We start from the raw sequence: 115,343 nt of genomic DNA on the forward strand, positions 1-115,343 counted from the left end.
ATGAAAATAATTTGGTAACAGATGTTCAAGAAAAAGTGGTAATATCTGATGAGGCTACAGTTGGAATATATAATTTTGCTAAAGGATCAGATTTTGTGAAATATGCAAAACAAATGATAGAAAAGGAAATCCGTGTAAATGGTGAGTATTATGTAGCTCCAGTATACAATGAAATGATAAAAGATGGGAAAAAAATAACATTTTATAATATTGGAAGTGAAAATAATGGAATGTACGGTTTAGGGATACCAGCAGATTTAAATAAATTTTTAAAAAATCCTATTTCAAAGAAAGAATTTTAAAATAATGAAAAAATTAATAATACAATTTTTTAAATTTTTATTGATTTCAGGAACGGGATGGTTAATAGATACAACAATATATACAATATTAACTGTTATACTTAAATATAATGTGATTTTTTCAAATATATTAAGTTCTATTCCTGCGATAACTTTTGTATTTTTTGTGTCTACAAGAAAAATATTTTTAACAAAAAGACAGCAAGAAGTCGTAGGCTTTCTATAAGTGGGAGATGAATTGCTTTTTTTGTAAAAAAATTGAAAAAAGGATACACTTATGATACAATTTTTGTGTAAAATATTGAAGAGAAGTCATTAAAAATAATATTCAAAATCAAAAGGAGGTGTAATTTTATGAAATATAATTTAGCATTCAAATACAGAATTTATCCAAATAAGGAGCAGGAATTATTGATAAACAAGACTTTTGGATGTGTTCGTTTTGTTTACAATACGATTTTGTATACTGCGAATAAATTTTATGAAGAAACTGGAAAAAATAAAATAATTACACCTGCCAGTTTGAAAAGTGAAAATCAGTTTTTAAAAGAAGTAGATAGTCTGGCACTTTCAAATGCTCAATTGAATGTAAAACGATCGTTTACGAATTTTTTTCAGAAGAGAGCGAAATTTCCGAGGTTCAAATCTAAAAAGAATAATATTAAAAGTTACACGACAAATTGTGTGAACAATTCGATACGAATTGAGGAAAATAAATATTTGATTTTGCCAAAATTGAAAAGAGTAAAATTAAAATATCATAGAGAAATACCAGAGGATTACAGAATAAAGTCGGTAACACTAACAAACAGTAATGGAAATTACTATGTTTCTGTTTTGACGGAATTTGAAAAAGAAATTCAAAAAATGCCAAATAGTGATAAAGTAATAGGACTTGATTTTTCAATGTCTGAATTATTTGTCAGTTCTGAAAACCAAAGGGCTGATTATCCAAGATATTTTAGGATATTGGAGAAAAAATTGAAAGAATTACAAAAATCATTGTCAAGAAAAGTGAAATTTTCTAAAAATTGGTATAAACAAAAAATGAAAATATCAAAATTACATGAGTATATCAAGAATTGTCGAAGAGATTTTTTGCATAAATTATCGAAAAAATTGTCTGAAACATATAATGCTGTGGTTGTCGAGGATTTGAATATGAGAGGAATAAGCCAGGCATTAAATTTTGGAAAAAGTATAGGAGATAATGGATGGGGAATATTTTTGAAGATGCTTGAGTATAAACTGATGTTTTTAGGGAAACAATTTTTGAAGATAGATAAATGGTTTCCGTCATCGAAAACTTGTAGTAGATGTGGAAATGTTAAAGAGGAACTGAAATTATCAGAAAGAAGTTATAAATGTGAGTGCTGTGGAATTGAAATTGATAGAGATTACAATGCGGCATTGAATATAAAAAACATTGGAAAAGCGATGTTAGAATATTAGGAAATAAAAAAACAGGGCAGGAACTGCCCGAAGAGCTTGGTAAATATATTTGGCTAGCAAAAGCAGATACTTCCCAAGAAGCTCCCGCTTCTAAAAGCGGGAGTAGTTCACCACATATAGGAAAATTCAGTTTAAAACAGAAATACCTAATATATATTTTATATCAGATAATTTTGATAGTAACAGTTTCGATAATTGGACAAATGTTGTATAATATTTCAGAACCTCTTTTAAATAATAAAGGTTTATTAAAGATAATAATAAAATTAACAATAACTCCAATTACGATGATAACTAATTTTTTTGTTATGAAGTTTTTGGCAGAAAAATTATAAATAAATTTTTGATTTATAGAGAAAACTATAAAAATAAATTGTAACTTTAATATAAAAATTCCTTACTAATCAATAATATTTTGATTTGTGTAGGGATTTTTTTTAAGAAATATACGAAATATCTATAAAAAAATTTTTTTTCAAATAATAATATCATTAAATGAAAAAAGGGGAAAAAAGAAAGGACAATTTTATGAAAAACATATTAGTAATCGGAGGAGCAGGATATATAGGTTCCCATACAGTAAATCTATTAAAAAAAAGTGGGTATAATCCAATAATTTATGATAATTTATCAAAAGGCTATAAAGATGTAGCTGAAATATTAAATGTAAAATTTATAAAAGGTGATTTGGGAGATAGAAAAAAATTAAAAGAAGTGTTTGACACTGAAGATATTACGGCAGTTATGCACTTTGCAGCGTTTATTGAAGTTGGAGAATCAGTTCAAGAACCAGCTAAATATTATGAAAATAATGTTGTTAAAGTAACAAAATTATTAGATCAAATGGTAGAATCAGGAGTTAAGAATTTTATTTTTAGTTCTACAGCAGCAACTTTTGGAGAACCTGTTAAAGAAAAAATAGATGAAACTCATCAACAATTACCAATTAATCCGTATGGTAAGAGTAAATTAATGGTAGAAAAAATACTTGAAGATTATGATGCTGCATATGGCTTGAAAAGTGTTGTTTTGAGATATTTTAATGCGAGTGGAAGTGATAAAGATGGAATAATTGGGGAAAGTCATATTCCAGAAACACATCTAATTCCATTAATTTTACAGGCAGCGAGTGGGAAAAGAGAGAGCATAAAAATATTTGGAGATGATTATCCTACAAAAGATGGTACTTGTATAAGAGATTTTGTTCATGTATATGATTTGGCAAAAGCACATATTTTGGGTATGGAAAAAATGTTGAAGGAGAATAAAAGTTTAAACTATAATCTTGGAAGTGGAGAAGGTTTTTCTGTTAAAGAAGTTATTGAAAAAGTAAAAGAAGTAACTGGAAAAGATTTTAAAGTGGAAACTGTGGAAAAAAGAGCAGGAGATCCAGCAATATTAGTTGCTAATAGTGAAAAGGCTAAGAAAGAATTAGGATGGGAGCCAGAATACTTATTAGGAGAGATTATTAATTCAGCTTGGAAATGGGAAAATAGTCGCAAATATTAAAAAATATGGTATACTTAAAATAAGAAAATATATTATATTTAGGAGAAAAAATTATGGAAGAGAAAAAAATAAGAAAAGCAGTAATACCTGCTGCTGGATTAGGAACAAGAGTATTGCCAGCAACAAAAGCACAGCCTAAAGAGATGTTAGTAGTGGTAGATAAACCAGCATTACAATATTTAGTTGAAGAATTAGTAGATTCAGGAATTGAAGAAATACTTATTGTAACAGGAAGAAATAAAACTTCAATAGAAAATCATTTCGATTATTCTTTTGAGCTGGAAAAGACACTTGAAGAAAAAGGGAAAAAAGATTTATTAAAAGTGATAAATGATATTTCAAAATTAGCGAATATTTATTATGTAAGGCAAAAAAAACCGCTAGGTTTAGGACATGCAATTGGCTGTGCTGAAGCGTTTGTAGGAAATGAGCCTTTTGTCGTAGTTTTAGGAGATGATATTGTTTATACTGACAAAGCAAAAGGAGAATTACCTGCAATAAAACAATTAATAGATAAATATTCTGAGTTAAAAGGTGGAAATATTTTAGGTGTACAAAAAGTTCCTGAAAAAGATGTAAATAAATATGGAATAATAAAGCCTTTGAAAAAGATAGATGAAAGAACAGTGGAAGTAGAAAATTTTGTTGAAAAACCTAATTTAGATGAGGCACCAAGTAGATTAGCGGCACTTGGAAGATATGTTTTAGAACCAGAAATATTTGGATATTTAAAAAATACTAAACCTGGAAAAGGTGGGGAAATACAGGTAACAGATGCAATTTTAAGTATGAAAAATGATGGTGGGAAGTTATTTGCATATGATTACAAGGGATTAAGATATGATACAGGGAATAAATTTGGAATGTTTGTTGCAAATATTGAATTTGGATTAAGACATCCCGAATTAAAAGATAAGGCAAAAGAATATTTGAAAAAATTAATGGAACGTGAATGAAATATGAAAGTTAGAGGAACAATATGAAAATACTACTAACAGGCTCAAACGGCCAACTGGGACACGATTTCAAAAAATTATTCGATAGAAAAAATATTGAATACATCGCAACTGATTCTAAAGAATTGGACATCACAAATGATGAGAAATTAAAGATATTTTTTCAAGAAAATGGAGAAGTTACTCATGTAATAAATTGTGCGGCGTATAATGATGTGGATAAGGCAGAAAATAATGAGAAAGTTTGGCTATTAAATGCTAAAGCTCCTAAAAAGTTAGCTGAAATTTCTAAAGAAATAGGAGCAATCTTTGTAACTTATTCGACGGATTTTGTGTTTGATGGAAACAAAAGTTCTCCGTATTTGGAAGAAGAAGAAACGAATGGATTGTCAGAGTATGGAAAATCAAAGGCTAAAGGTGAAAAAGAAGTTTTTAAAATATATGATAAATCTTTTGTAATACGAACTTCATGGGTATTTGGAATAGCAAATAACAATTTTAATAAGCAAGTTATAAATTGGAGTAAATCAAGAAATGAATTGAATATTGTGGATGATCAAGTTTCTACTCCTACGTATTCAGTAGATTTGGCCGAGTTTTCCTGGAAACTAATTCAAACTGAAAAATTTGGTTTATATCACATTACAAATGATGGAATCGCAAGTAAATACGATCAAGCAAAGTATGTTTTGAAAAAAATTGGTTGGAATGGAACGTTAGTGAGAGCTAAGACGGCTGATTTCAATCTTCCTGCAAAACGACCGGCTTATTCAAAATTGGATTCTAGTAAAGTAGAAAAATTGTTAGGAGAGAAAATTCCTGCTTGGCAGTCAGGAATTGATAGGTTTTTGGAAGAGATGAAAGAAAATGGGGAGTTGTAAAAATTTATATTAAGCTGAGTTTTTCAGCTTTTTTTATTGAAATTTTTTAAAGAGTAAAACTAGAATTTTTATTTTATCGAAATTTAAAAAAACTATTCAAAAATTCAAAAAAATAGTTTATAATTAAATAAATAATTTAGAACGGAGAAAAATAAATGAAAAAAGCAAATATGTTAATTTTGTTAGGATTTTTGAGTTTAAGTGTCATTGGAAGTGCAAAGCCCCAGCAGACTTTTGAAGAAAAAAATTATTTGGTTGAAATGACACAAGAAAAATCAGAGTTGACTAGTGAAAATAATTCTAGCAGTATAGAAGAAAATAGAAAAGAAGAGCAAAATCTTTTGGGAAAAAGAAGAAAAAAAGAGAATGAAAATACATCATCAAACGAAAAATCTAGAAAAAAATCACTTTGGAGCAAAATAGTGGATAGAAAAAAAAGTGATAAAAATGAAAATTGGAAACTAGTTTGGAATGATGAATTCGACTCAAATAGCTTGGATACATCTAAATGGAGTTACTGGGGAGATAACAACATTCCATGGAATGCAGGAAATTATTTGGATGAAAACGGTAATTTGGTGGATCAGTCTGGATTTAAAGTTAAACATTATTATTTGAAGGACAATGTTAAAGTGCAAGATGGAAATTTAATCATTGAAGTGAAAAAAGAAAATAATAAAACTGTGAATATTGATGGAAAACAGAGAAAAATATTATATAGTTCTGGAGCGGTTCACACTAAAGGTAAATTTTCCGTACAAGAGGGAAAAATCGAAATGAGAGCAGCAATGCCTAAAGGTGTGGGGACTTGGCCTGCTTTTTGGATGTGGCCTGAATGGTATAGTCAAGGAACAAATAAATTGGCAGATGGAGAAATTGATATTTTTGAGATTTATGGTTCTGATTTGTCGAGGGTAACTGGAACAGCGCATGTTTTAAAGACAACAGAAAATAGATACGAAATGTTTGATAAAAATGATGAAAAAATTAAAAAAAATGAAGATTTGACGCAATTTAACACTTATGCTGTCGAATGGGATTCTAAAGAGATAAAGTGGCTATTTAATGGAAGAGTTTATAAAAAGAGAACTATGAAGGAAATGGAGAAAAAAGCAGGAAGAAATCCTTATAATCAGCCATATTTTATTATGATAAATGTAGCGCTTGAAAATCAGACTGGAAGCGATGGAGATGTGGATTTTCCGACAGAGATGAAAGTTGATTATGTGAGAGTCTATAAAAAAGATAAATAAAAGGAGTTTTGATGATGGAAGCTAAAAAATTTAAGGAAAATGATGTAAAAATATTTGCTGGTTCTTCGGCAAAAAAATTGGCGCAAAAAATAGCGGATTATGTGGGACTGCCGCTTTCAAAAAATAAGATTCAAAAATTTTCAGATGGGGAAATATTTACAAAATCGCTTGAGAGTGTGAGAGGGAGTAAAGTTTTTGTTGTGCAGTCGACTGCAGGAAAAGTGAATGAAAATTTGATGGAACTTCTGATTTTTATAGATGTGCTAAAAAGGGCATCTGCTAAAGAAATTATAGCGATTATTCCGTATTTTGGATATGCAAGACAAGATAGGACGATAAATCCACATGATCCAATCACTGCAAAATTAATTTCAAATTTGTTGGTTGCCGCTGGAGCAACAAGAATTGTGACGATGGAACTACATACAAGACAAGTACAGGGATTTTTTGACATTCCAGTGGATCATATGGAACCGCTTCCGATTTTGGCAAAATATTTTGAAAAAAAAGGATTTTCTCAAAGTGAAGATGTCGTTGTTGTGGCGCCTGACATAGGTTCGCTAAAAAGGGCAAGAGGTTTTGCCAAATGGCTTGAAGTGCCACTTGCGATTGTGGAAAAGAGAAAAAATGGAGATGGAGAATTTGAAGTTGAAAATTTAATTGGAGATGTATGCGGTAAAAAGGTCATTTTGATTGACGATATGATTAATACAGGAAAAACAGTTTGTAATGCAGCAGATGCGTTAATTAAAAATGGCGCAACAGAAGTGTATTGCTGTGCGACTCATGCGGTATTTTCAGATTATGCGGTAAAAAGACTAAAGGAATCTGTAATTAAAGAAGTTGTCGTAACAGACACAATTGAGTTAAGAGAAGATGAATATTTTGAAAAACTTACTGTTTTATCAACTGCTAAGATTTTTGGAGAAGCGGTAAAAAGAATAGTTATTTACAAAGAGATGAGTAATTTATTTGTGAAATAAGGAGGAAAAATAGACAAAATGAGCCATTATTTTTCTGAAGTGCAAGATGTGAAATCAGTAAAAAAAATAATAAATTATGAAATTAAAAACGAAAAGTTTGAGTTTTTGACTGACAATGGAGTTTTTTCAAAGATAAAAGTTGATTTTGGGACTGATGTGATGTTGCGGACTTTTTTGAATGAAAATAAAAAATTGGAAAATATTCGAATTTTGGATATTGGCTGCGGATATGGCGTTGTTTCAGTTGTTTTAAAAAGATTTTTTAGAAAAGCAAGAATTTTATCGACGGACGTCAATGAGAGAGCGCTAGAATTGACACGGGAAAATATACAAAAAAATAATAGGACAGATGATTTTGAAGTTAGAAAATCTTTTGTGTTTGACAATATTTCTGAAAATTTCGATATGATTCTGTCCAATCCCCCGATTAGAGCAGGAAAGCAAGTGATTTTTGAAATTTATGAAAAAAGTTTTTTTCATTTGAACAAAAATGGGAAATTTTACTGCGTGATTCAAACTAAACACGGAGCTAAAAGTACGAAAAAAAAATTGGAAGAACTTTTTGGAAATTGTACCACGCTTGTAATTGAAGCTGGATATAGAATTTTTAGATGTGTTAAAAATAGTTAAATAATTAGTTGAAAAAAGGAGTACGATTTTGTACTCCTAATTTTTTTAGTATTTAAAAATTACGTTTGAGCTTTTTGGTCTTGAAATTTCTTTTTTAGCTTTTACATAGTCAATAAAAATAGGGACGTCGCTTAAATATGTATTTGTTCCACCACGAGTTTTTATGATTTCACCAAGAGTTTTGTAACCGTCTTTTCCACTTGCAATGTATGAATTTGTTGCCATTACATAAGTTTTGTTTGAGTCAATTGGAACCCATTCGTTTGATTTTCTGTCAAGCACTTCGATTTTTTTGACTCTTGTTCCAAGTTTTCCCGCTTTTGTAGCTTCATATCTGATTCCTGCACCATAAGGGAATGATCCAGTTGAACCACCTGTAAGTGAATAATCTATCGCATCTTCAAGCACCTGTTTTACTTCTGAACCTTTGATTTCAAGCGTATAAATTGTATTTGTGGCAAAAGGCAGCAAAGTGTATGCAAGGTCATAGTTAAATTCTCCTGGTTCCAGAGTAATTCTTATATTTCCGGCATTTCCAATGACAAAGTCGATATTTCTAGTTCCAATAGTTTTTAATTTATCTAAAACTGATTCCATGACAAGAGTTGTTGCAAGAGAACCTTCTGGATTTTTTGCGTCTGGAATACGGTTTTCAGAACCACCTGGAATTTTATCTAAAATTTTTCCAACTGATTTTTTACCCATTTCATTTTTTTCTTTTTTGTAACCTTCTAATAATTTTTCAGCTTGAGGTTCATTTTTTACAAATTTAATATTTTTATTTTCATTTACAAATTTAATAACTTTATCTTTTTCTGCTCCAGTCAATTGAATTTTTTTATCGTCTTTATCCTTCACTTCAAAAAAATTATCTCCAATTAATAATTGTGGATTTGCTACGACATTTGTAACAACTCCTTTTTGGTTAAAGTCTAATTTCAATTGACCAAGTAAATAAGCATAACACCAAGCTTCTACTACATAAGTTGGCTCACCGTTACTGTGCTCAATTTTTTTTGGATAATCAGGATCTGCCACTTTTAGTCCAAATTGTTCAAATTGAGAACCCAATAAATAGTGTGTATCTCCCGATACGATTAAATCAATTCCTTCAACTTTTTTTGCAATTTCAAGATTTCTTTCGTATCCTGCATGGGAAAGCAGGATTATTTTGTTAATTCCTTTATCTTGAACTTCTTTTACATATTTTTTCGCTGTTTCCACTTCGTCGTAAAATTTTATATCGTCTCCGGGGCTTGAAGATTCTTTAGTTTTTTTCACAACTTCGATTCCGATAATTGCAACTTTTTCGCCATTTATATTTTTAATGATGTAAGGTTTCCATTTATTTTCTAAGATACTTCCTTTATCAGGTACGACATTTGCTGAAACAACTGGAACTTTTAGAACATCTAAAAATCCTTTTAATCCTTTATTTCCAGCATCAAATTCGTGATTTCCCAATGTGAATGCGTCAAATTTGATTTCGTTCATTATATTTGCATCCGCTTTTCCTTCGAATAATGTGAAATAAAGAGTTCCTGTTTGTGCGTCTCCTGCATGTAGAACAAGTGTATTTTTGTTTTCTTTTCTGAATTCATCAATCGCTTGAGCCATTCTGGCCATTCCGCCGATATTTACTGTAACAGTTTGGTCTCCTAATTTTAATGGCATTTTTTCTTCTTCCAGATGCGAGTGATGGTCGTTGATGTGGGCAACATTTAACTCAAAATTTGAGCTAGTGCTTTTTTTATTTTTAGTCGTTTTTGCCATTGCGACATTTTGTGTAGCTGCAAATATTGTGATTGTTAGCGCTAATAAAAACAATTTTTTCATAGAAAATTCCTCCAATATTTTTTTATATTTAAATTATAGTATAATTTTATAAAAAAATCACGAAAAATTTTGGATTTTTATAAAAATTTTCTTTTATATTTTGGCTTTATTCCATTCATAGTAGCTTTGATTTAAGCTATATGCGCAAAAACCGTTGTTAGTCAATATTTTTGCAGCAATATTGGCATAGGCGCAGTTTCTTCCACGGCAGTAGACGATTATTTTTTTATCTTTTGGCAAATCTTCCAAGTTTTCTTCTAAAATTTTCATTGGGATATTTATCGCATTTTCAATGTGCTGTGAATTAAATTCATCTTCTGGTCGCAAGTCAATTATTACAACATTTTCTTCTTCAACCATTTTTTGCGCTTCTTCAACAGTTAAAATTTTTGTTTTGCAACATTTTTCGTAAAATTCGTCGTGAATTTTTTGTACATCAGAAAGCTGCGTTTCACCGACATTTATAAGAAGATAAACCAAATCGATAATTTTTTCATTGGCAATTTTATAGACGACGAAATTTTTCTTTTTTTCACAAGAAACCAAATTTCCATCTTTCAATATTTGCAAGTGGCGAGAAGTGTTTGCAATTGTCATCCCAGTTTCACGAGCAATTTTTTCCACAGTTTTTTTCCCTTGCGAGAGCAAATCCAAAATTTCAATCCGCTTGTCACTTGACAGACATTTCCCAATTTTTGACAGTCCGCTGTAAAGGCTGTTTTTGTATTTTTCACATAATTTATCCATAATTAACCTCTTTTTTATAAAATTTTTTATTAAATATATTTTTATTTTTAAATAAAATTGTTGACAAAGTTTTTTAAATATGATATTATTCAATTAGTTAATTGAATAGTTGAATTTCTAAAGTCAGTATATCATAATTTTTGGAAAAAATAAACTATAAAATTTAAGAAAATAAAACAATAATAAAAGAAAGAGGCGATGTTTTATGGCAATAACTTTAAATAAAGATAATTTTGAAGCAACAATTTCAAGTGGAGTGGCGTTGGTAGATTTTTGGGCAAGCTGGTGCAGACCTTGTAAAATGCAGCTTCCTATAGTTGAAGAGTTGTCAAATGAATTGGGAGAAAAAGCAAAAGTTGGAAAAGTAAATGTTGACGAACAATTGGAGTTAGCACAACAATTTGGAATCCAAAGTATTCCTACATTGATTTTATTTAAAGATGGAAAACCATTGGAAGTTATGGTGGGACCTCAATCGAAAGAAACTTTGTATGAAAAAATAAATGGAGCATTATAGAAAAAATCAAAATTAGAATTTAATTTAAAAAAAATTGGAAGAAAAATTATGAATTTGAGAAATTATCTTTATTTGTAATTTTTCTTTTTTTAGAAAAGGAGAGAAAAATGTTATACGATTCAGTAATTATAGGTTCTGGACCAGCTGGACTTACAGCTGCAATCTATTTGGGACGGGCAGGATTGAAAAATATTATAATAAATGGAATGGAACCAGGTGGACAGCTTACAACTACGACTGAAGTGGAAAATTTTCCAGGATTTCCTGAAGGAATTGACGGTTCACAATTGGTGGAAAATATAAAATCCCAAGCAAAAAAATTTGGAGCGGAATTTTTACAAGCGCAAGTAAAAGAGATCGAGTACAACGAAAGACCTTTTAAAATTCACTTGGACAACAAAAATATTATTGAAGCAAAAACAGTAATTGTGTCAACTGGTGCAAGTGCAAGATATTTGGGAATTGAAAATGAAAAGGAAAATATTGGAAGAGGAGTAAGCGCTTGTGCGACTTGTGACGGATTTTTTTACCGTGGAAAAGAAGTCGTTGTAATTGGCGGAGGAGATACTGCGATGGAAGAAGCAACTTTTCTTACAAGATTTGCGACAAAAGTGACAATTGTTCACAGAAGAGATGAATTAAGAGCATCGGCAATTATGCAAAAAAGAGCCAAAGACAATGAAAAAATCGCATGGAAATTGAATTACACTCCTAAAAAAGTTTTGTCTGATGGAAAAGTTACAGGAATTGAATTGATAAATAATAAAACTGGTAAGACAGAAGTTTTAAAAACAGACGGAATCTTTGTGGCAATTGGAAGAAATCCGAATACAAAATTTTTAGGAAATGCTGTTGAATTGGATAAAAGTGGATATATTTTGACAAAAGGGAAATCTTCCAAGACAAATATTCCTGGAATCTTTGCCGCAGGAGATGTGTGTGACGCTAGATACCAACAAGCGATAGTTGCTTCGGGAAATGGAGCAATTGCTGCTCTTGATGCAGAAGAATATTTAGTAGAACACAGTTTATAATTTTGAGGTTAAAGTTAAAAATGGAAGAAATACTAAATTATGAAAAATTAAGAGAAATTATTGCTGATAAAAAATTATTCCTGCTTTATATTTCAAGTCCAAATTGCAGTGTTTGCAAAGCGGACTTTCCAAAAATTAAAGAAATTGCGGAAAGAGAAAATATAAAAAGTTATAAAATTGATGTGACAAAAGTAAAAAAGGCTGTAGGTCAACTATCGCTTTTTTCTGTTCCCGCTGTTCTCCTTTTTTATGAAAAAAAAGAAATTCATAGACAAGCAAGAATTATAGATTTTGAAGAATTGAAATTTAGAATTGAACAAATTAAATTAATAAAACTTTAAGATTACCTAAAAATTTAATTTAAAAAATTGACATTTAGTTGAATTTGGTATATTATATTTACTATAATTAAAAACTAAGTTAGGAGATGTAAAAATGAGTACAGAAATTACAGAAACAAATTTAGAAACAAATTCAACTTGGAAAACAAAATTGAAAGCGATGGGGCCTGGTATCCTTATGGCATCAGCAGCTGTAGGAGGTTCACACATCGTATCATCGGCACAAGCGGGAGCAATTTACGGATGGCAATTACTTCTTGTCGTTATTTTAGTAAACTTGTTTAAGTATCCATTCTTTAGATTTGGTGTTCAATATACACTGAATACAGAAAAAAGCTTGGTTGAAGGATATAGCAACAGAGGAAAAGCTTATCTTTGGATATTTTTCATACTAAATGTATTTTCAGCAATGGTAAATACAGCAGCAGTAGGTATTCTTACAGGAGCAATTATGATGAATATCATTCCAAAAAGTTGGGGAATTTCAGTTGGGCAAATAACAATAATATTAATAATTTTAATTTGGGCAATGATAATTCTTGGAGGATATAGCGTTCTAGATGGAATTTCAAAATTTGTTATGATTACTTTAACATTAGCAACAACAGTCGCAGTAATCATCGCTGCTATTAAAGGTGGCCGTCATATTCCAGCAAATTTTGTAGCACCTTCACCATGGAATCTTGCAGCACTTCCATTTATTATATCATTAATGGGTTGGATGCCTGCACCAATAGAAATTTCAGCAATAAATTCAATGTGGCTGGAAGAAAAGAAACGTACATCAGAAGTTTCATATGAAGATGGATTATTTGATTTTAATGTTGGGTATATTGGGACAGCTATTCTTGCAGTTATCTTTTTAGCACTTGGAGCATTAATCCAATACGGTTCACTAGAAAAAGTAAAACCAGCAAGTGCCGCTTATATCGCACAACTTATAAAAATGTATATGTCTGAAATTGGTTCATGGTCAAGATTGCTTATTGCATTTATTGCATTTATGTGTCTTTTCGGAACAACAATTACAGTTATTGACGGATATTCTCGTGCAAACGATGAAGCATTGCGTATTCTTTTAGGAAAAGAAAAATCTTCGCAAAAAGCTCTTAATATCTGGTTTACAGTAACTTCAATAATCGGTATTTTAATCGTGCTTTTGTTCTCAGGGAATGTTGCTAAAATGATGCGTTTTGCAATGATCGCTTCATTTATCTCAACACCAGTTTTCGCATGGTTGAACTTGCAACTTGTTAAAACGGGAAAGCACAAAGTTTCAGGAGCATTATACTGGCTTTCTGTTGTAGGATTAATTTACCTTTCAGGATTTGCAATTTTCTTCTTAATTGCTTATTTTGGAAAACTTGTATAAAATTTTTAAAAAGTAAAATAATAAAAAAATGGTCAATTAAGTTAAATTTTTGACCATTTTTGTTATTTCATATTTTATTTAAATTTTTAAAGTCCAATTATTTCCCAGTTATCATGACTTTTTCCATCAATTACACCATTTTTAACTTTTTTAATATAATCTATCATCATATTTTGAATAGTTCCGCTTTCTGATCCAATCTCATCTTTAGATGACCACAGCATTTTTATATCTTCTTCTTCAAATATGCCATCTTTTTTTATTAATTGCTCAAATCTGTAAAAGTTCATCCCAACTTTTATTTTCATCTCGGGAGTAATTTTTTTTCCATTTTCAAGCGTCAAATTTATAATTTTTTGGCCTTTCGGATTTCTTAAGTCAATTTTGTATTTTACTCCGCCAAAAATATCGAAAGTAACATATTTTAAATTTGCTCTTTCTTCGTTGTAACGATAGTTTTTATCGCCTTTTTTTATTGTGTCAAAGTAGTCGGCTGACCATTCCATATATTTTTTTAATTGTGCTCCAGTCATTTCAAAGACAGTTACATCTCCTCCAGTATATCTGTAGTTATAAACAATGTCTTTTCTCTTTATTTCGCCTTTATTAAGTTTTAGATTTTCATAGTCGTAAGAAAATGAAACAACTTCGGCTTTACTATAATATTTTTCCACATCGGTAATAAACGACGACATACCAGTATCTTTTAGAAATGAAATTGAGACTCCATAAATTTTTCCTTGTGGCACCATATCATTTAGCACAACTCCGATTTTTTCGTCAGCAATCTTACGAAGTCTGTCGTGATAGGGTTTATAGATTTTTTCTACTACTTTGTCGGCTTCTTCTTTTGCAACAGAAACCGTTTTTGAGTCTTTATCCAAAAGTTCCACTTTTTTTCCATTTATATTAAATTTCAAATCAATTTCAGAAACAACTGTTCCATATCTGTGCGGTTCTGTGATAAGAACGCCGTTTATAATATTTTTAGATACATTTTGGTGCATATGCCCAGCTAAGATGACATCTATTTCAGGCACAGCATTTGCAAGGTCTCTCACGCCAGTTTCGGCTATGCTGTTTTCGTTGTCAATTCCCATATGAGCAACGACAACTATCGCATTTGCACCTCGTTTTTTCAAATCTTTGATTTGTTCTTTCGTTTCGGAAATTGCAGGCACAAAGTGAAAATCCTTCAAAAACCCCGTATCTTCTTCAAATTTTTGTGACATAGGCGTTGAGAGTCCAATAATTCCTATTTTTACGCCATCTTCTTCAATAATTGTCGTAGCGTCCAAATATCTTTTTTTATCTTTGGATAAATTGAAGTTATTTTTGTTTTTGTCGTTATAAAATAAATTTGCAAGTAATTTTTTTGCTTTCATATCTTTCAAAATATTTGTCAAAATTGGCATTCCAAAGTTAAACTCGTGATTTCCTGGCACAAAGATGTCACATTTCATATAATTTAATATTTGCGGAATCGGATGTCTTTTGTCATTTGCAAAATATTCAATCCAGTTGTCCTGAATGGCATCTCCAACTTCCATGAGAAGAACATTTTTATTATTTTTTCTCAATTTTTTAACATAAGTGGAAATTTGCGCATAAGAACCCGAATTGTCTTCTTCGTCAGCGGCGTAGTTCCAAGGCAAAACTCTTCCGTGAACATCACTCATTCCGATTATTTTAATATTCACTTTTCTTGTAAATCTTTTTTTTATAATTTTCTCTTCCTTCTTCCAAACTAAATTCTCTTTCATATTTTTCCTGATTAATTTTATCTTTAATCTCAAACACCTTTTCCAATTCAATCCCGTATTCATTAGCGATGGCAATTGTGTAATAAAACACATCAAAAACTTCCTCTTCGATAGTTCCTTTGATATTTTTCCCATTAAATCTCGTGTTTTTTCTAATATTTTCAGCAAGTTCCCCAAATTCTTCAATCAATTTTAAGACAATTCTCTGAATATTGTCCTTCTTTTCTCTTTCATTTCGCAAGTCTTCTTTTTCTTCCAGAGTCCCCTGTTCAATATGTTTAATTAAATATTGAACTTCCTTTAAAGTCATCATAATTTTTCACCCATTTCTTTACCATCATTTTAAAAAAATTATACAATTTTTTAGAAATATAGTCAAATCAATTTAATAAAATTTGGCAAGAAATCTCTTATTTTTACAAATAAAATTGTTATACAAAAACTTTGTTAAAATTTTAACTTATTTTTTTTATTTCAAAATTATTTTGTTAGTTAAACTATATCTTAACTTGTTTTTCTAAAATTTTTTTATTGAAAAAAATATCAATATATGATAAACTAAGAATTAGTATAAGTAAATTTGAAGTACAAAAAAATTTACTGGACAATTTTTTTAAAATTTGATACAATAAAAAGGATCCGAGGTGATTTTCAATGGCAAAACAGGATGTTCTTGAGCTAGAAGGTGAAATAATCGAGGCGTTGCCAAATGCGATGTTTCAAGTGAGGCTTGAAAATGGACACGAAGTTTTAGGACATATCTCAGGAAAAATGAGAATGAACTATATAAAAATTTTACCAGGGGATAAAGTTACGGTTGAAGTTTCTCCGTATGATTTATCGAGGGGTAGAATTGTATATAGAAAAAAATAAAATCTGGAAGGAGGGTTTTTAGTGAAAGTAAAAGCTTCAGTAAAACCTATGTGTGACAAATGTAAAGTTATTAAGCGTCACGGAAAAGTAAGAGTAATATGCGAAAACCCTAAACACAAACAAATACAAGGATAATTAATATTTTTTAAAATATTTAGGGCGAAAAAAGTTAAAAACAAACTGATTAAAAATTTTTATTATAAGACTTTTAAAGATATTTAAAATAAAAATTGTAAAAGTATGTTTAGCTGTAGAGCTTATTCCTTATAGCATTTGTGAGGGCATATTGAAGAAGATTAAAAATATCAAAAACGAGGAGGAAACAATTTGGCTAGAATAGCGGGAGTAGATATTCCAAGAAATAAAAGAGTAGAAATTTCATTAACTTACATTTTTGGAATTGGAAAAAGCACTTCAAACAAAATTTTAGAAAAAGCAGGTGTTGACAAAGACACCAGAGTTAAAGATTTAACAGAAGAACAAGTAGCAAAAATCAGAAACTTTGTGGAAGAATATAAAGTTGAAGGTGAATTGAGAAAAGAAATCAGACTTAATATAAAAAGATTACTTGATATAAAAAGTTACAGAGGATTAAGACATAGAAACGGTTTACCTGTAAGAGGACAAAAAACTAAAACGAATGCAAGAACAAGAAAAGGGCCAGTAAAAATGGCAATCGCTAAGAAAAAATAATAAATTATTAAGTTAAGGAGGAAACTATAAGTGGCTAAAAAACCAGCAGTTTCAAAAAAGAAAAAATTAAAAAACATTCCTAATGGGATAGCATATATACACTCTACTTTCAATAATACTGTTGTAACAATTACAGATGCAGAAGGAAAAGTAGTAATCTGGAAATCAGGAGGGACTTCAGGGTTCAAAGGAACTAAAAAGGGAACTCCATTCGCAGCTCAAATAGCAGCTGAACAAGCAGCACAAGTTGCAATTGAAAATGGAATGAAACAAATCGAAATTAAAATAAAAGGACCAGGATCTGGAAGAGAAGCTTCTATAAGATCAATTCAAGCAACTGGATTAGAAGTAACAAGAATAGTTGATATAACTCCAGTGCCTCATAATGGTGCAAGACCACCTAAAAAGAGAAGACCGTAATTTTAAAAACTAAGGAGGAAATAGATAAATGGCAAGAAATAGACAGCCGGTTTTGAAAAAATGTAGAAATCTTGGCTTAGATCCAAGCGTTCTAGGAGTAAATAAAAAGTCAAATAGAAATATTAGACCAAACGCAAATAGAAAATTAACTGAATATGGAATACAATTAAGAGAAAAACAAAGAGCAAGATTTGTTTATGGAGTTCAAGAAAAACAATTTTATAAATTATATGAAGAAGCAACAAGAAAAGAAGGAGTAACAGGGGAATTATTACTTCAATATTTAGAAAGAAGATTAGATAATGTAATTTACAGACTAGGATTTGGTGGGACAAGAAGACAAGCAAGACAAATCGTAAGTCACGGACATATTTTAATTAACGGGAAAAGAGTAGACATCGCTTCTTACAGAGTAAAACAAGGTGATGTTATTACTGTAAAAGAAGATTCAAAAGAATTAGCTATTATCAAAGAATCTGTTGGACAAAAAACAGTTCCAGGATGGTTATCACTTGAAGAAGGTTCATTAACTGCAAGAGTAATGGAGAATCCAGGAAGAGATGCTGTTGACTTCGAAATTGATGAAGCAATGATTATCGAGTATTACTCTAGATAATAATATTTTGTTCGAAGGAGATGAATTAGCTTTGTTAAAAATTGAAAAAATAGCTAAAAATGTTAAATTAACAGAAGAAAAAACAGATAATTACACAGCAAAATATACATTAGAGCCTTTATACAGAGGTTATGGAAATACTATTGGAAATGCACTTAGAAGAATATTATTATCTTCAATACCGGGAACAGCAATAAAAGGAATTAAAATTGATGGGGTTTTAAATGAGTTTTCTACAATAGAAGGTGTAAAGGAAGCAGTTACAGACATTATTTTAAATATAAAAGAAATCGTTGTAGAAGCTGATGAGCCAGGTGAGAAAAAAATGAGTTTGTCTGTAAAGGGGCCTGCTGTAATAACAGCCGCTGATATAAAGATGGAACCTGGCTTAAAAATTATAAATCCAGATCAAATTATAATGACTGTTACAGTTGATAAAGAAATCAATATGGAATTTCTTGTAGATTCTGGAGAAGGATTTGTAATTTCAGATGAAATCAATACAGATGGATGGCCAATTGGATATTTGGCAGTAGATGCAATCTATACGCCTATTAAAAGAGTAAATTATACTGTGGAAGACACAATGGTCGGAAGGGTTACAAATTACGATAAATTAATTTTAGAAGTTGCAACTGACGGAAGTATTGAAATAAAAGATGCACTGTCTTATGCAGTAGAATTATTGACTTGGCACATAGAACCATTTGCAAATATTGGAAACAGTATGAGTAAATATCGTGAAGAGGAAGTGGAAACAGTTGTAGCGAGCAACGAATCTGAATCCAGTGTCGAAGATATGAAAATTGAAGAATTAGACTTTACTGTTCGTTCTTATAATTGCTTGAAAAAAGCTGGAGTCAATACAATTTCTGACTTGACTTCAATGAGCTATAATGAACTGTTAAAAATAAAAAATTTAGGTAAAAAGTCTTTGAATGAAATTATTGATAAAATGAAAGAGCTTGGTTATGACCTAAGCGAACATGTTTCGACTAACGAAGAAAATTAAAAAATTTAACTAAAACTTTTGACGAGGAGGGAAAATGAATCATAATAAATCATATAGAAAGTTAGGGAGAAGAACTGACCATAGATTAGCTATGCTTAAAAATATGACAATTTCTCTAGTAAAAGCTGAACAAATTGAAACTACTGTTACAAGAGCTAAAGAATTGAGAAAATTTGTTGAAAAATCTATAACTTTAGGAAAAAAATATAATAACTCAACTGATGCTGCAAGAAGAGTGCATTTGAGAAGACAAGCCTTCGCTTTTTTAAGAAATGAAGAAGCAGTTGGAAAAATCTTTAATGAAATCGCTCCAAAATATGCTGATAGAAACGGTGGATACACTAGAATTATTAAGACAGCAGTTAGAAGAGGAGATTCAGCTGAATTAGCAATTATTGAATTAGTATAGTATTTATAAAAGTGGCATTTTGCCACTTTTTTTTTGAAAAAATTTAGTAATTGTCGACAGTTCGTAAGTATGATATAATAAGTACATAAAAATTGTAAAAAAGAGAGGAAGATTATGAGCGAAAAAAATTTATTTGAAGAAATGCTTCCTGATTATTTGCCGGAAGAAAGAAAAAAAGGCGATATAATCGAGGGCATGATTTCAAGAAAGGAAATTGAATTTGGATATTTAGACTTAAATTCTAAAAAGGAAGGAAGAATTTTGGTTCGTGAAATTGAAGATTTTAATATTGGAGATAAAATTGAAGTTAAGTTTATAAGAGAAGATGAAAACAGTATCATTGTTTCAAAATTTTTATTGGACAAAGCTAAAGAATTTGCTTCGTATAATGTAAATGACATTGTTACGGGGGAAATTTCTAAAAAAATCAAAGGTGGCTATATCGTAAAAATTGGAAAAAATGAAGCATTCTTGCCATTTTCACTTGCTAGACTTGAAAAAGATAAGGATTATACTGGACAAAAATTTAAATTTTTGATAAAAGAAAAAGATAAGAATAAAATCATGATTTCTCGAAGCGATTTAATTAAAATTGAAGAAGAAAAATATTTTGAAAAAATAAATGTCGGTGATATTGTGACTGGTAAAATTAAAGAGGTGTTGGATTTTGGACTTGTTGTGGATTTGGGAGCTGTAAATGGATTTGTTCATATTTCAGAAATTTCTTGGAATCCAGTTGATGACTTGGTTGAAAAATTTGGAATAAATGACGAAATTAGTGCAAAAGTTATTGAAAAAGATACGGAAAAAAATAAATTAAAATTGAGCATAAAACAGCTTTCGCAAAATCCTTGGGAAACTTTTGAAGAAAAACATAAAATTGGAGATACTGTAAAAGTTAAAGTGACAGAAATTCTTGATTTTGGAATTGTTGGAAATATTTTGGGAAATGATATTTCAGGATTTGTGCACTTTAGTGAACTTGCTTGGAATAAAGGTGCAAAAGAATTGAAAAACTATAAAGTTGGTGACGAATTTGAAGCAAAAATTATTGAAATTGAGAGCACTAAAAGAAATGTAAAATTGAGTGTAAAACAATTAGTTGAAAATCCTTGGGAAAAAGTGAAAGAAAAATATAAAATTGGTGATATTTTGGAGAGACCAATTTCTGAAATATTTGATTTCGGGCTTCTTATCGAAGTTGAAAAGGATGTGGATGGGCTACTTCACATTTCAGATTTAGCTTATAAAAAAATTTCAAATTTGGCGTCAAAATATAAAGTTGGCGATATTATTAAATCTAAAATTATTGGATTTAACGATGAAAAAAATAGAATTTCCTTGAGCGTTAAAGCGATTTTTGATGAAAAATGGGAAAATCTTGAAAATAATTATGATTTGACTCAGGCTTTAAAAGGAAAAGTCGTGAATGTTCAGGATTATGGAATTTTTGTGGAAATTGAAGAAGGAATTGAAGCATTTATCCATAAAAATGAATTTTCTTGGAATAAGAGAGAGAAAAAATCCTACAAAGTTGGCGATGAAGTTGAATTTAAAATAATTGTAATGGATAAAATTGAGAAAAAATTGGCTGGAAGCATAAAACAGCTTACAAAATCTCCTTGGGCTGAAGTGACAGAGCAATATAAAGTTGGAAATATTGTAAATACTCAAATTGAAGAAATAACTGAAAATTTTGTATTAGTTAAATTGACTGACAGATTTAATGGAATTATTCCAAAAAGAGAATTATCAGAGCATTTCTTAAAAAACATTTCTGAAAGTTTTAATGTGGGAGATAAAGTTACTGCGATAATTACTGATATAAACGACAAGAAAAAATCAATTGCACTGTCAATCAGAAGAGTTCATCAAATGGAAGAAAAAAAAGAAATGGAAGAACTGTTAAAAATTTATGGAGTGTAATTTAAAAAAGTAAAATAAAAAAATATTCATATTTTGATAATTTAAGAGCTAATTTTTTGTATTTTTTAAAAATTAGTTCTTTTTATTTTATATTTAAATTATAAAAAAATTATTTTTAAATTGCTAATTTTATTGTATAATTATAAAAAATGAAAATGGGGGAAATTTAATGAAAATATTACATTTGGCTGATTTACATATTGGGAAAAAAATTAATGAGTTTTCGATGATTGAAGATCAGAAATTTATTTTGAAGCAAATTTTGGAAATTATGGACGATGTGAAACCTCACGCCGTTATAATTGCGGGAGATGTCTATGACAAAACTGTGCCGACGATAGAAGCTATCGAACTTTTGGATGATTTTATTTTTGAAATTTCTAAAAGAGAAATTAGTACATTTATAATTAGCGGAAATCACGATTCGGCGGAAAGACTTTCGTTTGGAGCAAAAGTTATGAAATTTGGAAAAATTTATATTTCACCTGTCTTTGATGGAAAAATTTCAAAATATACATTGTCTGATGAAAATGGCAAAATTAACTTTTATCTGATGCCGTTTTTAAAACCTATGAATGTGAAAAAATTTTTTTTGGATGAAGAAATAAATTCTTATGACGATGCGGCAAGATTAATTGTAAAAAATATGAATATTGATGTTTCCCAAAGAAATATTTTAATTGCGCATCAATTTGTGACTGAAAGTGCACAAAGTGAACTTGAAGAAAAAAATGTCGGTGGACTTGACAACATAAGTGCTGAGATTTTTTGTGATTTTGACTATGTTGCCTTGGGACACATTCACAAAGCTTATAGTATTGGGGAAAAGAAAAGAATCAGATATTGTGGTTCTCCATTGAAGTATTCACTTTCTGAAGTAAATGTGGAAAAGTCAATTACAATTGTGGAAATAAATTCAAAAGATGACTTTAAGATGGAAGCTGTTAAACTTGTGCCGCTGCGTGATATGCAAGTCATAAAAGGGACTTTCGAGGAAATTACAAAAAATTCTTTTTATTGCGATATAAATACAAAAAATTATATTTCCATAACTTTGACTGATGAAAATGAAGTTCCAAATGCGCTGCAAAAACTACGAGATATTTATGAAAATATTTTAAAATTAGACTACGACAACAAAAGAACTCAGAAATATAATAAAATTGATTTTGAAAAAATTAAAAAAAGAGATCCATTTGAAGTTTTTTCAGAATTTTATGAACTGCAAAATAATCAGAAGATGACTGCTGAACAAGAAGAAATAATGAAAAATTTAATTGGTGAAATTTGGGAGGTGGAATTGTGAGACCTTTGAAACTTAAAATTTCTGCTTTTAAATCTTATGGCGGGAAAGAAGAAATTGATTTTGAAAAACTGGGAAATGATGGAATTTATTTAATCACGGGAAAAACTGGTGCTGGGAAAACTACTATTTTTGATGCAATCAGTTTTGCACTTTTTGGGAGTCCGAGCGGTAAAATTGACGAAGTTTCAACTTTAAGATCCAAATATGCGCAAGAAGATATACCAACATTTGTAGAACTCACATTTTCCTACAAAAATAAAATTTATTATATTAAAAGAAATCCGTCTTATGAAAGAAAGTCAAAAAGGGGAAAATTTGAAACTGTAACTGAAGCTTCAAAAGTTGAATTTCATCTGCCAAATGGAAAAATTTTAACTAAAAAAAATGAAGTGAATGAAAAAATAAAAGATATTCTGGGAGTTAATGAGATTCAATTTAGACAAATTTGCATGATTACGCAAGGAGCTTTTGCAAAATTTTTGTTTGCTAAAACTCCCGAGAAAGAAAGTATTTTTAGAGAAATTTTTAAAACGGCAAATTATGAAACTTTAGAAAAAAAAATGAAGGAAAAATATAAAAAAGTTGAAGACGAAGATAAACTTCTGACGGAACAGATAAAAAGTTTTAAAGAAAGAGTGGAATGTAGCAAAGATTTTGAGTCAGATTTTTTTGAAGAAAATAAAAAAAATATAGATTTTTCTGAATTTTTGAATGAATTAATTTTGTTTCAAGAAGAAAAAAATAAAAAGTTGAAAAGCGGAATTGAAGATATTGAAACCAATAAAAAAATTGTAGAAAAAAATTTGGACATTGCGAAAGAAATTGAAATAAAAAAAGAAAAATTAGAAGAATTAAAAAAAGAAAAATCAGAAGAAGAAATTAATTTTGAAAATTATAAAAAAAACTTGGAAAAACATGCGAATGAAGAAAATAAAATTTATGAATTAAATACGAGAAAAGAAATTATAAAAAATGATTTGGAGAAATATTCAGAATTAAAAAATTTGGAAGATGAAAAAAGTGATTTGGAAAAATTGGTTTTTGAAAAAGAAAATAAAAAAGATGATTTAAAAAATCAAATTGAACTTGAATCAAAGAAATTGGAAATTTTAAAAGAGAAAAAGGAGAGTTTGGAAAAATCTTCTAGAAATATTTTTAAACTTGAAAGTCAGTTGAAAGAGTTAAAAAATCAAATTGAAAAATTGGAAGAGTTAAAAAAACTTTTTGAAGATTATTGCGAGAAAAAAGAAAATAAAAAAAATTACGAATCTGAAGTTCAAAATTTGGAAAAAATAGAAAATAAAATTTTAGATGAAATTAAAAAAAATAATAATCTTTTAAAAAATAAAGAAGAAGAATTTACAAAATTTGAAACGATTGAAAAAAATTTTGCAGATTTTTCTTTGAAAAAAAATAAAATTTCAAATGATTCAAAAAATTTGGAAAATCTAAAAACTTTAAATTCTGAAATTGACAAAACTTCGATTGAATATAATTTGAAATTAAAAGAGTTTAAAGAAAGTCAAGAAAGTTATGAAGGTCAAGATAAAATTTCTCGAAATTTAAGAAAAATTTATAATAGCAATCAAGCTGGATTTCTTGCCAAAACTTTAATTGAAAATAAACCTTGTCCAGTCTGCGGTTCAAAAATTCATCCAAGACCAGCTTGTACTTTAGAAATTGAAAATATAAATTTGGAAGAAGTAGAAGAAGAAGAAAAAAAATCCAAAGAAATATTTTTAAAAATGAATGAATTAAGTGCAAATTGTGGAGAAATTTTAAAAGAAATTGAAGTCAAGAAAAAAAATTTACAAAAAAATTTGAGAGATTTTTTTGAAATTGAAAATCTTGAAAAAGAAAAAATTGGAGAATGGATAGTTAATAAATTTTCTTCTTTGAAAGATGAAATGAAAAAGATAGATGATTTGATTGAAAAAGAAAAAGATAGGGAAAAAGAAAAAGAAAATTGTAAAAAAGAAATTAAATTATTAAAAGAAGAATTGGAAAAACTAAATTCTTCTCAAAAATTAAATTTAGAAAAAAAGACAAAGGCAAATTCTTTCAAAGTGGAAGCAGATACTAATTTTAAAAATGTTGTTCTTGAAATTGAAAAGCGAACGAAGAAAAATTTTGAATTTGAAACTGAAAAAATTGAACTTTTAAAAAGAGAAAAAGTTTTGTTAAAAGAAAAAGAAGAACTGCAAAATTTTATTAAAATTGAAGAACAAAATAATTTAGAGCTAAAAAATTTGAAAGAAGAGATTCCAAAAAAAGAAAAAGAAATTGAAAATAAAAAAAGTAATGTGATTGAATTGGAAAAAGAAATGACTTCGCTGGAAACTGATTTGAAAAATTGCAAAAAAGATATTGAAAAAATAAAAAATAATCTTGAATTTGAAAATGAAGAGTTTGCAAAAGATAAAATTTTAGAATTTGAAAATGAAATTTTTAAAATTAGAAAAAAAATAAAATATGAAAAAGCTCAATTTGATGAATTAGATAAAAAATTGGCTTTGCAGGAAAAAGAAATTTTTGATTTAAAAAAAGAAATTGAAAAAAATAAAGATTTTAACATAGATTTTCTTTCGCAAGAATTTGAAACACTAAAAAATAAATTGAAATCACAAACAGAAGTTTTTCAACAAAATAATTCTAAACTTTCGATAAATCAAAAAATTTTAAGTGAATATGAAGAAAAACTTGGTCAATTAAAAGAAGCTCAAAGAAAAAATACTTTATTAAAAGCTCTTTTAGATACAATTCAAGGAAAAATTTCGGGAAAAGATAAAATAAGATTAGAAACCTATGTTCATATAAAATACTTTGAAAAAATACTTTTTAAGGCAAATAAAAGATTTTTTGCGATGTCAGATGGAAAATATGAATTAAAAAGAAGCAAAAGTTCTTTTGGAAATTCTAAAGTTGGACTAAATTTGGATATTTTTGACTACCGCAACGGAACTGTCAGAGGAGCTGCAACGCTTTCGGGTGGAGAATCATTTTTGGCATCATTGTCACTAGCTCTTGGATTTTCTGATGTTGTTCAGGAAATGTCAGGCGGAATTCAGCTTGAAACTTTATTTATTGATGAAGGATTTGGAACGCTTGATGAAGCGACATTGGAACAGGCAATGTCTGCGCTTAAAAGTCTTTCGACAGACAAAAAGCTCATTGGAATAATTTCACATGTGAATGAACTGAAAGAAGAAATTGACAAGCAAATCATTATAACAAAGGATACTGCTGGAATTAGCCATACAGCAATAAATATTTTATAAAAAAACAGGAGTTATTAAAACTTCTGAATTTTTGAGAGTGCCCATAATTTTGAGTTTACATAAAATTACGGACACTTTCTCTTAACCTAAATTTTCTCCATTGCTTTCAATTACTTTTTTATACCAGTAAAATGATTTCTTTTTATAACGATTTAATGAACCGGTCCCATCATCATTTCTGTCAACATAAATATATCCGTATCTTTTACTCATTTGAGCCGTTGAAGCTGAAACCAAGTCAATGCAGCCCCAAGAAGTATACCCAAGCACTTCCACTCCATCTTCAATCGCTTCTCTCACCTGTTTCAAATGTTTTCTCAAATAATCAATTCTATAATCATCCTCAACAGTTGGTCCATTAGGCCCGTCAACTAACACATCTTTTGCTCCAAGTCCATTTTCCACAATAAATAACGGAATTTGGTATCTGTCATAAAAATCATTCAACACAATTCTAAGTCCAACTGGATCAACTTGCCATCCCCATTCACTTGCTTCCAAATATGGATTTTTCAATCCACCTAATAAATTACCTTTTCCACTTTGATAATCTTGTGGATTATGTGCCGCAGCAACACTCACATAATATGAGAATGATACAAAATCAACTGGATTTTCAGCCAATAACTTTTCATCATCTTCAGCAAATTCAATATTTATATTATTTTCTTTAAAATATCTTCTTGCGTATGCTGGATATTTTCCTCTCACATGCACATCAGCAAATAAATAATTTTGTCTTTCAAATTCTCTTGCAGCTAATGTATCAAGCGGATGTGATGTCATTGGATAAGCTGGCATTGATAAAATCATACATCCTATTTTAAAATCTGGATTAATTTCATGTCCAACTTTTGTGACTAATGCAGAAGCTACTAATTCATTGTGGACAGCTTGGTACAATTCCTGTTTAGTTGGTTTTACTTCTCCATCAGTTGGAATTCCTCCACTCATAAATGGAGCGTGTAAAACAGAATTTATCTCATTAAATGTCAACCAGTATTTTACCTTATCTTTATATCTTTCAAACACTGTACGAGCATATCTTTCAAAAAATTCAATTAATTTTCTATTTGTCCATCCATTATATTCTCTTGCTAAATGAAGCGGTGTTTCATAATGGGACAATGTTACAAGTGGCTCAATTTCATATTTTGCCATTTCATCAAATAAGTTATCATAAAATTTTAGCCCTTCTTCATTTGGCTCCAATTCATCCCCTTTTGGAAAAATTCTGCTCCAGGCAATCGAAATTCTAAACACTTTAAATCCCATTTCTGCAAACAAAGCTATATCTTCTTTATATCTGTGATAAAAATCAATCCCTTTTAATTTCAAGTTATCTTCTGTAGGCTCCTTCGTAATCAGCACTTCTCCATCAACATTTGCTCCACCTTTTGGAGTTACATCTTGTACCGATAATCCTTTTCCGCCTTCGTTATACGCTCCTTCAAGCTGATTTGCAGCAGTAGCTCCTCCCCATAAAAATCCTTCTGGAAATCTTTTATTAGCCATTTTTCTCCTCCTAATCATTTATTTTAATTCTAACCTTTTTTATTCTTTTTTATTTTAAATCATTTTTAATAAAATATCAAAATTTTTTGAATTTTATTACTCATTTTTTTAGTAATTTTACTTTTAAAACTACCTAATTACTTAACAATTGTAATTAATTCATCTCCAAATTCAACATTTTCCTTTTTCATTTCAAGTACATCTAAGTATTCATCAGTATTAGTAATAATTATAGGCGTTGTCAATACATATCCAGCTTTCTTAATTTCATCAATGTCAAATTCTAACAGTAAACTACTCCCGCCTTTAGAAGCGGGAGCTTCTTGGGAAGTATCTGCTTTTGCTAGCCAAATATATTTACCAAGCTCTTCGGGCAGTCCCTGCCCTGTTTTTTTATTTCCTAATATTTCAACATTCCTTTTCCAACACCTCTTATATTCAGTGCCGCATTGTAATCTCTATCAATTTCAATTCCACAGCACTCACATTTATAACTTCTTTCTGATAATTTCAGTTCCTCTTTAACATTTCCACATTTACTGCAAGTTTTCGACGATGGAAACCACTTATCTATCTTCAAAAATTGCTTTCCCAAAAACATCAGTTTATACTTAAGCATCCTCAAAAATATTCCCCACCCATTATCTCCTACACTTTTCCCAAAATTTAATGCCTGACTCATCCCTTTCATATTCAAATTTTCAACAACCACAGCATTATAATCTTCAGATAATTTTTTCGATAATTTATGCAAAAAATCTCTTCGACAATTCTTGATATACTCATGTAATTTGATATTTTCATTTTTTGTTTATACCAATTTTTAGAAAATTTCACTTTTCTTGACAATGATTTCTGTAATTTCTTCAATTCTTCTTCCAACATCCTAAAATATCTTGGATAATCAGCCCTTTGGTTTTCAGAACTGACAAATAACTCAGACATTGAAAAATCAAGTCCAATCACTTTATCATTACTTGGATTTTTTTGAATTTCTTTTTCAAATTCTGTCAAAACAGAAACATAGTAATCTCCATTACTGTTTGTCAATGTTACTGACTTTATCTTGTAATCCTTTGGTATTTCTCTATGATATTTTAATTTAACTTTTTTCAATTTTGGCAAAACCAAATATAGAAAGCCTACGACTTCTTGCTATCTTTTTGTTAAAAATTTTTTAAATTTAAAAAATCTTCATAATTTCAAAAGAGAGATGATTATAATCAACCATCTCTCTTCCCAAATTTTACATTACTATTTAATTTCCCAATAATTATTATATTCTGTTTATCCATCTTCAATTATCACTCAGATTTGTTTAAACTATTATTTTCTCCCTACTTCAATTGTATTGTACTCCTAATTTCTCTCAATTACAAGTTTTTTTGAAATAAAAAAAATAAGTTTATAATAAAGATTTCTTTAAAAACAATCTTCAAAAATTATGGTTATTTTTCTCAAATCTTATTTTTGCCTAATTTATTTTTATAAGATAATTAAGATAGTTTATAGTAATTTAACAAATAAAAAATACACCTTTAATGCTTTTTTTAACACTTTCAGTGTATTTTTATTCCCTTCTATTCCATTTTTATTTTGAAAAATGGATAAATCCCTTGTTTTAAAATATTTGTTTTTATTTTAGCTAAAAATTTATTAATTTATTCTACAACAAATAACCATTCTTTAGATAATTCGTGATCTCCATTAATAACTTTTTCATATTCACCTTTTAACAATTCATAGAATTTACCAGGTTTTGGTTCAGCATGGAAGTCCAATTGTCCGATTGGTCTTTGGTCTAATGATTCAGCATAAGTGATTTTCATTGCTGTTCCTGTTACCAACAACTCATCTGCTGTGAATACCATTGAACGGTCAATTTTTCCACGATTAACTTTATATCCATTGTATTCCAATAATTCTAATGCTGATCTTACTGTGATTCCTTCAAGAGCTGCATTTCCTGTATCAGGAATAATTACTTGGTCTCTGTAAATTAATACAATATTTGCAACAGAAACTTCTACTACATTTCCTGTGTCATCAAACATTAACGCATCATCATAACCATTTCTTTGTGCATCACTTGTTGCTAGGAATGAATTAATGTAAGAACCACCTGCTTTTGCTTTAGTTGGAATAGACGAATCATTGTATTTTCTATAAGTTGAACTCATTAATTTTAATCCACCTTTTGTGCTTACATAATCTGCAAGAGGTAACATATAAATTGCTAAATCAAAATCAAGTCCTGCTTTTTTTGGTGATAATCTTGGTTCTTTACAGAAAATGAATGGTCTCATGTAAAAATCTTCTTTAATATCGTTCTTTTTAACTAATTCAGTTACGATATTTTTAAATTCATCCCATCCCATGAAAAATTCAAAACCTAACATTTTTGAAGCTGTCATAAGTCTTTTATAATGGTCTTCCAATCTAAAAATTGCAACTTTCCCATTTCTGTAGTATCCTCTAACTCCACCGAAACAAGTTGTTCCATATTGTAAACTGTGAGTCGCGATACTTACTGTCGCCTTTTCAAATTCCACTATTTCTTTATTGAAATATGCGTATTTCATAAATTCAGTTTTACCTGCCATTAAATTTACCTCCAATATTTTTTTATTTCTATTCTTAAATACTATTTTATCACTTTTGTCTCAATATGTAAAATTTTTTTTGAAATAGGCAAAGCAAAATTTCTCAAAAAAATACTAATAAAAAAGCGAAAAATATGTTAGAATATAAAGAGTATAAATTGAATATACAAATAAAAAATTTAAAAATAATATTATAAAAAATGAAAATGGAGGTAGAATGAAACAAACTGTAGCGATTGTTGGTAGACCAAATGTGGGAAAATCGACATTGTTTAATAAATTGGTGGGGGACAGATTATCTATAGTAAAAGATGAGCCAGGAGTTACTCGTGATAGACTTTATCGTGAAATGGAATGGCTGGGAAATAAATTCTTGCTTGTTGACACAGGTGGACTTGAGCCTAGAACTCAAGATTTTATGATGAGTAAAATAAAAAAACAGGCGCAAGTTGCGATTGATGAAGCGGATGTAATTATATTTTTGGTGGATGGAAAAGCTGGAATTACAGGGCTTGATGAAGATGTGGCAACAATTCTTCGTAAACAGGATAAAAAGGTTATCGTGGCTGTCAATAAAATTGATAACTATATGAAGGAGCAGGAAAATATTTTTGAATTTTATGGTCTTGGATTTGAAGAAGTTATTGGAATTTCTGGAGAACACAAGACAAATTTGGGAGATTTGCTGGATGCTGTAGTTGAAAAATTTGATAATAAAAGTACAAAAGAAATTTCAGAAGGGCTTAGCATTGCGATTCTTGGACGACCAAATGCTGGGAAATCCTCGCTTTTAAACAAATTATTGAATAAAGAGCGTTCGATTGTGAGTGATATTGCTGGAACAACAAGAGATACAATTGATTCGGCGTTAAAATATGACGGGGAGATGTATACTCTTATTGATACCGCAGGAATTCGGAGAAAATCCAAAGTGGAAGATGACATCGAGTATTACAGCGTGCTTCGTGCGATGAAAGCCATTAAAAGAGCGGATGTCTGTGTTTTGATGTTAGATGCGACAGAACTTCTGACGGATCAGGATAAAAGAATTGCAGGAATGATTTATGACGAGAGAAAGCCAATTATAATTGCAATTAACAAATGGGATTTGATTGAAAAAAATGACAACAGCGTGAAAGAGTTTAAAGAGCTTGTCAAGGCGGATTTGTCATTTTTGGACTATGCTCCGATTGTGACAATTTCGGCACTAACTGGAAAAAGAACGCTTAATATTTTGGAACAGGCGAAATTTATCAATGAAGAATATCATAAAAAAGTTACGACTGGAATATTAAATCAGATTTTGGCAGAAATTGTTGCACAAAATCCTGTGCCAACTCGAAAAGGAAGAGCAGTTAAACTTAATTATGGGACACAAATTAGTCAAGCTCCACCAAAATTTGTATTTTTCGCAAACAATCCGGAGTTAATTCATTTTTCTTATAAGAGATATATTGAAAATAAACTTCGTGAATATTTTGGATTTGAAGGATGTCCTATTGACATAGTTTTTAATAAAAAAGGTGACAAAATTTTTGGATAAAAGTTTTTTACGAAAGGGAGATAAATGAAATTTTATGATGAAGAAAAAATTTTAAAAGCGAAAAATGTGTTAATGGTAGTGTCACTTTTATTTTTATCGATTTTACTTTTTTTCAAAGTTTACGATTATTTTAAAAAGCCGATTAATCTTGCTATAAGTACGATTTTTCCATTTATTTTGTCGTTTATAATCGTGTATTCGCTTATGCCAATTATTGATATGATAAGCAATAAAAAAAATGAAGAGAATCCGCCTAAAAAACTTATAAAAAATAGAAATTTGGCGATTTTAATCGTACTGTCGCTCTTTTTTGCGATTTTTATATATATTGTACTTGCTTTTATTCCGCTAATTGCGAAACAAGGTTCAAGTCTAATTGAGTTTTTTTTGAAAAATCAAGGAAATTTTCAAAGTAAGGCATTTAATTTTATGGAGCAAAATAACATTGATTTAAAAAATACACTTATGAGTTCTAAAGATGTGATTATAAATATGACGGTAAGGGTGCTGACTTCCAGTTACTCCATTGTAACCAGCACTTTTACTTTGCTTTTTATGACACCAATTTTTACGATTATGTTAATTTTTAGCTATGACAACATTGAAATTTGGGTTGAAAATTTTTTGACGGATATAGATGAAGATAGAAAATTTGTCAATCTGGCAAAAAAAATAGATCAAACCATTGGAAAATATATTTTGGTTACGGTACTTGACAGTATGATTGTCGGAGTAGCATCTTTCATAATTTTTTATTTTTTAAGATTAGACTACAGTATTTTATTTTCACTAATCATTGGCTTTGGAAATGTGATACCGTTTTTAGGACCTTTTATTGGTCTTATTCCTGTGATTTTCTATGCTGCAACGAAATCTTTTAATTTAGTAATCATTATTGTCGCACTGGTTACAATTGTGCAAACTATTGAAGCAAATATCGTAAAACCTTGGCTTACAGGAAAATCGGTGGAAATGCATCCGATTACGACACTACTTGTTGTTTTGATTGGAGGAGCGCTTTTTGGAATTGGAGGAGCGTTTATTGGAATCCCAATTTATATCGTGATTAAATTGACCTGGATATTCTATTGGGAAAATTATATAAAAAAAAATCAAAATAATTCAAAAAACTAATTTTAGGAAGGAAAATAAAAAATGGAATTTTACAACACATTGTCAAATAAATTGGAAAAATTTTTGCCACTTGAAAAAAACAAAGTGAAAATGTATGTCTGTGGACCTACAGTCTATAATTACATACATTTAGGAAATGCTCGTCCGATTATTGTTTTTGACGTACTTGCCAGATATTTTAAATATAAAAATTATGAAGTTGAGTTTGTACAAAATTTTACTGACATTGATGATAAAATTATAAATAGAGCTAATGAAGAAAAATTATCTTGTGAAGAAATCACTAAAAAATATATAGACGGTTTTTTTGAAGATGTGAAAAAATTAAATATTTTAAGTGATGTGAAAAGACCGAAAGTTACGGAAAATATTTACGAAATAATAGAAACTATAAAAAAATTGATAGATAATGGCTTTGCTTATGAAAAAGATGGAGATGTCTATTTTGAAGTGAAAAAATATTCAGAGTATGGGAAATTGTCCAATCAAAAAATTGATGAGCTGGAAGCGGGAGCTAGAATTGATATTTCAAAAATTAAAAGAAATCCGCTGGATTTTGTCCTTTGGAAAAACAAAAAAGAAAATGAGCCATCTTATGAATCGCCTTGGGGAAAAGGTAGACCTGGTTGGCACATAGAGTGTAGTACAATGTCACAAAAATATTTGGGAGATACATTTGATATTCACGGTGGTGGACAAGATTTGATTTTCCCCCATCATGAAAATGAAATTGCTCAAAGTAAATGTGCCTATCACGGAAATTTTGCAAATTACTGGCTGCATAACGGCTTTGTTCAAATTGATGGCGATAAAATGTCAAAATCAACAGGAAACTTTTTTTTGCTCCGTGAAATTTTAGAAAAATTTTCGGGAAATGTAATAAGATTTTTTATGGTAAGCACGCATTACAGAAAACCGATTAATTTTTCTTTTGAAGCGCTAAAAGATACAAGAAAAGCTTTGGAAAATGTGATAAATGCAATGAAAAAATTTGAAGATGCAATAAATTTGACAAAAGAAAATTTATTTGGAAATAAAAATTCATTTGAAAAAATCAAAGAGTTTGACGAAAAATTTGTTTTGGCGATGGATGAAGATATGAATACGCCGCAGGCATTGGCTATAATTTTTGAACAAATTAAATATACAAATAAACTTCTTACTAAATTTGAAGATAGAAAAGATGTTATTTGTGAAATAAAAAGTTCATATGAATCGCTAAAAAATAAAATCGAAAATGTGCTTGGAATAAAATTGGAAAGCGAAAAAAAATTCGAGAAAAGCAGTGAATTAACTGATAAATTGATTGATTTACTTTTGGAAGTGAGAAAAGACGCAAGAATTGAGAAAAATTTTAAATTATCTGATAAAATTAGAGACAGTTTGAAAAATCTTGGAATAGAAATTAAAGATGCGAAAGATGGAAGTACAAGTTATAATTTTAAAGAATGAAAAGGAGTGATAAGATGAGCTGCAATAAAACTGAAAAAGAAATAAGTGAGTGTTTATATTTTACAATTTCAAAGATGTTTAGAATGATAAATAGGATTGCAGAAGAAGCGTTTGAAAAAATAGACATTTGTCCAACTCACGCTTTTTTAATGATGCTATTAAAAGAAGAGAAAAATGGACTTTCGGTAAACCAGATTTCATCTTCTCTTGCAATAGCTCCGTCAACAGTTACAAGATTTGTGGATAAATTAGTATCAAAAGGGTATGTTGTGAGAGAAAAGATGGGGAAAAACTCTTTTACAAAAATAACTGAAAAAGGGTTAAATGAAATTGATGAAATTTATGAAGCTTGGCATGGAATTACTGAAAAAATTGAAGAACTAGTAGGAGATAAAACTTATTTGGAGCGAACAAAAAAATCTTTTAAAGAGTTTGTGGAAATTTTGGGAAAAGATAAAAAATATGATAAAGTTTCTGAAGAATTTGACTTTTGGATTATTTAAAAAAATGTGATATAATAACTTAAAAAATACAGAAAATTTATAAAAAATAAAAACTTTAAAAAGGTTGAAAAAATTATGAGAAGACTAAAATATAAAGTGCTGTTTGTTTTTCTATTTTATATTATATTTTTTGAAAATTTACGTGCAGAAATGATAGAATTAGAAACAGAGAGCTCGAGAATAAATTTAGACACCGAAGAAATAAATACACAAGGAAATGTTACTGTTAAATATAAAGATATAAAAATAAAAGCGGATAACATAAAAAAACTTCCGAATAAAAATATAATCACAGGTTCGGGGGATGTGGAATTTAATCAAGGTTCACAAAAAGTCAAGGCCGATAATCTCATTTTTGATATGGATACAAAGTTAGCTAAAATTTATAATTCTGAAAGTTATGACACCAATATGAAACTTAGATATGGTGGCGAGGAAACTTTGAGTGAGGGAAATAAAAAAATAACAGTGAAAAACGGATGGTTTACGACGAGTCCTTATGAAAAGCCAAATTATAAAATTGAAGCTAATGAGCTTGAAATTTATCCAAATAGGAAAGCTATTGCAAGGGATATAAAAGTTGTTGCTGGTGGAAAAACTTGGTTAAAATTACCATATTATGTAACTTCACTGAAACCAGCAAGCCAGAGAGCGACGCTTTTTCCATATGTTGGAATGGATAGTGACAGGGGATTTTTTGGAATAATGGGTTTTGACTACGATTTAGGACCGCTTGCACAGGGATTTGTTGATTTTGAGTTAAGTACAAAGCAAAAACTGGCGCTAAAATTTTCCAATGACTATTCATTTTGGGGAAATAATTCAGGAAATATTTTTATAAACAGATTTGTTGTTCCAATTGGAAATCATAAAAAAGAGTGGGATTTTCGTGTAAATCACAGAGTTAGAAATGCTCCTAAAAAGGCAAAAGAAGATAGGAAATTCTATGATGCAGGATATGGAATCTGGAACATCAACTATCAAAATATTACGCCAAATTTGATGTATGCGGTTGACGGTTCAAAGTTAAAAGATGATTACACAGCGTTTGTTGACAAGTATAAGCATATTGGATTCTGGGATGCGAATATAAATCAAGAATTGGGGCAGAATGGGGAATTAAATATAAAATATTACTGGACTCAGGATAAAAAGGCGCTAAAAGCTCTAACTGACATAAATGATAAAATTATGAAAGACAACAGTCTTGATCCAAGAAGAACAGATGTCGATTTGTATAAAAGCATAAAATATACAAATGGAAATAAAGATGTGGAAATTACAGTTGACAATGAGGACTTTAGAGACATAAATCCAGGTTATGTTGGAGATTTAAATTCCTACAGAAAAAAAAGAAACTATGGGATTAATTTAAAAGGACCTAAAATAAAGTTAGATTATCTTAATTCAGATAACGATGAATATGGCGAATTACTTGGAATGAGAGACCGTGGGGACGATAAGACTATTCACTGGGTTCAAAAGAAGGCTTATGATAAAAGAGAAGAATGGGGATTGACTTTTGGAAATTATTATCCTTTTAAAAAATATGAATTTTTTGGATACGAGCCAAGAACTAGTTATCAAAATTTTTCAAATAATTTATATTTTGGTGCGCAAGTTAAACAAGTTGATGTGCAAAAAAAAGAATATGAATACGATTATACAAGGGATAATGAAAATTATAACAGTCTATTTTTAAATAGTTCAACAAGTGACGAAAGTAGAATTTATAAAGTTTACGAAGATAACGAAACAATTAGAAGAGCCAAAAAAATTATTTATGAAAAATATAGAAGTCAAAAATTTAATGTTGGAAATGATAGAATTGACTTGCCAATAAAAGATTCATTTGTTGGATTTAATATGGGATTTGAAAATCGTGACTACAACAGTGTGGCAGTTCCCAAGTTTAAAAATGGGAGAAAAGTGGAAGATTTAAACTCCACAACTGGATACGAAGTTGCAACTAATGCAAGTGGAAATACGATAAGGCAAAAACCTTCAATGAATATTTTTACAATGGACACAAGATTATTTACGACACTTTTTGACAACACATACAAAAAAAACAACAAATACGATGTAAAAGTGACAAATGATGCAACATTTACTGTTCAAAGAACAGATGCTGACAGTGCAATGTATGGAGAATACGACATTGTAGAAATTCCAACAAATGCTACAGGATTTGGTAATAGTTTTATTTATCAGATTGGAAATGTCACATTCAATTACAATTTAAATTTAAGAAATGATAGACATTTTCGGGATAACTGGTTAAAAAATAGATATGTAAGAAATTATTTTAAAGCGGATATAGCTGGAAAGAGATTTATAAGTTTTGATTTACAAAGTAACGATGAATATGAATTTAAACATTTTAGATCTCAAAGAGATTTTAACAGAGAATTTCAATATGGATTTTTGTCAAACAATGGAGATAATTTCTTATATAAATTTTCAGAAAAGAATAAAAAGTTGTTTCCATTAAATACGAGTCTTGGATGGAATCAGAAAATATACAAGGAATCGTTAAAAGACAGAACTTTTGGAATAAATTTTAACGAATGGGGATTTGAATATTCAAACTTAGTATCAAAAGCAAATGATATTTTTGGAAATACAGCGACATTTGGCTTTCCTGCACTAAAATTAAAAACAAATTATCACAGATTGGGATTTGTATATGATACAAAAAAAATGAAAGATAAGAAATTTGAATCGGATCATTATTTTAGAGTAAATTTCGGATTTGGGAAAAAAACTTATAGAGATTTAAAAAATACGCCTATAAATGTTTCTGATGATAAATATATTCGTGGAAATGATTATACGACAATTGGTTTTTTATATAGATATGAAAATGATGCAAAACCAAGATATTTAGCGGATGTGGAAGCTGAAAAAGAAGAAGCTGAAAAAATAGATTTGGGAAGTCTTGACACAAAAGAATTAGAAACTGAAATCCAAAATTCAAATACTGTAAAAAATTCAAATACACAAAATTTTTCTATTGAAGACACAAGCAAAAATATAGTTGATAAAATTGTAGTAAAAGATGATAACAGGTTATTTTTAAGCAGCGAAGAAGAAGAGGCATATAAAAGTTATGTTGAAGAAGAAAATTATCGTCAAAATAAATTCAGCTTAAACGATTTTAATAAAAAATTACAAAGTTTAAGAAGTCAAAAAAAATATTTTCAAATAGGTATGGATATGCAAATAGATGGTTCTGACGCAGCAAATCCAAGCGGAATGAAAGGACTTGACAAAATAAACGATTTAAGTTTTAAAGTTGAAACTGGATATTTAGACAAATTTTTTGTCAGATACGCATTTGTAATGGAAAGACCTGATAGAATTTATAGAAATGATCTTTCTCGTAACAGCACTTTCGATTTTAGAAGACATGAATTTGAATCAAAATACATGTTTTCAAAAGATCCAGATAAACCGTGGTGGATCGGTGGAAAACTACAGTATGTTCAAAATGGAGCGCCAAAAGCTTCAGATCCAGAAATATACGAAAGTTCTTGGTATGCCAAGAAAGTAAACAAAATTACGCTTGGAATGGCAACGTTGAGCCATAGTTTTGAAAATGTTGAATGGGAAATAGGTGCAGGAATGAAGTGGGATAAGCCAGATAATAAAAAATTAGGTTATTATCCAGTTGTTTCATTAAAATTTGGAATAACACCGTTCCCAGAAAAAAATATTCAATTCAATTATTCTGGAAAAGGTGTAGAATTTGGGGCAGGATTATAAAAAAGAAAAAGGATTATTTTATAAAAATAGTTCTTTTTTTTTAGAAAATTAACATAAAAAAATTTTTATTTATTGCCTCAAAAACGAAAAAAATATATTTATTGAAAAAAAAATAAAATTTTTTCAAAAAAAAGAGTTGACAACGGAAATTTTTTTTGATATAATATATTCCGTCGATTGGGAAAAGGTCGGCGGAAGGACAATGGAAAGAGAAGAAGAAAAAGCAGAGTGATAGATAAGAAAATAGAAGTCAAGGCTTAGCAATAGGCCTCGTCAAGGAACAATAAGGTGAAATATAATGTTGAATGAAGAGTTTGATCCTGGCTCAGGATGAACGCTGACAGAATGCTTAACACATGCAAGTCGATGGGGAAGCGGCGCTTGCGCCGTGGCAACCATGGCGGACGGGTGAGTAACGCGTAAAGAACTTGCCGGATGGACCGGGATAACAGCTGGAAACGGCTGGCAAGACCGGATACTGTGGGCTGGCCGCATGGCTGGCCCATGAAAAGGGATGCCGTCCGAGAGCTTTGCGTCCTATTAGCTGGTTGGTAAGGTGACGGCTTACCAAGGCGATGATAGGTAGCCGGCCTGAGAGGGTGGACGGCCACAAGGGGACTGAGATACGGCCCTTACTCCTACGGGAGGCAGCAGTGGGGAATATTGGACAATGGGGGCAACCCTGATCCAGCAATTCTGTGTGCACGAAGAAGGTTTTCGGATCGTAAAGTGCTTTCAGCAGGGAGGAAGGAAGTGACTGTACCTGCAGAAGAAGCGACGGCTAAATACGTGCCAGCAGCCGCGGTAATACGTATGTCGCGAGCGTTATCCGGAATTATTGGGCATAAAGGGCATCTAGGCGGCCGGGTAAGTCCGGGGTGAAAACTGCTGGCTCAACCAGCAGCCTGCCTTGGAAACTACCCGGCTTGAGTGCTGGAGAGGTGGACGGAACTGCACGAGTAGAGGTGAAATTCGTAGATATGTGCAGGAATGCCGATGATGAAGATAGTTCACTGGACGGCAACTGACGCTGAAGTGCGAAAGCTAGGGGAGCGAACAGGATTAGATACCCTGGTAGTCCTAGCTGTAAACGATGATTACTGGGTGTGGGCATGAAGAGTGTCCGTGCCGAAGCTAATGCGATAAGTAATCCGCCTGGGGAGTACGGCCGCAAGGCTGAAACTCAAAGGAATTGACGGGGACCCGCACAAGCGGTGGAGCATGTGGTTTAATTCGACGCAACGCGAGGAACCTTACCAGATCTTGACATCCTCGGAAGGCGGCGGAGACGCCGCTGTGCCCTCGGGAGCCGAGTGACAGGTGGTGCATGGCTGTCGACAGCTCGTGTCGTGAGATGTTGGGTTAAGTCCCGCAACGAGCGCAACCCCTATCGCTAGTTGCCATCATCAGGTTGGGGACTCTAGCGAGACTGCCTGCGAAGAGCAGGAGGAAGGTGGGGATGACGTCAAGTCATCATGCCCCTTATGATCTGGGCTACACACGTGCTACAATGGCTGGTACAGAGAGATGCGACGCAGCAATGCCAAGCCAACCTCTAAAGCCAGTCCAAGTTCGGATTGAAGCCTGCAACTCGGCTTCATGAAGTTGGAATCGCTAGTAATCGCGGATCAGCAATGCCGCGGTGAATACGTTCTCGGGTCTTGTACACACCGCCCGTCACACCACGAGAGTTGTCTGCACCTGAAGCTGCCGGTCTAACCTTTCGGAAGAAGGCATCTAAGGTGTGGACAGTGATTGGGGTGAAGTCGTAACAAGGTATCCGTACCGGAAGGTGCGGATGGATCACCTCCTTTCTAAGGAGCATGTTTTCCTGCACTTCTTCTTTGAAGTTTTTCCTTTTAAGGACAATGGGAAATGAATAGTAGGTAAAAGATTACAACAAAATAGATTATTCTGTTTGATAAAAAAAGCTAATTAAGAGCACACGGAGGATGCCTGGGCAATAACAGCCGAAGAAGGACGCGATAAGCTGCGATAAGTCAGGCCGAGATGCACATAATCAATGACGCCTGAATCTCCGAATGGGGCAACCCGCATGCTTGAAGAGTATGCACGAGAGTGGTAAGCCTGCGAACTGAAACATCTAAGTAGCAGGAGGAAAAGAAAGTAAAAACGATTCCCTGAGTAGCGGCGAGCGAACGGGGAGAAGCCTAAACCGTGCCGGTGCCAAGCTGGCAGCGTTGCCGGCGCGGGGTTGTGGGATTTCATACGACTGACGCCATAATGTCTAAGTGGCCTGGCAGCAAGTAGAATCAGCTGGAAAGCTGAACCGTAGAAGGTGACAGTCCTGTACACGTAAATGCTGAGCCATGACTTGAAACTCCCGAGTAGCGTCAAGCACGAGGAACTTGGCGTGAATCAGCGTGGACCATATCACGCAAGGCTAAATACTGTTATTGACCGATAGTGAAGAGTACCGTGAGGGAAAGGTGAAAAGAACCCTGTGCAAGGGAGTGAAATAGAATTTGAAACCGTGTGCTTACAAACGGTAGGAGCCCTTCGGGGTGACTGCGTGGATTTTGGTTAATCATCCTGCGAGTTATGATCAGTGGCAAGGCTAATTAATGAAGCCGAAGGGAAACCGAGTCTTAACAGGGCGGCTAAGTCGCTGGTCATAGACGCGAAACCTAGTGATCTAGGCCTGTCCAGGCTGAAGCTGAGGTAAGACTCAGTGGAGGGCCGAACTCACCGCCGTTGAAAAGTTGGGAGATGAGATAGGTCTAGGGGTGAAAAGCCAATCGAACTAGGAAATAGCCCGTTCTCTCCGAAATGCATTTAGGTGCAGCCTGAATCTTAGATAACTGGGGGTAGAGCACTGTATGATCTAGGGGGCGTACTGCTTACCGAAATCAAGCAAACTGCGAATACCATTTATTACTGATTCGGAGTGAGTCCGTGGATGACAAGGTCCGTGGACGAGAGGGGAACAGCCCAGACCACCAGCTAAGGTCCCAAATTATGTCTAAGTGGGAAAGGAGGTGGATATTCACAGACAACCAGGAGGTTGGCTTAGAAGCAGCCATGCCTTGAAAGAGTGCGTAATAGCTCACTGGTCGAGAGTATCTGCGCCGAAGATGTAACGGGGCTGAAGACATAAACCGAAGCTGTGGAAGCGGCCATGCCGCTTGGTAGGAGAGCGTTCTGTAGGTCTGCGAAGGCTGGCCGGAAGGCCTGCTGGAGACATCAGAAGCGAGAATGCAGGAATGAGTAGCGAGAAGGAGGGCGAGAATCCCTCCGGCCGGAAGTCCAAGGTTTCCGGGGGAAGGTTTGTCCGCCCCGGGGAAGTCGGGACCTAAGCGTAAGCAGAGATGTGATTGCGAATGGGAAACAGGTTAATATTCCTGTACCGCTGTCAGTCGCCTGAGTGACGGAGTGACGCAGCAAGGTATGTGAGAAGGCTGACGGAATAGCCTTTCTAAAGGCGTAGCCTGGGCACGCAGGAAAATCCGCGTGCCTAAAGGTGAGACCCTATGGGCAAGTGCTCCTGCACAAGTCACAGATCCTACACTGCCAAGAAAAACTTCTAGCGAGACTGGACAGCGCCCGTACCCTAAACCGACACAGGTGGACAGAGTGAGAAACTTAAGGCCGACAGGATAACTCTAGCTAAGGAACTCTGCAAAATAGCCCCGTAACTTCGGGAGAAGGGGTGCCTGACATACCTGAGGGGAGAAGCGCCTCAAGGGGAAACAGGCCGCAGTGAAGAGTCTCAAGCAACTGTTTACCAAAAACACAGGTCTATGCTAAGCTGGAAGGCGACGTATATGGGCTGACACCTGCCCAGTGCCGGAAGGTTAAGAGGAGGAGTGAGAGCTCCGATTTGAAGCCCCGGTGAACGGCGGCCGTAACTATAACGGTCCTAAGGTAGCGAAATTCCTTGTCGGGTAAGTTCCGACCTGCACGAATGGTGAAATGATTTGAGAGCTGTCTTGGCTGGAGACCTGGTGAAGTTGTAATGCCGGTGAAGATACCGGCTACCTGCAGTAGGACGGAAAGACCCCGTGGAGCTTCACTGCAGCCTGGCATTGGGTTCTGGCAATGTGTGTATAGGATAGTTGGGAGACTGCGAAGTTGAGGCGCCAGCCTCTTCCGAGTCGCTGTTGGAATACCAACCATATGCTGCCGGAATTCTAATCCGCTCGCGGAGACAGTGCTAGGCGGGCAGTTTGACTGGGGCGGTCGCCTCCAAAAGAGTAACGGAGGCGTTCAAAGGTTCCCTCGGGCTGGATGGAAATCAGCCTTCGAGTGCAAACGCATAAGGGAGCTTGACTGCAAGACCGACGGGTCGAGCAGGTACGAAAGTAGGAGTTAGTGATCCGGCGGTCCCTCATGGAAGGGCCGTCGCTCAACGGATAAAAGCTACCCCGGGGATAACAGGCTGATACTTCCCAAGAGTCCATATCGACGGAAGTGTTTGGCACCTCGATGTCGGCTCGTCTCATCCTGGGGCTGGAGAAGGTCCCAAGGGTTGGGCTGTTCGCCCATTAAAGAGGCACGCGAGCTGGGTTCAGAACGTCGTGAGACAGTTCGGTCCCTATCCACTGCAGGCGCTTGAGCACTGAAAAGATCTGACCTTAGTACGAGAGGACCGGGTTGGACAGACCTCTGATGTATCAGCTGTCACGCCAGTGGCACGGCTGAGTAGTCACGTCTGGCCAGGATAATCGCTGAAAGCATCTAAGCGAGAAGCCGGCTTTGAGATGAGTGCTCGCAGTATCCACAGAGAACATGTGGTCGATAGGCTGGGGATGTAAGCGCAGCAATGCGTTCAGTTGACCAGTACTAATATTACTTGGGCTTTTTTAATCTTTTGCTTGCCTGCTATTTATTTCCCATTGCCCTTTACATCCATTCTTGTTTGGTGACCATTGCGGCAGGGATACACCCGGTGACATCCCGAACCCGGCAGTTAAGTCTGCTTGCGCCTACGATACTTGGCATGCGCCAGGGAAAATAGGCAGTCGCCAAACTTTTCTTTTTCTGCGTCTCCGTAGCTCAGCTGGTTAGAGCATCTGACTGTTAATCAGAGGGCCGCTGGTTCGAGCCCAGCCGGGGACGCCATTTTTTTGTCTTAAAAAATACCAATTCTACATTTTTCTCATTTCTTTTTACTGAATTCTATTTGTTTTTAATTTTATTTGCTTGAAAAAAAATTTTAGTTATGATAATATTAAACATGATAAAATTAAAGAGTTAGAAAATTATTTATTAGTAAAAAAATGTTTTAGTAGATTTTTAAAATAATTAAAATATAAGATATTAAATATGAAAAAAATATTGTAGTTTGATTTGCGATATTTATTTTTAAGAAAGAAGGGAAGATATGAAAACTATTTTAGTTCCTGGTGGAGCAGGATATATCGGTTCACACACTGTGTTAGATTTGATTAAAAAAGGATTTAATCCTATTATAGTGGATGATTTTAGTAATTCTAGTAAAAAAGTTATTACAATTTTAGAAGAACTTTCTGGAGAAAAAATAAATTTTTATGAAATGGATATAAAGAATAAAGAAGGTTTGAGAAAAATTTTTAGAGAAAATAAAATTGACGCTGTTATTAATTTTGCAGGATTTAAGGCAGTGGGTGAATCTGTAGAAAAACCACTAATGTATTATGATAACAATTTATTTGGAATGATTACTTTACTTGAAGTAATGAAAGAATTTAATGTAAAAAATATCGTATTTAGTTCGTCAGCTACTGTTTACGGTGTTTCTGAAAAAGTACCTTTTGTGGAAACTGATCCAATGGGAGAAGTTACAAATCCTTATGGGCGTACAAAAGTAATAATCGAACATATTTTAATGGATTTGGCAAAATCTGACAATACTTGGAATATAATTGCTCTTAGATATTTCAATCCATTAGGTGCTCATGAAAGCGGAAGAATTGGAGAAGATCCAAACGGAATTCCAAACAATCTTTCACCTTATATAACTCAAGTTGCAGTTGGAAAATTAGAAAAATTACATATTTTTGGAAATGATTATGACACTCCAGACGGAACTTGTATAAGAGATTTTATTCATGTAAATGATTTGGCGGCAGGACATTCAGCAGCATTAAATTATTTATTTAATAATGAAAATCTTGGTTTTGATGCGATAAATTTAGGAAGCGAAAAAGGTTATAGCGTTCTTGAAATTTTAAGTAATTTTGAAAAAGCTGTTGGAAAAGAAATTCCTTATGTAATTGATGGCAGAAGAGCTGGAGATATTGCGGTTTGTTATGCAGATGCTTCAAAAGCTAAAAAATTATTGAATTGGGAAGCAAAATATACAATTGAAGATATGTGCCGTGATTCTTGGAATTGGCAAAAGAAAAATCCAAATGGATTTAAAGATTAATAATCATTATAAAACATAAATAAAAATTTTTTAGGAGGATTTTTTATGAAAAAATTATTTTTAGCATTTATGTTATTAGCACCAGTTACAATAGCATATGGAGAAAGAAATGAAATTATTGTCAGTCCAACTTATGTCAATCAAAAGAAGGAAAATGGTTCCAAAGTTGGAAAATATGCACTTGGAAGTGGAGTCAAGATTTTGACAGAAACCATATCTTCATTTGGTGATGGAAGTAATGCCGTAATAGGGGCAGGAGTGGGAGTTTCATATAATTCTTTGAAAGTTAAAGGAAATGGCATAAAGAGCGATTCTGGAAATTTAGTTTCAATCCCACTTTATTTGATATTTGGAACAGGAACAGATAATGGAATATACACAAAACTTTCAGCTGGTTTTGCAGTTAGAAACGGAAGTGTAAAATGGACTGACAATAATGGAGGTTCTGGAAAAATAAAGGCTAGACCGCTAACTGGATATGCTGCTTTTGGTGTTGGTATCAGAAAAGACAGATTTTCAATTGGAGTAAGTGCCAGCACATCGACAAAAGCAAAAAGAACTTATTCCAGCCCTACTAAACATTATAGAGATAACATTATGTTAAGCGGTGCTGCAATATCGTTAGATTTTGGATATGCTCTTAAATACGAATAATAAAAAAATTATAAAATTAGGAGTTTTCAAAAATTAAATATTTATACAATAAAGAGAATTTAAAATGAAAAAATTATTTTTAATGTTTATGTTATTAACACCGTTTGCAATGGCATATGGAGAAAGAAATGAAATTATTGTAAGTCCTATTTATGGTAAGCAAAAAAACAATAATGACAAAAATGCTCCTGTCAAAGGTGTTACAGGAAGCGGAATTAAAATCTCGCTTGAAGGAAAAGGTGGAGTTGATGATGATGTTGGAATGGGGTTGATGTACAATTCTCTAAAAGTTAAAGGGAAAGATATAAACAGCAATTCAGGAAGTTTAATTTCAATTCCAATTTATCTTATGATAGGAACAGGAACAGATAATGGAATCTATACTAAATTCTCATTTGGTTTTTCAGTTGCAAATGGAAATGTAAAATGGACTGATAAAAATGGTGGTAGTGGGAAAATAAAAGCTATGCCATTAAATGGATATGGAGCCATTGGTATCGGAGTTCAAAAAAACAGATTTTCATTTGGAATAAATGGTATTGTAACACCAAGACTTAAAAGGCAATATTCTAGTTCTACTAAAAGATATAATGATAAATTTTCAGATAGTGTAGTTTCATTAGAATTTGGATATCAACCTAATTATAAAGATTAAAAATTTTAATTTGAAAGGAACAAATAAAAATGAACGACTTTGAAGAAAAATTAAATAAATATGCAGAAGTAATTGTAAAAATTGGAGCAAATGTGCAAAAAGGTCAGAAAGTTTGGGTAAACTGTACGACTGATGCGTTGCCATTGGTTTATAAAGTTACGGAATTGGCTTATAAAGAGGGAGCGAGTGATGTTCATGTTAAATTGACAGATGATAAATTGTCGAGACTTCATGCTGAATATCAGTCGAAAGAAGATTATTCTCATATTCCTCAATGGGCAATTGACGAGAGAAATGATTATCTTGATAATAATGTAGTGTTTATCCACATTTTAAGCAGTTCTCCAAATTTATTTGCAGGAATTGATCCAGAAAAATTAGGAGCATTGGCAAAAAATGCGGGGGAAGCCTACAAACATTACAGAACATGTATTATGACAGATGTAAATTCATGGACGATTGCAAGTTATCCTTCAGCAGATTGGGCAAAACTTGTGTTCCCAAACGAAACAAATACTGATGTTGCACAGGAAAAATTGCTTGATGCAATATTGAAAACCGTAAGAGTTGATAAAGATGATCCAGTTAAGGCTTGGGAAGAACATAGAAATAATTTGAATGAAAAAGCTGAATTTTTGAATAGCAAAAATTTTGTGGCACTTCACTATACTTCAAAAGGGACTGATTTGACAGTTGGACTTCCTAAAAATCATATTTGGGTGGCAGCTGGTAGTAAAAATACAAAAGGCACAGAATTTTTGCCAAATATGCCGACTGAAGAAGTGTTTACGGCAGGGGATAAATATCGTGTGGATGGCTATGTTTCAAATAAAAAACCACTTTCTTACAGAGGAAATATAATTGACAATTTCAAATTGACCTTTAAAGATGGAAAAGTTGTGGATTTTGAAGCGGAAGAAGGGTATGAAATTTTAAAACAATTGCTTGAAACAGATGAAGGTTCCAAAAGAATAGGAGAAGTGGCACTAGTTCCCAATGATTCTCCAATTTCAAATTCAGGATTACTGTATTATCAGACATTGTTTGACGAAAATGCGGCAAATCATCTGGCACTTGGAGCAGCTTATCCGACAAATGTTAAAAATGGAATTAATATGAGTGAAGAGGAGCTGGAAGAAGCTCATATTAATCAGTCAATTTCGCATGTTGATTTTATGATTGGTGATGCTGAAATGGATATTGATGGAATTTTGGAAGATGGGACAAAAGAGCCAGTATTTAGAAATGGAAATTGGGCGTTTTAAATTTAATTTTAAAATTTTGGAGATAATGTTATGAAATGTGACAGTTTAGAAGAAGTGAGAGAAAATATTGATAATATAGACGATAAAATTATAAAATTAATTGCACAGCGTTCAGATTATGTAAAACAGGCTGCTTATTTTAAAAAGTCAAAAACAGATGTAAAAGCGGCTGACAGAGTTGAAAAAATAATAAAAAAGGTCAGGGAGAAAGCCAAAGTTTATGATTGTAGTCCAGATGTTGTGGAATTGATTTACAGAGATATGATAAATTATTTCGTTGGTGAAGAAATGAAAACTTTTGAAAAAAATAAATAGTCAATAAAAAAGAAACTGCTTTAAATTTAAGAGTTTCTTTTTTTTTATAAATTTTTATCTAAAATTATTTAAAATATCTTCATAATATTTCTTATATTTAGCTCCAATAATTTTTAAATCTCTTTCACAAGCTATATTATATGCATTTTTTACAATATCATCCAAATTTTCAACTTTATTTTCCACAATATTTTTTATTTTTTGACAAAATTCTTCGTTATCTTTAGCTTTAAAACAGCTCTTGCCGTCTTCAATCCAATCGTTGTAAACGGGGATGTCCCTTACAACTAATGGAAGTTCTGCTGAAAAAGTTTCAAGTACGACAATTCCTTCATTTTCTTCATAAGTTGTGAATAAAAATACTTTTGCTGCACTAAAAGCACCAATTAAAATATCTTTTTCTACATATCCTGGAAAAATTAAATTTTTGGGCGGATTTTCAATTATATCTTGAATTCTCTTTGGAAGCATTGATTTTACGCTTGACGAGCCAAACCACAAAAACTGATAATTGCTGCATTTATTTACGATTTTTACAAAATCTCTTATTCCTTTTCGCTCAAAAGGTAGACCTGCTGTGATTATAAGCGGTTTTTTTATGTCGTAAATATTTTTATATTCGTCTAAAAATTTTTTCTTTAATTCTTCACTTTTTTTAAATTTTTTTGTATTTACACCATTTGAAATAACTCTTATTTCTTTGTCTTCTTCTAAATATTTAGACTTTATCAAATTTTTGGTATATTCTGATGGAGAAATTAAGTAATCGGCAGCATTGTATAATTTTTTTGCCCAAAACTTTATTATTGGAGACAGAAAATAACTTCCTTTTATGCTTCCGCGAAAATCTTCATAAGTTGTATGTGTATGAAAAATAACAGGCTTCTTTAATTTTTTTGCTTCTTTTAACATCTCATAAGACTTTATTCCAATTGTATTTATGTGAACTAAATCATAGCTGTCCTCTTTATTTAATGTAACTTCGACATCATTTTCTCCAAGGGCTTCTATCTGATGATTTAGGGCTTGCCCAACGCCTGATTTGCTGAATGAATTTTTCCCCTCTGAATAAAGTAAAACTTTCACTACTATCATACTCCTCTATCGTTTTTTTATAAAGCGCTTCCACACGGTTTCCAAAATTTTCGGCTGTGTAATCCATAGAAACTGTAAAAGCATTTTTAATCATTTTTTTTCTAAACTCAATGTCCTCTTTTAATTTTTTTATATTTTCAATAAATTCCTCTTCATTTCTGTAAACTAGTCCAGCTTCAGTTTCTACAAGCAAATCTTCCAAATTTAAATCATATCTTGCATTAACTGGAACTTTTGCAACCATAGCTTCGACAAATGTAAGTCCCTGCGTTTCTGAAACACTCGCATTTAAAAAGACTTCTCCAATTTGGTAATAAATTGCAACTTTTTCATGCGGAACTTCTCCCACGAAGATAACCCTGTCTGAGATTCCAAGTTTTTTGGCCTGTTCTTTTAATTTATCGCCTGTATCTCCATAGCTTTTTCCAACAATCATAAATTTACATTTTGGATCACTAATTTTAGAAAACATGTCAATTAGCACATCAATACTTTTTTCCTGCGCCACTCTTCCGACATAGACACACAAAAAGTCGTCTTTTTCGACTCCAAAACTTTCTCTTATAAATTCTCTGTCTTCATCGGTGTAATTTTCACGATAAAATTTATCGACATAAATTCCAGTTGGAATTATATTTGGCTCTTTTTTTATTCCATAAGATTTTAATATGACAGCTACTTTTCTTGTTGGAACAATTAATTCGTTACATCTTTCACAGTAAAATTTACTTATCGCAGCTGCCACTTTCTTTCGTTGATTTTTTAAGTGATTTCCAAAAATGTAATGTCCGTAATATTCATACAAGGTGTGATAAGTGTGAATTAATGGAATTTCAAGTTTTGTTGCAACAAATCTTGCAAATGTTCCAACTCCCCATTCTGTTTGGCAATGAATTACATCAAGATCCAATTTGCTTATTTTTTTTATAATCTTTGCGGAATAGACAAGTCCTAATCTATATTGTGGCGCAGGTTTAAACTCTATGCTTGGGATTCTTAAAACATTGGGTTCAATCGCTTTTGCATCAGGATCAGTTGTCGTTATGATGTAAACTTTATGTCCTTTTTTTCTAAGTTCTTTTTCTAACGTTGTAATCGAACTTACAACTCCGTTCACTTGCGGTTTGTATGTGTCAGTAAATATACCTACTCTCATAAACTTTACTCCTTTTATTTTTTATTTTTTAAATAAAAATTTAAAATTCTTCCAAGAAAAATTTTCCAATTTTTCCCATTCGATAATCCTTTAAAAGTCGCTTAGAAACAATGCTGTAATCGTGCTCATCAGCTTTTGAAATTCCAAGCCTAGTTTCAAGAATACTTAAAATCTTGTGATTATCCAGCTCATAAATATTACTGTTTTCAAAATATTTTTCCAAATTATATGACTTTATCAAATTTTCAATTTTATTTAATTTTTTTAATTTTTCCAAAAATTTTAATGTAACTTGCTCTATTGGAAGCACATTATCTTTAATTGAACCAGTAATTGCAAGATTGTAAGCCACATTTTCGTCTTCAAATTTTGGCCACAAAACTCCTGGCGTATCCAAAAGTTCCAATTTTTCGTCAATTCTTATCCATTGTTTTCCACGAGTAAAACCTGGAGTATTTCCAACACGAGCTTTGTTTTTATTTACAAATTTATTTATAAATCGTGATTTTCCGACATTTGGAATTCCAACTATCATCGCTCGAACGACAGTTTTTCTAAGTCCCTTTTTTTTCATCTTTTCAAGTTTAGCTTCATAAATTTTATTAATAATTTTTCTCAGTTCGCCAAAATTTGTCCCTTTTTCGCAGCTCAAAGCTACAAAATATTCTGAAAGGTCATTAGAAATAAAATAGTTTTCCCACTTTTTTAATTCTTTTGCATCAATCAAATCGACTTTGTTTAAAATAATAATCTTTTCTTTATTTTTAGCAAGTTTTGAAATATCAGGATTTTTACTTGCAATAGGAATTCTAGCATCTAAAATTTCTATCACGATATCAACCAATTTAAGATTTTCAACTATCAAATCTTTTGTTTTTTTCATATGTCCTGGATACCAGTTTATATTCATTTTTTTCTCCAATTTTTAAATTTATATAATAAAATTATTTAAAGCAAAATAAATAATTTTATTATATACTCAAAAGCAGATTTGAGCATATATGAAAAAGTAAAATGTAAAAAAATTTTAAAATTTGTATTTAATTTTTATTTCTCTTTATTTTTAAAATAAATTCCGTCATCGTTAATCGCTCGAATAAACAAGACGATTTCACCTTTTATTGGCTTTTTTTCTAATTTTTCAATAATTTGTGAAACATTTCCTCTGGTAATTTCTTCATAAATTTTTGTAAGTTCTCTTGTTATGACAACATATCTTTCACCTAAATATTCTCTAACATCTTTTAATGTCTTTAAAATCCTATTTGGTGATTCTAAAATGACAATTGTCCGCTCTTCATCTTTTAATTTGTTAAAAAGCGTCTGTCTCCCTTTTTTTTTCGGCAAAAATCCTTCATAAGCCATTCTTCTCATATCAAGGCCTGAAATACTTGCTCCTGTCACAATTGAAGAAGCTCCTGGAATTCCCACAACTTTTAAGTCATTTTTTAAAATTTCATTTACTAACTCAAAACCAGGGTCTGAAATGCAAGGAGTTCCAGCATCAGTAACTAATGCAATATTTTTATTGTCTTTTAATAAATTTATTACATTTTGAATTTGGTGTAACTTATTGTGTTCATGATATTGGTACACCGTTTTTTCTATTTCATAATGTGAAAGCAGTCTTTTTGTAACTCTCGTATCTTCAGCAAAGATATAATCGACTTCTTCTAACACTTTTTTAGCTCGAAAAGTCAAATCTTCTAAATTTCCAATTGGTGTACCAACAACATAAAACATAATTTTTACTTCCTTTTTTTCTTGTTTTTTTTCTTTTTTATTTTATTTATTTTTTTTAATATTTAATTTTTTTATTTTGTTTTTTCTCTATTTTTTAATTTTTTTATTCATTTCTTCAATTGCTCTTTTTAATTGAACATCTCCAGCTGAAATTATTTTTTTAGCTTCAGCGTCACCTTTGTCTTTTTTAATTATTTCTTCGATTTCTTTTTCACGATTTTTTTTCGCCTGTTCACTTTCGTTTGTGTAACCTTTTAGTGTAAGCAATTCTTCCATATCAATTTTTATATCAGGTTCAATTCCTTTTTCGTGAATGTAATTTCCTTTTGGTGTAAAATATTGAGCAATAGTAAGTTTAATTGCATCGTTTGTTGCTGGAAGCGGTATAACCTGCTGTACGATTCCTTTTCCAAAAGTTTTATCTCCGATAATTGTAGCTCGTTTATAATCTTTTAATGCACCTGTAACAATTTCTGAAGCAGAAGCACTATTTTTATTTGTAAGTACAATTAGTGGAAAATCTCCTAAATAGTTTAGTGTTCTGTTGTAATTCTTTTGAGAACCATTTTTATCTTTTAGGTATACAATTAAGTTTTCTTTTACAAAAAGTGAAGTAATATCTTGAGCTTCAGTTAAACTTCCACCTGGATTAGATCTCAAGTCAAAAATTAAACCTTTCATTCCTTGACTTTGTAAGTTTTTGATAGCTTTTTCAACTTCGTGTCCAACATTGTTTCCAAATCTAATTAAACTTACATAACCGATTTTGTTGTCAAGCATTTTACTCTCAACCATTTCAAGTTTGATTTTAGATCTTGTCATAGTAACTTTAAATGGCTCTTTTTTTCCAGCTCTTGTCACTTCAACTTCGACTTTTGAATTTTCTTTTCCTTTTAGTAATTTCACTGTTTCATTTGCAGTCAGTGGCAAAATATCTTTTCCGTCAACTTTTGTAATTTTATCTTTTGGTTTTATTCCAACTTTTTCAGCTGGACTTCCGATAAATGGATCCAAAACTTCTAGTGCTTCTCCTTTTTTCTTGCTGATGGTCATTCCAACCCCAACATATTCTCCATCCATATCTTCAGAAAAATCTTTTAAGTCATCAGATGACAAATATTCAGAATAAGGATCGTTTAATTTTCCGATAATTCCAGCAACTGCGCCTTCGTAAAGGTCTTTTTTGCTAGGTGTAGCTTCTTTTCCGACGAATCTTTTTTCGACGATGTTTATGACATCTACAATTCTATTTAGCTCTGTCTGGTCTTTTGCGATGCTTGCATCATTTGATCTGTCTATCTGACCAGTTTTAATCGCAGTGGCAGCAGCTAATGGTAAACTTACAAGTGCCACTCCAAAAATTACTTTCAATATTTTATTTTTTTTCATTTTTCCTCCTAAAATTTTTTAATATAAAAAATTAAATTTATAAACTAGTTAGTTTTTTTACAGTTTTTTAAATAAATCAAAAATTCTTTATTTCCTTTTGTCCCTTTTATTGGAGAATCTTCGACTCCAACCAATGTATACCCACATTCTTTAGAAAAAGAAATTATTTTTTTTATTGCTTCATCGTGATATTCTTCATTTTCCACAACACCATTTTTTCCAATTTTCTCTCTTCCAACTTCAAATTGCGGTTTTATAAGCATAATAATTTTTCCATCTTCTTTGAGAAATTTTTTAAAATACGGTATGACTTTTGTTAGCGAAATAAATGACACATCAATTACAATAAAATCGACTTTCTCGCCTTTTAAATCACTTTCCTTCAAATCTTTTATGTGCATCTCTTCCATTGAGACAACTTTTTCATTATTTCTTAATTTCCAGTCCAGCTGATTCTTTCCAACATCCACGCTAAATACAAGTTTTGCACCATTTTGTAAGGAGCAGTCGGTAAATCCGCCAGTTGAAGCCCCGATGTCCAGAACAAGTTTGTCCTTAAAATCCAAATTCCATATTTTTATGGCTTTTTCTAATTTTAATCCACCACGGCTGACATATTTTAGTTTGTCTTTAATTCTTATATTTAGCTCGTCGGTATCTTTAAACATCATTCCAGCTTTTGTCACAGCCTGTTCATTGACAATGACATTTCCTGCCATAATTTCTCTTTTGGCTTTTTCTCTTGTCTCAAAAAATTTTTTTTCCACAAGCAATAAATCCAGTCTTTTTTTCATTTTTATCCCTTTTGTTAAGATTATTTTGCTAAAAATAAAATATTTGAAACAATAATCATTATATAATAAAATATTTTCCTTAATTTTTTATTTATTTTATATTATTGTAAGATTATTGAAAATGACAACAAATTTTGCAAAAATGAGCATAAAAAATATTTTAAAACTTCTAGCTAATTAAAGCATTATAACATATTTTTGCATATTTTTGAAGTTTTTTGAAAAAATTTGAATTAAATAAAAAAAATTGTTATAATTGAATTAAGAGAAATATTTATATAATATTAGAAATTTAGGAGGAAAAATGTTATCGGTTATTTTGGCAGCTGGAAAAGGGACACGGATGAAATCTTCAATTCCGAAAGTTTTACACAAAGTAAACGGGAAGCCAATGTTAAAATTGGTTACTGAAGTGATTGAAAATGTAGGAATTACAAAAAATATCTTTATTTTGGGACACAAAAAAGAAGTTGTACTTGAAGAAATGAAAAATATAGAATATGTAACCCAAGAAGAACAGCTTGGAACAGGTCATGCAATTTTAATAGCAAAAGATAAAATTGAAAAATACAAGGAAGATATTTTAATAACTTGTGGTGATACACCACTGTTAAAAGAAGAAACACTAAAAAATTTGAAAAAGGCGTTTGAAGAAAAAAAATTGGACTGTATCGTTCTTTCATGCAAAGTGAAAAATCCATTTGGATACGGAAGAATTATTAAAGAAAATGGAAAGATTACGAATATTGTGGAAGAAAAAGAAGCTACAAATGAAGAAAAATTAATAGATGAAATAAATACAGGAGTCTATATTTTCAAATATGAAAGTTTAATTTATGCAATTCAAAAAATTGATAATAATAATTCAAAAGGTGAATATTATTTGACAGATGCTATAAAAATCTTGACAAGTGAAAACTATAATGTGGATAGTTTTACAATTGATGACGAAAGTGAAATTTTAGGAGTAAATTCAAAAGTTCAACTTGCACAGGCAAATGAAATTTTAAAAATGAGAAAAAATATTGAGCTGATGGATAGCGGAGTAATTTTAATTGATCCAAAAACAACATATATTGAGCAGGAAGTACAAATAGGTGAAGATACTGTAATTTATCCGAACGTTGTAATTCAAGGAAATACAAAAATTGGAAAAAATTGTGAAATTTTGTCAAATACAAGAATTAAAAACTCTTCAATTGGAGATAATGTGAGAATAGAAAGTTCAGTTATCGAAAGCGCAGTAGTTGAAAAAAGTGCAACAATTGGTCCTTTTGCACATCTAAGACCAAAAGCGTACTTAAAAGAAACAGTTCATGTCGGAAATTTTGTAGAAATTAAAAATGCGACACTTGAAAAAGGAGTAAAATCTGGACATTTAACTTATATCGGAGATGCACAAGTCGGAGAAGATACAAATATTGGCGCAGGAACAATAACTTGCAATTATGATGGAAAAAATAAACATAAGACAATTATTGGAAGTGGTTCATTTATTGGAAGTAATTCGATAATTGTAGCACCTGTTACAATGGGAAATGAGGTATTCACAGCGGCAGGTTCGGTAATTACAAAAGATATTCCAAATAAAATGTTGGCATTTGGAAGAGCAAGACAAGTAAATAAAGAAAAAAAATAATTTTATAGCGAGAGAAAGAAGGAAAAAAATGATGTCATTATCAGCAAAAGACAAAGAAAAAATGAGAATATTTGCAGGTTCTTCGAGTAAAAAACTGGCTGAAAAAATAGCAAATTATTTGGATATGAAGTTATCTTCAGTTCAAATCGTAAAATTTGCGGATGGAGAAACCTTTGTAAAATCAGATGAAAGTGTGAGAGGCTGTAAAGTGTTCATTGTACAGTCGACTTCTAAACCAGTAAATGAAAGCTTGATGGAACTTCTGATATTTATTGATGCGCTAAAAAGAGCTTCAGCTAGAGAAATTATAGCAGTTATGCCTTATTATGGATATGCTAGACAAGATAGAAAAGCAAGTCCAAGAGAGCCAATTACATCAAAATTAGTGGCAAATCTACTTACAGTTGCAGGAGCGACAAGAGTTATCACAATGGATTTACATGCAAGACAAATTCAAGGATTTTTTGACATTCCAGTTGACCATATGGAAGCACTTCCAATTTTGGCAAAACATTTTATAAAGTACGGATTTAGTCCAGAGGATACAGTTGTAGTTTCACCTGATGTGGGAGGAGTGAAAAGGGCGAGAGGTCTTGCAAACTGGCTGCACACGCCGCTTGCAATAATTGACAAAAGAAGAGCAAAAGCAAATGTCTCAGAAGTTATGAACATAATTGGAGATGTAAAAGGTAAAAAAGCGATTTTAATTGATGATATGATTGATACGGCTGGAACAATTTGTAATGCGGCTCAAGCCTTGATAGATAAAGGAGCGACAGAAGTTTATGGGTGTGCGACACACGCGGTATTTTCAGGACCTGCAGTTGAAAGATTGAAAGAGTCAGCATTTACAGAAGTTGTAATAACAGATAGTATCGAACTTCCTGAAGATAAGAAATTTAAAAAGTTAAGAATACTTACAACAAGTAAAATGTTTGCAGAAACAATAAAAAGAATAGCAACAAGTAAAGCAATCAGTGATTTATTTGAAATGCCAGTGGAATCTGTGGAAAAAAAATAGACTATGGAAAAAATAAAAAAAAATAAAAAAAGCATAATACAGGAAAATATTATAAAAGTTATAAAAAGTGGAGGTGTTGTCGTATTTCCAACGGACACAGTCTATGGAATCGGTGCGCTTCCGCAAAAAGAACCTGTTGCAAAAATTTATAAAATTAAAAAAAGAGATTTTAGTAAAAAAATAATTGCACTAATAAGTGACAAAAAAATATTAAAAGATTTGGTGCAGGAGTCTTGTGAAAATATGTTAAAAATAGATAGAATATTGGAAAAATATTGGCCAGGAGAACTGACGGTTATTTTTCGTGCAAATAAAAATTTTACACATAAATTTGATGCACAAATGGAAACTATTGGCATAAGAATTCCTAAAAATAAACTGGCTTTGGAATTAATTGAAAAAGTTGGAGGAATTTTACTTACAACAAGTGCAAATGTTTCTGGGAAAAATGCGGTTTCTCGAATTTCAGATTTAGATTTAAAAATACAAAGAAAATCAGATGCGGTAGTTTTTGATGAAAAAAATGAAAATTTGACAGGAAAGCCGTCGACAATTGTAAAATATGAAGATGGGAAATTGACTTTGCTTAGGCAAGGAAATATTTTATTTGAAGAAATAGAAAAAAATTTTGACTGTTAATTAAAGTTTTAAATTAGAATTTTAATAAAATAAAAGGAGAGAATATGGCAAAAGTGATGAATCCTAATTCTGTGAGCAACATGGATTTGATTAATCAAAAAGCACAATTTAAAATGCAGCAATTAGTTCAAAAAATTGGAAAAGGGAAAAGAAGAGTGACAGTAACTTTTTCAAAAATGTCGAGAGGTTATGTCGCAAAAATGATTGAAGAAATGAAAAAGGCGATGGCACAATATGAAAGACAGCTGCCAAATCTTTTTAGTTTTTTTAATTATTTGGAAAAAGAAGTAAAAATTACAAAAGAAAATAAAAAAGAAAAGACAAAAGATGTAAAATTTTCTTATGAGGAAATAGATTTTTTTAAGTTGCAGTTAAATGAAACAATAAAAGGAATTGACACACAAGTTGCAACGTTAAAATGGTACAATTTAATAAAAAAAGGATTATTTAAGACACTGAAAAAACAGACTGAAACTGTTTTGGAAGAAGTTAAAAACGGAAAAGCAGTTAAGAAGAAATAAAAAAATAAAAAAAGAAATATATTAATAAAAGGGTTTGGGGGAACTTTAATGGAAAATAAAAATAATATTATTTCAAAAAGTGTAATTTCATATGTGAACGAAATTTTAAAGATAGGAATTTTTGAAAATGCAAGTGATATTCACATAAAATATGACAATGTTGAGGGAATGGAAATAAAATACCGAAAAGACGGCTATCTTATAGAAAGCTCAAATTTATACAAAAATATAAACAAAAATTTGTTGGAAAAGAATATTGTGGAAATAATTTCCAGAATAAAAATATTGTCACAGATGAATGTTGCGGAAAAGAGAAAGCCGCAAGATGGCAGTTTTTCAATTTCACTAAAAGACAAGAGATATGATATAAGAGCGGCGTATATGCCAACCTTTTATGGAGAGAGTATTGTCCTTAGAATTTTAGAAAATTATTTAGATAATGTGAAATTGGAAACTTTGGGATTTCTTCCAGAAAGTATAAAACTTTTAAAAAAAATTTTGAAAAGAAAACACGGACTTGTTTTAGTGAGTGGTCCGACTGGTTCTGGAAAATCGACTACACTTCAATCAATGATAAATAAAATCAATGATGGGAAGAGAAAAATAATAACTGTGGAAGATCCTGTAGAAATTAAAATAAATGGAATAGTGCAAGTTCAAATAAACAACGAAATAGGTGTAACTTTTTCAGAAATTCTAAAGGCAACTTTAAGAAATGACCCAGATGTCATAGTCATCTCAGAAATTCGGGATGAGGTGACAGCAGAAATTGCAGTGAGAGCTGCGTTAACTGGACATTTAGTTATTTCAACAATTCATACAAATGACGCTGTTTCAACAATTGTGAGATTAGTGGACATGGGGATTCCCAAATATTTAATTTTAGATTCTTTAATAGGCGTGGTTGGTCAGAGATTGGTGCAAAAAAAATGTCAAAAATGCGGTGGTATTGGATGTGGCGGTTGTAATAACGGACATAGCGGAAGAATTTCGATAAACGAAGTACTTTTGATAAATGATGGTGTAAAAGATATTTTGAAAAACAATAATTTGGGGATAGAATGCAAAAATAAGTTAAGAGAATTAAACGAAAAAAATAATTTAAATAATTTTGAAAAGTGTTTCATAAATTTTTATGAGGATATGAAAAATAAAATAGAAAAGAATTTGATTTTAGAAACGGATAATTTAGATATTTTATTTTAAAAAATAAAGAATAACCTTAAATAACCTTGAAATTTATTTTTAAGGTTATTTATTTTTAAAAAATTTTAAATCAGTCGAGGAAAAATATATGGAAACAGTTTTAATAACGGGTGCAAGTAGTGGAATCGGATGCGAGTTGGCAAAAGTTTATGCGAAAAATAATTACGATTTGGTTTTAGTAGGTAGAAGAATTGAAAGATTAAAGCAATTAAAAAGTGAAATAAAAAAAAGTAATCCCAAAATTCAAGTAAAAGTTATAGAAATAGACCTTTCTAAAAGCAAATCACCAGAAGACTTATTTCTTTTGTTGAAAAAGGAAAATATAAAAATAGATATTTTAATAAATAATGCAGGAATGGGAGTTTACGGAAATTTTTTGGAATTATCGAAAGAAGAGATGAAAAAGATAGAAAAAATGCTAAATTTAAATATGATAGCAATTGTTAAACTCACAAAAATATTTTTGAATAAAATGAAAACACATAAAAAAGGTGCAATTTTAAACGTTGCCTCAACAGCAGCATTTCAACCAGGTGGGCCTTTAATGGCAACCTATTATGCAAGTAAAAGTTTTGTGCTATCTTTTAGCGAAGGAATCAGATATGAATTAAAAGATACAGGTATAAAAGTTTCTGCACTTTGCCCGGGACCAACAATTACAGAATTTGAAAAAATGTCAGAAATAAAAAATTGGAGAGATAAAATAAAGGTTATGTCTGCTAAAAAAGTTGCAAAAATAGCTTTTAGAGATTTTAAAAAAGGGAAAAAAATTATAGTTCCAGGATATTTAAATAAATTCTCAATTTTAGCAAGTAAAATATTTCCAAGAGAATTACTTTTAAAAATAATAAAAAAAATTCAGCAAAATAAATAAAAAAAAATCTAAAAAAACCAGAAAAGAAGTTCTCAAAATAAGAAATAAAAAAAAGTAAAAAAAATCAAAAAAAAGAGTTGACAACGGAAATTTTTTTTGATATAATATATTCCGTCGATTGGGAAAAGGTCGGCGGAAGGACAATGGAAAGAGAAGAAGAAAAAGCAGAGTGATAGATAAGAAAATAGAAGTCAAGGCTTAGCAATAGGCCTCGTCAAGGAACAATAAGGTGAAATATAATGTTGAATGAAGAGTTTGATCCTGGCTCAGGATGAACGCTGACAGAATGCTTAACACATGCAAGTCGATGGGGAAGCGGCGCTTGCGCCGTGGCAACCATGGCGGACGGGTGAGTAACGCGTAAAGAACTTGCCGGATGGACCGGGATAACAGCTGGAAACGGCTGGCAAGACCGGATACTGTGGGCTGGCCGCATGGCTGGCCCATGAAAAGGGATGCCGTCCGAGAGCTTTGCGTCCTATTAGCTGGTTGGTAAGGTGACGGCTTACCAAGGCGATGATAGGTAGCCGGCCTGAGAGGGTGGACGGCCACAAGGGGACTGAGATACGGCCCTTACTCCTACGGGAGGCAGCAGTGGGGAATATTGGACAATGGGGGCAACCCTGATCCAGCAATTCTGTGTGCACGAAGAAGGTTTTCGGATCGTAAAGTGCTTTCAGCAGGGAGGAAGGAAGTGACTGTACCTGCAGAAGAAGCGACGGCTAAATACGTGCCAGCAGCCGCGGTAATACGTATGTCGCGAGCGTTATCCGGAATTATTGGGCATAAAGGGCATCTAGGCGGCCGGGTAAGTCCGGGGTGAAAACTGCTGGCTCAACCAGCAGCCTGCCTTGGAAACTACCCGGCTTGAGTGCTGGAGAGGTGGACGGAACTGCACGAGTAGAGGTGAAATTCGTAGATATGTGCAGGAATGCCGATGATGAAGATAGTTCACTGGACGGCAACTGACGCTGAAGTGCGAAAGCTAGGGGAGCGAACAGGATTAGATACCCTGGTAGTCCTAGCTGTAAACGATGATTACTGGGTGTGGGCATGAAGAGTGTCCGTGCCGAAGCTAATGCGATAAGTAATCCGCCTGGGGAGTACGGCCGCAAGGCTGAAACTCAAAGGAATTGACGGGGACCCGCACAAGCGGTGGAGCATGTGGTTTAATTCGACGCAACGCGAGGAACCTTACCAGATCTTGACATCCTCGGAAGGCGGCGGAGACGCCGCTGTGCCCTCGGGAGCCGAGTGACAGGTGGTGCATGGCTGTCGACAGCTCGTGTCGTGAGATGTTGGGTTAAGTCCCGCAACGAGCGCAACCCCTATCGCTAGTTGCCATCATCAGGTTGGGGACTCTAGCGAGACTGCCTGCGAAGAGCAGGAGGAAGGTGGGGATGACGTCAAGTCATCATGCCCCTTATGATCTGGGCTACACACGTGCTACAATGGCTGGTACAGAGAGATGCGACGCAGCAATGCCAAGCCAACCTCTAAAGCCAGTCCAAGTTCGGATTGAAGCCTGCAACTCGGCTTCATGAAGTTGGAATCGCTAGTAATCGCGGATCAGCAATGCCGCGGTGAATACGTTCTCGGGTCTTGTACACACCGCCCGTCACACCACGAGAGTTGTCTGCACCTGAAGCTGCCGGTCTAACCTTTCGGAAGAAGGCATCTAAGGTGTGGACAGTGATTGGGGTGAAGTCGTAACAAGGTATCCGTACCGGAAGGTGCGGATGGATCACCTCCTTTCTAAGGAGCATGTTTTCCTGCACTTCTTCTTTGAAGTTTTTCCTTTTAAGGACAATGGGAAATGAATAGTAGGTAAAAGATTACAACAAAATAGATTATTCTGTTTGATAAAAAAAGCTAATTAAGAGCACACGGAGGATGCCTGGGCAATAACAGCCGAAGAAGGACGCGATAAGCTGCGATAAGTCAGGCCGAGATGCACATAATCAATGACGCCTGAATCTCCGAATGGGGCAACCCGCATGCTTGAAGAGCATGCACGAGAGTGGTAAGCCTGCGAACTGAAACATCTAAGTAGCAGGAGGAAAAGAAAGTAAAAACGATTCCCTGAGTAGCGGCGAGCGAACGGGGAGAAGCCTAAACCGTGCCGGTGCCAAGCTGGCAGCGTTGCCGGCGCGGGGTTGTGGGATTTCATACGACTGACGCCATAATGTCTAAGTGGCCTGGCAGCAAGTAGAATCAGCTGGAAAGCTGAACCGTAGAAGGTGACAGTCCTGTACACGTAAATGCTGAGCCATGACTTGAAACTCCCGAGTAGCGTCAAGCACGAGGAACTTGGCGTGAATCAGCGTGGACCATATCACGCAAGGCTAAATACTGTTATTGACCGATAGTGAAGAGTACCGTGAGGGAAAGGTGAAAAGAACCCTGTGCAAGGGAGTGAAATAGAATTTGAAACCGTGTGCTTACAAACGGTAGGAGCCCTTCGGGGTGACTGCGTGGATTTTGGTTAATCATCCTGCGAGTTATGATCAGTGGCAAGGCTAATTAATGAAGCCGAAGGGAAACCGAGTCTTAACAGGGCGGCTAAGTCGCTGGTCATAGACGCGAAACCTAGTGATCTAGGCCTGTCCAGGCTGAAGCTGAGGTAAGACTCAGTGGAGGGCCGAACTCACCGCCGTTGAAAAGTTGGGAGATGAGATAGGTCTAGGGGTGAAAAGCCAATCGAACTAGGAAATAGCCCGTTCTCTCCGAAATGCATTTAGGTGCAGCCTGAATCTTAGATAACTGGGGGTAGAGCACTGTATGATCTAGGGGGCGTACTGCTTACCGAAATCAAGCAAACTGCGAATACCATTTATTACTGATTCGGAGTGAGTCCGTGGATGACAAGGTCCGTGGACGAGAGGGGAACAGCCCAGACCACCAGCTAAGGTCCCAAATTATGTCTAAGTGGGAAAGGAGGTGGATATTCACAGACAACCAGGAGGTTGGCTTAGAAGCAGCCATGCCTTGAAAGAGTGCGTAATAGCTCACTGGTCGAGAGTATCTGCGCCGAAGATGTAACGGGGCTGAAGACATAAACCGAAGCTGTGGAAGCGGCCATGCCGCTTGGTAGGAGAGCGTTCTGTAGGTCTGCGAAGGCTGGCCGGAAGGCCTGCTGGAGACATCAGAAGCGAGAATGCAGGAATGAGTAGCGAGAAGGAGGGCGAGAATCCCTCCGGCCGGAAGTCCAAGGTTTCCGGGGGAAGGTTTGTCCGCCCCGGGGAAGTCGGGACCTAAGCGTAAGCAGAGATGTGATTGCGAATGGGAAACAGGTTAATATTCCTGTACCGCTGTCAGTCGCCTGAGTGACGGAGTGACGCAGCAAGGTATGTGAGAAGGCTGACGGAATAGCCTTTCTAAAGGCGTAGCCTGGGCACGCAGGAAAATCCGCGTGCCTAAAGGTGAGACCCTATGGGCAAGTGCTCCTGCACAAGTCACAGATCCTACACTGCCAAGAAAAACTTCTAGCGAGACTGGACAGCGCCCGTACCCTAAACCGACACAGGTGGACAGAGTGAGAAACTTAAGGCCGACAGGATAACTCTAGCTAAGGAACTCTGCAAAATAGCCCCGTAACTTCGGGAGAAGGGGTGCCTGACATACCTGAGGGGAGAAGCGCCTCAAGGGGAAACAGGCCGCAGTGAAGAGTCTCAAGCAACTGTTTACCAAAAACACAGGTCTATGCTAAGCTGGAAGGCGACGTATATGGGCTGACACCTGCCCAGTGCCGGAAGGTTAAGAGGAGGAGTGAGAGCTCCGATTTGAAGCCCCGGTGAACGGCGGCCGTAACTATAACGGTCCTAAGGTAGCGAAATTCCTTGTCGGGTAAGTTCCGACCTGCACGAATGGTGAAATGATTTGAGAGCTGTCTTGGCTGGAGACCTGGTGAAGTTGTAATGCCGGTGAAGATACCGGCTACCTGCAGTAGGACGGAAAGACCCCGTGGAGCTTCACTGCAGCCTGGCATTGGGTTCTGGCAATGTGTGTATAGGATAGTTGGGAGACTGCGAAGTTGAGGCGCCAGCCTCTTCCGAGTCGCTGTTGGAATACCAACCATATGCTGCCGGAATTCTAATCCGCTCGCGGAGACAGTGCTAGGCGGGCAGTTTGACTGGGGCGGTCGCCTCCAAAAGAGTAACGGAGGCGTTCAAAGGTTCCCTCGGGCTGGATGGAAATCAGCCTTCGAGTGCAAACGCATAAGGGAGCTTGACTGCAAGACCGACGGGTCGAGCAGGTACGAAAGTAGGAGTTAGTGATCCGGCGGTCCCTCATGGAAGGGCCGTCGCTCAACGGATAAAAGCTACCCCGGGGATAACAGGCTGATACTTCCCAAGAGTCCATATCGACGGAAGTGTTTGGCACCTCGATGTCGGCTCGTCTCATCCTGGGGCTGGAGAAGGTCCCAAGGGTTGGGCTGTTCGCCCATTAAAGAGGCACGCGAGCTGGGTTCAGAACGTCGTGAGACAGTTCGGTCCCTATCCACTGCAGGCGCTTGAGCACTGAAAAGATCTGACCTTAGTACGAGAGGACCGGGTTGGACAGACCTCTGATGTATCAGCTGTCACGCCAGTGGCACGGCTGAGTAGTCACGTCTGGCCAGGATAATCGCTGAAAGCATCTAAGCGAGAAGCCGGCTTTGAGATGAGTGCTCGCAGTATCCACAGAGAACATGTGGTCGATAGGCTGGGGATGTAAGCGCAGCAATGCGTTCAGTTGACCAGTACTAATATTACTTGGGCTTTTTTAATCTTTTGCTTGCCTGCTATTTATTTCCCATTGCCCTTTACATCCATTCTTGTTTGGTGACCATTGCGGCAGGGATACACCCGGTGACATCCCGAACCCGGCAGTTAAGTCTGCTTGCGCCTACGATACTTGGCATGTGCCAGGGAAAATGGGCAGTCGCCAAACTTTTCTTTTTCTGCGTCTCCGTAGCTCAGCTGGTTAGAGCATCTGACTGTTAATCAGAGGGCCGCTGGTTCGAGCCCAGCCGGGGACGCCATTTTTTTTATTTTTTGGAGTGTTTCTATGGGAGTCAAAAGTAAGTTATTTGATAAGATTGTGATTTTTTGGAATGAAAATTTTAAATTTAGATTGGGAATATTTTTATTAGTAACTATTTTTTTCGCTTTTAAATTTCTTGAAAAATTTGAATTATCGATAGATATGGCGATTATCTTTGTTGTTTATATGTTTTCAATGACTTTTCACGAAATTGCACATGGATATGTTGCATATCGTTTTGGAGATGACACGGCAAAAAATATGGGAAGAATAACTTTGAATCCCCTAAAGCATATTGATTTATTTGGAATGATTGTTCCTTTTATAATATTTTTATGTGGATTTAAGTTTTTAATTGGATGGGCAAAACCTGTGCCTGTAAACTTTTGTAAGTTGACTCCTCGAAAAAAAGGGATTTTTTGTGTCTGCATAGCTGGAGTTATGGTAAATTTTATTTTAGCAGCAGTTTCGTTAATTGTACTTCGAATTATTGGAAATGGACTTGGAATTGATAATAATATTGTAAAAATATTGATTTATATTTATTTAATAAATTTGTTGTTAGGAATTTTTAACTTAATACCAATAACTCCTTTAGATGGCGGAAGAATTGTCTATTTTTTTTCTTCTGGAAAAATAAAAAAAGTTTATGATTTTATTGAAAAATATGGAGTTGTAATAATAATAATGATAGCATATTTTGTAAATGAATATTTTTCTGATAAAATTTTAATAATGTTTGATTTTTTTCTTAAATTAACAGGAACAAATTTAGGTCTTTAAAAATTATATGTTATAAAAGTAGAAAGTAGTTCAGAATTAAAAATTTGAAAAGCTGTCTCATAAAAAAAGTACGAAACAGCCTTATAAAAAATAAAATTTAAAATTATCTTTAAATTTTAATCAAAATTTCCCTCATTTTTTCAAACTCACCCCAATTTTTTTCATTTACAAACTTCCTCCATCTTTCAAAATCATTTTCTTTCATATAATTTCTCAATGTGGAAGCATTTATTTTTATATCATCTCTGGAAATTACAATAAAATTTACAGATTTTTTTATTTTTTCACTAAACCAGCTCTTACATTTAGATTCTTTGCCATAAACAATACAATCGACTTTTCCCAAAATTTTTTCTGCTTCACAAAACAAATAATCCCCCCATTTTGTAACATTTCCAGCTCCCAAGTCAGCGAGTGGGGAAATTACTAATTTATTTTCCACAATTTCATTTTCATAAATTTTTTTTATCAATTTTTTCCTTAATTCATAGGAAAAAGGATTTTCTATTGTTCCAAATTTATCGCTAGAACCAATAAATACCAAAACTTTGTCACATATCTCAAGAGCTTTATTTATAATATATTCATGTCCATTGTGAAATGTTTGAAATCTTCCCAGAACCAAGCCTGTCTTATATTTTTTCATTAAAATTTCTCCATTTTTTATAAATTAAATATAAAATTTCAATATTTTTTTTAATATTTTTACAAGGGTTTATGACCTTTTGCTGATATAACCGCTTATTTACAGATTTAAACTTTTTTAATATTCTTTTTCCCGCTCCAGCCTAAATTTTACCGATGCCTTCAAATATTTTAAATATTTTTCATCATCACACATAACTTTCCCTTCCACATCACTTAATTTAGCAACTGGTCTAGCATTTACATATTGAAGTTTGATTACAATATTTAATGGTTTTTCTTTTGTGTCATTAGTCACAAATGTTCCAATTCCAAAAGAAATTTTTACTTTATCTTTAAAAGTCTGATAAATCTTTTCAGCTTCATCAAAATTTAGTGAATCACTGAACAAAAGTGTCTTTGTCTTTGGATCTATTCCATATTTTTCGTAGTGATTCAATATTTTTTCAGCCCAAATATATGGATCTCCCGAGTCATGCCGTACTCCTGTATAGTTATTTACCATGCTTCTGTCAAAATCCCTTAAAAATAAGTCTGTTGTTATCGTGTCGGTAAGTGCTGTGCCGTTATCTCCCTTGTATTCGTCATACCAGTCTTTTAATGCGTAATGATTTGTGTAAGATAGCGGAATTGAGTCGATTCCCTGATACATTTGGACATATTCGTGTGCATAAGTTCCAATTGGCACTAAGTTGTATTTCATTGCCAAAAATACATTGGAAGTTCCGACCATATTTTGAGTTTCACAGGATAATTTTTTTACTACTTCTTCCTGCCATTCTCTTGAAAGTCTTCTTCTGCAGCCAAATTCAGCAAATTTAAAATTATATTTTTTATTTTTAAAATCCAAAATTTTTTTCTCCAATTTTTCTTTTGCAGAAATAAGCAATTCATCATAATTAAATTTCATTCTAAAATACACTTCGTTAATAATTTCAAGCAAGTAAATTTCAAATTGCATAGCACTAAAAAGCGGACCTTTAACAATTACTCTAAGTTTTCCATTTTCAAGTACCATAGTTACATAATCTCTAATTGGATGCCACAGTCTTAAAAACTCGACGTAATCTGATTTTATAAATCTTATTGAACGTAAATAATTTAATTCTTCGTCTTTAAAACGTAAGCTGCATAAATAATCAATTTGCTCATTTATTTCTTCCAACATTTCTTGCGTAAAGGAAATTTCTGGAGTTCGACATTTAAAGTGATATTCTCCGACTAAATCCGTATGTTTGTGAAAGATTACCTGATTCATATTAAATTTATAAAAATCCGTATCTAGTAAAGATGTTATAATAGGTTTTAATTTCATTTTATTCATCTCCCTTTTTATATTTTGGCATAGGTAGTATTTTATGCAAATTAATTTTATGCAAATAATCTATTTTTTCTTTTACTTTTAAATCTGAAATATCACCTGTTCTTATATATTCATCCAAAATTTTATAGCTGAATCCTAATTTTTCTTCATCAGATTTACCGCTCATCCCGTCTTCAGGCACTTTTTTCAAAAACATTTCAGGAAGTCCAAGTTCAGCTCCAAGTTTTCGCACTTCGGTTTTTGTAAAATCAGAAATTGGAGAAAAATCCCCCGCAGCATCTCCAAATTTTGTTGAATAACCCACAAAATCTTCCGACAAATTACAAGTATTAGCCACTCTCCCGCCAACAATGGCAGAAATCCCATAAAGCACAGCCATCCGTATTCTGGCAGGCTGATTAGTCTTGTAGGCATCAAATTCATCAGGATTTACTCCCGTTTGCTGCGAAATTAATTCTTTTAAGTCATTCACAGGCTTTTCAACATTTATTTCATAATGCTTTATTTTCAAAAACTCAACTAATTTTTTGGAATAATCAATATCATGTTGCATACCTTTTGGCATAAGAACTCCTATCACATTTTCCTTTCCTAAAGCCGCTACACAAAGTGCTGTCACGACTGAAGAATCTGTTCCTCCTGAAATTCCTACAACTGCCTTACAGTTTTTTCCATTTTCTTCAAAATATTTTTTTATCCATTCGATAACTTTTTCTTTTTCATTTTTCATAAAATCACCTCTTTATTTTATTATACCTGGAAGTTTTACGAATGACAAGATTTGTGAAAAAATTTATAAAATAATATTTGAATTAGACTTTTCTAATGATAAATACAGTATGTTATATTTTAAAAAATGTATAATTTAAGAAAATTCAGAATTAAGAAGATTTAAAAAAGAAGGAAAAAAGAAGAAAAATGAATAAAGTGAATAAAAATATAATGGCATTGATAGAGAATTTGCTTTTGATAAATAAAAATATATTTGCAGATTTGTTAATTGATAATTTTAGCAGTATCATATTTGAAGAAGTTTTTTTTAATAATGTAAAATCAAATAAAAGTTTTTTTGAAAAAAAGATTGAAATTATTGCAGAAATAAAAAAAGGAAATAAAAAAATTTTAAAAAAATTGATAAATTTTAATAACGAATATGTTAAAAAGAATTATTTAAATTTGTCGGAAAAAAAGTATTTGGAAGAATTTAGGAAAATCAAAATACGAAAAATTTTTGGGCGTGGAATAAATCCTGAACAAATGATACTTTATATTCTGACTACAAATGATATGGAAGAATATTTAGATTTTTTTAAAAAAGAATATTTGAATTTGAGACAAAATTTGTGTGAAGAAAGTGGTAAAATTTTTGAAAAAGCTCCGTTTTTAAAAAAAATTTTTAAATCTAAAAATTTTCAAGAAGAATTTGAAAATTATTTAGACATAAAATTCAAAAATATAAAAAAAAGAAATTTAGAGAAAATATCAGAAAAATACGATTTAGAATTTGATAAAAAATTAAAATGTTTTTCTATTCCAACAGAATATATTATTTTTTTTGATAAAAAAATAAAAGAATATTTTGAAATGCTAGAAAAATTTAAAATTGGGTTTGAAATTTTTAACGCAAATTTTAGTAAAATGAGTGAGCAGGAAAAAGAAGTAGAAGAATTGATGGCTGAATTGGAAAAACTTGAAGGAGAAAATCTTTTTTTTATTTTGGAACACGATAAACTAGAAATAGAAAATAAAAAACTAAAACAAAATTTGAAAAATCAAGGAGATAATAAACTTGAAAAACTAATTTTAAAACAGCAAAAAGAAATCGAAAAGTTAAAAAATAAAATTGAAAATATGGAGCAGGACGAAAAGATGGAAGTGACTGAAAATATAAATATAAAAGAACTTCCAGAAGAACAAACTTTAAATTTTAAAGATAAAAATATAAAAGTCGTCGGCGGAAAATGGAGTTTACAAAGTATGAAAAAAGCTCAAAAATACGCAGAAGAAACAGAATTTGATATAGAATTTATAAATGCGACAGAAGTTTTTAGAAATTCAGATAAATTAAAAAATTCAGATATAATAATTTTTGATACATCATACAATTCTCATTCCGCTTATTATAAGTTAAAAAGTTATGGATTAAAAATATATCGTATCTCAACTTCAAATTTAGAGAAAATAAAAAAATTAAATTATACTTAAATTATAAAACTAAAAGATGTAGTAAAAAAATTCCAAAGTAGAAAAAACCTGGAAAGAAAACGTTGAAAAAGCAAGGAACAAAAAAGTAAAAAAATTCAAAAAAAGAGTTGACAACGGAAATTTTTTTTGATATAATATATTCCGTCGATTGGGAAAAGGTCGGCGGAAGGACAATGGAAAGAGAAGAAGAAAAAGCAGAGTGATAGATAAGAAAATAGAAGTCAAGGCTTAGCAATAGGCCTCGTCAAGGAACAATAAGGTGAAATATAATGTTGAATGAAGAGTTTGATCCTGGCTCAGGATGAACGCTGACAGAATGCTTAACACATGCAAGTCGATGGGGAAGCGGCGCTTGCGCCGTGGCAACCATGGCGGACGGGTGAGTAACGCGTAAAGAACTTGCCGGATGGACCGGGATAACAGCTGGAAACGGCTGGCAAGACCGGATACTGTGGGCTGGCCGCATGGCTGGCCCATGAAAAGGGATGCCGTCCGAGAGCTTTGCGTCCTATTAGCTGGTTGGTAAGGTGACGGCTTACCAAGGCGATGATAGGTAGCCGGCCTGAGAGGGTGGACGGCCACAAGGGGACTGAGATACGGCCCTTACTCCTACGGGAGGCAGCAGTGGGGAATATTGGACAATGGGGGCAACCCTGATCCAGCAATTCTGTGTGCACGAAGAAGGTTTTCGGATCGTAAAGTGCTTTCAGCAGGGAGGAAGGAAGTGACTGTACCTGCAGAAGAAGCGACGGCTAAATACGTGCCAGCAGCCGCGGTAATACGTATGTCGCGAGCGTTATCCGGAATTATTGGGCATAAAGGGCATCTAGGCGGCCGGGTAAGTCCGGGGTGAAAACTGCTGGCTCAACCAGCAGCCTGCCTTGGAAACTACCCGGCTTGAGTGCTGGAGAGGTGGACGGAACTGCACGAGTAGAGGTGAAATTCGTAGATATGTGCAGGAATGCCGATGATGAAGATAGTTCACTGGACGGCAACTGACGCTGAAGTGCGAAAGCTAGGGGAGCGAACAGGATTAGATACCCTGGTAGTCCTAGCTGTAAACGATGATTACTGGGTGTGGGCATGAAGAGTGTCCGTGCCGAAGCTAATGCGATAAGTAATCCGCCTGGGGAGTACGGCCGCAAGGCTGAAACTCAAAGGAATTGACGGGGACCCGCACAAGCGGTGGAGCATGTGGTTTAATTCGACGCAACGCGAGGAACCTTACCAGATCTTGACATCCTCGGAAGGCGGCGGAGACGCCGCTGTGCCCTCGGGAGCCGAGTGACAGGTGGTGCATGGCTGTCGACAGCTCGTGTCGTGAGATGTTGGGTTAAGTCCCGCAACGAGCGCAACCCCTATCGCTAGTTGCCATCATCAGGTTGGGGACTCTAGCGAGACTGCCTGCGAAGAGCAGGAGGAAGGTGGGGATGACGTCAAGTCATCATGCCCCTTATGATCTGGGCTACACACGTGCTACAATGGCTGGTACAGAGAGATGCGACGCAGCAATGCCAAGCCAACCTCTAAAGCCAGTCCAAGTTCGGATTGAAGCCTGCAACTCGGCTTCATGAAGTTGGAATCGCTAGTAATCGCGGATCAGCAATGCCGCGGTGAATACGTTCTCGGGTCTTGTACACACCGCCCGTCACACCACGAGAGTTGTCTGCACCTGAAGCTGCCGGTCTAACCTTTCGGAAGAAGGCATCTAAGGTGTGGACAGTGATTGGGGTGAAGTCGTAACAAGGTATCCGTACCGGAAGGTGCGGATGGATCACCTCCTTTCTAAGGAGCATGTTTTCCTGCACTTCTTCTTTTGATTTGGGCGTGTAGCTCAGGTGGTTAGAGCACTGTGCTGATAACGCAGGGGTCGCTGGTTCGAGTCCAGCCATGCCCACCATTACTTTTTGGGGATATAGCTCAGTTGGGAGAGCGCTGCCCTTGCAAGGCAGAGGTCAGCGGTTCGAACCCGCTTATCTCCACCAATTTTAAGGACAATGGGAAATGAATAGTAGGTAAAAGATTACAACAAAATAGATTATTCTGTTTGATAAAAAAAGCTAATTAAGAGCACACGGAGGATGCCTGGGCAATAACAGCCGAAGAAGGACGCGATAAGCTGCGATAAGTCAGGCCGAGATGCACATAATCAATGACGCCTGAATCTCCGAATGGGGCAACCCGCATGCTTGAAGAGTATGCACGAGAGTGGTAAGCCTGCGAACTGAAACATCTAAGTAGCAGGAGGAAAAGAAAGTAAAAACGATTCCCTGAGTAGCGGCGAGCGAACGGGGAGAAGCCTAAACCGTGCCGGTGCCAAGCTGGCAGCGTTGCCGGCGCGGGGTTGTGGGATTTCATACGACTGACGCCATAATGTCTAAGTGGCCTGGCAGCAAGTAGAATCAGCTGGAAAGCTGAACCGTAGAAGGTGACAGTCCTGTACACGTAAATGCTGAGCCATGACTTGAAACTCCCGAGTAGCGTCAAGCACGAGGAACTTGGCGTGAATCAGCGTGGACCATATCACGCAAGGCTAAATACTGTTATTGACCGATAGTGAAGAGTACCGTGAGGGAAAGGTGAAAAGAACCCTGTGCAAGGGAGTGAAATAGAATTTGAAACCGTGTGCTTACAAACGGTAGGAGCCCTTCGGGGTGACTGCGTGGATTTTGGTTAATCATCCTGCGAGTTATGATCAGTGGCAAGGCTAATTAATGAAGCCGAAGGGAAACCGAGTCTTAACAGGGCGGCTAAGTCGCTGGTCATAGACGCGAAACCTAGTGATCTAGGCCTGTCCAGGCTGAAGCTGAGGTAAGACTCAGTGGAGGGCCGAACTCACCGCCGTTGAAAAGTTGGGAGATGAGATAGGTCTAGGGGTGAAAAGCCAATCGAACTAGGAAATAGCCCGTTCTCTCCGAAATGCATTTAGGTGCAGCCTGAATCTTAGATAACTGGGGGTAGAGCACTGTATGATCTAGGGGGCGTACTGCTTACCGAAATCAAGCAAACTGCGAATACCATTTATTACTGATTCGGAGTGAGTCCGTGGATGACAAGGTCCGTGGACGAGAGGGGAACAGCCCAGACCACCAGCTAAGGTCCCAAATTATGTCTAAGTGGGAAAGGAGGTGGATATTCACAGACAACCAGGAGGTTGGCTTAGAAGCAGCCATGCCTTGAAAGAGTGCGTAATAGCTCACTGGTCGAGAGTATCTGCGCCGAAGATGTAACGGGGCTGAAGACATAAACCGAAGCTGTGGAAGCGGCCATGCCGCTTGGTAGGAGAGCGTTCTGTAGGTCTGCGAAGGCTGGCCGGAAGGCCTGCTGGAGACATCAGAAGCGAGAATGCAGGAATGAGTAGCGAGAAGGAGGGCGAGAATCCCTCCGGCCGGAAGTCCAAGGTTTCCGGGGGAAGGTTTGTCCGCCCCGGGGAAGTCGGGACCTAAGCGTAAGCAGAGATGTGATTGCGAATGGGAAACAGGTTAATATTCCTGTACCGCTGTCAGTCGCCTGAGTGACGGAGTGACGCAGCAAGGTATGTGAGAAGGCTGACGGAATAGCCTTTCTAAAGGCGTAGCCTGGGCACGCAGGAAAATCCGCGTGCCTAAAGGTGAGACCCTATGGGCAAGTGCTCCTGCACAAGTCACAGATCCTACACTGCCAAGAAAAACTTCTAGCGAGACTGGACAGCGCCCGTACCCTAAACCGACACAGGTGGACAGAGTGAGAAACTTAAGGCCGACAGGATAACTCTAGCTAAGGAACTCTGCAAAATAGCCCCGTAACTTCGGGAGAAGGGGTGCCTGACATACCTGAGGGGAGAAGCGCCTCAAGGGGAAACAGGCCGCAGTGAAGAGTCTCAAGCAACTGTTTACCAAAAACACAGGTCTATGCTAAGCTGGAAGGCGACGTATATGGGCTGACACCTGCCCAGTGCCGGAAGGTTAAGAGGAGGAGTGAGAGCTCCGATTTGAAGCCCCGGTGAACGGCGGCCGTAACTATAACGGTCCTAAGGTAGCGAAATTCCTTGTCGGGTAAGTTCCGACCTGCACGAATGGTGAAATGATTTGAGAGCTGTCTTGGCTGGAGACCTGGTGAAGTTGTAATGCCGGTGAAGATACCGGCTACCTGCAGTAGGACGGAAAGACCCCGTGGAGCTTCACTGCAGCCTGGCATTGGGTTCTGGCAATGTGTGTATAGGATAGTTGGGAGACTGCGAAGTTGAGGCGCCAGCCTCTTCCGAGTCGCTGTTGGAATACCAACCATATGCTGCCGGAATTCTAATCCGCTCGCGGAGACAGTGCTAGGCGGGCAGTTTGACTGGGGCGGTCGCCTCCAAAAGAGTAACGGAGGCGTTCAAAGGTTCCCTCGGGCTGGATGGAAATCAGCCTTCGAGTGCAAACGCATAAGGGAGCTTGACTGCAAGACCGACGGGTCGAGCAGGTACGAAAGTAGGAGTTAGTGATCCGGCGGTCCCTCATGGAAGGGCCGTCGCTCAACGGATAAAAGCTACCCCGGGGATAACAGGCTGATACTTCCCAAGAGTCCATATCGACGGAAGTGTTTGGCACCTCGATGTCGGCTCGTCTCATCCTGGGGCTGGAGAAGGTCCCAAGGGTTGGGCTGTTCGCCCATTAAAGAGGCACGCGAGCTGGGTTCAGAACGTCGTGAGACAGTTCGGTCCCTATCCACTGCAGGCGCTTGAGCACTGAAAAGATCTGACCTTAGTACGAGAGGACCGGGTTGGACAGACCTCTGATGTATCAGCTGTCACGCCAGTGGCACGGCTGAGTAGTCACGTCTGGCCAGGATAATCGCTGAAAGCATCTAAGCGAGAAGCCGGCTTTGAGATGAGTGCTCGCAGTATCCACAGAGAACATGTGGTCGATAGGCTGGGGATGTAAGCGCAGCAATGCGTTCAGTTGACCAGTACTAATATTACTTGGGCTTTTTTAATCTTTTGCTTGCCTGCTATTTATTTCCCATTGCCCTTTACATCCATTCTTGTTTGGTGACCATTGCGGCAGGGATACACCCGGTGACATCCCGAACCCGGCAGTTAAGTCTGCTTGCGCCTACGATACTTGGCATGTGCCAGGGAAAATGGGCAGTCGCCAAACTTTTCTTTTTCTGCGTCTCCGTAGCTCAGCTGGTTAGAGCATCTGACTGTTAATCAGAGGGCCGCTGGTTCGAGCCCAGCCGGGGACGCCATTTTTTATTGAATAAAAAAATACCAACTCTTAGTTCCCTAGAATTGGTAAATTTTATTTTAAAATTTGTTTTTATTCAGCAATTTCAGTTATATTTTTGACTTTGTAATGACCAGCATTATTTATTAAATCAGCGATTAGAATGTCATCCACTTCTTCATTTAAAGTTATTTTTGCATTTTTTTTGTCTAAATTTACTGACACTTCTTCAACTTCTGGAATTGAACACAATGTATCTTCTACTTTCTTTTGGCAGTGTTCACAATGCATTCCTTCAATTTCAATTAATTTTTTTATCATAAAAAACATCTCCATTCATTTTAAACTTTCACTTTTATTATATAAAATTTTATTTTAAAATTCAAGTTTTTTAAAATATTTTCTTTAAATATAAAAAAAGTAATTTTTTATTTAAAATTATTAAAAAAATGGTATAATACTTTTAAGTTGACTTTTTAGAAAAGGAGAGATTATGTATGATTTTACAGCATGTATTGTAACATACAATACTCCAAAAAATGATTTGAAGAAAATAATTAAATGTTTTCAAAAAATTAAATTAAATTTTAAATTATGGATTTCAGATAATTCTGAAAAAGATGATTTGAAAAGTTTTTTTAAGGAAATAGATGATAACCGAATAGAATATATTTTTAATAATTCAAATAAAGGTTTTGGGGCTGGGCATAATGTGGTTATTGATAAATTGATTAACAGTTCTGAAATATCTGAATTTCATTTGATTATTAATGCGGATATTTTTTTTGAGGAAAATATAGTTGAGAAAATTTTTGAGTACATGAAAAGACATAGTGAAATTGGGCAAATTGGTCCTAAAATTAGGGATTTAGAAGGGAATTTCAGCTATACTTGCAGATTGTTTCCAAAACCTTTGAATCTTGTATTTAGAAGGTTTTTACCATTTAAAAATATTGTTTATAAAATGGATTATGATTATGAAATGAGATGGGCAAATTTTGAGAAAATAATGGAAGTTCCGATACTTTCTGGGTGTTTTATTTTTTTAAGAGTTTCGGCATTAAAGGAAATCGGTGGATTTGATGAGAGATATTTTATGTATATGGAAGATTACGATTTGTGCCGAAGAATTGGACAGAAATATAAAGTTGTTTATTATCCAGAAGTCGAGATATTTCATGAGCATGGGAAGGCTTCGTATAAATCGAGAAAAATGATGATGTTTCATGTAAAATCAGCTATTAAGTATTTTAACAAATGGGGATGGTTTTTTGATAAAGAGCGAAAAATTAAAAATGATGAAACTAGAGAAAGATATTTTAAAAAAAATTAAATAATAAGAAGTTTTAAATTTAGAGTATTAAAACATTTCAAGCATAAGTATTAGATTATAAAATTTTTAATTTAATATTTATGCTATTTTTAGTATTTAAAAGAGGAGATATAAATTTTGATCTTTGAATTCAAGGTGATATAATTATAAATATGAGTTATTAGGAGGAAAATAGATGAAAACATATTTAGTAACAGGTGCAGCGGGATTTATTGGGGCAAATTTTTTGAAATATATTTTGAAAAAGTATGAGGGGAAAGAAGATATAAAAGTTATAGTTGTTGATGTATTGACTTATGCAGGAAATTTGGGGACTATTAAAGAGGAAATTAAAGATGCAAGAGTGGAATTTAAAAAAGTTGATATTAGGGATAGGAAAAAAATTGAGAGAGTTTTTTCTGAAAATGATGTTGATTTTGTGGTAAATTTTGCAGCGGAATCGCATGTTGATAGATCGATTGAAAACCCACAAATTTTCCTGGAAACTAATATTTTGGGAACTCAAAATTTGTTGGAAAATGCTAAAAAGGCTTGGACGGTTTCTAAAGATGAGAATGGGTATCCAATTTATAAAGGTGGTGTAAAATATTTGCAAGTTTCTACTGATGAGGTTTATGGAAGTTTGTCAAAAGATTATGAAACAGCGATTGATTTAATAATTGATGACGAAAAAGTAAAAAAAGTTGTAAAAAATCGAACAAATTTGAAAACTTATGGGGATAAATTTTTTACAGAAAAAACAGCAGTCGATCCGAGAAGTCCTTATTCTGCATCAAAAACAGGAGCCGACCATATTGTAATTGCGTATGGAGAAACTTATAAAATGCCGATAAATATTACCAGATGTTCTAATAATTATGGTCCTTATCACTTTCCGGAAAAATTAATTCCTTTGATGATAAAAAATGTGCTTGAAGGTAAAAAGTTGCCTGTTTATGGGAAAGGAGACAATGTAAGGGACTGGCTTTATGTGGAAGATCATTGTAAAGGAATTGACTTAGTTGTGAGAAATGGTAAAGTGGGAGAAATTTACAATATTGGTGGATTCAATGAAGAGCAAAATATTAACATTGTAAAATTGGTAATTGATATTTTAAAAGAAGAAATTTCAAATAACGATGAGTATAAAAAAGTTTTGAAAACGGACTTAGAAAGCGTAAATTATAGTTTGATAACTTATGTTCAGGATAGATTAGGACATGATATGAGATATGCAATTAATCCTTCAAAAATAGCAAAAGAGTTGGGATGGTACCCTGAAACTGATTTTGAAACAGGAATCAGAAAAACTGTCAAATGGTATTTGGAAAATCAAGATTGGGTAAATGAAGTAGCTTCAGGTGATTATCAGAAATATTATGATGAAATGTATGGAAATAAATAGAAAGTTATGAAAAAAGTTATGAAGGAGGAAATTATGAATAATTTCGAAGTAGTTGAAACACCGATAAAAGGTTTAGTAATAATTCAGCCAAAGGTGTTTGGAGATGAAAGAGGATTTTTCTTGGAAACATATAATAAAAAGTCGTTTGAGAAATTGGGACTTACGATGGAATTTGTTCAGGATAATCACTCAAAATCGAAAAAAGGTGTATTGAGAGGATTGCATTTTCAGACTCAAAATACTCAGGGAAAGCTTGTGAGAGTTGCAAAAGGCAGTGTTTACGATGTTGCTGTTGATTTGAGAAAGGATAGCGAAACTTTTGGTAAGTGGTACGGAATTTTGTTGACAGAAGCTAATAAGACTATGTTTTATGTGCCAGAAGGGTTTGCGCATGGATTTTTGACATTGGAAGATGATACGGAATTTATGTATAAATGTACGGATTTGTATTCTCCAGAATATGATAGCGGAATTATGTGGAATGACGAAACTATTGGGATTGACTGGAAATTTGAGGAATTTGGGATTGATCCTAGTGAATTGACAATTTCTGATAAGGATACTAAACATCAGAATTTTGATAGAAATAAGAAATATTTTGAAAAATATTAATGTTGCAAGAGTGTCTAGAATTTTGTATGAACTAATAGAAAATCTAGTAAATTAAGTACTTCGCTATTTTATTTACACAAAAATTTTTACACCCTTAATATTCGTATAGAAGTTCTCATTTTAATAATAAAGTGGGAACTTTTTTTGTGCAAAAATATTTTCATATTTTTATAGTGAATTGTGTTATAATAAATTAAAATTATTTTACTTAAATTTTCAATATTTGTTTTAGTGTTATTTGTTTATATAAATTTAGAAAAATTGAGTGAATTTTGGATAAAAAAGAAGGAGGTTTGTATTGTGAAGAAATTAGAGGAGAGTAGAATTCTTGCTATGGCTCCGAATGCTTCGGCGATTTCAAATGCAAAAAAATTGTGCAATAAAGGGGCATTTTTGAAATTATGGCGTTCGGTTGACGATACTTTGTATATGGGCGAGTGTAAGGGAAGTGGGAAATCGAATTATACGGTTTCAGTGGATTTTATTGATGAAGAAAATCCTGTTACACGATGTACTTGTCCAAGTAGACAATTTCCTTGTAAGCATGGATTAGCTTTGTTATTTGAGATATTGAGAGGAGAAAAATTTGAGGAGTGTGAAATACCAGAAGATATTTTGGCAAAGAGAGAAAAAAAGGGAAAATTAAAGGCTAAAAAGGCGAATGAGGAAAAGGAAGTTAAGAAAAAAACTTCTTCAAAAGCATCTAAATCAGCTAGAACAAAGAAAATTAAAAAGCAACTTGAAGGGCTAGATTTGATAAAGAAAATAAGTTCGCAATTATTGAAAGTTGGACTTTCTGCAATGGGGAGTGTTTCGATTACAGAGTATCGAGATATTGTAAAACAATTGGGAGATTATTATTTGCCAGGACCACAAGTTTTGTTTCAAAGATTACTTTTGGAAATTCAGGCGTATAAAGAGGATCAGGATAAGGGACATTATCAGACGGCTTTAGAATGTTTGAAAAAGTTAAGGGCGATTGAGAAAAAAGGTAGAGAGTTTTTGAATGAGCAACTTGAAAAGAATGATCCAGAATTGACGGATAATACGTTGTATGAGGATTTAGGAGGCGTGTGGAAGTTAACTCAGTTGAATGATTTGGGGTTAAAAAAGGAAAATGCGAGATTGGTGCAGCTTTCATTTGAAGTGAATTATGATGAGGCTAGTAAGATTTTTACAGATTGTGGATACTGGATTGATTTAGAGAGTGGGGAAGTGTCATATACTGCCAATTATAGACCTCGTTCGGCGATGAAATATATTAAGCAGGAAAATTCTAATTTTTCATTATTGACGGTGCCTACATTAACTTTTTATCCAGGTGGAGTTAATAAGAGAATAAGATGGGATGCCGCTAGTTTTGATAAAATTGAAAGTTCTTGTTACAAAGAGATAAAAAAACATGCTCAAAGTATAGATCAAGCTATAAAAATTGCTAAAAATGAATTAAAAAATATTTTGACAAATAATGAAGTGGCTTTATTACTAGAATTTGAAAAAATTATGTTTGTTGAAGAAGAAGGTAAGAAAAAATATATTTTAATTGATAAAAATCAAAAGATGATAGAGCTTAGAGATAAAAAAAGCAAGGAATTTTCAGAAAATTTCTATGAACTTTTGCCAAATGAATGTTTGGAAAATCAAGTGATGTTTGTAAAATTATTTTATGAAGGTAGAAATATTTATGCCCAAGCACAAAGTATCATAACTGATGATAAAATTATTCGTTTTGGATTTTAGAATGAAGTTTAGGAGGGAGAAAAAATGAATTTAGAACCGTTATATGAATTGAAGAATAGGCTTGAAAATGTTTCGATTGTTGGGATAAATTTGGTGAAAGATGATTTTCGTTTGCAAAGAGCTGTTGATCAAATGAAGGGGTATGCTTCAGCTGCCAAAGTATTTAAACAAATTTATGAAATGGGGCAAAAATTGATTGAAGATGATGAGGAAGATAAATGTGATTTATTATTAGATTTGTTGGCTTTGCTTGATGCGGTGCTTTGTACCCAAGCGACAACTTATTCAGGTGATAATTTGCAAAAAATAGAAACGACTGCTGGAAAAGAAAATTTTTATCAAGAACTTCATTACAGTGAGTTGAGTGAATTAATTGCTGCATTTAAAGGAACTGGTGGTGGTCGTTTCAGAGTTATTGATTCGACATTGCGATGGAATAATCCTGAAATAGTGAATGACTTTAGAGTGAAGAAATTTATGATAAATGGACTTAATGATAGTTATTCTGGAATTATAGATTTAATGATTCAAATGTTAAAGAAACAGGGGAAAGAGATAGTTCCGCTATTGAAAGAAGGATTTGATCCTCAAGGTAAAAAGGAAATGATTGCTCGATTGGAAATTATCGAGGATATTTGTAAAGGTGAGGAAAATGAATTTTATAAATATTGTGTTGAAAATGGTGGAAAAGAAGTGAAAGAAGTTGCGATTGGAGCTTTGGCATATAATCAGGATAACGTTGACTATCTTTTAGATTTAATGAAAAAAGAACGTGGGAAATTGAAAAATAAAGTGTTTGAAAGTCTTGCGTATATGGATGATGAGAGAGTCAAAAAAGAGTGGGATAAATTTTTTAGAAAAAAACCGTTTGAAAATATAGAATATATGGCGGGAACAGAGCAGCAATGGGTTAAGAATTATTTGGAAAATTATGTTGAGGAATATGTTGAAGGATTGAAAAATAGGGATTTGTCTGACAAAAATGAAAAATATAATGTTCAAAGAGAAGTTTCAATATTATGTTCGTGTACTAAAAATAAACTTACAGATAAGATGGTGAAATTATATAAAAAATTGTATCGATATAATGAATATGAGATTGAAAAAATTTTAAAAAATTAAAAATGAAAAATTCAATAGTGGAATGAGAGTGAAGGAGTTGTAAAAAATGGCTAAAAAAGAAGAATTACAAAGATTAACAGCAGAACAGATGTTCCAAGATGAAATTGATGCGTTAATTAAGGCGGAAAAAAATCCAATACCTACTGGATGGAAAATGTCACCTAAATCAGTGTTGACATATATTTGTGGAGGTAAAGCTGGAAGAAAAGTGATAACGCCTAAATATATTGGGAATAAAAGATTAGTTGAGATTGCAATTTCGACTTTGGTTACGGATAGGGCATTGCTGTTGATTGGGGAGCCGGGAACTGCAAAATCTTGGTTGTCAGAGCATTTGACGGCGGCGATAAATGGAGATTCGACTCGAGTTATTCAAGGGACAGCGGGAACGACTGAAGAGCAGATTAGATATTCTTGGAATTATGCGATGTTGATTGCAGAAGGACCTACAAAAGATGCGTTGATACCAAGTCCGATTTATAAAGCGATGGAAGATGGGGCGATTGCTAGAGTAGAAGAAATTTCTCGTTGTGCGTCAGAAGTGCAAGATGCGTTGATTTCTTTGTTGTCAGAAAAAAGAATGAGTGTACCTGAATTGAATGTAGAAATTCCAGCTAAAAAAGGGTTCTCTATTATTGCAACTGCGAATACTCGTGATAAGGGAGTTAATGAAATGTCGGCAGCGTTAAAGAGACGTTTTAATATTGTGGTGTTACCAAGTCCGAATACGCTTGAAGCAGAGATAGATATTGTTAGAAGTAGAGTTACGCAACTTGCAGGAAATTTGGATTTAAATGCGAAATTGCCTGAAGAGGAAGTTATTGAAAAAGTTTGTACGGTATTTAGAGAATTGCGTCAAGGTGTTACATTAGATGGAAGACAAAAGATAAAGCCGACTGCAAATGTGTTATCGACTGCAGAAGCTATTTCACTTTTAGCGAATAGCATGGCGTTGGCTGGAAGTTTTGGGGATGGAGAGATATCAGATTATGACTTGGCGGCAGGATTGCAGGGAGCTGTAGTAAAAGAAGATAGTAAAGATGGGCAAATTTGGGAAGAATATTTGGAAAATATTATGAAAAAACGAGGTTCAGAATGGCTGGATCTTTATAAAGAATGTAAGGCACTTAACAAAGCTACTAAATAAAGGCGGTGGAATAAATGAAAAAACAAAATGAAGTGAAACCGAATATATTCGGAGTTAGGCATTTTTCACCAGCTGGAGCACATTATTTGAGAGATTATTTAGATGAAATACAGCCAAAAATTGTTTTGATAGAAGGGCCTTCTGATTTTAATGACCTTATTAGCGAAATTACTGGAAAAAATATTGTTCCGCCAATTGCCGTAATGGCTTACACTTTAGAAGCGCCTATCCAAACAATAGTATATCCATTTGCAGAGTTTTCTCCAGAATATCAAGCTATTTTATGGGCAAAGGAAAATGGAGTAGAGTGTAGATTTTGTGATTTGCCATCTTCAATTTTTTTAGGTGTAGAAAGTGTAAAGAAAAATTTAGATGAGAATCCAGAGGGAAATTTGAATGCCTACATTTATAGAAAAATTAATGAATATTCAGAAGATTCAGATGATGAAGTATTTTGGGAAAGGGTAATGGAACAGGCTTCTGATTACAAGGCATATCGCAGTGGAGCGAGAGATTATGGAAAACATTTGAGAGAGTTGACTTTATCAAATACGGTGTCTGATGCGAAAAATATTATAAGGGAGTCGTACATGTGTAAAGTTGTTTCTGATGTGTGTAAAGAAGGCTACAAAATGGATGAAATTGCTATGGTTGTTGGGGCTTTTCATGTTGAAGGAATAGAAAGTGGCAAATTGATTTTGACTGAAAAGGAAATCAAAAAATTACCAAAATTAGAATCTACAAAAATGTTAATGCCTTATTCTTACTATAAACTGTCGACTTATTCAAATTATGGAGCTGGAAATAAGGCACCAGGGTATTATGAATTTTTGTGGAATGGTTTAGAAAAAAAAGACCCATTTTTTGCGACATATATGTATTTAAGTAAAATTGTAGAATATCAAAGGGAAAATGGAAATATGGTATCTTCAGCTCAAATTATAGAAGCAGTTCATCTAGCAACTTCATTGGCAAATTTACACGATGGGAAAATACCGACGTTGAAGGATATAAAAGATGCAGCGATTACTTGTATGGCACACGGAAGTTACTCAGAACTAGTTTTAGCAATGGCGAATGTTGAAGTTGGAAAAAAAATCGGAAGTATTCCAAAGGAAGCTATTCAAACATCAATACAGTCTGATTTTTACAATTTATTGAGGGAATTGAAACTTGAAAAATATCGTTCATTAACAGCGACAGAAATAAAATTAGATTTGAGGGAAAAATTAAGAGTTCAATCAGAAAAATTAGCATTTACGGACTTGGAACGTTCATTCTTTTTTCATAAATTGAGAGTTTTGAATATTTCGTTTGCAAAACTTATCGGGAATCGCCAAGAAAATACAACTTGGGCAGAAGAGTGGATGTTACAATGGAAACCAGAAACAGAAATTGAAATTGTGGAAACAATCTTAAAAGGAGATACAATTGAATTTGCAACAGCTTTTGAATTGATGCAAAGAATAGAAGGTGCAAAAACATTGTCAGAAATGGCAGAAATAGTGAAAGATGCCTTCTATTGCGGAATGCCAAAAGCACTAGAAAAAGCGTTTCAAGCGTTACAAAATTTTATAACAGGCGACGTACCTATTGATGAAATAGCCAAGACAATGTCGACTTTATCACTGATGCTTCGTTATGGTGATATCAGAAAATTAGATACAAAAGTTCTGATTCCTATTCTTGAGCAACTCTTTTTAAGAGTTTGCTTAATATTGCCAAGCGAGTCTTTTTGCGACAATAATGCAGCGGTAGAACTAGCTAAAAGTATAATAATAATGCATACTGTAGTTGAAAATCATGATTTTTTAGATAGAGAAAGATGGTATTCACTTCTTTTAGAAATTTCAAAGAGAGACGATTTAAATACAAAAATCTCAGGACTTGCAATGGCTATATTACTGGAAGCTGGAAAAATTGATAATGAAGTACTTGGAAAAGAAGTTGAAAAAAGATTATCAAAAGGAGTTCCCGCAGATTTAGGAGCAACTTGGTTTGAAGGTCTATCGATGAAAAATCATTACACCTTAATTGCAAGGCTTGGACTTTGGGAAAAACTCCAAAACTATATTTCAAACTTAGATGAGGAAGAATTTAAAAGAGCATTATTATTTTTAAGAAGAGCTTTTGCTGACTTTACTTCAAATGAAAAGCATGATATTGCTGAAAATATCGCAGAAATATGGGGCTTAAATAAAAATGATGTAAGTGCTGTAATAAATGATGATTTAGGAGAAAATGAGAAAGAAATAATTGCAGGATTAGAAGAATTTGATTTTGATGATATTTGATTGAAAATAGTTTCTTGAAAAAAAAATTGAAAATTAGATAATTGATAAAAAAATAAAATATTAGGGAGGTGTAAAAATGGACTATAAAGAAGATATAAAACGTTGGCGATTAATTCTTGGAAAAGATACGGAAGAAGAATTTTCGTCTATGGATTCAGAAGCTATTCCAAGTTTTACAGAGGAAGATTGGTTGATGGATAAGGCATTGGATGCGATTTATAATCCGACAGGACAATTTATGGGTGGAGATTCTGCTGGGCGAGGTCCGTCTAATCCGCAAATTAGTAGATGGCTTGGAGATGTTAGAACTTTGTTTGATAAAGAATTGGTGAAAATTATTCAGACGGATGCGATGGAAAGATGTGGGTTGAAACAATTACTTTTTGAGCCTGAAATATTGGATCAGGTAGAGCCTAACATAAATCTTGCTTCAACAATTATGCTTTTGAAAGAGCAAATTCCACAAAAAAGTAAAGAAAGTGTTAGAAATTTCATAAAAAAAATTGTAGAGGAAATTAATAAATTGTTGGAAAGTGATATTAGAAGAGCGGTTAGAGCAGCACTTAACAAGAAACAGCACTCGCCAATTCCATCTGCATCATCTTTGGATTTTAAAACAACGATACGAAGAGGGATAAAAAATTACAACAGGGAATTAAAAAAAATTGTTCCAGAGCATTATTATTTTTTTGAGAGAGCAAGCGTTAATCCAACGAGTAAATTTACAGTCATTTTGGATATTGACCAAAGTGGATCTATGGGAGAATCTGTAATTTATTCTTCAGTAATGGCGTGTATTTTAGCGAGTATAGCTTCACTGAAAACACGTGTGGTAGCTTTTGATACTGAAATTGTGGATTTGACAGAAAAATCAGATGATCCAGTTGATTTACTATACGGATTTCAGCTAGGTGGTGGAACAAATATCAATAAATCAATTAAATATTGTACAAAATATATTGAAAATCCGAAAAAAACAATATTTTTTCTAATTTCTGATTTAATTGAAGGTGGGAATCGTGGTGAAATGTTAAGAAGATTACAAGAAATGAAAGATTCGGGAGTAATAGTAGTTTGCCTTTTAGCAATATCTGGAGATGGAAAACCTTATTATGATTCACAAATGTCTGGAAAAATTGCTTCACTTGGAATTCCATGTTTTGCTTGTAATCCTGAAAATTTGCCACTTTTACTTGAGAGAGTGTTGAAAAATATGGATTTGAGTTCGTTTGAGAAAGAGTTTAGAAAGAAAAAATGAAATCAAATATAATAAAAGTAGATAATAAAATTTTTATATTTTGGCTATTTACATTTTTTTAATAAAAAGATAGCAAGAAATCTCTGACTTCTATAAGTGGGAGATGAATTAATTTTTTTGTAAAAAAAATTGAAAAAAGGATACTCTTATGATACAATTTTTGTATAAAATATCGAAGAGAAATCATTAATGATAAAATCTCTAAAGAAATAATTAAAAATAATATTCAAAATCAAAAGGAGGTGTAATTTTATGAAATATAATTTAGCATTCAAATACAGAATTTATCCAAATAAGGAGCAGGAATTATTGATAAACAAGACTTTTGGATGTGTTCGTTTTGTTTACAATACGATTTTGTACACTGCGAATAAATTTTATGAAGAGACTGGAAAAAATAAAATAATTACACCTGCCAGTTTGAAAAGTGAAAATCAATTTTTAAAAGAAGTGGACAGTCTGGCACTTTCAAATGCTCAATTGCATGTAAAACGATCGTTTACAAATTTTTTTCAGAAGAGGGCAAAGTTTCCAAGGTTCAAATCTAAAAAGAATAATGTTAAAAGTTATACGACAAATTGTGTGAATAATTCGATACGAATAGAGGAAAACAAATATTTGGTTCTGCCAAAATTGAAAAAAGTAAAATTGAAATATCATAGAGAAATACCAAAGGATTACAAGATAAAGTCGGCAACATTGACAAACAGTAATGGAAATTACTATGTTTCTGTTTTGACGGAATTTGAAAAAGAAATTCAAAAAATACCAAGTAGCGATAAAGTGATTGGACTTGATTTTTCAATGTCTGAATTATTTGTCAGTTCTGAAAACCAAAGGGCTGATTATCCAAGATATTTTAGGATGATGGAGAAAAAATTGAAAAAATTACAAAAATCATTGTCAAGAAAAGTGAAATTTTCTAAAAATTGGTATAAGCAAAAAGCGAAAATATCAAAATTGCATGAATATATCAAAAATTGTCGAAGAGATTTTCTACATAAATTATCGAAAAAATTATCTAAAGAGTATAATGCTGTAGTTGTTGAGGATTTGAATATAAAAGGGATGAGTCAGGCATTAAATTTTGGAAAAAGTGTAGGAGATAATGGATGGGGAATGTTTTTGAGAATGCTTGAGTATAAACTGATGTTTTTAGGGAAACAATTTTTGAAGATAGATAAGTGGTTTCCATCGTCGAAAACTTGTAGTAGATGTGGAAATGTTAAAGAGGAACTGAAATTATCAGAAAGAAGTTATAAATGTGAGTGCTGTGGAATTGAGATTGATAGGGATTACAATGCGGCATTGAATATAAGAAATGTTGGAAAAGAAATAATGGGATATTAGAAAAATAAAAGAAAACAGGGCAGGGACTGCCCGAAGAGCTTGGTAAATATATTTGGCTAGCAAAAGCAGGTACTTCCCAAGAAGCTCCGCTTCTAAAAGCGGGAGTAGTTCACTAACGAAGTTTTGAATTTTTATAAATTATAATTTTTTGATTTTAGATTTAGAAGAAGGATTTTGCTATAAAATTAAAGATTAAAAAAATGAAAAAGAAAGGAGAATATGGCATTTGTTATAATGTCATACAAGAAAATTATAAATAATTTTGAAGTAATTAAAACACCAATAAAAGATTTAGTAGTAATTCAGCCAAAAGTTTTTGGAGATGAAAGAGGATTTTTCTTGGAAACATATAATAAAAAGTCGTTTGAGAAATTGGGACTTACGATGGAATTTGTTCAGGATAATCACTCAAAATCCAAAAAAGGCGTATTGAGAGGGTTGCATTTTCAAACTCAAAATACTCAAGGGAAACTTGTTAGGGTTGCAAAAGGTAGTGTTTACGATGTTGCTGTTGATTTGAGAAAGGATAGCGAAACTTTTGGTAAGTGGTACGGAATTTTGTTGACAGAAAATAATAAAACTATGTTTTATGTGCCAGAAGGGTTTGCGCATGGATTTTTGACGTTGGAAGATGGTACGGAATTCATGTACAAGTGTACGGATTTGTATTCTCCAGAATATGATAGTGGAATCATGTGGAATGACAAAACTATTGGAATTGACTGGAAATTTGAGGAATTTGGGATTGATTCCAGTGAGCTTACAATTTCTGATAAGGATACTAAGCATCGGAATTTCGATAGAAATAAAAAATATTTTGAAAAATATTAAAAAATGAGCTCAAATTATTATAAAAAATTTTGATTTTTAGATAAAAAAGTGCTATAATGTGTAAAATTTAGATTGGAGATGATAAAATGAAAAATATCATAAAAAAATCGTTATTAATTTTAGGAATGCTAAGTTTTTCAGCAATTTCTTTTTCAGCGAGAAAAGTTTATGTGAAAAGGGAACCTAGTAGAATCATTTCAACTATAAAGAGTAGATTGGCAATAAGAAGAGCAAGAAGAGCTAGAAAATCAAAAAAAGTGTATGTAAAAAGAGAGCCTAGAAGAAGAAGAAGATAATTAAAATAATAAAAAGACTATCTCAGAATTTTTTCGAGATAGTTTTTTATTGATACAGTTAGTCTAAATTTTAAAAATGTTTGAAGAATATTCATAATTTTTTTGAAGTTGTATATAAATCCATTAAAATAGCAATGTTTTATTATGATTACGAAAAAATTACATTCTAAATTTTTGATTTATTTTGCAGAAATAAAGATACTTAAAATTTTTTTTATTTTATAGTGGTTTTTTTGATGGAATTCCCGTCTTTCTTGGATATTTTTCGTCAGTTTTTTTTGTTTTTTTGATTTCTAAAATGATTCTTTCGTCACAACTGTCAGGAAGATTGAACTTGTGAATATTTTCGATTTTTGAGTTTAACTTTGAAAGTGCATTTTTACTTTCGTCAAGTTCATTTAAATTTAGTTTTTGTGGCAAAAATCTTCCGTTTACTTTGATAAAAGGTATCATATATTCTAAAATAATTCTTAAATTTGCAACTCCTCTGCAAAGTGCGCAGTCAAAAGTTTCCCTTTTTCCTTTTATCAATTCTTCAGCTCGTTTAAAACTTGTCTGAACATTTTTTAAATTTAACTTTTCAATGACTTCATTGATGAAATTGATTTTTTTTCTCACGGAATCAACTAGCAAAAACTCTTTTTCAGGATAAAAAATCGCAAGGACAAGTCCTGGAAATCCTGCACCTGTACCGACATCAATAAAGGATTTTTCCTCATCTTTTATAACTTTTGTAAGCAAAAGCGAGTCAATAAAATGTTTTTCCAGCATTCCATTTTTCTCACGAATCGCAGTTAAATTCATCACTTTATTTTTTTCATAAAGTAGTTCCAAAAAATCCAACATTTTTTCTAACTTTTCTTTTTCAAGTGAAATCTCTGCTTTTAAAAGTAAATTTTCAAAATAGTCTTTTATATTTTCCATAAATTTATTTTTCTCTTTTCTTTTTTTAATTATTCATTATTATATTTATTTGTTTCTTTTCTTTTTTTATTCAAATTTTTATTTCAAAATTCCGTCTAAATACATTATAAGTACTGAAATATCAGCTGGAGTTACACCTGCAACTCTTGTCGCTTGTCCCACATTGTATGGTCTTTTTTCCTTCAATCTCTGTTTAGCTTCCCGTGTTATCCCTTTCATTGTATCGTAGTCAAAATCTTTTGGAATTAATTTTGTATCAAGTTTTTTTTCACGCTCCATGACACTTAGCGCTCTTGTGATATATCCTTCATATTTTACTTGTACTTCAATTTGATATTCAGTTTCAGCGTCAAAATCGAGTTTGGGACCATTTTCAATATCTTGCGCAATGTATTTTATATCTTCATAAGTAACTTTTGGTCGACGCAAAATTTCTTTTAAAGTTGTTCCGCTTTTTAGCGATTCTCCATATTTTTCAAGAATTTCCACCAATTTTTTGTTGCTAGTTCCAAGTTTTGTTTCTTCCAATTTTGTAATAGTATTTTTGACATTCTCTATTTTTTTCAAAACTTTGTCGTAATATTTTTTCGGAAGCAGTCCAACTTTGTAACCTTTTTCAGAAAGTCTAATATCTGCGTTATCTTCTCTTAAAATAAGTCTATATTCCGATCTTGCGGTAAACATTCTGTAAGGCTCAAATAATTCTTTATTGATTAAGTCATCAATCATTGTACCAATATAAGAACTTTCTCTGTCTAAAATTAGAGGTTCTTTACCTTTTACTTTAAGAGCTGCATTTATTCCCGCAATAATTCCCTGAGCTGCAGCTTCTTCGTAACCGCTTGTACCGTTTAATTGACCTGCCAAAAACAGACCTTTTATTCTTTTTGTTTCAAGCGAATAGTCAAGTTCGCTTGGATTTACAATGTCGTATTCAACAGCGTAACCATACCGCATAATGTGAGCATTTTCAAGACCTTCAATTGAGTTTACAATTTTTTGCTGCAATTCAGCTGGATAGCTTGTGGAAAGTCCGCTTATGTAAACTTCTGTTGTGTGAAATCCTTCTGGCTCCAAGAATAAATGATGGCTGTCCTTATCGCTAAATTTTACGACTTTGTCTTCGATTGATGGACAATAACGAGGTCCTGTGCTGCTGATACTTCCGTTATACATTGGCGCTCTATGAAGGTTTTCTGTTATAATTTTATGTGTTGTCAAATTTGTTCTAGTCAAAAAGCATGATAACTGTGGTCGGCTCTGAGCTTCTTCATTGGAAGTCCTCATTGAAAATTTTAGTGGAACTTCAGTTTCTCCAGGCTGTTTTTCTAACTTTTCTAAGTCAAGGGTTCGAATATCAAGTCTAGGTGGCGTTCCTGTCTTAAATCTTCCCATTTTAAATCCTAAATTTTTTAGCGACGAAGTCAGGTCATCAGCTGAAAGTTCTCCCATTCTTCCACCTTTAACCCTTTTTTCTCCGATGTATAAAAGTCCACGAAGAAAAGTTCCTGTTGCGAGTACAACAGCTTTTGCACAAAATTCCATTCCAGTTTTTGTCTTAATTCCTCTGATTTCGCCATTTTCTGTCACAAGCTCTGTCACGATATCCTGAATTGTATCAAGATTCTCTTGTTTTTCGACAGTTTTTTTCATTTCTAATGCGTAAATTTTTCTGTCAGCTTGGGAACGAAGAGATCTCACGGCTGGACCTTTTTTTGTGTTTAAAATTCTCATTTGAATAAAGCTCTTGTCCATATTTCGTCCCATTTCTCCACCAAGTGCGTCAACTTCTTTTGCCAAATGGCTTTTTGCAGGTCCGCCAATAGAAGGATTGCACGACATAATGCCGATATTATCTAAAGTTATTGTAAAAATTGCAGTATTTAGACCCATTCTGGCAGAAGCTAAAGCGGCTTCCACACCAGCATGTCCAGCACCAACTACAATTACATCATAATTTTTCATCTTTTAAAATTCCTTTCAGTTTATATTATATATAAATTTTTTTTATTTAAAAAGTTTCTGTCAAATCACAATTTAAGAAAATTTTTTAAAATGAAGTCTTTTAAGATATTATAACACAAAAAAAAATCTCAATCAATTTTAAGATAGAAAGCATTTTTATGTTTTTGGCTAAGTTTAAATGAGAGAAAATTTATATTTTAACAAAAAGATAGCAAGAAGTCGTAGGCTTTCTACAAGTGGGAGTGGTTCATCAGAACGAAATATGGTATTTGCAATACTATAATGTTTGTGATAAAATAAAAAATAAATCATTTTAGATTAGAAAGGAAGTAAGACAAAATGGAAGTTTATTTAGAATTATTCTGGATTTTCTTCAAAATTGGTGCATTCACTCTTGGTGGAGGATATGCGATTTTACCGCTTATTCAGGCTGATGTCGTAGATTTTCATAAATGGTTAAATATACAGCAATTTACAGATATTGTGGCAATTTCTCAAGTGACTCCAGGTCCTATTTCGTTAAATTCAGCAACTTATGTCGGATATTTAGTCGGGAACAAAGCAGGAATTTGGAATGGAGTTTTAGCTGGAACAATTGCAACGATAGGATTAATTCTTCCATCAGTTATTGTAATGACTTTTTTCAGTAAATTTTATTTAAAATTTCAAGATAATAAATATATAGATAATGCGTTTGCTGGACTTAAAATTGTTGTTGTAGGATTGATTCTAGCGGCTGCAATACTATTGATTGATAAAAATAATTTTATTAAATAGTGCAAGAACATTCGCGACGCAAGGAGTGAGATAATTGCACGAAAATTTTAGTAAGCATATAGGGAAACTTGTATGTGGACACGGAGCAAAACCGTGCAACAAAGAAACTGAACTGCTGGGAACTCTTAAAGCTAGTATAACCACAACATAATACCTTCGTTAAAATATGGTATAGGTGTGAAGGTGGCGAAAGCAGAAAAAATATACTAGATGGTGCAAGGTTAAATCCTAAACATTATGATAATAGACAATCAGCAGCTAAGCCTGAAAAGGAAAGTTCAACGACTATCCCTCGTGAGGGGAGTACAATACAAGCGATTGGTATTGGAAGTGGTTTCGCCTAAGTCCTTGAAATAGGATATGGATAAGATATAGTCTGTGCTTGTTAGAGATAACAAGAAGTTCATAAGAGAACTGCATAAATGGTAGCGTATTTATGTGAACGACGCTTCCCGCTGTTGTGGGGTTTTAAAAACTTTAAAAATATTTAAAAATAAACAGATAAATGTAGAATGATGGTATAATATCTCTGATGAAAAGGAGGTGATATCTATGTATTTAACTTTAAAACAACAGGTAAAACATCTTAGCAAAAAGGAGTTTAGGAATTTAAAACATTTATCTCATATAGCCAAGAACTTAACTAATGAAGCTATATATAATATTAGACAGTATTATTTTAACAAGAAAAAGTATTTAAGCTATAACGAAAACTATAAAATGCTTAAAAACAGTGAAAACTATAAGAAGTTAAATTCTAATATGGCTCAACAAATTCTAAAAGAAGCAGACGGAAGTTTTAAATCATTTTTTGGGCTTTTAAAACTTGCTAAGAATGGTCAATATAATTTTAAAGATATAAAATTACCTAAATATCTTGCTAAAGATGGTTTTACAACTCTTGTTATAGGTTTTGTTAGAATAAAAGATGATATTCTGATAGTTCCTTATTCAAATTCGTTTAAGAAAACTCATCAGGAAGTTAAAATTAAACTACCACCAATATTAAAAGGCAAGAAAATAAAAGAGATTAGGATAATACCCAAACAACATTCTAGGTACTTTGAAATTCAATATACTTACGAAGTAGAAGAAGTTCAAAGGGAATTAAATAAAGAAAATGCACTAGGAATTGATTTAGGTATAAACAATCTTTGCACTTGTGTTACAAATACTGGAGCTTCATTCATAATAGATGGTAGAAAATTAAAATCAATAAATCAATACTATAACAAGATAAATGCAAAATTACAAAGCATAAAAGATAAGCAAAAGACCTCCCGAACAACATTAAGGCAAAAGAGAATAGCTAGAAGGAGAAATAATCGTATAGAAGATTATCTTTCAAAAGCAGCAAGAATAATTGTAAATTATTGTCTTAATAATGATATAGGGAAAATAGTTCTAGGATATAATGAGGACTTTCAAAGAAATTCAAATATAGGAAGTATAAATAATCAAAATTTTGTAAATATACCATATAGAAAATTAAGAGATAAATTAGAATATCTATCTAAGTTATATGGAATAGAATTTAAGCTGCAAGAAGAGAGTTATACATCAAAAGCAAGTTTCTTTGATGGAGATGAAATTCCAATATACGATAAAGAAAATCCGCAAGAATATATATTCAGTGGAAAAAGGAAAAGAGGACTATATCAAACAAGCATAGGTAAACTCATAAATGCAGATTGTAACGGAGCATTAAACATATTAAGAAAAAGTAAAGTTGTGGACTTAAGCGTCCTATACAATAGAGGTGAACTGAACATGCCTAAAAGAATAAGGGTAGTGTAAAGCTATCAAACTTCTTAGAAAATTTTTGAATAATTTTAAAGATTTTAGAACCCTGTGACTTTAGTCGTGGGAGGTTCAGTGACTGGAAAAGTGTTGTGATATTCATTATATCTGTGGCACTTGTGTTAAAATGGAAAATGAGTCCGATATTGCTGACAGTAATTGCGGCGATTGCAGGAATTATAATTTATTAAAATCTTTACTTTAATCTTAGAAATAGAAAAAAATAAAATAGTTGTCTAAATTTGATTATTTTGATATAATAAAAATAAAAATTGTTAATTTTAAAAAAAATTTGACAATCAAAATAAAATATGATATATTTAGTCATACGAATTTAAAATAAAAGACTAGATATAGAATATAAACTAAATCCAATGGAGGTTAGAAAATGGCAAAAGTAGGTATTTTTTATGGATCAACAACTGGAGTTACTGAAGATATAGCAAATAGAATTGCTGAAAAAATTGATGGAGCAGAAGTTTTTAACATTGATGGAAATGTTGATGAGCTTGAAAACTATGATGTATTACTTTTAGGAACATCAACTTGGGGATTCGGAGATTTGCAAGATGACTGGCAAGCAGTATTAGACGACTTAGCTAACTTAAATTTAGCTGGAAAAAAAGTGGCATATTTCGGAAGTGGAGATCAGGGGACTTTCTCTGATACATTTATGGACGGAATGGCTATTATAAATGAAGAAATTTCAAAAACAGGAGCAACTGTAATTGGAAATACTTCAACAGAAGGATATGAGTTCAACGAATCAAGAGCAGTGGAAGGCGACAAATTTTTAGGACTTGCATTGGATGAAGTAAATCAGTCTGATTTGACAGATGAAAGAATTGATGCTTGGGTTGAACAAATTAAAAAGGAATTTTAGTAAAATTTTGTGAAAAAAGTTCACAAGTATAATTATGATTTTAGCTATATTCATATATAACTAAGATAAAATCAATTTTCACGAATTGATTTTCTCTCCAAAAAGTAGAAAAGGTGTCTCCACAACACCTTTTTTATTTTAAAAATAAAATAATATTTTTTTTAAGAAAAAATATAAAATTGAAACATATAGAAATTTGTGGTATAATTAAAAATAATTTTAGATTAAGGAGAAAGTGAAAATGAAAAATGCAACTGTGATAATATTTTACGTGATTTTAATGGTAATTATATTTTTACCTACATATCTTGCAAATAAAAAAAGAAAACAGCAACAAAAAGAGATGATTGACAATTTTAAAGTTGGAGACAAAGTTGTTACAACTGGAGGGATTTTAGGGACAATTACAAATGTTTTGAGTGAAACTTTGGAAATTAAAGTTGATAAAAATGCAAAAATTACAGTTTTGAAAACATCTATTTCAAGCGTAGAAAAAAAATAATTTTTTAGAAAGGATAGGTTTTGAAAAATGAAAAAAATATTGATATTTTTATTATTTTTAGTAGGTTCTGTCATATTTGCAGAAAATTTGGAAAGTATAAATTATAGAAATGGGACATTTAAAGGAATCTTTAAAGAGAATAAAAAAATGATTCCAGGGACAACTGTGACTAAAGTTGGAAATGACAATGTTTTAATTTTAAGTTTTTTAAATACAAAAGCGGCAAGAATTCCGCAAAGTACTTCTGTAAATGATCAGTATATAAGTAAAATTCAAGTTTATGAAAATGATTCTTCAACTTCGTTGATGTTTTATTTGAAACCATCGGCAAAATATCAAATAGTTACAAGAAACAAAGAAATTGAAGTGACATTTAATAGTGGAGATGCTAACTCTATGACACAGACAACGGTAACAACTAGACCAAATACAAGTACAACAAGTACAAGTATAAGCTCAAGACCGCAAGCAAGTGGTTATTCAAGACCAAATAATAACACAAATACTTACACACCGCCACAACAAAAACCAACAGGTCCAAGATATTCCACTTCAGGAAATAAAAAATATACTATTGTTGTAGATCCAGGACATGGTGGACATGATTCAGGTGCAAGAGGAAATGGATATAATGAAAAAGATATAGCATTACAAGTAGCAACAAGATTGGCTAACAATTTAAGACGGGATTATAATGTTATAATGACAAGAGATTCAGATTTCTTTGTACCATTAGATACAAGAGCTAAAATTGGAAATGATGCAAATGCAGATTTCTTTATAAGTATTCACTTAAATTCAGGTTCAAGCTCATCGGCAAATGGAACAGAAGTATTTTACTTTAGTAAAAAAGATGAAGAAAGTTATGCTGCAAGAGTTGCACAGATTGAAAATAGAGTGGATTCAAGCTATGGAGATACGCCATTTTCAGATTTAGTCGTAAAAGATATATTTTATAGAACGAATCAGAAAAAAAGTCAAGCTATTGCAACAACTGTGTTAGATAATCTTATAAACACTATTGGACTTAGAAGAAGAGGAGTTTTTGGAGCAAATTTTGCAGTACTTCGGGGAAGTAATTCGCCTTCAATTTTGGTGGAATTAGGATTTATGAATAACTACGGTGACTTATCACAGTATTTAACACCTGAAGGTCAAGAAAGAGCAGCACAAGCTATTGCTAATGCAATTAGACAATATTTTAGATAATTAGGTTTACGAATATTTGGAGAAAATTATGGCAGAAGAAATTAAGAAAAAAAAAGGTTTTTTTAGAAAAAATGGCTGGGTGATATTGCTTGTTTTAGCAACTGGTGGAGTTGTAGCTACGAGTTTCTATGACAAAGATCACGAAGATATGATAGAAGTGACTGTGGATAAAGGTTCAGAAGAAGAGAGAATTCAAAATAATGCAGAAAATTATCAGACAATTACTATCTTTGTATATGATAAAAATACTAAAACTATAAATGAAAAAGAAGTGACAATTCCTAAACAGCTAAATTTAGTTGAAGGAGATTTTATTAATGAAATTATAAAAAATTCAGATTTTATTAATGAAAATATGAAATTTAGAAGTGCTTACAATTTAAGAATAAATAATGTCAACACAACAGTTGTAAAATTAAACGGAGAGTTTTTAAATTTGAAAAAAAATCCTGAATTATTTAATGGTTTTTCCCAAGCAGTGTCGAATACAATCTTGAAAAATTTTTCAAATATTCAAAGCGTTGTAATTCAGATAGATGGGGAAACAAATATCGGGTAGAAAATAATTGTCCTAAAATAATTAATGATTTTTTTGTTTCATTAATTTTTTGGGACAATTTTTTTAAAAAAGTAAAAGGTGATGGAGATGAGAGAGAAAAAATCTAAAAAAAATAAAAAAGAAGTAGAGAAATTTAAAGAAAATAAAAACGAAAGTAAAAAAGAAAAGAAAAATAAAAGTGAGAAAAAAGAAAGAAAAGACAATAAATTTTTTGGAAAAAAAGTTTTGAAAAAAAATGAGAGTGAAAATGAAAAAATAAAAAAATTTGAGGAAAGGGAAGAAAAAGAACTGAAATATTTAAAAAAAGTATTGGCGGAATATGAGTTTAATTTTCAAGAAATTTTGCAGCTCTTGGAGTGGAGTCCCAAAAAAAGAAAAATTTATAAGATGTTATTAAATCATTGGGAAGAAAAGGGAGAAATCTTTTTAAAGAGAAATGGAAAGTACACTTTGCCTGAAAAAGAAGGATTTTTGCGAGGAGAAATTTCGATTGGAAATGGGAATTTTGGATTTTTGGATATTTTAGGAGAACACAGCGTGTTTATTCCTGGCGCATATTTGAACACGGCAATGGATGGCGACACAGTTTTGGTACGAATTCTGAAAGAAAGCAGCAGTTCTAAAAAAAGAGAGGGCGAAGTTGTAAATGTAATTAAGAGAAACAGAGAGATTATAGTTGGGATTTTTGAGCATAATTTGAGCTTTGGCTTTGTTCGTCCAAAAAATTCTCCAAGCGACATTTACATTCCGAAAAAATTTATAAAAGGTGCAAAAACTGGGGATTTGGTTGCTGTAAAAATTGATTTTTGGGGAGACGATACACGAAAACCAGAAGGAGAAATTGTGAGTGTCTTGGGAAATCCGCAAGATACAGAAGTTTTGATTTCGTCGTTGCTTTTAAATGAGGGAATTGAAGAAAAGTTTTCTAATGAAGTTTTAAAAGAACTAGATAAAATTGATGAAGATTTTACAAATGAACTTTCAAATAGAAAAGATTTGCGAAATCTTGACATCATTACGATTGACGGAGCGGATGCAAAAGATTTGGATGATGCCGTGTATGTTGAAAAAAAAGAAGATAGATACAAACTTATTGTAAGTATTGCCGATGTTTCTCATTATGTTGGCGAAAATACTGCACTTGACAGTGAAGCACTAAAGCGGGGAAATTCGATTTATCTTGTGGACAGAGTAATTCCAATGCTTCCAAGAAAATTGTCAAACAACCTTTGTTCGCTTAATCCGAATGAAGATAAACTGACTTTCTCGGTTGAGATGGAAATTGATTTTAAAGGAAAAGTTGTAAAAAATAATTTTTATAAATCAGTTATAAGGTCCAAATATCGAATGACTTACGACGATGTGAATAAAATTTTTGATTATCAAAGAGATAAAAAGAGTGAAAAAAACGGAAAAAACGAAAAGAATGAGAATTTGTCTGAAGAAAAAAAAGAAATATTTTTTGAAAATAAAAAGGTTTTTGAAAGATATGAAAAAATTTCGGAAATGCTAAAAAATATGTTGGAACTTTCTAAAATAATTCGTGCGAATAAAAAGAGAAGAGGAAGCATTGATTTTGAACTGCCAGAAATAAAAGTTGTGCTGGATGAAAATAAACTTGTGAAAGACATTAAGCTTCGTTCTCGTGGGGAAGCTGAAAAGTTAATTGAAGATTTTATGGTAATTGCAAATGAAACTGTGGCAGAAAAATTATTTTGGGAAGAAACTCCAGCGATTTACAGGGTTCACGAAGATCCAGACAAGGCTAAAATTCAAGCGTTAAATGAAACGCTTATAAAATTTGGGTATTCACTAAAAAATATGGATGAAATTCATCCTGGAAAATTTCAAAATATTATAAATAAAACAACGGGACTGCCAGAAGGATATTTGATTCACAAGTTAATTTTACGGGCTATGCAGCGGGCAAGATATGCGAATAAAAATCTTGGGCATTTTGGTTTGGCTTCTAAATATTATTTGCACTTTACTTCGCCAATTAGGCGATATTCAGATTTAGTTGTCCACAGGATGCTTGGGCGTTCGATTGAAAGGTTCATAAATGAGAGGGAAAAAACAAAATATTTATCTGATTTTGAAGTGATAGCAAGTAATATTTCCAAAACTGAGCGAATTGCCGATAAATTGGAAGAAGATAGTGTAAAAATTAAATTAATTGAATATATGCAAGATAAAATTGGTGAAACGTTTATAGCTAGACTTAGCGGAATGAATAAAAATAAAATATTTATGGAACTTGAAAATCATATAGAAGTTGTCTATAATATTACAAGTTCACGGGATAATTTCATTTACGATGAAGAAAATTTTAAAATTATAAATAAAAAGACAAATGAGAGCTTTACGATGGGAAACACACTAAAAGTGAGTGTTATGAGTGCAAGTTATGAAAAGATGGAAATTGAAGTTATTCCGTTTGAAGAAGAAAAAAGCGAAATAAATTTAGAAAACTAGAAAATTTATTTGATTTTTAGATTTTAGATAAAAAAAATTATTAAATACTTAAATACTTAAAAAGGATTATGCATTTTCCTAAATTAATGTAAATTTATGAGATGGAGAATTTTATATGAAAAGAAAGTTATTAATTTTAATAAGTTTTTGTTTCTTTTTGGTCATAAGTTGTGGAAATAAAGAGGAGCAAAAAATCAGAAAAGATTTTGATGCCACTATGGGAATTATGAGAACAGGTGACTACAATAAAGTAAAAAAAATGAGTTCTGAACTTAGTGAAGAGGAATTTTCAATTGTTGAAGAAGGATTTAAAAGAATAAAATATAAAATAAAAAAAGTTGAAGTAAATGGCAATAGAGCTAAGATGGCAATAGAAGTAAATTATCCAGATATTTCAAGTGTTATGCAAGAATACTTAGTTCAATTGGCCAGTAAAGGGCAAGAGATTGAAAATAAAAAATTAACGATTGATCAGGGAAAAAAAGAAATGAGAAATTTTACAAAAAGTTTTTTTTCTCAAAAATTTAAAGAAAATAAAGTAAGTTTTTTAAAAGAAAAATTGACGGTAAATTATGTAAAAAATGATGAAAAATGGCGACTTAGCGCCAATGAAAATAAAGATTTAATAAAATTATTTTCGCTTGGAGTGGTGAATGAATAAAAGGGGGAAAATATGGTTTTAGCAAAAAATAAAAAAGCGTATCATGACTATTTTGTAGAAGAAAAATTGGAGGCTGGAATCGAGCTTGTGGGAACAGAAGTAAAATCTGTAAAAGCTGGTAAGATAAGCATAAAAGAGAGTTTTGTAAGAATTATAAGAAATGAAGTTTTTATAATGAATATGCACATAACACCTTACGAATTTGGAAATATTAACAATGTGCCAGAGTCAAGAGTGAGAAAATTACTTTTGAGCCGAAGAGAAATCAATAAATGGGAAGCCAAAATCAAAGAGCAAGGATACACAATTGTGCCACTTTCAGTTTACAAAAAGCAAAGACTTGTAAAAGTGGAAATTGCACTTGCAAAAGGGAAAAAACTTCACGATAAAAGGGAAACTTTGAAAAGAAAAGATATAGATAGAAATTTAAAAAAAATTCAAAAAGATTTTTTAAGATAATGGGATAAATTGATAATAAAAAATAAAAATATCAGGGAGGCTAAATGGATATTTTAAAAAATGTGGCAAATGAACTAAATTTTAATGAGTCACAAGTGGAAAATACAATAAAACTTTTTGATGAAGGGTCGACTGTGCCGTTTATTGCTCGTTATAGAAAAGAAGTTACGGGAAATTTGGACGAGGAGCAAATTAGAGATGTAATTGAGAAAGTTACTTATTACAGAAATCTAGAAAAGAGGAAAGAAGAAGTCTTAAGACTTATAGAAGAGCAGGGAAAATTGACTGATGAACTGAAAAGTAGCATAACTTGTGCAACAAAACTTCAGGAAGTGGAAGACCTTTATTTGCCTTACAAGAAGAAGAAAAAAACGAAGGCGGATATTGCAAAAGAGCAAGGGCTAGAACCTTTGACAGAATTTGCATTGATTTCGACAACTACTTTTGAAGAGTTACAAAAAGAAGCAGAAAAATATTTGAGTGAAGAAGTTGTATCGGTTGAAGATGCGATTAATGGAGTGCATTTGATTATTGCACAAAATATTTCGGAAGATGTGAAAATAAGGGAATTTTTGAGAAATAAAATTTCAGAATTTGGAATTTTGACTTCAAGAGTTGTAGAAAAAAACAAAGAAAACGATGAAAAAGGGGTTTATCAAGATTACTATGAATATTCGGAGCTTATTAAAAAAGCGGCTTCTAATAGAATTTTGGCAATAAATCGTGGTGAAAAAGAAAAAATATTAAAAGTTGACATTGAAATTGACGAAAAAACTGAAAAATTTATAGTGGACTTTATTTTGAATACTTTTGAAAATAAAAATTTAGTTGAATTTTTGAGCGAAGTTATAAAAGATTCGCTGGATAGACTGGCTTATCCGTCGATAAAAAACGAAGTGAGAAATATTTATACTGAAAAAGCTGAGGAAGAAGCGATTAATATTTTTTCTGAAAATTTAGAAAAACTTCTTTTACAACCGCCTTTGAGTAAAAAAACATTGATGGGCCTTGATCCTGGTTACAGAACAGGTTGTAAATTGGTAATTATCAACAAAGATGGCTTTTATGAAACAAACGATGTACTTTTCCTGGTTGAAGAGATGCACAATTCAAAGCAGCTTGCAACCGCAAAGAAAAAAATCTTGGACTACATCAAAAAATACGATGTTGACATCATTGCAGTTGGGAATGGAACCGCTTCTCGTGAAACTGAAAGTTTTGTGGCAGATGTTATAAAGGAAGCATCAAAACCTGTGTCATATTTGATTGTAAGCGAGGCGGGAGCTTCAGTTTACTCAGCTTCAAAAATTGCGATTGAGGAATTTCCAGATTTGGATGTAACGGCTAGAGGAGCGATTTCGATTGCTAGAAGAATTCAGGATCCGATGGCTGAGCTTGTGAAGATTGATCCAAAATCAATTGGAGTCGGAATGTATCAGCACGATGTGAATCAGAAAAAATTGAATGAAACTTTGGAACAGACAATTGAGCATGTTGTAAATAATGTTGGAGTCAATATTAATACGGCTTCGTGGGCATTACTTAGTTTTGTGTCTGGAATTAAGAAAAATGTAGCTAAAAATCTTGTGGATTATAGGCACGAAAATGGAGATTTTAAGGACAGAAAAGAGCTTAAGAAGGTAAAAGGCTTGGGAGCGAAGGCTTTTGAGCAGATGGCTGGATTTGTTGTTGTGCCTGATAGTGAAAATCCTCTGGATAATACGATTATTCATCCTGAGTCGTATCACGTTGCCGAAACTATTTTAAAAGAGGCTGGATGTAAAGCTAGTGATTTGAAGGATAATTTGAAAGAAGTTAGACAAAAATTGAAAAATGTTGATTTGAAAAAAATTATATCTGAAAATGAATTTGGGAATGAAACGGCAAAAGATGTATATGAGGCTCTTTTAAAGGATAGAAGAGATCCACGTGACGAATTTGAAAAACCTCTTTTGAGATCGGATATTTTGAAGATGGATGATTTGCAAGAAGGAATGGTTTTGGAAGGAACTGTGAGAAATGTGGCAAAATTTGGAGCTTTTGTGGATATTGGATTAAAAGGTGATGCGCTGCTTCATATTTCGGAAATAGCTGAGAAGTTTGTTTCAGATGCTACAAAGGAACTTTCTGTGGGACAGATTATTAAAGTTAAAATATTGTCACTGGATAAAGAGCGTGGAAGAGTGGGTCTTACGAGAAAAGGATTATAAACTAATTTAAAAAGAATTAAAAAAAGTGCAAATATTGAAAAAAATAAAAAATTTTTAAAAAAATATTTGTACTTTTCTGAAAAATTTGGTAATATATAACAGTAAGAAAATTTGGGTTGTTAAAAAGTTATAAAATGCTATTTTAAATCATAAAATTTTTAATTTTTGTAATAAAATATGACCTAAAAAATTTAAAGAATTTTTAAAAAACCAAATCAATTTTAAAAAATAAAATATTTTTAATATTTTAAATTTTTAAAGAAATTTTTCTTTTTAAAACTTTTTTAAAAAAATATAGAGAAAGAAGGAAGGTTCAGGAATGGAATTTTTAGTTGGATTAGTGCCAATAGTTGTATTTTTGATATTGCTGACATTTTTAAAGAAATCAGCAATGTTTAGTGCGTATGCCAGTTTAGTAGTGGCAATTATTTTAAATTTTGTTATGCCAGGGTGGAGAATGCCGATTCAAGGGGTTTTTGCTTCAATTATTGAAGGCTTTGCGACAGCATGGATGCCTATCGGTTTTGTAGTATTTGCAGCACTATTTGCTTATGATTTATCAGTAAAAACTGGTAAAATTGAAACAATCAAATCAATGTTAGGAAGCATTTCAACAGATAAAAGAGCTCAAGCATTGATATTAGCTTGGGGATTTGGTGGATTTTAGAAGGTATTGCAGGATATGGAACAGCAGTTGCGATTCCAGCGGCAATTATGGTTTCATTAGGATTTACTCCGCTAAGTGCAGCTTTAATTTGTCTTATTGCAAACTCAACACCAACAGCGTTTGGAACAGTTGGACTGCCAGTTACAACAATGATTTCAAACTTTAAATTGAATGCTGGGGAAACAGCATTTTATACATCATTATTGTTATTAGTTTTGACATGTATTATACCATTTATCTTGGTAATAATGGCTAATAAAGAAATTGATGGTGGAAAAAATGCAGCATTTGGAAGAGGAATTTTACCTGTAGTTATTGCTTCAATTATTGGTTATTTAACACAACCATTTATCGCAAAAGCAATGGGTGCTGAATTGCCAACAATTTTATCAAGTTTATTTGCAATGATCTTAATGATAGTTGCTACTAAAATCTTTATTAAAGAAGATGAAAGTGCAAAATCTAATAAAGGTCAAGCTATTACTGGAAAAGATGCATTTATGGCTTGGGTTCCATATATTTTAATGATAATCTTAATTATTGGAACAAGTCCAGTTGTAGAAGCTGTTCATAAAGCGTTAGAACCAACAACTACACATTTCAATTTTGCTTTGGGACATGAAGCTACATGGTTTAAGGATAAAGGAGATCCAAGTGTAATATTCAAATGGATTTTAGCACCAGCTGCGCCATTATTTGTTGCAACTGTTATAGCAGGATTTATTCAAGGTGTAAAACCAAAAGTTATGGTTGAAACATTAAAAGAGACAATTTTAAGTAAATTACCTTCAGTTGTGGTAATTATGGGAATTGTAGCATTATCAGTAGTAATGAAACATAGTGGGATGATTGAAAGTATAGCAAAAGGATTTGCTGCAACAGGTAAATTCTTCCCAGTAATTTCGCCATTCTTAGGAACTATCGGTACATTCGTAACAGGAAGTGACTTGGCATCTAACTTGTTATTCGGTGGAGTTCAAGTAAATATAGCAGGATCAAACGAAGCATTGAAAGCATTGTATATCGCTGCTGGTACAGGTGGAGCGACAGGAGGAAAAATGATTTCTCCGCAAAATATTGCAATTGCCGCTTCAACAGTTGGATTAATGGGTAAAGAAGGAGATATGCTTAAATTCACTGTTAAATATTCAATAGCTTATGCAGCTGTTTTAGGTATTTTAACATTCATTGGAGCAGGAATGCTTCATTAAAAATTTAAAACTAAAAATTATGAAGTTTAAAAAAAGTAAATGCAATGGTTAATGAAAAGGAGAATACTGAAGTTAGAAAAATTTTGGTATCTCCTTATTTGTATATTTAAGGATATTTAAGCTAGAGTTATTTAAAAATGTAAAGAATTATGATATAATAAAAAACATAAAAAAAGAGTTAGTTTTTAGAAAAATATAGGAGGAAATAATGTCAGAAAATCAAAATATTGAGAAGGTAGATTATGCAAAAACACTGAATTTACCAAAAACAAGTTTTAAAATGAAAGCTAATTTGGCACAAAAAGAGCCATTGACTTTAAGAGATTGGACAAAATCAAATATTTATGAAAAGTCATTAAGAGAAGGTCATCCATTCTTTATTTTGCATGATGGACCGCCGTATGCAAACGGAAACATTCACATTGGACATGCAATGAATAAAGTGTTAAAAGATATAATTTTGAAATATAAAAGATTAAGAGGGTATGATGCACCGTATATTCCTGGCTGGGATACTCACGGACTTCCAATCGAGTGGAAAATCATGGAAGAATTGGGAGAAAAAGCAAAAGCAATGACTCCACTTCAAATTAGACAGGAATGTAAAAAGTATGCCTTGAAATGGGTAGAAAAACAAAAGAAAGAGTTTGTAAGACTTGGAATTTTAGGAAATTGGGATAATCCTTATATTACACTAAAACCTGAATTTGAAGCAGAACAATTAAAAGTATTTAAAGAAATTTATGAGAATGGCTATATTTATAAAGGGCTAAAACCGGTGTACTGGTCACCGACTACTGAAACTGCACTTGCAGAAGCAGAAATTGAATATAAAGATGTAACTTCTCATTCAATTTATGTGAAATTTGAAGGGGAAAAAGATTTGGCTGATAAATTAGGTGTGGATAAAGCAAGTATTTTAATTTGGACAACAACACCTTGGACATTACCAGCAAATTTGGGAGTATTTTTGCATCCTGAATTTGATTACGGGTTGTATAAAACTGAAAAAGGAAATTTGATTGTTGCAAAAAAATTAGCTGAAGATGTATTCAAAACATTGGACTTGTCGTATGAATTATTAAAAGAATTTAAAGGGACAGATTTGGAATACACTCATTACAAGCATCCGTTCTTAGATAGAAAAGGATTGGTAATGAATGCTGATTATGTAACAGTAGATGCAGGTACAGGAGCAGTTCATACAGCGCCTGGACATGGAGCAGATGACTATAATTATTCATTAAAATATAATATTGGAATTTTGTCGCCAGTAGATGATAAGGGGCATATGACTAAAGAAGCGGGAAAATATGAAGGAATGTTCTATGCAAAAGCAAGTAAGGCGATTGTTGAAGACTTGACTGAAAGCGGACATATGTTGTATCACACAACTTTCGTTCACTCGTACCCGCACGATTGGAGAAGTAAAAAACCAGTTATTTTCAGAGCGACTGAACAATGGTTCATTAGCGTAGATGAAAGTGACATCAGACAAAATGCGTTAGATGTGTTGAAAAAAGTAGAATTCGTGCCAGAATGGGGTAAAAATAGAATTAACGCGATGATTGAAACAAGACCAGACTGGACAATTTCAAGACAAAGAGTTTGGGGAGTACCAATTCCATTATTCTACAACAAAGAAACAAATGAAGTGATTTACGATTCTGAAATCATGGACAGAGTTATCGAATTAGTGAAAAAAGAAGGAACTGATATTTGGTGGAAATATGAAGCTAAAGAAATCATCGGTGAAGAATTATTGGAAAAATTAAACTTGAAAGATGTAGAAATTAGAAAAGAAAGAAGTATCATGGACGTTTGGTTTGATTCTGGAGTTTCCCACAGAGGAGTTTTAGCACCAAGAAACTTGCCAAGACCAGCTGATTTATACTTGGAAGGAAGCGATCAGCACAGAGGTTGGTTCCAATCATCGCTTTTAACTTCAATTGCAAGTACAAAAGATGCACCATACAAAAGAGTTTTAACTCACGGATTCGTAATGGACGGACAAGGCAGAAAAATGTCTAAATCGCTTGGAAATACAATTGTTCCAAAAGATATTATTGAAAAGTACGGAGCAGATATTTTAAGACTTTGGGTATCATCAGTAGATTACAGAGAAGATGTGAGAATTTCTGAAAATATTTTGCAGCAAATGTCAGATGCGTATAGAAGAATTAGAAATACAGCAAGATTTTTGATGGGTAACTTGAATGATTTTGATTACAAAACTGAAAAAGTCGACTACAACGATATGTTTGAAATTGATAAATGGGCAATGCACAAATTGGAAGAATTGAAAGAAAAAACAACTGAATACTACGATAAATATGAATTTTATAATTTATTCCAAGAAATTACATATTTCTGCTCAATTGAAATGTCATCGTTTTATCTTGACATAGTAAAAGATAGACTTTACTGCGAAGCGCCAAAATCACTTACAAGAAGAAGTGCTCAAACTGTGTTGACAGAAGTGTTAAAAGTGTTGGTAAGAATTATTTCGCCAGTGTTGTCATTTACAGCTGAAGAAATTTGGGAAAGAATTCCTGCATCATTGAAAGATGAAGAAAGTGTACATTTATCATCTTGGATTGAACCAAATCCAGCTTACAAAAATGAAGAACTATCAAAAAAATGGGAAAAAATTGCTCATTTAAGAAAAGAAGTGAACAAAAAAATTGAAAGCTTGAGACAAGAAGGATTAATTGGGCACTCGCTTGATGCAAGAATTCTTTTAAATATCACAAATGATGATTATTCATTCTTAAAAGATTATACAGAAGATGAAGTTTCTGACTTATTTATCGTATCTCAAGTTAAATTTGTAAATGATAGTTTGGAAGAAAGTGAAATTAGTGGAATAGGCATTGCTGTGGAAAAAGCGTCTGGAGAAAAATGCGAAAGATGTTGGAAATATGGTGAAGAAATTGGACATGACCACAATTATTCGGATGTATGTCCAAGATGTGCAAAAGTTCTTGACGAATTGAAAGGTAAAAATTAATTTATGAATTATATAATGATAATATTGGGATTGACTTTATTTGACCAAGTTACAAAATATATAATTTATCGAGTTGCAGAAGGTCAAGCGGGTTTTTCAATCCCAATTATAAAAAATTTTTTTCATATTACTTATGTTGAAAATCACGGTATGATTTTTGGACTGGCACAGGGTAAAATAAATGTGGTTACGATATTTAGCGTACTTCTAATTATTTTCATAATTTTTAGCGAATACAAAAATTTTAAGAATTATTCAAAATGGACAAAAGTCGGAATTTCAATTATAGCAGCTGGAGCATTGGGAAATATGATTGACAGAATTGCCAGAAATTTTGTCATAGATATGATAGATTTTCGTGGAATCTGGAATTTTGTGTTCAACGTTGCAGATATGTATGTTCATATTGGTATTTATATTATTGCGATTGATTATTTAGTGAGAAAATATAAAATAAAAAGAGGTAAATAGCGTGATTTTTGCTGCTGTTTATGGATTTTCTCTTATTTTTCTTGTAGCATTAATATTTGTTGTATTTTTGACTATTATTTATTTTTCTAAAAATAAGGTATTGGCAGAACTAATTATTTGCGGATTTATATTGGTTTTTACTATTAATTTTTTCTATATCTGGTTTCCAATTAAAAAAAATACAGAATTGAAAATAGGAAATTATTTACTTGCAACCGATTATAATGCGGCTGTTCCTGAAGTAAGTTTTTCTTTAGGAAATAAGGGATATTTAAAAAAATTAAATAAAATAAAAGATAACTGGATTGGCTATATTTATGATTTTGATGAAGCAATATCTAAATTTTTAGATGAAGAAAAAATTGGAAAAGAAAAAATAGAATACAATAAGAATTCAGGTTATTTTATAATAAATTCGCAAAATCAGCTGTTTCATTTGACAGAAGAACAGGCAAAAGAAAAACTGAAAGTAAAAAATCTTAATCTGAAAAATCCAGAAAAAATTATAAGAAAATATGGAGAAAAAAAAGAAAAATCAACATTTTATAAAATAATTGATGATTATTTTATACCATTTTCAGATAAGGGAATTGGTATAATAGGTTATGAAGTAATCAAATACTTCGCTATTTTAATATTAATTTTAAGAATAATATATTTGAGAAAACTTTTAAAAAAAGAAATCAAGAGAAAGGATAGAGATAAATGACTTTTCAGGAAATTATATTAACTCTTCAAAAATTTTGGGGAGAAAAAGGGTGTATAATATCAAATCCGTATGATATTGAAACAGGTGCAGGAACATTTAATCCAGACACTTTTTTAATGTCATTAGGTCCTGAGCCTTGGAATGTTGCCTATGTTGAGCCATCACGTCGTCCAAAAGATGGAAGATACGGTGAAAATCCCAACAGAGTGTATCAGCATCATCAGTTTCAGGTAATTATGAAACCATCGCCAGAAAATATTCAGGAACTTTACTTAGAAAGCTTAGTGGCATTAGGAATTAATCCTAAGGAACACGACATAAGATTTGTGGAAGATAACTGGGAAAGTCCTACACTAGGAGCTTGGGGGCTTGGATGGGAAGTATGGTTAGACGGAATGGAAGTAACTCAATTTACTTATTTCCAACAAGTTGGAGGGTTAGAAGTTGAAATTGTTCCATCAGAATTAACTTATGGACTTGAAAGAATCGCACTTTATTTGCAAAATAAAGATGATGTAAAAGATTTAGAGTGGACAAAAGGTGTAAAATATGGAGAAAGAAGATTCCAATTCGAGTACGAAATGTCGAAATACAGCTTTGAAGTAGCCGATGTGCCAATGCACTTCCAATTATTCGATATGTATGAAAAAGAAGCATTAAATTGCTTGAATCACAACTTGGTATTACCAGCTTACGACTATGTATTAAAATGTTCACACACATTTAACAATCTTGATGCAAGAGGTGCAATCAGTACAACAGAAAGAATGTCTTATATCTTAAGAGTAAGAGATTTAGCCAAAAAATGTGCCGAACAATTTGTGGCAGCAAGAAAAGAATTGGGATATCCATTGTTGAAAAAATAAGAAATATAAAAGGGGGCTTTTCAAAAGATTTTGAGAAGGAAGGAGTGTGTAATGAAACTAACAATTAACAATATCGGGAAATTAAAAAATGCTGAAGTTGTAATTGATGGAATAACGGTTATCACTGGTGAAAATGATACTGGGAAAAGTACGGTTGGGAAAGTTTTGTGGAGTGTTTTTAATGGATTTTATGAAATTGATGAGAAAGTTTATAATGAAAAAGTTTCTGAATTGGAAAAAATTGTAGATAAACTTATGAAAGCAAATGGTTATAATAAAATTGCTGATAATTTTAAAGACTTTTTTGGAATTTTTGATAGAACTGAAGCAAAAATTGCTATTGAACTTTTAAAAAATAATAAAAATTATTCAGAAGATGAGATAAAAATTATAATTAATAATTATAAAAAAGATCTAAAAATTGAAAATATTTCAAATTTTGTTCAAGAAATAAATGAAACTTTAAAAATTTCAGACAAAGAAATCATAAAAGTTATTGTTTCACGAATTATGAATAAAGAATTTCATAATCAAATTAATGCCATTTTTTCTAGAGAAAAAATGAATATTGGAGAAATAAGTCTTAAAATAAAAGATAAAGAAATAGATTTAAAAATTGAAAATAATGAAATTTCAGATGTTCAAAATTATTTTTTAATAAATAAAGAAACAATGTATATTGATAATCCATTTATTTTGGATAGTTATGATTTCGAGGATGAAAATCACCAGACACATTTAGCAACCAATGTTTTTTCAGAAAACGAAAATAGTGTTATTTCTGAAATAAAAGTGAAGAAAAAATTGAATAATATTTACCAAAAATTAAACAGTGTTTTGAGTGGAGAGATTTTGGAAAATAAAAATTTTAAATTTGTTTACAGAAAAAATGGTGAAGATATTGACTTAAAAAATTTATCTACAGGGCTTAAAACTTTTGCAATTATAAAAATGTTATTGCAAAATGGAACTTTGGAAGAAAATGGAACAATAATTCTTGATGAGCCAGAAATTCATTTACATCCAGAATGGCAACTAAAATTTGCTGAATTGATAGTTTTATTGCAAAGAGAGTTTGGAATGCATATTTTATTGACAACACATAGTCCGTATTTTTTAAATGCAATTGAAGTTTTTTCGGAACGACATAAAATTGATGATAAATGTAAATATTATGTGGCTGAAAATGAAGGAAATAGCAGTATTATAAAAGATGTAACAGGAAATACAAGAGAAATTTATAGAAAATTAGCAAGACCAATTCAGGATTTAGAAAATATTAGATATAGCAGTGATTTAGATGAGTAAAAAAATTAATTTGAAAATATATAATACTTCTACATTAAAGCAAACTTCAAAAGATGATAACAATGAAGAATATATGACAGAAAGTCAAATTAAAGTAATTAATTTTGATAGTGTTGGAGGAGATAAGTACACTAGAAATAATAATTTGAGCATTCAGCTGAAAACAAATGATGTTTTATTTTTACATAGCGATAGAAGATATACTTTTATTGAATTTAAAAATGGGAAATTACTTGATAAGTCTAATAGAATTGATATAAAAAAATTAAAGGATATAGAGTTAAAGATTCTTAATAGTATGTTTGTTTTAGGAGATATTGAGAAAAAATCTTTAAATACTTTAAAAGAAATTACAAATTATATTTTAGTCTACAATGAAGAAAAAAATTCACCAAATGAAAAGAATTCCATTTCAGAGATTGGAAATTATTTTATAAATCAGGGAAGTAGTTTATCAGTTGGAGAAAATACTTTTGGTAAAGATGAAATCATTTGTTTTGGACTTGAAAAATTCAAAGGTTATTGCTTCAAAAATGTACACACCTACTCAAAAGAGGAATTTGAGGAAAAATTTGTAAGAAAATATGAGAAATTAAAATAAAAAATAAAGTCTTTTTTGCTTCTTTTTGTGGCGAAAATTTATAGGAAATAAAAAAATAAAAAGAAGAGTGAAAATACCGAAAGGAGTGAAAAAATTGAATTTTCTTTTTGAAATAGGATTAGAAGAATTGCCTTCGAGATATGTAGACGAGGCTGAAAGTAATTTGAAAAAAATTGCGGAAAAAGAGTTAAAAGAAGAAAGAATTGCATTTTCAGGAATAGAATCTTTTAGTACGCCGAGAAGAGTGGCGATTATTGTTAAAGATATTGCTGAAAAACAAGCGGATTTGGATAAAAAAAGTGTTGGACCTTCAGTGGAAATCGCTTATAAAGATGGAGCATTGACAAAAGCTGGAGAAGGATTTATAAAATCACAAGGAGCGACACCTGATGATGTAAAAATTATCGAAAATGAAAAAGGAAAATATATTTCAATTGAAAAATTTATTGCTGGAAAACCTACAAAAGAAGTGTTGCCAGAAATATTGTCAAATGTTATTAAAAAAATCGAGTTTGAAAAATCAATGAAATGGTCAGACAGAACATTTAGATTTGCAAGACCGATAAAATGGTTTGTGACTTTGCTTGGAACAGAAGTATTGCCTTTTGAGTTTGAAGGATTAAAAGGTGGAAAGAAAACTCGTGGGATGAGATATTTTGCACCGCAAGATGTGGAAATTTCAAATCCCGACGAATATGTTTCAAAATTGAGAAAAAATAGTGTAATTGCTAGAAAAGCTGAAAGAAAAGCGGAAATTTTGAAAAGTATAAAAGAAAATTGTGAAAATGATGGTGATGTTGCGATTATTAATAATTATTTATTGGAAGAAGTTGTGAATTTGGTGGAATATCCTTTTGCGATAAAAGGTGAGTTTAATGCTGATTATTTGGACCTTCCAGAAGATATTATCACGATAACTATGGAAACACATCAAAGATATTTTCCAGTGAAAGATGCAAATGGAAGATTGACAAATAAATTTATTGTAATCAGAAATGCACCTGAATATTCAGAAGTTGTGAAAAAAGGTAATGAAAAAGTTATTGAGCCAAGACTTGCTGATGCGAAATTCTTCTTTGATGAAGATTTAAAAGGTAAATTTGCCGATAATGTGGAAAAATTGAAAGAAGTTACGTTCCAAAAAGATATGGGAACAATTTACGAAAAAATACAAAGAAGTAAAAAAATCGCTGAATATTTGGCAGATGAATTGGGATATGGAGCGAAAAAGAAAAATATCTTAAGAACAGTGGAACTTTCAAAAGCAGACTTGGTTTCAAACGTAATTGCAGAAAAAGAATTTACAAAATTGCAAGGATTTATGGGATCAGTTTATGCTGAAAAACAAGGTGAAGATAAAGAAGTGGCACTTGGAATTTTTGAACATTACTTGCCAAGATACCAAAACGATATTTTACCAACAACTATTGAAGGAGCATTAGCTGGAATTGCTGATAAAATCGATACTGTAGTAGGTTGTTATTCGGTAGGTTTAAAACCAACAAGTTCAAAAGATCCTTATGCGTTGAGAAGAGCGGTTCAAGGAATCGTTCAAGTGGCATTGGATTCTAAATTAGAATTAAATTACGAAAAATTAGTTGAAAAGGCTTACGAAATTTTTGCGGCTGACAAAAAAGTGTTGGATAAAAATGTTGTGAAAAATGTGGTAGAATTGTTTAAACAAAGATTATCAAATGTTTTAGGCGAAAAATACAGCAAAGATTTGATTTCATATGAAATTAACCTTGAAAACAATATCGTAAAATTAAATGACAGATTGTCAGTATTATTGGAATTGTCAAAAACAGAAAATTTTGAAACATTGATTAACTTATTAAAAAGGGTAAAAAATATAGTTAAGGATAATAAAGATGAAATCAAAATTTCAGAAAATTTATTTGAAAAAAACGAGGAAAAAGCTATATTTAACTTAGGAAATAAATTGGAGCTGCTTGAAAATAAAGAGTTCGCAAATTATATTCAAGTTTTATTGAATAACGCAAATGTAATAAATAACTATTTCGATAATGTAATAATTAACACAGATGATGAAACAATTAAAAATAACAGAGTTTCTACGCTTAAAAAATTAGAAAAATCGATTGATAAAATGATAAATATATAAAATTTTTAAGAAATTTTGAATTGTTTAATTGCTGAATTACTAGTCAATATTGGAATCTCGAATAGTTTTCACAGTTAAATAATAGAAAAATAAAATTTTTAGTATTGACTTTTTAAAAAAAAAGTGCTAATATCTAACCATAAAACGATGGTTAAATTAAATATAACCCGATATAAAATTAACAAAAAAAACTTGATTTTTTTGCTAAAATAGTGTATACTTACTTAAGTAAAGTTAGATTAAAAAATTCAAATTATTGGAAAATTTTTTTAAAAAATTAATTAATTTTTGGTTTTTTAGAAAATATATAATTTGAATGAAAGTGTCTTATTGTGTACCTATTTAAGCATAATCAAGGCAGTGCAGAAGTAAAATTAAATAGAAAATTCAGGAGGAATTAAAATGAAAAAATTAGTTATTTTGGGAACAGCTTTATTAGCTTTGAATGCTGTAGCGTCTGAATTCCAAGTAAAAGGTGGATATGATTTCTACAGAAAATATAAATCAGGAGCAGATTATTGGAAACATTCTGATTTTAAAGTAAAAAATGGTGCAACTGCGGGTGTTGAATACATCGTAGACAACCAAGGTGAATTTGAATGGGGATTAGGAGGAGAATACAAATTCTCTAATAACTCAGGAAAATTAAAACCTAAAAAAGAACAATGGAATGGTACTTATTCAACTGCTAAAAAACTTGGTAGAGATGTACCAGTTTATGCTTTAGGTAAATTTAACTTAATTACAACTAATGGAGGAAACGATGCTTTATATGTATTAGGTAGAGCAGGATATAACTTCGCTAAAGAATCAAGAGAAGCAAGAAAGCAGGCAGGATTAGACATTAAAGGTGGTCTATATACTGCAGCAGGAATTGGTACTGAATTTGGACCAGTTTCATTGGAAGCTTTATATGAAAGATCTAGCTTTAAAGTAACAGATAAAACTCCAAATGTTGGTGTAACTAAATATAGAGATCATTTAGATTCAGTTGGAGTAAGAGTAGGTTATAGAATTGGTCAATTGAAAAATGACAGATCACCTAAAGTTATAACTCAAACAGTAGAAGTACCTGTACCAACTCCAGTTCCTACACCTGATAATACAATTGATACTAGAGGAAATGCTGTATTACCATTTAGCTGCTCAGTTGATGATAAAAAATGTGTAATCAGAGGATTTAAAGTTGATGGAAGAGTACCAAACGAAAATGAACAAAACGACTTGAGAAAAATTGCAGACGTAATTAATCAATTTGCTGATGGTGGAACAATTGATTTCGTTGGACATACAGATTCAACTGGTTCAAATGCTTACAACCAAAAATTATCAGTTGCAAGAGCACAAAACGTAGCAAGATTGTTAAGAGAATATGGACTTAAAAATTCAATTTCTTATGGAACAATCACTGGACAAGGTGAAACTAACCCAATGGATACTAACGATACAC

The 115,343-nt window shown here is 32.5% G+C and carries 88 protein-coding genes, 5 tRNA genes, 9 rRNA genes and 3 pseudogenes (2 of these 105 running past the window's edge); 86 read left to right on the forward strand and 19 right to left on the reverse strand.

Annotated features, from left to right (window positions below):
- The 9 genes from BCB68_RS03555 to BCB68_RS03600 form a co-directional block, all read left to right on the forward strand.
- On the forward strand, positions 1–302 hold the end of the coding sequence (locus tag BCB68_RS03555) for a glycosyltransferase family 2 protein (protein WP_094079567.1). Its footprint begins 439 nt before the window's first position; the window shows 302 of its 741 coding nt (coding positions 440–741); the start codon falls outside the window, past its left edge; the stop codon is at positions 300–302.
- 4 nt (positions 303–306) lie between these two features.
- On the forward strand, positions 307–528 hold the full coding sequence (locus BCB68_RS03560) for a GtrA family protein (protein WP_157697346.1): 222 nt from the start codon (positions 307–309) through the stop codon (positions 526–528).
- A 128-nt stretch (positions 529–656) separates the two neighbouring features.
- Positions 657–1,754, forward strand: coding sequence for an RNA-guided endonuclease TnpB family protein (locus BCB68_RS03565; RefSeq protein WP_094079568.1), 1,098 nt, complete (start codon positions 657–659; stop codon positions 1,752–1,754).
- A 528-nt stretch (positions 1,755–2,282) separates the two neighbouring features.
- On the forward strand, positions 2,283–3,263 hold the full coding sequence (gene galE, locus BCB68_RS03575; RefSeq protein ID WP_094079569.1) for a UDP-glucose 4-epimerase GalE: 981 nt from the start codon (positions 2,283–2,285) through the stop codon (positions 3,261–3,263).
- A gap of 53 nt (positions 3,264–3,316) precedes the next feature.
- Positions 3,317–4,219 (forward strand): UTP--glucose-1-phosphate uridylyltransferase GalU, encoded by a 903-nt coding sequence (gene galU / locus BCB68_RS03580; protein ID WP_094079570.1) that lies wholly within the window; start codon positions 3,317–3,319, stop codon positions 4,217–4,219.
- A gap of 23 nt (positions 4,220–4,242) precedes the next feature.
- On the forward strand, positions 4,243–5,100 hold the full coding sequence (gene rfbD / locus BCB68_RS03585; RefSeq protein WP_094079571.1) for a dTDP-4-dehydrorhamnose reductase: 858 nt from the start codon (positions 4,243–4,245) through the stop codon (positions 5,098–5,100).
- Positions 5,101–5,255: 155 nt separating this feature from the next.
- Positions 5,256–6,353: a glycoside hydrolase family 16 protein gene (locus BCB68_RS03590; RefSeq protein ID WP_237048695.1), complete on the forward strand. Its 1,098-nt coding sequence runs from the start codon at positions 5,256–5,258 to the stop codon at positions 6,351–6,353.
- Positions 6,354–6,364: 11 nt separating this feature from the next.
- Complete coding sequence (locus BCB68_RS03595; protein ID WP_094079572.1) at positions 6,365–7,336, forward strand: ribose-phosphate diphosphokinase; 972 nt, start codon at positions 6,365–6,367, stop codon at positions 7,334–7,336.
- Between the two features lie 18 nt (positions 7,337–7,354).
- Positions 7,355–7,966, forward strand: a complete 612-nt coding sequence (locus BCB68_RS03600; protein WP_094079573.1) for a class I SAM-dependent methyltransferase — start codon at positions 7,355–7,357, stop codon at positions 7,964–7,966.
- A 45-nt stretch (positions 7,967–8,011) separates the two neighbouring features.
- Here the strand turns inward: BCB68_RS03600 and nadN are convergent, their stop codons facing one another.
- Positions 8,012–9,802, reverse strand: a complete 1,791-nt coding sequence (gene nadN, locus BCB68_RS03605; protein WP_094079574.1) for an NAD nucleotidase — start codon at positions 9,800–9,802, stop codon at positions 8,012–8,014.
- Positions 9,803–9,895: 93 nt separating this feature from the next.
- Positions 9,896–10,549, reverse strand: a complete 654-nt coding sequence (locus BCB68_RS03610) for a metalloregulator ArsR/SmtB family transcription factor (protein WP_094079575.1) — start codon at positions 10,547–10,549, stop codon at positions 9,896–9,898.
- 205 nt (positions 10,550–10,754) lie between these two features.
- Here BCB68_RS03610 and trxA point away from each other — a divergent pair, with 205 nt between their 5' ends.
- From trxA to BCB68_RS03630, 4 genes are all read left to right on the forward strand, one after another.
- Complete coding sequence (gene trxA / locus BCB68_RS03615; RefSeq protein ID WP_094079576.1) at positions 10,755–11,066, forward strand: thioredoxin; 312 nt, start codon at positions 10,755–10,757, stop codon at positions 11,064–11,066.
- A 107-nt stretch (positions 11,067–11,173) separates the two neighbouring features.
- Positions 11,174–12,100: a thioredoxin-disulfide reductase gene (gene trxB, locus BCB68_RS03620; protein ID WP_094079577.1), complete on the forward strand. Its 927-nt coding sequence runs from the start codon at positions 11,174–11,176 to the stop codon at positions 12,098–12,100.
- A 20-nt stretch (positions 12,101–12,120) separates the two neighbouring features.
- Complete coding sequence (locus BCB68_RS03625) at positions 12,121–12,441, forward strand: thioredoxin family protein (RefSeq protein WP_094079578.1); 321 nt, start codon at positions 12,121–12,123, stop codon at positions 12,439–12,441.
- 94 nt (positions 12,442–12,535) lie between these two features.
- Positions 12,536–13,813 carry an NRAMP family divalent metal transporter gene (locus BCB68_RS03630; protein ID WP_094079579.1) on the forward strand — a complete coding sequence of 426 codons (1,278 nt, stop codon included), beginning with the start codon at positions 12,536–12,538 and terminating at the stop codon, positions 13,811–13,813.
- A gap of 86 nt (positions 13,814–13,899) precedes the next feature.
- Here BCB68_RS03630 and BCB68_RS03635 read toward each other — a convergent pair whose 3' ends face one another.
- Together BCB68_RS03635 and BCB68_RS03640 are read right to left on the reverse strand one after the other, a co-directional pair.
- Complete coding sequence (locus BCB68_RS03635) at positions 13,900–15,576, reverse strand: bifunctional metallophosphatase/5'-nucleotidase (RefSeq protein WP_094079580.1); 1,677 nt, start codon at positions 15,574–15,576, stop codon at positions 13,900–13,902.
- The gene (locus tag BCB68_RS03640) at positions 15,503–15,889 is read right to left on the reverse strand and encodes a MazG nucleotide pyrophosphohydrolase domain-containing protein (protein WP_237048696.1); all 387 of its coding nucleotides are present in this window, start codon (positions 15,887–15,889) and stop codon (positions 15,503–15,505) included. The genes BCB68_RS03635 and BCB68_RS03640 overlap by 74 nt, the downstream gene beginning before the upstream one ends.
- 341 nt (positions 15,890–16,230) lie before the next feature.
- Here BCB68_RS03640 and infA point away from each other — a divergent pair, with 341 nt between their 5' ends.
- The 10 genes from infA to BCB68_RS03690 all read left to right on the forward strand — a co-directional run bounded on the left by infA (position 16,231) and on the right by BCB68_RS03690 (position 26,109).
- Positions 16,231–16,449 carry a translation initiation factor IF-1 gene (gene infA, locus BCB68_RS03645; RefSeq protein ID WP_006805851.1) on the forward strand — a complete coding sequence of 73 codons (219 nt, stop codon included), beginning with the start codon at positions 16,231–16,233 and terminating at the stop codon, positions 16,447–16,449.
- Positions 16,450–16,470: 21 nt separating this feature from the next.
- A complete protein-coding gene (rpmJ, locus tag BCB68_RS03650; RefSeq protein ID WP_068155982.1) occupies positions 16,471–16,584 on the forward strand; it encodes a 50S ribosomal protein L36 in 114 nt (37 codons plus the stop codon).
- Between the two features lie 192 nt (positions 16,585–16,776).
- Complete coding sequence (rpsM, locus tag BCB68_RS03655; RefSeq protein ID WP_094079581.1) at positions 16,777–17,142, forward strand: 30S ribosomal protein S13; 366 nt, start codon at positions 16,777–16,779, stop codon at positions 17,140–17,142.
- A gap of 30 nt (positions 17,143–17,172) precedes the next feature.
- Positions 17,173–17,562 (forward strand): 30S ribosomal protein S11, encoded by a 390-nt coding sequence (rpsK, locus tag BCB68_RS03660; RefSeq protein WP_068155985.1) that lies wholly within the window; start codon positions 17,173–17,175, stop codon positions 17,560–17,562.
- A 28-nt stretch (positions 17,563–17,590) separates the two neighbouring features.
- A complete protein-coding gene (gene rpsD, locus BCB68_RS03665) occupies positions 17,591–18,178 on the forward strand; it encodes a 30S ribosomal protein S4 (protein WP_094079582.1) in 588 nt (195 codons plus the stop codon).
- 31 nt (positions 18,179–18,209) lie between these two features.
- Positions 18,210–19,190: a DNA-directed RNA polymerase subunit alpha gene (locus tag BCB68_RS03670; RefSeq protein WP_094079583.1), complete on the forward strand. Its 981-nt coding sequence runs from the start codon at positions 18,210–18,212 to the stop codon at positions 19,188–19,190.
- Between the two features lie 34 nt (positions 19,191–19,224).
- Positions 19,225–19,599, forward strand: coding sequence for a 50S ribosomal protein L17 (gene rplQ, locus BCB68_RS03675; RefSeq protein WP_094079584.1), 375 nt, complete (start codon positions 19,225–19,227; stop codon positions 19,597–19,599).
- 114 nt (positions 19,600–19,713) lie between these two features.
- Positions 19,714–21,525, forward strand: coding sequence for a S1 RNA-binding domain-containing protein (locus tag BCB68_RS03680; protein ID WP_094079585.1), 1,812 nt, complete (start codon positions 19,714–19,716; stop codon positions 21,523–21,525).
- Between the two features lie 169 nt (positions 21,526–21,694).
- Entirely contained in the window at positions 21,695–22,831 is a 1,137-nt protein-coding gene (locus BCB68_RS03685; RefSeq protein WP_094079586.1) for an exonuclease SbcCD subunit D, read from the forward strand.
- Positions 22,828–26,109 (forward strand): AAA family ATPase, encoded by a 3,282-nt coding sequence (locus BCB68_RS03690; RefSeq protein ID WP_172826458.1) that lies wholly within the window; start codon positions 22,828–22,830, stop codon positions 26,107–26,109. Before BCB68_RS03685 ends, BCB68_RS03690 begins: the two co-directional genes overlap by 4 nt.
- Before the next feature lie 81 nt (positions 26,110–26,190).
- On the opposite strand, the gene BCB68_RS03695 is transcribed toward BCB68_RS03690, so the two are convergent.
- From BCB68_RS03695 to BCB68_RS03705, 3 genes and pseudogenes are all read right to left on the reverse strand, one after another.
- Positions 26,191–27,624 (reverse strand): glycoside hydrolase family 1 protein, encoded by a 1,434-nt coding sequence (locus tag BCB68_RS03695; protein WP_094079588.1) that lies wholly within the window; start codon positions 27,622–27,624, stop codon positions 26,191–26,193.
- A 400-nt stretch (positions 27,625–28,024) separates the two neighbouring features.
- Positions 28,025–28,590: pseudogene (locus BCB68_RS11040) on the reverse strand (RNA-guided endonuclease InsQ/TnpB family protein).
- Between the two features lie 695 nt (positions 28,591–29,285).
- Positions 29,286–30,227 carry an aminotransferase class IV gene (locus BCB68_RS03705; protein WP_018499402.1) on the reverse strand — a complete coding sequence of 314 codons (942 nt, stop codon included), beginning with the start codon at positions 30,225–30,227 and terminating at the stop codon, positions 29,286–29,288.
- A gap of 217 nt (positions 30,228–30,444) precedes the next feature.
- On the opposite strand from BCB68_RS03705, the gene der reads away from it, so the two are divergent.
- From der to BCB68_RS03775, 14 genes are all read left to right on the forward strand, one after another.
- Positions 30,445–31,770: a ribosome biogenesis GTPase Der gene (gene der, locus BCB68_RS03710; protein WP_094079589.1), complete on the forward strand. Its 1,326-nt coding sequence runs from the start codon at positions 30,445–30,447 to the stop codon at positions 31,768–31,770.
- A gap of 24 nt (positions 31,771–31,794) precedes the next feature.
- Positions 31,795–32,904, forward strand: a complete 1,110-nt coding sequence (locus BCB68_RS03715) for an AI-2E family transporter (RefSeq protein WP_094079590.1) — start codon at positions 31,795–31,797, stop codon at positions 32,902–32,904.
- Positions 32,905–32,925: 21 nt separating this feature from the next.
- Positions 32,926–34,356: a cysteine--tRNA ligase gene (cysS, locus tag BCB68_RS03720; protein ID WP_094079591.1), complete on the forward strand. Its 1,431-nt coding sequence runs from the start codon at positions 32,926–32,928 to the stop codon at positions 34,354–34,356.
- A gap of 14 nt (positions 34,357–34,370) precedes the next feature.
- Entirely contained in the window at positions 34,371–34,859 is a 489-nt protein-coding gene (locus BCB68_RS03725; protein ID WP_094079592.1) for a MarR family winged helix-turn-helix transcriptional regulator, read from the forward strand.
- 75 nt (positions 34,860–34,934) lie between these two features.
- Complete coding sequence (locus tag BCB68_RS03730) at positions 34,935–38,627, forward strand: LptA/OstA family protein (RefSeq protein ID WP_094079593.1); 3,693 nt, start codon at positions 34,935–34,937, stop codon at positions 38,625–38,627.
- A 302-nt stretch (positions 38,628–38,929) separates the two neighbouring features.
- Positions 38,930–40,441, forward strand: a 16S ribosomal RNA gene (locus BCB68_RS03735).
- A 110-nt stretch (positions 40,442–40,551) separates the two neighbouring features.
- Positions 40,552–43,454 (forward strand): 23S ribosomal RNA (locus BCB68_RS03740).
- Between the two features lie 51 nt (positions 43,455–43,505).
- Positions 43,506–43,618, forward strand: a 5S ribosomal RNA gene (gene rrf, locus BCB68_RS03745).
- Together the 16S, 23S and 5S rRNA genes with 1 tRNA gene alongside form the textbook arrangement of a ribosomal RNA operon.
- Positions 43,619–43,632: 14 nt before the next feature.
- A tRNA-Asn gene (locus BCB68_RS03750) sits at positions 43,633–43,709 on the forward strand.
- Positions 43,710–43,971: 262 nt separating this feature from the next.
- Positions 43,972–44,997, forward strand: coding sequence for a UDP-glucose 4-epimerase GalE (gene galE, locus BCB68_RS03755; protein ID WP_094079594.1), 1,026 nt, complete (start codon positions 43,972–43,974; stop codon positions 44,995–44,997).
- 45 nt (positions 44,998–45,042) lie between these two features.
- Positions 45,043–45,651: a hypothetical protein gene (locus BCB68_RS03760; RefSeq protein WP_094079595.1), complete on the forward strand. Its 609-nt coding sequence runs from the start codon at positions 45,043–45,045 to the stop codon at positions 45,649–45,651.
- 64 nt (positions 45,652–45,715) lie between these two features.
- Positions 45,716–46,306 (forward strand): hypothetical protein, encoded by a 591-nt coding sequence (locus BCB68_RS03765; protein WP_094079596.1) that lies wholly within the window; start codon positions 45,716–45,718, stop codon positions 46,304–46,306.
- Between the two features lie 29 nt (positions 46,307–46,335).
- Positions 46,336–47,571, forward strand: a complete 1,236-nt coding sequence (locus BCB68_RS03770) for an aminopeptidase (RefSeq protein WP_094079597.1) — start codon at positions 46,336–46,338, stop codon at positions 47,569–47,571.
- Between the two features lie 30 nt (positions 47,572–47,601).
- Positions 47,602–47,886, forward strand: coding sequence for a chorismate mutase (locus tag BCB68_RS03775; protein ID WP_094079598.1), 285 nt, complete (start codon positions 47,602–47,604; stop codon positions 47,884–47,886).
- Positions 47,887–47,940: 54 nt separating this feature from the next.
- Here BCB68_RS03775 and BCB68_RS03780 read toward each other — a convergent pair whose 3' ends face one another.
- The 6 genes from BCB68_RS03780 to BCB68_RS03805 all read right to left on the reverse strand — a co-directional run bounded on the left by BCB68_RS03780 (position 47,941) and on the right by BCB68_RS03805 (position 54,063).
- The gene (locus BCB68_RS03780; protein WP_237048699.1) at positions 47,941–48,981 is read right to left on the reverse strand and encodes a glycosyltransferase family 4 protein; all 1,041 of its coding nucleotides are present in this window, start codon (positions 48,979–48,981) and stop codon (positions 47,941–47,943) included.
- Entirely contained in the window at positions 48,875–50,137 is a 1,263-nt protein-coding gene (locus BCB68_RS03785) for a glycosyltransferase (protein ID WP_094079600.1), read from the reverse strand. The genes BCB68_RS03780 and BCB68_RS03785 overlap by 107 nt, the downstream gene beginning before the upstream one ends.
- Positions 50,138–50,177: 40 nt before the next feature.
- Positions 50,178–51,047 (reverse strand): ribosome biogenesis GTPase YlqF, encoded by an 870-nt coding sequence (ylqF, locus tag BCB68_RS03790; RefSeq protein ID WP_094079601.1) that lies wholly within the window; start codon positions 51,045–51,047, stop codon positions 50,178–50,180.
- Between the two features lie 137 nt (positions 51,048–51,184).
- Positions 51,185–51,880, reverse strand: a complete 696-nt coding sequence (gene rsmI, locus BCB68_RS03795) for a 16S rRNA (cytidine(1402)-2'-O)-methyltransferase (protein WP_094079602.1) — start codon at positions 51,878–51,880, stop codon at positions 51,185–51,187.
- Between the two features lie 87 nt (positions 51,881–51,967).
- Positions 51,968–53,269 (reverse strand): S41 family peptidase, encoded by a 1,302-nt coding sequence (locus BCB68_RS03800; protein ID WP_094079603.1) that lies wholly within the window; start codon positions 53,267–53,269, stop codon positions 51,968–51,970.
- Between the two features lie 44 nt (positions 53,270–53,313).
- Positions 53,314–54,063, reverse strand: a complete 750-nt coding sequence (locus BCB68_RS03805; protein WP_094079604.1) for a TlyA family RNA methyltransferase — start codon at positions 54,061–54,063, stop codon at positions 53,314–53,316.
- A 304-nt stretch (positions 54,064–54,367) separates the two neighbouring features.
- On the opposite strand from BCB68_RS03805, the gene glmU reads away from it, so the two are divergent.
- From glmU to BCB68_RS03860, 11 genes are all read left to right on the forward strand, one after another.
- Positions 54,368–55,702, forward strand: a complete 1,335-nt coding sequence (gene glmU, locus BCB68_RS03810) for a bifunctional UDP-N-acetylglucosamine diphosphorylase/glucosamine-1-phosphate N-acetyltransferase GlmU (RefSeq protein ID WP_094079605.1) — start codon at positions 54,368–54,370, stop codon at positions 55,700–55,702.
- A 28-nt stretch (positions 55,703–55,730) separates the two neighbouring features.
- Entirely contained in the window at positions 55,731–56,723 is a 993-nt protein-coding gene (locus tag BCB68_RS03815; protein WP_094079606.1) for a ribose-phosphate diphosphokinase, read from the forward strand.
- A gap of 3 nt (positions 56,724–56,726) precedes the next feature.
- Positions 56,727–57,362: an L-threonylcarbamoyladenylate synthase gene (locus tag BCB68_RS03820; protein WP_094079607.1), complete on the forward strand. Its 636-nt coding sequence runs from the start codon at positions 56,727–56,729 to the stop codon at positions 57,360–57,362.
- A gap of 44 nt (positions 57,363–57,406) precedes the next feature.
- On the forward strand, positions 57,407–57,883 hold the full coding sequence (locus BCB68_RS03825; RefSeq protein ID WP_094079608.1) for a viral A-type inclusion protein: 477 nt from the start codon (positions 57,407–57,409) through the stop codon (positions 57,881–57,883).
- A gap of 48 nt (positions 57,884–57,931) precedes the next feature.
- A complete protein-coding gene (locus BCB68_RS03830; RefSeq protein WP_094079609.1) occupies positions 57,932–59,089 on the forward strand; it encodes a GspE/PulE family protein in 1,158 nt (385 codons plus the stop codon).
- An 88-nt stretch (positions 59,090–59,177) separates the two neighbouring features.
- On the forward strand, positions 59,178–59,963 hold the full coding sequence (locus tag BCB68_RS03835) for an SDR family NAD(P)-dependent oxidoreductase (RefSeq protein ID WP_094079610.1): 786 nt from the start codon (positions 59,178–59,180) through the stop codon (positions 59,961–59,963).
- A gap of 243 nt (positions 59,964–60,206) precedes the next feature.
- Positions 60,207–61,718, forward strand: a 16S ribosomal RNA gene (locus BCB68_RS03840).
- Between the two features lie 110 nt (positions 61,719–61,828).
- Positions 61,829–64,731, forward strand: a 23S ribosomal RNA gene (locus BCB68_RS03845).
- A gap of 51 nt (positions 64,732–64,782) precedes the next feature.
- Positions 64,783–64,895 (forward strand): 5S ribosomal RNA (gene rrf / locus BCB68_RS03850).
- 14 nt (positions 64,896–64,909) lie between these two features.
- A tRNA-Asn gene (locus BCB68_RS03855) sits at positions 64,910–64,986 on the forward strand.
- A 26-nt stretch (positions 64,987–65,012) separates the two neighbouring features.
- A complete protein-coding gene (locus BCB68_RS03860) occupies positions 65,013–65,771 on the forward strand; it encodes a site-2 protease family protein (RefSeq protein WP_094079611.1) in 759 nt (252 codons plus the stop codon).
- Positions 65,772–65,880: 109 nt separating this feature from the next.
- Here the strand turns inward: BCB68_RS03860 and BCB68_RS03865 are convergent, their stop codons facing one another.
- The 3 genes from BCB68_RS03865 to nadE all read right to left on the reverse strand — a co-directional run bounded on the left by BCB68_RS03865 (position 65,881) and on the right by nadE (position 68,470).
- Positions 65,881–66,417: an adenylyltransferase/cytidyltransferase family protein gene (locus BCB68_RS03865; RefSeq protein WP_094079612.1), complete on the reverse strand. Its 537-nt coding sequence runs from the start codon at positions 66,415–66,417 to the stop codon at positions 65,881–65,883.
- A gap of 117 nt (positions 66,418–66,534) precedes the next feature.
- On the reverse strand, positions 66,535–67,731 hold the full coding sequence (pncB, locus tag BCB68_RS03870; protein ID WP_094079613.1) for a nicotinate phosphoribosyltransferase: 1,197 nt from the start codon (positions 67,729–67,731) through the stop codon (positions 66,535–66,537).
- A gap of 1 nt (position 67,732) precedes the next feature.
- Complete coding sequence (gene nadE, locus BCB68_RS03875; RefSeq protein WP_094079614.1) at positions 67,733–68,470, reverse strand: NAD(+) synthase; 738 nt, start codon at positions 68,468–68,470, stop codon at positions 67,733–67,735.
- Between the two features lie 188 nt (positions 68,471–68,658).
- Here nadE and BCB68_RS03880 point away from each other — a divergent pair, with 188 nt between their 5' ends.
- The 7 genes from BCB68_RS03880 to BCB68_RS03910 all read left to right on the forward strand — a co-directional run bounded on the left by BCB68_RS03880 (position 68,659) and on the right by BCB68_RS03910 (position 75,156).
- On the forward strand, positions 68,659–69,945 hold the full coding sequence (locus BCB68_RS03880) for a hypothetical protein (RefSeq protein WP_094079615.1): 1,287 nt from the start codon (positions 68,659–68,661) through the stop codon (positions 69,943–69,945).
- Positions 69,946–70,218: 273 nt separating this feature from the next.
- Positions 70,219–71,730 (forward strand): 16S ribosomal RNA (locus tag BCB68_RS03885).
- Between the two features lie 38 nt (positions 71,731–71,768).
- Positions 71,769–71,845 (forward strand) — tRNA-Ile (locus BCB68_RS03890).
- Positions 71,846–71,854: 9 nt separating this feature from the next.
- Positions 71,855–71,930, forward strand: a tRNA-Ala gene (locus tag BCB68_RS03895).
- A gap of 68 nt (positions 71,931–71,998) precedes the next feature.
- Positions 71,999–74,901, forward strand: a 23S ribosomal RNA gene (locus BCB68_RS03900).
- Positions 74,902–74,952: 51 nt separating this feature from the next.
- A 5S ribosomal RNA gene (rrf, locus tag BCB68_RS03905) occupies positions 74,953–75,065 on the forward strand.
- Positions 75,066–75,079: 14 nt separating this feature from the next.
- Positions 75,080–75,156 (forward strand) — tRNA-Asn (locus BCB68_RS03910).
- 71 nt (positions 75,157–75,227) lie between these two features.
- On the opposite strand, the gene BCB68_RS03915 is transcribed toward BCB68_RS03910, so the two are convergent.
- Positions 75,228–75,455 (reverse strand): heavy-metal-associated domain-containing protein, encoded by a 228-nt coding sequence (locus BCB68_RS03915; protein WP_094079616.1) that lies wholly within the window; start codon positions 75,453–75,455, stop codon positions 75,228–75,230.
- Between the two features lie 172 nt (positions 75,456–75,627).
- Here BCB68_RS03915 and BCB68_RS03920 point away from each other — a divergent pair, with 172 nt between their 5' ends.
- The 11 genes and pseudogenes from BCB68_RS03920 to BCB68_RS03970 all read left to right on the forward strand — a co-directional run bounded on the left by BCB68_RS03920 (position 75,628) and on the right by BCB68_RS03970 (position 88,501).
- On the forward strand, positions 75,628–76,467 hold the full coding sequence (locus BCB68_RS03920; protein ID WP_094079617.1) for a glycosyltransferase family 2 protein: 840 nt from the start codon (positions 75,628–75,630) through the stop codon (positions 76,465–76,467).
- A 175-nt stretch (positions 76,468–76,642) separates the two neighbouring features.
- A complete protein-coding gene (locus tag BCB68_RS03925) occupies positions 76,643–77,851 on the forward strand; it encodes a dTDP-glucose 4,6-dehydratase (protein WP_094079618.1) in 1,209 nt (402 codons plus the stop codon).
- A gap of 33 nt (positions 77,852–77,884) precedes the next feature.
- Positions 77,885–78,463 carry a dTDP-4-dehydrorhamnose 3,5-epimerase gene (gene rfbC / locus BCB68_RS03930; RefSeq protein WP_094079619.1) on the forward strand — a complete coding sequence of 193 codons (579 nt, stop codon included), beginning with the start codon at positions 77,885–77,887 and terminating at the stop codon, positions 78,461–78,463.
- A 333-nt stretch (positions 78,464–78,796) separates the two neighbouring features.
- Positions 78,797–80,203 (forward strand): SWIM zinc finger family protein, encoded by a 1,407-nt coding sequence (locus BCB68_RS03935; RefSeq protein WP_172826479.1) that lies wholly within the window; start codon positions 78,797–78,799, stop codon positions 80,201–80,203.
- A 24-nt stretch (positions 80,204–80,227) separates the two neighbouring features.
- Positions 80,228–81,316: pseudogene (locus BCB68_RS03940) on the forward strand (hypothetical protein); the annotation flags it as partial.
- Between the two features lie 55 nt (positions 81,317–81,371).
- Complete coding sequence (locus BCB68_RS03945) at positions 81,372–82,472, forward strand: ATP-binding protein (protein WP_015769594.1); 1,101 nt, start codon at positions 81,372–81,374, stop codon at positions 82,470–82,472.
- A gap of 14 nt (positions 82,473–82,486) precedes the next feature.
- Positions 82,487–84,766, forward strand: a complete 2,280-nt coding sequence (locus BCB68_RS03950) for a DUF5682 family protein (RefSeq protein ID WP_094079621.1) — start codon at positions 82,487–82,489, stop codon at positions 84,764–84,766.
- Between the two features lie 76 nt (positions 84,767–84,842).
- A complete protein-coding gene (locus tag BCB68_RS03955; RefSeq protein ID WP_094079622.1) occupies positions 84,843–86,024 on the forward strand; it encodes a VWA domain-containing protein in 1,182 nt (393 codons plus the stop codon).
- Between the two features lie 252 nt (positions 86,025–86,276).
- Complete coding sequence (locus tag BCB68_RS03960) at positions 86,277–87,374, forward strand: RNA-guided endonuclease TnpB family protein (protein ID WP_094079623.1); 1,098 nt, start codon at positions 86,277–86,279, stop codon at positions 87,372–87,374.
- Positions 87,375–87,626: 252 nt separating this feature from the next.
- Positions 87,627–88,205 carry a dTDP-4-dehydrorhamnose 3,5-epimerase gene (gene rfbC, locus BCB68_RS03965; protein ID WP_094080762.1) on the forward strand — a complete coding sequence of 193 codons (579 nt, stop codon included), beginning with the start codon at positions 87,627–87,629 and terminating at the stop codon, positions 88,203–88,205.
- An 86-nt stretch (positions 88,206–88,291) separates the two neighbouring features.
- Entirely contained in the window at positions 88,292–88,501 is a 210-nt protein-coding gene (locus tag BCB68_RS03970) for a hypothetical protein (protein WP_094079624.1), read from the forward strand.
- Positions 88,502–88,720: 219 nt separating this feature from the next.
- Here the strand turns inward: BCB68_RS03970 and rsmG are convergent, their stop codons facing one another.
- Positions 88,721–89,416, reverse strand: coding sequence for a 16S rRNA (guanine(527)-N(7))-methyltransferase RsmG (gene rsmG / locus BCB68_RS03975; protein WP_172826480.1), 696 nt, complete (start codon positions 89,414–89,416; stop codon positions 88,721–88,723).
- 87 nt (positions 89,417–89,503) lie between these two features.
- Positions 89,504–91,390, reverse strand: coding sequence for a tRNA uridine-5-carboxymethylaminomethyl(34) synthesis enzyme MnmG (gene mnmG, locus BCB68_RS03980; RefSeq protein WP_094079626.1), 1,887 nt, complete (start codon positions 91,388–91,390; stop codon positions 89,504–89,506).
- A 339-nt stretch (positions 91,391–91,729) separates the two neighbouring features.
- Between mnmG and BCB68_RS03985 the strand changes: the two genes are divergently transcribed.
- From BCB68_RS03985 to BCB68_RS04095, 20 genes and pseudogenes are all read left to right on the forward strand, one after another.
- Positions 91,730–92,167: a chromate transporter gene (locus BCB68_RS03985; RefSeq protein WP_237048700.1), complete on the forward strand. Its 438-nt coding sequence runs from the start codon at positions 91,730–91,732 to the stop codon at positions 92,165–92,167.
- A 34-nt stretch (positions 92,168–92,201) separates the two neighbouring features.
- Positions 92,202–92,318, forward strand: coding sequence for a MarR family transcriptional regulator (locus tag BCB68_RS03990; protein WP_094079627.1), 117 nt, complete (start codon positions 92,202–92,204; stop codon positions 92,316–92,318).
- 401 nt (positions 92,319–92,719) lie between these two features.
- The gene (locus BCB68_RS04000) at positions 92,720–93,964 is read left to right on the forward strand and encodes an RNA-guided endonuclease InsQ/TnpB family protein (RefSeq protein WP_094079628.1); all 1,245 of its coding nucleotides are present in this window, start codon (positions 92,720–92,722) and stop codon (positions 93,962–93,964) included.
- A 391-nt stretch (positions 93,965–94,355) separates the two neighbouring features.
- Positions 94,356–94,850, forward strand: a complete 495-nt coding sequence (locus BCB68_RS04010) for a flavodoxin (protein WP_094079629.1) — start codon at positions 94,356–94,358, stop codon at positions 94,848–94,850.
- A gap of 241 nt (positions 94,851–95,091) precedes the next feature.
- On the forward strand, positions 95,092–95,352 hold the full coding sequence (gene yajC / locus BCB68_RS04015) for a preprotein translocase subunit YajC (protein WP_094079630.1): 261 nt from the start codon (positions 95,092–95,094) through the stop codon (positions 95,350–95,352).
- A gap of 27 nt (positions 95,353–95,379) precedes the next feature.
- Positions 95,380–96,561, forward strand: coding sequence for an N-acetylmuramoyl-L-alanine amidase family protein (locus BCB68_RS04020; RefSeq protein WP_094079631.1), 1,182 nt, complete (start codon positions 95,380–95,382; stop codon positions 96,559–96,561).
- A 28-nt stretch (positions 96,562–96,589) separates the two neighbouring features.
- On the forward strand, positions 96,590–97,120 hold the full coding sequence (locus BCB68_RS04025) for a GerMN domain-containing protein (RefSeq protein ID WP_094079632.1): 531 nt from the start codon (positions 96,590–96,592) through the stop codon (positions 97,118–97,120).
- 87 nt (positions 97,121–97,207) lie between these two features.
- The gene (locus BCB68_RS04035) at positions 97,208–99,595 is read left to right on the forward strand and encodes a ribonuclease R family protein (protein ID WP_172826459.1); all 2,388 of its coding nucleotides are present in this window, start codon (positions 97,208–97,210) and stop codon (positions 99,593–99,595) included.
- Between the two features lie 115 nt (positions 99,596–99,710).
- Complete coding sequence (locus BCB68_RS04040; protein ID WP_094079633.1) at positions 99,711–100,256, forward strand: hypothetical protein; 546 nt, start codon at positions 99,711–99,713, stop codon at positions 100,254–100,256.
- A 12-nt stretch (positions 100,257–100,268) separates the two neighbouring features.
- Entirely contained in the window at positions 100,269–100,715 is a 447-nt protein-coding gene (smpB, locus tag BCB68_RS04045; RefSeq protein WP_094079634.1) for an SsrA-binding protein SmpB, read from the forward strand.
- A 44-nt stretch (positions 100,716–100,759) separates the two neighbouring features.
- Complete coding sequence (locus tag BCB68_RS04050; protein ID WP_094079635.1) at positions 100,760–102,925, forward strand: Tex family protein; 2,166 nt, start codon at positions 100,760–100,762, stop codon at positions 102,923–102,925.
- 319 nt (positions 102,926–103,244) lie between these two features.
- Positions 103,245–104,803: pseudogene (locus BCB68_RS04055) on the forward strand (L-lactate permease).
- A 208-nt stretch (positions 104,804–105,011) separates the two neighbouring features.
- Complete coding sequence (gene ileS, locus BCB68_RS04060) at positions 105,012–107,813, forward strand: isoleucine--tRNA ligase (RefSeq protein ID WP_172826460.1); 2,802 nt, start codon at positions 105,012–105,014, stop codon at positions 107,811–107,813.
- 3 nt (positions 107,814–107,816) lie between these two features.
- Entirely contained in the window at positions 107,817–108,284 is a 468-nt protein-coding gene (gene lspA, locus BCB68_RS04065; protein ID WP_094079636.1) for a signal peptidase II, read from the forward strand.
- Between the two features lies 1 nt (position 108,285).
- A complete protein-coding gene (locus BCB68_RS04070) occupies positions 108,286–108,993 on the forward strand; it encodes a hypothetical protein (protein ID WP_094079637.1) in 708 nt (235 codons plus the stop codon).
- The gene (glyQ, locus tag BCB68_RS04075) at positions 108,990–109,859 is read left to right on the forward strand and encodes a glycine--tRNA ligase subunit alpha (RefSeq protein ID WP_094079638.1); all 870 of its coding nucleotides are present in this window, start codon (positions 108,990–108,992) and stop codon (positions 109,857–109,859) included. Before BCB68_RS04070 ends, glyQ begins: the two co-directional genes overlap by 4 nt.
- Before the next feature lie 51 nt (positions 109,860–109,910).
- A complete protein-coding gene (locus tag BCB68_RS04080) occupies positions 109,911–111,167 on the forward strand; it encodes an AAA family ATPase (protein WP_094079639.1) in 1,257 nt (418 codons plus the stop codon).
- Positions 111,160–111,768, forward strand: coding sequence for a hypothetical protein (locus tag BCB68_RS04085; protein ID WP_094079640.1), 609 nt, complete (start codon positions 111,160–111,162; stop codon positions 111,766–111,768). The genes BCB68_RS04080 and BCB68_RS04085 overlap by 8 nt, the downstream gene beginning before the upstream one ends.
- A gap of 94 nt (positions 111,769–111,862) precedes the next feature.
- Complete coding sequence (gene glyS, locus BCB68_RS04090; RefSeq protein ID WP_094080767.1) at positions 111,863–113,893, forward strand: glycine--tRNA ligase subunit beta; 2,031 nt, start codon at positions 111,863–111,865, stop codon at positions 113,891–113,893.
- A gap of 402 nt (positions 113,894–114,295) precedes the next feature.
- Positions 114,296–115,343 carry the 5' portion of an OmpA family protein gene (locus BCB68_RS04095; protein ID WP_094079641.1) on the forward strand. Its footprint extends 83 nt past the window's final position, so 1,048 of the gene's 1,131 nt are visible here — the first part of the coding sequence; it begins with the start codon at positions 114,296–114,298; the stop codon falls past the right edge of the window.

The sequence above is a fragment of the Leptotrichia sp. oral taxon 498 genome (assembly GCF_002240055.1).
In the GTDB taxonomy this organism is placed as follows: Bacteria; Fusobacteriota; Fusobacteriia; order Fusobacteriales; family Leptotrichiaceae; genus Leptotrichia; species Leptotrichia rugosa.

Coding starts and splice junctions, on each gene's coding strand:
- BCB68_RS04040 (WP_094079633.1), top strand. CDS start 99,711: ATGAAAAGAAAGTTATTAATTTTAATAAGTTTTTGTTTCTTTTTGGTC.
- mnmG (WP_094079626.1), bottom strand. CDS start 91,390: ATGAAAAATTATGATGTAATTGTAGTTGGTGCTGGACATGCTGGTGTG.
- rfbC (WP_094079619.1), top strand. CDS start 77,885: ATGAATAATTTCGAAGTAGTTGAAACACCGATAAAAGGTTTAGTAATA.
- BCB68_RS03950 (WP_094079621.1), top strand. CDS start 82,487: ATGAAAAAACAAAATGAAGTGAAACCGAATATATTCGGAGTTAGGCAT.
- BCB68_RS03640 (WP_237048696.1), bottom strand. CDS start 15,889: ATGATGACTTTAAAGGAAGTTCAATATTTAATTAAACATATTGAACAG.
- BCB68_RS03805 (WP_094079604.1), bottom strand. CDS start 54,063: ATGAAAAAAAGACTGGATTTATTGCTTGTGGAAAAAAAATTTTTTGAG.
- rsmI (WP_094079602.1), bottom strand. CDS start 51,880: ATGTTTTATGTTGTTGGTACACCAATTGGAAATTTAGAAGATTTGACT.
- BCB68_RS03830 (WP_094079609.1), top strand. CDS start 57,932: ATGGAAAATAAAAATAATATTATTTCAAAAAGTGTAATTTCATATGTG.
- BCB68_RS03780 (WP_237048699.1), bottom strand. CDS start 48,981: ATGATAGTAGTGAAAGTTTTACTTTATTCAGAGGGGAAAAATTCATTC.
- galE (WP_094079569.1), top strand. CDS start 2,283: ATGAAAAACATATTAGTAATCGGAGGAGCAGGATATATAGGTTCCCAT.
- BCB68_RS03715 (WP_094079590.1), top strand. CDS start 31,795: ATGAAATTTTATGATGAAGAAAAAATTTTAAAAGCGAAAAATGTGTTA.
- BCB68_RS04000 (WP_094079628.1), top strand. CDS start 92,720: ATGTATTTAACTTTAAAACAACAGGTAAAACATCTTAGCAAAAAGGAG.
- BCB68_RS04020 (WP_094079631.1), top strand. CDS start 95,380: ATGAAAAAAATATTGATATTTTTATTATTTTTAGTAGGTTCTGTCATA.
- BCB68_RS03920 (WP_094079617.1), top strand. CDS start 75,628: ATGTATGATTTTACAGCATGTATTGTAACATACAATACTCCAAAAAAT.
- BCB68_RS03775 (WP_094079598.1), top strand. CDS start 47,602: ATGAAATGTGACAGTTTAGAAGAAGTGAGAGAAAATATTGATAATATA.
- cysS (WP_094079591.1), top strand. CDS start 32,926: ATGGAATTTTACAACACATTGTCAAATAAATTGGAAAAATTTTTGCCA.
- BCB68_RS03985 (WP_237048700.1), top strand. CDS start 91,730: ATGGAAGTTTATTTAGAATTATTCTGGATTTTCTTCAAAATTGGTGCA.
- BCB68_RS03935 (WP_172826479.1), top strand. CDS start 78,797: ATGGCTCCGAATGCTTCGGCGATTTCAAATGCAAAAAAATTGTGCAAT.
- BCB68_RS03960 (WP_094079623.1), top strand. CDS start 86,277: ATGAAATATAATTTAGCATTCAAATACAGAATTTATCCAAATAAGGAG.
- yajC (WP_094079630.1), top strand. CDS start 95,092: ATGAAAAATGCAACTGTGATAATATTTTACGTGATTTTAATGGTAATT.
- BCB68_RS03600 (WP_094079573.1), top strand. CDS start 7,355: ATGAGCCATTATTTTTCTGAAGTGCAAGATGTGAAATCAGTAAAAAAA.
- infA (WP_006805851.1), top strand. CDS start 16,231: ATGGCAAAACAGGATGTTCTTGAGCTAGAAGGTGAAATAATCGAGGCG.
- BCB68_RS03945 (WP_015769594.1), top strand. CDS start 81,372: ATGGCTAAAAAAGAAGAATTACAAAGATTAACAGCAGAACAGATGTTC.
- BCB68_RS03565 (WP_094079568.1), top strand. CDS start 657: ATGAAATATAATTTAGCATTCAAATACAGAATTTATCCAAATAAGGAG.
- BCB68_RS03825 (WP_094079608.1), top strand. CDS start 57,407: ATGGCAAAAGTGATGAATCCTAATTCTGTGAGCAACATGGATTTGATT.
- BCB68_RS03785 (WP_094079600.1), bottom strand. CDS start 50,137: ATGAGAGTAGGTATATTTACTGACACATACAAACCGCAAGTGAACGGA.
- BCB68_RS03770 (WP_094079597.1), top strand. CDS start 46,336: ATGAACGACTTTGAAGAAAAATTAAATAAATATGCAGAAGTAATTGTA.
- BCB68_RS03925 (WP_094079618.1), top strand. CDS start 76,643: ATGAAAACATATTTAGTAACAGGTGCAGCGGGATTTATTGGGGCAAAT.
- trxA (WP_094079576.1), top strand. CDS start 10,755: ATGGCAATAACTTTAAATAAAGATAATTTTGAAGCAACAATTTCAAGT.
- rplQ (WP_094079584.1), top strand. CDS start 19,225: ATGAATCATAATAAATCATATAGAAAGTTAGGGAGAAGAACTGACCAT.
- BCB68_RS04025 (WP_094079632.1), top strand. CDS start 96,590: ATGGCAGAAGAAATTAAGAAAAAAAAAGGTTTTTTTAGAAAAAATGGC.
- glyQ (WP_094079638.1), top strand. CDS start 108,990: ATGACTTTTCAGGAAATTATATTAACTCTTCAAAAATTTTGGGGAGAA.
- BCB68_RS03760 (WP_094079595.1), top strand. CDS start 45,043: ATGAAAAAATTATTTTTAGCATTTATGTTATTAGCACCAGTTACAATA.
- BCB68_RS03915 (WP_094079616.1), bottom strand. CDS start 75,455: ATGATAAAAAAATTAATTGAAATTGAAGGAATGCATTGTGAACACTGC.
- smpB (WP_094079634.1), top strand. CDS start 100,269: ATGGTTTTAGCAAAAAATAAAAAAGCGTATCATGACTATTTTGTAGAA.
- BCB68_RS04085 (WP_094079640.1), top strand. CDS start 111,160: ATGAGTAAAAAAATTAATTTGAAAATATATAATACTTCTACATTAAAG.
- BCB68_RS03635 (WP_094079580.1), bottom strand. CDS start 15,576: ATGAAAGAGAATTTAGTTTGGAAGAAGGAAGAGAAAATTATAAAAAAA.
- BCB68_RS03560 (WP_157697346.1), top strand. CDS start 307: ATGAAAAAATTAATAATACAATTTTTTAAATTTTTATTGATTTCAGGA.
- BCB68_RS04035 (WP_172826459.1), top strand. CDS start 97,208: ATGAGAGAGAAAAAATCTAAAAAAAATAAAAAAGAAGTAGAGAAATTT.
- BCB68_RS03630 (WP_094079579.1), top strand. CDS start 12,536: ATGAGTACAGAAATTACAGAAACAAATTTAGAAACAAATTCAACTTGG.
- der (WP_094079589.1), top strand. CDS start 30,445: ATGAAACAAACTGTAGCGATTGTTGGTAGACCAAATGTGGGAAAATCG.
- BCB68_RS03955 (WP_094079622.1), top strand. CDS start 84,843: ATGGACTATAAAGAAGATATAAAACGTTGGCGATTAATTCTTGGAAAA.
- BCB68_RS03590 (WP_237048695.1), top strand. CDS start 5,256: ATGAAAAAAGCAAATATGTTAATTTTGTTAGGATTTTTGAGTTTAAGT.
- BCB68_RS03705 (WP_018499402.1), bottom strand. CDS start 30,227: ATGGCAGGTAAAACTGAATTTATGAAATACGCATATTTCAATAAAGAA.
- BCB68_RS03680 (WP_094079585.1), top strand. CDS start 19,714: ATGAGCGAAAAAAATTTATTTGAAGAAATGCTTCCTGATTATTTGCCG.
- galU (WP_094079570.1), top strand. CDS start 3,317: ATGGAAGAGAAAAAAATAAGAAAAGCAGTAATACCTGCTGCTGGATTA.
- BCB68_RS03695 (WP_094079588.1), bottom strand. CDS start 27,624: ATGGCTAATAAAAGATTTCCAGAAGGATTTTTATGGGGAGGAGCTACT.
- pncB (WP_094079613.1), bottom strand. CDS start 67,731: ATGAAATTAAAACCTATTATAACATCTTTACTAGATACGGATTTTTAT.
- BCB68_RS03865 (WP_094079612.1), bottom strand. CDS start 66,417: ATGAAAAAATATAAGACAGGCTTGGTTCTGGGAAGATTTCAAACATTT.
- galE (WP_094079594.1), top strand. CDS start 43,972: ATGAAAACTATTTTAGTTCCTGGTGGAGCAGGATATATCGGTTCACAC.
- rfbD (WP_094079571.1), top strand. CDS start 4,243: ATGAAAATACTACTAACAGGCTCAAACGGCCAACTGGGACACGATTTC.
- ileS (WP_172826460.1), top strand. CDS start 105,012: ATGTCAGAAAATCAAAATATTGAGAAGGTAGATTATGCAAAAACACTG.
- lspA (WP_094079636.1), top strand. CDS start 107,817: ATGAATTATATAATGATAATATTGGGATTGACTTTATTTGACCAAGTT.
- BCB68_RS03880 (WP_094079615.1), top strand. CDS start 68,659: ATGAATAAAGTGAATAAAAATATAATGGCATTGATAGAGAATTTGCTT.
- BCB68_RS03610 (WP_094079575.1), bottom strand. CDS start 10,549: ATGGATAAATTATGTGAAAAATACAAAAACAGCCTTTACAGCGGACTG.
- BCB68_RS03835 (WP_094079610.1), top strand. CDS start 59,178: ATGGAAACAGTTTTAATAACGGGTGCAAGTAGTGGAATCGGATGCGAG.
- BCB68_RS03625 (WP_094079578.1), top strand. CDS start 12,121: ATGGAAGAAATACTAAATTATGAAAAATTAAGAGAAATTATTGCTGAT.
- trxB (WP_094079577.1), top strand. CDS start 11,174: ATGTTATACGATTCAGTAATTATAGGTTCTGGACCAGCTGGACTTACA.
- BCB68_RS03815 (WP_094079606.1), top strand. CDS start 55,731: ATGATGTCATTATCAGCAAAAGACAAAGAAAAAATGAGAATATTTGCA.
- BCB68_RS03595 (WP_094079572.1), top strand. CDS start 6,365: ATGATGGAAGCTAAAAAATTTAAGGAAAATGATGTAAAAATATTTGCT.
- ylqF (WP_094079601.1), bottom strand. CDS start 51,047: ATGAATATAAACTGGTATCCAGGACATATGAAAAAAACAAAAGATTTG.
- glmU (WP_094079605.1), top strand. CDS start 54,368: ATGTTATCGGTTATTTTGGCAGCTGGAAAAGGGACACGGATGAAATCT.
- rpsD (WP_094079582.1), top strand. CDS start 17,591: ATGGCAAGAAATAGACAGCCGGTTTTGAAAAAATGTAGAAATCTTGGC.
- BCB68_RS03970 (WP_094079624.1), top strand. CDS start 88,292: ATGAAAAATATCATAAAAAAATCGTTATTAATTTTAGGAATGCTAAGT.
- nadE (WP_094079614.1), bottom strand. CDS start 68,470: ATGAAAAATGAAAAAGAAAAAGTTATCGAATGGATAAAAAAATATTTT.
- BCB68_RS03725 (WP_094079592.1), top strand. CDS start 34,371: ATGAGCTGCAATAAAACTGAAAAAGAAATAAGTGAGTGTTTATATTTT.
- nadN (WP_094079574.1), bottom strand. CDS start 9,802: ATGAAAAAATTGTTTTTATTAGCGCTAACAATCACAATATTTGCAGCT.
- BCB68_RS04050 (WP_094079635.1), top strand. CDS start 100,760: ATGGATATTTTAAAAAATGTGGCAAATGAACTAAATTTTAATGAGTCA.
- BCB68_RS03685 (WP_094079586.1), top strand. CDS start 21,695: ATGAAAATATTACATTTGGCTGATTTACATATTGGGAAAAAAATTAAT.
- BCB68_RS03765 (WP_094079596.1), top strand. CDS start 45,716: ATGAAAAAATTATTTTTAATGTTTATGTTATTAACACCGTTTGCAATG.
- BCB68_RS03820 (WP_094079607.1), top strand. CDS start 56,727: ATGGAAAAAATAAAAAAAAATAAAAAAAGCATAATACAGGAAAATATT.
- BCB68_RS04080 (WP_094079639.1), top strand. CDS start 109,911: ATGAAACTAACAATTAACAATATCGGGAAATTAAAAAATGCTGAAGTT.
- BCB68_RS04010 (WP_094079629.1), top strand. CDS start 94,356: ATGGCAAAAGTAGGTATTTTTTATGGATCAACAACTGGAGTTACTGAA.
- BCB68_RS03860 (WP_094079611.1), top strand. CDS start 65,013: ATGGGAGTCAAAAGTAAGTTATTTGATAAGATTGTGATTTTTTGGAAT.
- BCB68_RS03730 (WP_094079593.1), top strand. CDS start 34,935: ATGAGAAGACTAAAATATAAAGTGCTGTTTGTTTTTCTATTTTATATT.
- BCB68_RS03800 (WP_094079603.1), bottom strand. CDS start 53,269: ATGAAAAAAAATAAAATATTGAAAGTAATTTTTGGAGTGGCACTTGTA.